General features: G+C 73.5%; 92 protein-coding genes, 4 tRNA genes, 1 pseudogene and 1 riboswitch (1 of these 98 cut by a window edge). Of the genes and pseudogenes, 26 read left to right on the forward strand and 71 right to left on the reverse strand.

Annotated elements, in window-relative coordinates; genetic code table 11:
- Positions 1–243: 243 nt before the first annotated feature.
- From ACZ5WK_RS16210 to ACZ5WK_RS16240, 7 genes are all read right to left on the reverse strand, one after another.
- Positions 244–1,614: an NAD(P)/FAD-dependent oxidoreductase gene (locus ACZ5WK_RS16210; RefSeq protein ID WP_396325324.1), complete on the reverse strand. Its 1,371-nt coding sequence runs from the start codon at positions 1,612–1,614 to the stop codon at positions 244–246.
- A 428-nt stretch (positions 1,615–2,042) separates the two neighbouring features.
- Positions 2,043–2,984 carry a Ppx/GppA phosphatase family protein gene (locus ACZ5WK_RS16215; protein WP_465548070.1) on the reverse strand — a complete coding sequence of 314 codons (942 nt, stop codon included), beginning with the start codon at positions 2,982–2,984 and terminating at the stop codon, positions 2,043–2,045.
- Complete coding sequence (locus ACZ5WK_RS16220) at positions 2,981–3,631, reverse strand: DUF501 domain-containing protein (RefSeq protein WP_396325326.1); 651 nt, start codon at positions 3,629–3,631, stop codon at positions 2,981–2,983. Before ACZ5WK_RS16220 ends, ACZ5WK_RS16215 begins: the two co-directional genes overlap by 4 nt.
- Positions 3,621–4,106: an FtsB family cell division protein gene (locus ACZ5WK_RS16225; protein ID WP_465548072.1), complete on the reverse strand. Its 486-nt coding sequence runs from the start codon at positions 4,104–4,106 to the stop codon at positions 3,621–3,623. The genes ACZ5WK_RS16220 and ACZ5WK_RS16225 overlap by 11 nt, the downstream gene beginning before the upstream one ends.
- A gap of 143 nt (positions 4,107–4,249) precedes the next feature.
- Positions 4,250–5,536 (reverse strand): phosphopyruvate hydratase, encoded by a 1,287-nt coding sequence (gene eno, locus ACZ5WK_RS16230; RefSeq protein WP_465548074.1) that lies wholly within the window; start codon positions 5,534–5,536, stop codon positions 4,250–4,252.
- Positions 5,537–5,783: 247 nt separating this feature from the next.
- Positions 5,784–6,686, reverse strand: coding sequence for a transglycosylase family protein (locus tag ACZ5WK_RS16235; protein ID WP_465548076.1), 903 nt, complete (start codon positions 6,684–6,686; stop codon positions 5,784–5,786).
- A gap of 5 nt (positions 6,687–6,691) precedes the next feature.
- Positions 6,692–6,859, reverse strand: a riboswitch (cyclic di-AMP (ydaO/yuaA leader).
- Positions 6,860–7,133: 274 nt separating this feature from the next.
- Positions 7,134–8,411 (reverse strand): cytochrome P450 family protein, encoded by a 1,278-nt coding sequence (locus tag ACZ5WK_RS16240; protein WP_465548079.1) that lies wholly within the window; start codon positions 8,409–8,411, stop codon positions 7,134–7,136.
- 322 nt (positions 8,412–8,733) lie between these two features.
- Between ACZ5WK_RS16240 and ACZ5WK_RS16245 the strand changes: the two genes are divergently transcribed.
- Entirely contained in the window at positions 8,734–9,159 is a 426-nt protein-coding gene (locus ACZ5WK_RS16245; RefSeq protein ID WP_465548081.1) for an SDR family NAD(P)-dependent oxidoreductase, read from the forward strand.
- Positions 9,160–9,263: 104 nt separating this feature from the next.
- On the opposite strand, the gene ACZ5WK_RS16250 is transcribed toward ACZ5WK_RS16245, so the two are convergent.
- From ACZ5WK_RS16250 to ACZ5WK_RS16260, 3 genes are all read right to left on the reverse strand, one after another.
- Entirely contained in the window at positions 9,264–10,298 is a 1,035-nt protein-coding gene (locus tag ACZ5WK_RS16250; RefSeq protein WP_465548083.1) for a nucleoside triphosphate pyrophosphohydrolase, read from the reverse strand.
- A 173-nt stretch (positions 10,299–10,471) separates the two neighbouring features.
- Positions 10,472–11,068, reverse strand: a complete 597-nt coding sequence (locus tag ACZ5WK_RS16255) for a SurA N-terminal domain-containing protein (protein ID WP_465548085.1) — start codon at positions 11,066–11,068, stop codon at positions 10,472–10,474.
- 383 nt (positions 11,069–11,451) lie between these two features.
- Complete coding sequence (locus ACZ5WK_RS16260) at positions 11,452–11,778, reverse strand: hypothetical protein (RefSeq protein WP_465548213.1); 327 nt, start codon at positions 11,776–11,778, stop codon at positions 11,452–11,454.
- Between ACZ5WK_RS16260 and ACZ5WK_RS16265 the strand changes: the two are divergent.
- Positions 11,669–11,902: pseudogene (locus ACZ5WK_RS16265) on the forward strand (phosphatase PAP2 family protein); the annotation flags it as partial. The gene ACZ5WK_RS16260 and the pseudogene ACZ5WK_RS16265 overlap by 110 nt on opposite strands.
- A gap of 159 nt (positions 11,903–12,061) precedes the next feature.
- Here ACZ5WK_RS16265 and ACZ5WK_RS16270 read toward each other — a convergent pair.
- From ACZ5WK_RS16270 to ACZ5WK_RS16290, 5 genes are all read right to left on the reverse strand, one after another.
- Complete coding sequence (locus ACZ5WK_RS16270; protein WP_465548087.1) at positions 12,062–12,787, reverse strand: response regulator; 726 nt, start codon at positions 12,785–12,787, stop codon at positions 12,062–12,064.
- A 7-nt stretch (positions 12,788–12,794) separates the two neighbouring features.
- A complete protein-coding gene (locus ACZ5WK_RS16275; protein WP_465548089.1) occupies positions 12,795–14,222 on the reverse strand; it encodes a sensor histidine kinase in 1,428 nt (475 codons plus the stop codon).
- Between the two features lie 103 nt (positions 14,223–14,325).
- The gene (locus ACZ5WK_RS16280; protein WP_465548091.1) at positions 14,326–16,011 is read right to left on the reverse strand and encodes a protein kinase domain-containing protein; all 1,686 of its coding nucleotides are present in this window, start codon (positions 16,009–16,011) and stop codon (positions 14,326–14,328) included.
- Positions 16,008–16,814 (reverse strand): hypothetical protein, encoded by an 807-nt coding sequence (locus ACZ5WK_RS16285; RefSeq protein ID WP_465548093.1) that lies wholly within the window; start codon positions 16,812–16,814, stop codon positions 16,008–16,010. The genes ACZ5WK_RS16280 and ACZ5WK_RS16285 overlap by 4 nt, the downstream gene beginning before the upstream one ends.
- A gap of 147 nt (positions 16,815–16,961) precedes the next feature.
- Positions 16,962–19,259, reverse strand: coding sequence for an N-6 DNA methylase (locus ACZ5WK_RS16290; RefSeq protein WP_465548094.1), 2,298 nt, complete (start codon positions 19,257–19,259; stop codon positions 16,962–16,964).
- Between the two features lie 222 nt (positions 19,260–19,481).
- Between ACZ5WK_RS16290 and ACZ5WK_RS16295 the strand changes: the two genes are divergently transcribed.
- The gene (locus ACZ5WK_RS16295) at positions 19,482–20,105 is read left to right on the forward strand and encodes a DUF4352 domain-containing protein (RefSeq protein ID WP_465548095.1); all 624 of its coding nucleotides are present in this window, start codon (positions 19,482–19,484) and stop codon (positions 20,103–20,105) included.
- A gap of 121 nt (positions 20,106–20,226) precedes the next feature.
- Here the strand turns inward: ACZ5WK_RS16295 and mfd are convergent, their stop codons facing one another.
- Positions 20,227–23,859, reverse strand: coding sequence for a transcription-repair coupling factor (gene mfd / locus ACZ5WK_RS16300; RefSeq protein WP_465548096.1), 3,633 nt, complete (start codon positions 23,857–23,859; stop codon positions 20,227–20,229).
- A 708-nt stretch (positions 23,860–24,567) separates the two neighbouring features.
- Here mfd and ACZ5WK_RS16305 point away from each other — a divergent pair.
- The gene (locus tag ACZ5WK_RS16305) at positions 24,568–25,881 is read left to right on the forward strand and encodes a nucleotide sugar dehydrogenase (RefSeq protein ID WP_396325342.1); all 1,314 of its coding nucleotides are present in this window, start codon (positions 24,568–24,570) and stop codon (positions 25,879–25,881) included.
- A gap of 79 nt (positions 25,882–25,960) precedes the next feature.
- Here the strand turns inward: ACZ5WK_RS16305 and ACZ5WK_RS16310 are convergent, their stop codons facing one another.
- Positions 25,961–26,356, reverse strand: a complete 396-nt coding sequence (locus ACZ5WK_RS16310; RefSeq protein WP_465548097.1) for a beta/gamma crystallin domain-containing protein — start codon at positions 26,354–26,356, stop codon at positions 25,961–25,963.
- Positions 26,357–26,743: 387 nt separating this feature from the next.
- On the opposite strand from ACZ5WK_RS16310, the gene ACZ5WK_RS16315 reads away from it, so the two are divergent.
- Positions 26,744–27,412: a hypothetical protein gene (locus ACZ5WK_RS16315; RefSeq protein WP_465548098.1), complete on the forward strand. Its 669-nt coding sequence runs from the start codon at positions 26,744–26,746 to the stop codon at positions 27,410–27,412.
- A 79-nt stretch (positions 27,413–27,491) separates the two neighbouring features.
- Here the strand turns inward: ACZ5WK_RS16315 and ACZ5WK_RS16320 are convergent, their stop codons facing one another.
- The 7 genes from ACZ5WK_RS16320 to ACZ5WK_RS16350 all read right to left on the reverse strand — a co-directional run bounded on the left by ACZ5WK_RS16320 (position 27,492) and on the right by ACZ5WK_RS16350 (position 37,965).
- The gene (locus ACZ5WK_RS16320) at positions 27,492–29,018 is read right to left on the reverse strand and encodes a hypothetical protein (protein ID WP_465548099.1); all 1,527 of its coding nucleotides are present in this window, start codon (positions 29,016–29,018) and stop codon (positions 27,492–27,494) included.
- Between the two features lie 265 nt (positions 29,019–29,283).
- Complete coding sequence (locus ACZ5WK_RS16325) at positions 29,284–32,124, reverse strand: SUKH-4 family immunity protein (protein WP_465548100.1); 2,841 nt, start codon at positions 32,122–32,124, stop codon at positions 29,284–29,286.
- A 105-nt stretch (positions 32,125–32,229) separates the two neighbouring features.
- On the reverse strand, positions 32,230–33,231 hold the full coding sequence (locus ACZ5WK_RS16330) for an HNH endonuclease (RefSeq protein ID WP_465548101.1): 1,002 nt from the start codon (positions 33,229–33,231) through the stop codon (positions 32,230–32,232).
- 185 nt (positions 33,232–33,416) lie between these two features.
- Positions 33,417–34,529 (reverse strand): DegT/DnrJ/EryC1/StrS family aminotransferase, encoded by a 1,113-nt coding sequence (locus ACZ5WK_RS16335; RefSeq protein ID WP_465548102.1) that lies wholly within the window; start codon positions 34,527–34,529, stop codon positions 33,417–33,419.
- A 56-nt stretch (positions 34,530–34,585) separates the two neighbouring features.
- Positions 34,586–35,737 carry a DegT/DnrJ/EryC1/StrS family aminotransferase gene (locus ACZ5WK_RS16340; protein WP_465548103.1) on the reverse strand — a complete coding sequence of 384 codons (1,152 nt, stop codon included), beginning with the start codon at positions 35,735–35,737 and terminating at the stop codon, positions 34,586–34,588.
- A 60-nt stretch (positions 35,738–35,797) separates the two neighbouring features.
- Positions 35,798–36,778, reverse strand: a complete 981-nt coding sequence (locus tag ACZ5WK_RS16345; protein ID WP_465548104.1) for an NAD-dependent epimerase/dehydratase family protein — start codon at positions 36,776–36,778, stop codon at positions 35,798–35,800.
- Positions 36,775–37,965, reverse strand: a complete 1,191-nt coding sequence (locus ACZ5WK_RS16350) for a Gfo/Idh/MocA family protein (protein WP_465548105.1) — start codon at positions 37,963–37,965, stop codon at positions 36,775–36,777. Before ACZ5WK_RS16350 ends, ACZ5WK_RS16345 begins: the two co-directional genes overlap by 4 nt.
- Before the next feature lie 361 nt (positions 37,966–38,326).
- Between ACZ5WK_RS16350 and ACZ5WK_RS16355 the strand changes: the two genes are divergently transcribed.
- Positions 38,327–38,782, forward strand: a complete 456-nt coding sequence (locus ACZ5WK_RS16355; protein WP_465548106.1) for a YwqJ-related putative deaminase — start codon at positions 38,327–38,329, stop codon at positions 38,780–38,782.
- Positions 38,783–38,846: 64 nt separating this feature from the next.
- Complete coding sequence (locus ACZ5WK_RS16360; RefSeq protein ID WP_465548207.1) at positions 38,847–39,392, forward strand: SUKH-3 domain-containing protein; 546 nt, start codon at positions 38,847–38,849, stop codon at positions 39,390–39,392.
- Positions 39,393–39,515: 123 nt separating this feature from the next.
- On the opposite strand, the gene ACZ5WK_RS16365 is transcribed toward ACZ5WK_RS16360, so the two are convergent.
- Positions 39,516–40,784 carry a sensor histidine kinase gene (locus tag ACZ5WK_RS16365; protein ID WP_465548107.1) on the reverse strand — a complete coding sequence of 423 codons (1,269 nt, stop codon included), beginning with the start codon at positions 40,782–40,784 and terminating at the stop codon, positions 39,516–39,518.
- 259 nt (positions 40,785–41,043) lie between these two features.
- Between ACZ5WK_RS16365 and ppc the strand changes: the two genes are divergently transcribed.
- A complete protein-coding gene (gene ppc / locus ACZ5WK_RS16370; RefSeq protein ID WP_465548108.1) occupies positions 41,044–43,908 on the forward strand; it encodes a phosphoenolpyruvate carboxylase in 2,865 nt (954 codons plus the stop codon).
- A gap of 187 nt (positions 43,909–44,095) precedes the next feature.
- Here the strand turns inward: ppc and ACZ5WK_RS16375 are convergent, their stop codons facing one another.
- The 7 genes from ACZ5WK_RS16375 to ACZ5WK_RS16405 form a co-directional block, all read right to left on the reverse strand.
- Positions 44,096–44,422 carry a hypothetical protein gene (locus tag ACZ5WK_RS16375; protein ID WP_465548109.1) on the reverse strand — a complete coding sequence of 109 codons (327 nt, stop codon included), beginning with the start codon at positions 44,420–44,422 and terminating at the stop codon, positions 44,096–44,098.
- 144 nt (positions 44,423–44,566) lie between these two features.
- A complete protein-coding gene (gene pth, locus ACZ5WK_RS16380) occupies positions 44,567–45,148 on the reverse strand; it encodes an aminoacyl-tRNA hydrolase (RefSeq protein ID WP_396325356.1) in 582 nt (193 codons plus the stop codon).
- A gap of 108 nt (positions 45,149–45,256) precedes the next feature.
- The gene (locus ACZ5WK_RS16385; RefSeq protein ID WP_396325357.1) at positions 45,257–45,856 is read right to left on the reverse strand and encodes a 50S ribosomal protein L25/general stress protein Ctc; all 600 of its coding nucleotides are present in this window, start codon (positions 45,854–45,856) and stop codon (positions 45,257–45,259) included.
- A gap of 283 nt (positions 45,857–46,139) precedes the next feature.
- Positions 46,140–47,117, reverse strand: a complete 978-nt coding sequence (locus tag ACZ5WK_RS16390) for a ribose-phosphate diphosphokinase (protein WP_396325358.1) — start codon at positions 47,115–47,117, stop codon at positions 46,140–46,142.
- A 202-nt stretch (positions 47,118–47,319) separates the two neighbouring features.
- Positions 47,320–48,777: a bifunctional UDP-N-acetylglucosamine diphosphorylase/glucosamine-1-phosphate N-acetyltransferase GlmU gene (gene glmU / locus ACZ5WK_RS16395; protein WP_396325360.1), complete on the reverse strand. Its 1,458-nt coding sequence runs from the start codon at positions 48,775–48,777 to the stop codon at positions 47,320–47,322.
- 155 nt (positions 48,778–48,932) lie between these two features.
- Positions 48,933–49,003 (reverse strand) — tRNA-Gln (locus tag ACZ5WK_RS16400).
- A 47-nt stretch (positions 49,004–49,050) separates the two neighbouring features.
- The gene (locus ACZ5WK_RS16405; protein ID WP_465548110.1) at positions 49,051–49,725 is read right to left on the reverse strand and encodes a hypothetical protein; all 675 of its coding nucleotides are present in this window, start codon (positions 49,723–49,725) and stop codon (positions 49,051–49,053) included.
- 174 nt (positions 49,726–49,899) lie between these two features.
- Here ACZ5WK_RS16405 and ACZ5WK_RS16410 point away from each other — a divergent pair, with 174 nt between their 5' ends.
- A complete protein-coding gene (locus ACZ5WK_RS16410) occupies positions 49,900–50,871 on the forward strand; it encodes an acyl-CoA desaturase (RefSeq protein ID WP_396325363.1) in 972 nt (323 codons plus the stop codon).
- A 26-nt stretch (positions 50,872–50,897) separates the two neighbouring features.
- Positions 50,898–51,647 (forward strand): TetR family transcriptional regulator, encoded by a 750-nt coding sequence (locus tag ACZ5WK_RS16415; protein ID WP_396325364.1) that lies wholly within the window; start codon positions 50,898–50,900, stop codon positions 51,645–51,647.
- On the opposite strand, the gene ACZ5WK_RS16420 is transcribed toward ACZ5WK_RS16415, so the two are convergent.
- Positions 51,644–52,435 carry a trans-aconitate 2-methyltransferase gene (locus ACZ5WK_RS16420; protein ID WP_465548111.1) on the reverse strand — a complete coding sequence of 264 codons (792 nt, stop codon included), beginning with the start codon at positions 52,433–52,435 and terminating at the stop codon, positions 51,644–51,646. The two genes, ACZ5WK_RS16415 and ACZ5WK_RS16420, sit on opposite strands and share 4 nt — an antisense overlap.
- 111 nt (positions 52,436–52,546) lie before the next feature.
- Here ACZ5WK_RS16420 and ACZ5WK_RS16425 point away from each other — a divergent pair, with 111 nt between their 5' ends.
- On the forward strand, positions 52,547–53,044 hold the full coding sequence (locus ACZ5WK_RS16425) for a MarR family winged helix-turn-helix transcriptional regulator (protein ID WP_209417545.1): 498 nt from the start codon (positions 52,547–52,549) through the stop codon (positions 53,042–53,044).
- A 22-nt stretch (positions 53,045–53,066) separates the two neighbouring features.
- Here ACZ5WK_RS16425 and ACZ5WK_RS16430 read toward each other — a convergent pair whose 3' ends face one another.
- From ACZ5WK_RS16430 to ACZ5WK_RS16445, 4 genes are all read right to left on the reverse strand, one after another.
- A complete protein-coding gene (locus ACZ5WK_RS16430; RefSeq protein ID WP_465548112.1) occupies positions 53,067–54,620 on the reverse strand; it encodes a polysaccharide biosynthesis protein in 1,554 nt (517 codons plus the stop codon).
- Positions 54,621–54,681: 61 nt separating this feature from the next.
- Complete coding sequence (locus tag ACZ5WK_RS16435; RefSeq protein ID WP_465548113.1) at positions 54,682–55,632, reverse strand: LuxR C-terminal-related transcriptional regulator; 951 nt, start codon at positions 55,630–55,632, stop codon at positions 54,682–54,684.
- Between the two features lie 390 nt (positions 55,633–56,022).
- The gene (locus ACZ5WK_RS16440) at positions 56,023–56,172 is read right to left on the reverse strand and encodes a hypothetical protein (protein WP_465548114.1); all 150 of its coding nucleotides are present in this window, start codon (positions 56,170–56,172) and stop codon (positions 56,023–56,025) included.
- A gap of 74 nt (positions 56,173–56,246) precedes the next feature.
- Complete coding sequence (locus ACZ5WK_RS16445; protein ID WP_465548115.1) at positions 56,247–56,828, reverse strand: NADPH-dependent FMN reductase; 582 nt, start codon at positions 56,826–56,828, stop codon at positions 56,247–56,249.
- Positions 56,829–56,962: 134 nt separating this feature from the next.
- Between ACZ5WK_RS16445 and ACZ5WK_RS16450 the strand changes: the two genes are divergently transcribed.
- A complete protein-coding gene (locus ACZ5WK_RS16450) occupies positions 56,963–57,619 on the forward strand; it encodes a TetR/AcrR family transcriptional regulator (protein WP_465548116.1) in 657 nt (218 codons plus the stop codon).
- 146 nt (positions 57,620–57,765) lie between these two features.
- Here the strand turns inward: ACZ5WK_RS16450 and galE are convergent, their stop codons facing one another.
- The 4 genes from galE to ACZ5WK_RS16470 all read right to left on the reverse strand — a co-directional run bounded on the left by galE (position 57,766) and on the right by ACZ5WK_RS16470 (position 60,475).
- Positions 57,766–58,728: a UDP-glucose 4-epimerase GalE gene (gene galE / locus ACZ5WK_RS16455; RefSeq protein ID WP_465548117.1), complete on the reverse strand. Its 963-nt coding sequence runs from the start codon at positions 58,726–58,728 to the stop codon at positions 57,766–57,768.
- A gap of 297 nt (positions 58,729–59,025) precedes the next feature.
- Positions 59,026–59,694, reverse strand: a complete 669-nt coding sequence (locus tag ACZ5WK_RS16460) for a response regulator transcription factor (protein ID WP_465548118.1) — start codon at positions 59,692–59,694, stop codon at positions 59,026–59,028.
- 179 nt (positions 59,695–59,873) lie between these two features.
- Positions 59,874–59,946, reverse strand: a tRNA-Thr gene (locus tag ACZ5WK_RS16465).
- Positions 59,947–60,064: 118 nt separating this feature from the next.
- Positions 60,065–60,475 carry a winged helix-turn-helix transcriptional regulator gene (locus ACZ5WK_RS16470; protein ID WP_465548119.1) on the reverse strand — a complete coding sequence of 137 codons (411 nt, stop codon included), beginning with the start codon at positions 60,473–60,475 and terminating at the stop codon, positions 60,065–60,067.
- Positions 60,476–60,646: 171 nt separating this feature from the next.
- Here ACZ5WK_RS16470 and ACZ5WK_RS16475 point away from each other — a divergent pair, with 171 nt between their 5' ends.
- The gene (locus tag ACZ5WK_RS16475) at positions 60,647–61,243 is read left to right on the forward strand and encodes a flavodoxin family protein (RefSeq protein ID WP_465548120.1); all 597 of its coding nucleotides are present in this window, start codon (positions 60,647–60,649) and stop codon (positions 61,241–61,243) included.
- A 21-nt stretch (positions 61,244–61,264) separates the two neighbouring features.
- Here the strand turns inward: ACZ5WK_RS16475 and ACZ5WK_RS16480 are convergent, their stop codons facing one another.
- From ACZ5WK_RS16480 to rsmI, 12 genes are all read right to left on the reverse strand, one after another.
- Positions 61,265–62,611, reverse strand: a complete 1,347-nt coding sequence (locus tag ACZ5WK_RS16480; RefSeq protein ID WP_465548121.1) for an MFS transporter — start codon at positions 62,609–62,611, stop codon at positions 61,265–61,267.
- Positions 62,612–62,812: 201 nt separating this feature from the next.
- On the reverse strand, positions 62,813–64,219 hold the full coding sequence (locus ACZ5WK_RS16485) for a S8 family serine peptidase (protein WP_465548122.1): 1,407 nt from the start codon (positions 64,217–64,219) through the stop codon (positions 62,813–62,815).
- A 97-nt stretch (positions 64,220–64,316) separates the two neighbouring features.
- On the reverse strand, positions 64,317–65,906 hold the full coding sequence (locus ACZ5WK_RS16490) for a WXG100 family type VII secretion target (RefSeq protein WP_465548123.1): 1,590 nt from the start codon (positions 65,904–65,906) through the stop codon (positions 64,317–64,319).
- A gap of 73 nt (positions 65,907–65,979) precedes the next feature.
- Entirely contained in the window at positions 65,980–66,546 is a 567-nt protein-coding gene (locus tag ACZ5WK_RS16495; RefSeq protein ID WP_465548124.1) for a hypothetical protein, read from the reverse strand.
- A 331-nt stretch (positions 66,547–66,877) separates the two neighbouring features.
- The gene (locus tag ACZ5WK_RS16500; RefSeq protein WP_465548125.1) at positions 66,878–68,707 is read right to left on the reverse strand and encodes an ABC-F family ATP-binding cassette domain-containing protein; all 1,830 of its coding nucleotides are present in this window, start codon (positions 68,705–68,707) and stop codon (positions 66,878–66,880) included.
- 182 nt (positions 68,708–68,889) lie between these two features.
- Positions 68,890–69,819, reverse strand: coding sequence for a 4-(cytidine 5'-diphospho)-2-C-methyl-D-erythritol kinase (locus tag ACZ5WK_RS16505; protein WP_465548126.1), 930 nt, complete (start codon positions 69,817–69,819; stop codon positions 68,890–68,892).
- Positions 69,816–70,700 carry a 16S rRNA (adenine(1518)-N(6)/adenine(1519)-N(6))-dimethyltransferase RsmA gene (rsmA, locus tag ACZ5WK_RS16510; RefSeq protein WP_465548127.1) on the reverse strand — a complete coding sequence of 295 codons (885 nt, stop codon included), beginning with the start codon at positions 70,698–70,700 and terminating at the stop codon, positions 69,816–69,818. Before rsmA ends, ACZ5WK_RS16505 begins: the two co-directional genes overlap by 4 nt.
- Positions 70,701–70,728: 28 nt before the next feature.
- Positions 70,729–70,929 carry a hypothetical protein gene (locus ACZ5WK_RS16515; protein WP_465548128.1) on the reverse strand — a complete coding sequence of 67 codons (201 nt, stop codon included), beginning with the start codon at positions 70,927–70,929 and terminating at the stop codon, positions 70,729–70,731.
- 89 nt (positions 70,930–71,018) lie between these two features.
- Positions 71,019–71,897 (reverse strand): TatD family hydrolase, encoded by an 879-nt coding sequence (locus tag ACZ5WK_RS16520; protein WP_405361103.1) that lies wholly within the window; start codon positions 71,895–71,897, stop codon positions 71,019–71,021.
- Positions 71,897–73,516: a methionine--tRNA ligase gene (metG, locus tag ACZ5WK_RS16525; protein WP_465548129.1), complete on the reverse strand. Its 1,620-nt coding sequence runs from the start codon at positions 73,514–73,516 to the stop codon at positions 71,897–71,899. Before metG ends, ACZ5WK_RS16520 begins: the two co-directional genes overlap by 1 nt.
- Positions 73,517–73,676: 160 nt before the next feature.
- The gene (locus ACZ5WK_RS16530) at positions 73,677–74,123 is read right to left on the reverse strand and encodes a hypothetical protein (protein ID WP_396324474.1); all 447 of its coding nucleotides are present in this window, start codon (positions 74,121–74,123) and stop codon (positions 73,677–73,679) included.
- Between the two features lie 235 nt (positions 74,124–74,358).
- Positions 74,359–75,216 carry a 16S rRNA (cytidine(1402)-2'-O)-methyltransferase gene (gene rsmI / locus ACZ5WK_RS16535; protein WP_465548130.1) on the reverse strand — a complete coding sequence of 286 codons (858 nt, stop codon included), beginning with the start codon at positions 75,214–75,216 and terminating at the stop codon, positions 74,359–74,361.
- 106 nt (positions 75,217–75,322) lie between these two features.
- Between rsmI and ACZ5WK_RS16540 the strand changes: the two genes are divergently transcribed.
- Together ACZ5WK_RS16540 and ACZ5WK_RS16545 are read left to right on the forward strand one after the other, a co-directional pair.
- Entirely contained in the window at positions 75,323–77,155 is a 1,833-nt protein-coding gene (locus tag ACZ5WK_RS16540; RefSeq protein ID WP_465548131.1) for a dolichyl-phosphate-mannose--protein mannosyltransferase, read from the forward strand.
- 163 nt (positions 77,156–77,318) lie between these two features.
- Complete coding sequence (locus ACZ5WK_RS16545; protein WP_465548132.1) at positions 77,319–79,091, forward strand: penicillin-binding transpeptidase domain-containing protein; 1,773 nt, start codon at positions 77,319–77,321, stop codon at positions 79,089–79,091.
- A 27-nt stretch (positions 79,092–79,118) separates the two neighbouring features.
- On the opposite strand, the gene ACZ5WK_RS16550 is transcribed toward ACZ5WK_RS16545, so the two are convergent.
- The 4 genes from ACZ5WK_RS16550 to ACZ5WK_RS16565 form a co-directional block, all read right to left on the reverse strand.
- On the reverse strand, positions 79,119–80,525 hold the full coding sequence (locus tag ACZ5WK_RS16550; RefSeq protein ID WP_465548133.1) for a glycosyltransferase 87 family protein: 1,407 nt from the start codon (positions 80,523–80,525) through the stop codon (positions 79,119–79,121).
- A gap of 127 nt (positions 80,526–80,652) precedes the next feature.
- Positions 80,653–82,221, reverse strand: a complete 1,569-nt coding sequence (locus tag ACZ5WK_RS16555; protein ID WP_465548208.1) for an amino acid permease — start codon at positions 82,219–82,221, stop codon at positions 80,653–80,655.
- 180 nt (positions 82,222–82,401) lie between these two features.
- Complete coding sequence (locus ACZ5WK_RS16560) at positions 82,402–83,910, reverse strand: penicillin-binding transpeptidase domain-containing protein (RefSeq protein ID WP_465548134.1); 1,509 nt, start codon at positions 83,908–83,910, stop codon at positions 82,402–82,404.
- Complete coding sequence (locus ACZ5WK_RS16565) at positions 83,910–85,241, reverse strand: FtsW/RodA/SpoVE family cell cycle protein (RefSeq protein WP_465548135.1); 1,332 nt, start codon at positions 85,239–85,241, stop codon at positions 83,910–83,912. The genes ACZ5WK_RS16560 and ACZ5WK_RS16565 overlap by 1 nt, the downstream gene beginning before the upstream one ends.
- 718 nt (positions 85,242–85,959) lie before the next feature.
- On the opposite strand from ACZ5WK_RS16565, the gene ACZ5WK_RS16570 reads away from it, so the two are divergent.
- Positions 85,960–87,276, forward strand: coding sequence for a VWA domain-containing protein (locus ACZ5WK_RS16570; RefSeq protein WP_465548136.1), 1,317 nt, complete (start codon positions 85,960–85,962; stop codon positions 87,274–87,276).
- 2 nt (positions 87,277–87,278) lie between these two features.
- Positions 87,279–88,169, forward strand: coding sequence for a peptidase (locus ACZ5WK_RS16575; RefSeq protein ID WP_465548137.1), 891 nt, complete (start codon positions 87,279–87,281; stop codon positions 88,167–88,169).
- Between the two features lie 201 nt (positions 88,170–88,370).
- Here ACZ5WK_RS16575 and ACZ5WK_RS16580 read toward each other — a convergent pair.
- The 8 genes from ACZ5WK_RS16580 to ACZ5WK_RS16615 all read right to left on the reverse strand — a co-directional run bounded on the left by ACZ5WK_RS16580 (position 88,371) and on the right by ACZ5WK_RS16615 (position 94,709).
- Positions 88,371–88,444: transfer RNA gene (locus tag ACZ5WK_RS16580), tRNA-Ala, on the reverse strand.
- Positions 88,445–88,525: 81 nt separating this feature from the next.
- Positions 88,526–89,602: a divisome protein SepX/GlpR gene (gene sepX, locus ACZ5WK_RS16585; protein WP_465548138.1), complete on the reverse strand. Its 1,077-nt coding sequence runs from the start codon at positions 89,600–89,602 to the stop codon at positions 88,526–88,528.
- A gap of 150 nt (positions 89,603–89,752) precedes the next feature.
- Positions 89,753–90,379 carry a GNAT family N-acetyltransferase gene (locus ACZ5WK_RS16590; protein ID WP_465548209.1) on the reverse strand — a complete coding sequence of 209 codons (627 nt, stop codon included), beginning with the start codon at positions 90,377–90,379 and terminating at the stop codon, positions 89,753–89,755.
- Positions 90,376–90,894, reverse strand: coding sequence for a MogA/MoaB family molybdenum cofactor biosynthesis protein (locus ACZ5WK_RS16595; RefSeq protein ID WP_465548139.1), 519 nt, complete (start codon positions 90,892–90,894; stop codon positions 90,376–90,378). Before ACZ5WK_RS16595 ends, ACZ5WK_RS16590 begins: the two co-directional genes overlap by 4 nt.
- Positions 90,891–91,391, reverse strand: a complete 501-nt coding sequence (moaC, locus tag ACZ5WK_RS16600; protein WP_465548140.1) for a cyclic pyranopterin monophosphate synthase MoaC — start codon at positions 91,389–91,391, stop codon at positions 90,891–90,893. Before moaC ends, ACZ5WK_RS16595 begins: the two co-directional genes overlap by 4 nt.
- 107 nt (positions 91,392–91,498) lie before the next feature.
- Complete coding sequence (glp, locus tag ACZ5WK_RS16605) at positions 91,499–92,839, reverse strand: molybdotransferase-like divisome protein Glp (protein WP_465548141.1); 1,341 nt, start codon at positions 92,837–92,839, stop codon at positions 91,499–91,501.
- Positions 92,840–92,866: 27 nt separating this feature from the next.
- The gene (gene galU, locus ACZ5WK_RS16610; protein WP_396324488.1) at positions 92,867–93,787 is read right to left on the reverse strand and encodes a UTP--glucose-1-phosphate uridylyltransferase GalU; all 921 of its coding nucleotides are present in this window, start codon (positions 93,785–93,787) and stop codon (positions 92,867–92,869) included.
- A 13-nt stretch (positions 93,788–93,800) separates the two neighbouring features.
- A complete protein-coding gene (locus tag ACZ5WK_RS16615; protein WP_465548142.1) occupies positions 93,801–94,709 on the reverse strand; it encodes a GGDEF domain-containing protein in 909 nt (302 codons plus the stop codon).
- Between the two features lie 105 nt (positions 94,710–94,814).
- On the opposite strand from ACZ5WK_RS16615, the gene ACZ5WK_RS16620 reads away from it, so the two are divergent.
- A complete protein-coding gene (locus tag ACZ5WK_RS16620) occupies positions 94,815–95,390 on the forward strand; it encodes a 5-formyltetrahydrofolate cyclo-ligase (RefSeq protein WP_465548210.1) in 576 nt (191 codons plus the stop codon).
- A gap of 81 nt (positions 95,391–95,471) precedes the next feature.
- Here ACZ5WK_RS16620 and ACZ5WK_RS16625 read toward each other — a convergent pair whose 3' ends face one another.
- Positions 95,472–98,189 (reverse strand): penicillin acylase family protein, encoded by a 2,718-nt coding sequence (locus ACZ5WK_RS16625; protein ID WP_465548143.1) that lies wholly within the window; start codon positions 98,187–98,189, stop codon positions 95,472–95,474.
- 342 nt (positions 98,190–98,531) lie between these two features.
- Here ACZ5WK_RS16625 and ACZ5WK_RS16630 point away from each other — a divergent pair, with 342 nt between their 5' ends.
- The 4 genes from ACZ5WK_RS16630 to mscL all read left to right on the forward strand — a co-directional run bounded on the left by ACZ5WK_RS16630 (position 98,532) and on the right by mscL (position 103,346).
- On the forward strand, positions 98,532–100,022 hold the full coding sequence (locus tag ACZ5WK_RS16630; RefSeq protein WP_396324491.1) for a potassium/proton antiporter: 1,491 nt from the start codon (positions 98,532–98,534) through the stop codon (positions 100,020–100,022).
- 467 nt (positions 100,023–100,489) lie between these two features.
- A complete protein-coding gene (locus ACZ5WK_RS16635) occupies positions 100,490–101,815 on the forward strand; it encodes an MFS transporter (protein WP_465548211.1) in 1,326 nt (441 codons plus the stop codon).
- 147 nt (positions 101,816–101,962) lie between these two features.
- Positions 101,963–102,274 (forward strand): FmdB family zinc ribbon protein, encoded by a 312-nt coding sequence (locus ACZ5WK_RS16640; RefSeq protein WP_465548144.1) that lies wholly within the window; start codon positions 101,963–101,965, stop codon positions 102,272–102,274.
- Positions 102,275–102,926: 652 nt separating this feature from the next.
- Positions 102,927–103,346 (forward strand): large conductance mechanosensitive channel protein MscL, encoded by a 420-nt coding sequence (mscL, locus tag ACZ5WK_RS16645; protein ID WP_465548145.1) that lies wholly within the window; start codon positions 102,927–102,929, stop codon positions 103,344–103,346.
- Positions 103,347–103,477: 131 nt separating this feature from the next.
- On the opposite strand, the gene ACZ5WK_RS16650 is transcribed toward mscL, so the two are convergent.
- Positions 103,478–103,762, reverse strand: a complete 285-nt coding sequence (locus ACZ5WK_RS16650) for a hypothetical protein (protein WP_465548146.1) — start codon at positions 103,760–103,762, stop codon at positions 103,478–103,480.
- Between the two features lie 174 nt (positions 103,763–103,936).
- Positions 103,937–104,908: a sigma-70 family RNA polymerase sigma factor gene (locus tag ACZ5WK_RS16655; protein ID WP_396324494.1), complete on the reverse strand. Its 972-nt coding sequence runs from the start codon at positions 104,906–104,908 to the stop codon at positions 103,937–103,939.
- Positions 104,909–105,342: 434 nt separating this feature from the next.
- Between ACZ5WK_RS16655 and ACZ5WK_RS16660 the strand changes: the two genes are divergently transcribed.
- Positions 105,343–106,152 carry a phosphatase PAP2 family protein gene (locus ACZ5WK_RS16660; RefSeq protein WP_465548147.1) on the forward strand — a complete coding sequence of 270 codons (810 nt, stop codon included), beginning with the start codon at positions 105,343–105,345 and terminating at the stop codon, positions 106,150–106,152.
- A gap of 95 nt (positions 106,153–106,247) precedes the next feature.
- Here ACZ5WK_RS16660 and ACZ5WK_RS16665 read toward each other — a convergent pair whose 3' ends face one another.
- The gene (locus ACZ5WK_RS16665; RefSeq protein ID WP_465548148.1) at positions 106,248–108,758 is read right to left on the reverse strand and encodes an FtsX-like permease family protein; all 2,511 of its coding nucleotides are present in this window, start codon (positions 108,756–108,758) and stop codon (positions 106,248–106,250) included.
- A gap of 229 nt (positions 108,759–108,987) precedes the next feature.
- A tRNA-Arg gene (locus ACZ5WK_RS16670) sits at positions 108,988–109,060 on the reverse strand.
- Between the two features lie 195 nt (positions 109,061–109,255).
- On the opposite strand from ACZ5WK_RS16670, the gene ACZ5WK_RS16675 reads away from it, so the two are divergent.
- On the forward strand, positions 109,256–110,797 hold the full coding sequence (locus ACZ5WK_RS16675; protein WP_465548149.1) for a glycosyltransferase family 39 protein: 1,542 nt from the start codon (positions 109,256–109,258) through the stop codon (positions 110,795–110,797).
- 128 nt (positions 110,798–110,925) lie between these two features.
- The gene (locus ACZ5WK_RS16680; protein WP_465548150.1) at positions 110,926–111,816 is read left to right on the forward strand and encodes a YhjD/YihY/BrkB family envelope integrity protein; all 891 of its coding nucleotides are present in this window, start codon (positions 110,926–110,928) and stop codon (positions 111,814–111,816) included.
- 92 nt (positions 111,817–111,908) lie between these two features.
- Here ACZ5WK_RS16680 and ACZ5WK_RS16685 read toward each other — a convergent pair whose 3' ends face one another.
- Positions 111,909–114,314 carry a hypothetical protein gene (locus tag ACZ5WK_RS16685; protein ID WP_465548151.1) on the reverse strand — a complete coding sequence of 802 codons (2,406 nt, stop codon included), beginning with the start codon at positions 114,312–114,314 and terminating at the stop codon, positions 111,909–111,911.
- A 298-nt stretch (positions 114,315–114,612) separates the two neighbouring features.
- Between ACZ5WK_RS16685 and ACZ5WK_RS16690 the strand changes: the two genes are divergently transcribed.
- Positions 114,613–114,766, forward strand: the start of a protein-coding gene (locus tag ACZ5WK_RS16690) for a GOLPH3/VPS74 family protein (RefSeq protein ID WP_396324500.1). It continues 596 nt past the right edge of the window; the window shows 154 of its 750 coding nt (coding positions 1–154); its start codon is at positions 114,613–114,615; the stop codon falls past the right edge of the window.

The raw sequence follows: 114,766 nt of genomic DNA on the forward strand, positions 1-114,766 counted from the left end.
AAAACGCTCGGCTGGAGAACTCCAGCCGAGCGCCTGCGTGATCTACTGGCAACCGCATAGGCCATCAGGTGTTGCGAGGACTACTAGAGACCACCAGGGTTCGGCAGGGGCCTTCTCGTACTTCTGTACTCCGCCCGGTCGCACTGGCCGGCTGAGCACCACGGAGGTCGTGGTCCGGCGACGCTGCCGGGCGGAGGGCCTCCGACTCATACCCCGGTGCTCCCACACCGGGGTCGCAGTCGCTTACTTGCTGGCGAGCTCCTTGTCGGCGGCCGGCTTGGCGGCCTCGACGGGCTTGGGCGCGGGCGCCGCAGCCTCCTGGAACGCCTCGAACGGCTTCTCCATCTGGGCCAGACCCACGGTCTCGCGCTTCAGGAACATCGCCAGCGTCCAGTCGGTGAACACGCGGACCTTGCGGTTCACGGTCGGGACCATGGCGCCGTGGTAGGCGCGGTGGAACCACCAGGCCAGGCGGCCCTTCAGCTTGACCTTGCCGAAGAGGATCGCCACACCCTTGTGCAGGCCGAGACCGGCCACCGCACCGAGGTTCTTGTGCTTGTACTCCTTCTGCGGGAAGCCGCGCATACCGGAGATCACGTTGTCGCCGAGGACGACGGCCTGACGGCAGGCGTGCTGCGCGTTCGGCGGGCACCAGGCGCCCTCGCCGGAGGCGAGGTCCGGCACCTGGGCGTTGTCGCCGGCGGACCAGACATAGTCGAAGCCCTGGACCTGGAGGGTCGCGGCGGTGTCGACGTGGCCGCGCGGGCCGAGCGGCAGGCCGAAGTTGGCCAGCACCGGGTTCGGCTTCACGCCGGCCGTCCACACGATGGTGGAGGCGTCGACCTCGACGCCGTTCTTCAGCACGACGTGCTGGTCGACGCAGGAGTCCATCGAGGTCTCGATGAAGACCTCGATGTTGCGCTCTTCGAGCTTCTCCTTGGTCCACAGACCGAGGTCCGGGCCCACCTCGGGGAGGATGCGGTTGGCCGCCTCCACCATGATGAAGCGCATGTCGTCGCGGCTGACGGTCCGGTAGATCTTGGCGGCGTCGCGCGCCATGTCCTCGATCTCGGCGATCGTCTCGACACCGGCGAAGCCACCACCGATGACGACGAAGGTCAGGGCCTTGCGGCGGATCGCCTCGTCCGTGGTGGACTCGGCCTTGTCCAGCTGCGCCATGACGTGGTTGCGGAGGCTGATGGCCTCCTCGACCGTCTTCATGCCGATGCCGTGCTCCGCCAGACCCGGGATCGGGAAGGTGCGGGAGACCGAGCCGGTCGCGACGACCAGGTACTCGAAGGGCAGCTCGTACGAGTCGCCGGCCGCGGGCTGGATGGTCGCGACCTTGCGGGCGTGGTCCACACCGGTGACAGCACCGGTGAGCACCTCCGCCTTCTTCAGGGCGCTGCGCAGCGGCGCGACGAGGTTGCGGGGCGCGACGTTGCCGCCGGCCGCCTCGGGAAGGAAGGGCAGGTACGTCATGTACGACCGCGGGTCGACGACCGTGACGGTCGCTTCGCCGTAGCGCATCTTCTTGAGGATGCGCATCGCGGCATACAGGCCGACGTAACCACCGCCGACAATGAGGATGCGAGGACGCTCCGTGGTGCTCATATCCGAAAGTATCCAGCACCGTCCGGAGCAGCGTTCGTGAGCCCGCTCACAAGCTTCTGGACACCCTGTGCTACACTTCGCGGCCCCTTTCGCCACCCCGGGGCGTCACCTCACGACCCCCAGGACCCCCCGGTGAGCACGGGCGTTCGGACGGCCCGGCTGAGCTGCAACGATCCGTACTACGCCCGGGTTCCCGCGTGTGATTTCGATTTTCAAACCCGCGCGGGCGCCCCGCCTGCGATCCAGCGGGCGCCACGCCGGCCGCGCCTTCAGTCCCACATTTCGGACGTTGCGGGCACGCGGGCACGACGAATGGACGGATCGCCATGTGAAGAAATTCACGAACTTTTCCGCCCAGCCCCGGGCGCGCCCCGGCCCCGGGCCCCGTCAGGGGGCTCCGGGGCCGGTCGGGTAAGGCCTGCAAGGGCTCAGGAGGCCATACTCCAGGCGATGCCGTCCAGGATGTCGTGCTCGCTGACGACCACCTCGGCGGCGCCGGTCCGCGCCATGATCTCCAGCAGCTCCAGCGCACCGGCCGCGATCACGTCCACCCGGCCCGGGTGCATCGACGGGATGGCCGCCCGCTGGTCGTGGGCTGCGGCGAGCAGCTCGTCGGCGATCCGGGCCACCTGCTCGCGGCTGATCCGCGAATGGTGGATCGCCTCGGAGTCGTACGCCGGCAGGTCCTGGGCGATCGCGGAGACGGTGGTGACCGTCCCGGCCAGGCCCACCAGGGTGGCCGCGCCGGTCAGCGGGACGGCCTCCTCGGCCTTGTCCAGCTCGGCCCGGACGTGCGCCCGGGCCTCGGCGATCTGCTCCGCCGAGGGCAGCTCGGCGCCGCCGAAGTGGCGCTCGGTCAGCCGGACGCAGCCGATGTCCACCGAGCGGGCCGCCTGGACGTCCGCCCCGCCCAGCACGAACTCGGTGGAGCCGCCGCCGAGGTCGAAGACGAGGTACGGCGCCGGGAACTGACCGCCGGTGAGCTCCTTGGTGGCGCCGACGAAGGAGAGGTGCGCCTCCTCCTCGCCGCTGACGACCTCGGGCGAGACACCCAGGATGTCGCGCACGCCCTTGGTGTACTCGTCGCTGTTCTCCGCGTCCCGGGAGGCGCTGGTGGCGACGAAGCGGATCCGGTCGGGGCCGACGCCGAAGCCGGAGATGATCTCCGCGTACTCGCGGCAGGCCGCGAAGGTGCGGGCCAGCGCGTCCGGGTGCAGCCGGCCGGTCCGGTCCACGCCCTGGCCCAGCCGGTTGATGACCATCCGGCGGTCGAGGTCGGTGATCACCCCGGTCTGCGGGTCGAGGTCGGCGACCAGCAGGCGGATCGAGTTGGTGCCGCAGTCGATCGCCGCGACCCGGGTGGTGGTCATGCGCCGGCCTCCTCGGTGCCCTCGGCCGCGGCCTGCTTCTTGGCGGCGCGCTCGGCGGCCTTCTGCTGCTTGGCGGCGATCACCGCCGCGTGGTCCTGCTCCTTGGCCCGGTTGCGCGCGACCCGCTCACCCGCGGCCTCGACCTCGGCGGCGGAGACGCACGGGCCCTTGGCCCACCAGTCCTCCAGCATGCCGATAGCCTCGTCGCCGAGCGGGTTGACGCCCTCGCCGGCCGCCAGCGAGTGGCCGACCAGCACGTGCAGGCACTTCACCCGGTCCGGCATCCCGCCGGCGCTCGGGAAGCCCTCCAGCACCTCGATGGCGTCACGGCGGGCGATGTAGTCCTCGTGGGCCTTCTGGTAGGCGGCGGCCAGCTCCGGATCCTCGGCGAGCCGGGCGGTCTGGTCCTTCATCACGCCGTCCGCCTCCAGGGTGCCGATCAGCGAGGCGGCCTTGGGGCAGGTCAGGTAGTAGAGGGTCGGGAACGGCGTGCCGTCCGCGAGCCGGGGGGCCGTCTCCACGACGTCCGGGTTGCCGCAGGGGCAGCGGTGCGCCACGCCGCGCAGACCGCGCGGGACCCGGCCGAGCTGGGCGGCGATGGCCGCGACGTCGGCGTCGGAGACGGAGGGGTGGTTCTCAGTGGTCATGAGGGGAGCTGACTCCAGCGGGGGGCAGGGGTGTCTGCGGAGGGAGGGGAGAGGGCGGGGCGAGGGCGGCGGTGTCGGCGGCGTCCACCGAGTCCCAGACGCTGGCGTACCAGGGCTTGGCGGCCTTCGCGGGAGCGGCGGCCTCACCGTCGGACGGGGCGGGTGAGGACACGGAGGACTTGGCGGCGCCCTGGCCGGCCGGGTCCACCGCGATGTACGGGGTCTCCCCCGGCATCGCGTAGTGCAGCCGCGAACGGGCCTGCGCCTTGACGTACTCCGGGTCCTGCCAGCGGGCCTTCTCCCGGCGCAGCTGCTCGACCTGCTGCCGGGCGTGCTCGGCCTTCGCCCGTTGGGCGGAGATCTCGGAGCGCTGGGAGATGAACTGCCGGGTCGGGTAGGCCAGGATCGCCACCAGCGAGCAGAGCACCAGGACGAGGACGGTCGCCCGGCTCGTGAAGCGAGGCCGGGCCGCCAAGCCCGGGATCCTCCAGCCTGCCATCTCCCGTATCCCCTCCTGGTCGCGCCGGTGCCCCGCCGTCCACCCTACGGGGTGAACGGCGGGGCACCGGTCAGGCTTGCACGGGCGGGCGCGGTCGGCCCTCGTGCCTACCGCGTCGATTACTCCGCGGAGCGGAAGCGCGGGAAGGCGCCGCGGCCGGCGTACTCGGCGGCGTCGTCGAGGATCTCCTCGATGCGCAGCAGCTGGTTGTACTTGGCGACGCGCTCGGAGCGGGCCGGGGCACCGGTCTTGATCTGGCCGCAGTTGGTGGCGACGGCCAGGTCGGCGATGGTGACGTCCTCGGTCTCGCCGGAACGGTGCGACATCATGCAGCGGTAGCCGTTGCGCTGGGCCAGCTCGACGGCGTCCAGGGTCTCGGTCAGCGAACCGATCTGGTTCACCTTGACCAGCAGCGCGTTGGCGGTGCCGGTCTCGATGCCCTTGGCCAGGCGGGCCGGGTTGGTGACGAACAGGTCGTCGCCGACCAGCTGGACCTTGTCGCCCAGCTTGACGGTCATGGCCTTCCAGCCGTCCCAGTCCGACTCGTCCAGCGGATCCTCGATGGAGACCAGCGGGTACGAGGCGACCAGCTCGGCGTAGTACTCGATGAGCTCGGCGGAGGTGAGCGCCTTGCCCTCGAACTGGTAGGCACCGTCCTTGTAGAACTCGGAGGCGGCGACGTCCAGCGCCAGCGCGATGTCGCGGCCGGGCACGTAGCCCGCCTTCTGGATGGCCTCGGTGATGAGGTCCAGGGCCTCGCGGTTGCTGTCCAGGTTCGGCGCGAAGCCGCCCTCGTCGCCGAGGCCGGTGGAGAGGCCGCGCTCCTTCAGGACGCCCTTGAGGGTGTGGTAGACCTCGACGCCCCAGCGGACGGCCTCGGAGAAGGACTCCGCGCCGATCGGGGCGATCATGAACTCCTGGATGTCGACGTTGGAGTCCGCGTGCGAGCCGCCGTTGAGGATGTTCATCATCGGGACGGGCAGCACGTGCGCGTTCGGGCCGCCCAGGTAGCGGAACAGCGGCAGGTCGCTGGCCTCGGAGGCGGCGTGCGCGACGGCCAGCGAGACGCCCAGGATGGCGTTGGCGCCGAGCGAGGACTTGTCCGGGGTGGCGTCCAGGTCGAGCATGGCCTGGTCGATCAGGCGCTGCTCGGTGGCGTCGTAGCCGACCAGCTCCGGGCCGATCTGCTCGATGACGGCCAGGACGGCCTTCTCGACGCCCTTGCCGAAGTAGCGGTTCTTGTCACCGTCGCGCAGCTCCAGGGCCTCGAAGGCACCGGTGGAGGCACCGGACGGGACAGCGGCACGACCGGTGCTGCCGTCGTCGAGGCCGACCTCGACCTCGACCGTGGGGTTGCCACGCGAGTCGAGAATCTCACGGGCTACGACGACATCGATGGACGGCACGAGGCATCTCCTAGCGGAAGCAGGTTCGCCCGACGATGGGCGCTGTCGGGCGAACGATTGCGGAGTCGTTACGACCAGAGCCTAACCGCACGGGCTCTCGGGGCCACGCTGACCTCGGTCCCGTCTCAGCGTGTGGCCCTGCTACCCCCCGGTAGTTCACCTGGTTGCCCCACGGAAGGCAACCAGATGCGGACGAAGGGGGTCGAATCCGGCCCCCTTCGTCGAATCACCGTGAAGACGGGGCCGCTCAGCCGAGGTTGAGCACCTGGCCGGGCAGGATCAGGTTCGGGTCGGAGCCGACGGTGCCGCGGTTGCCGTCGTACAGCGACTCCCAGCCGCCGGAGACGCCCTGGGTGGCGGCGATGCCGGCCAGCGTGTCGCCGGACTGGACGGTGTAGCCGTGGCCGGCGTACTGCTGGGCGGCCGGGGCACTCGGCGCGACCAGGGCGCTCTGGGCGACCGGCGTGCTCTGGGCGGCACGGGTGTCCTGGCTCGCGGCCTGACCGGCGTACTGCTGATAGACGCTCGGGTGGCTGGTCCAGTACCAGGCGCCGTTGTTCTGGTACCAGTACACCTTCGCCTCGGCGTCCCAGCCGGCCTGGCCGGAGAAGCCCGGGGCCTGGGTCTCCTGGTGCGCGTACGGCTGGGTCTGCTGCTGGGCGTGCGACTGGGCGGCGGGCTTCTGGGCCGGCTTCTGGGCGGGCTTCGGCTGGGCCGGCTTCGGCGCGGCGGGCGCGGCATCCGTGGAGGTGTCGACCGAGGCCGGTGCACCGCCCTTGCTCAGGCCGGCCTTCTGCGAGCAGACCGGCCAGGCCCCCGGGCCCTGCGAGGCGAGCACCTTCTCGGCGACCGAGATCTGCTGGGCCTTGCTGGCCTGGTGGGCCTGCGGCGCGTACGAGGTGCCGCCGTACGCCTTCCACGTGCCGGAGGTGAACTGCAGACCGCCGTAGAAGCCGTTGCCCGTGTTGATGCTCCAGTTGCCGCCACTCTCGCACTGGGCCACGGAGTCCCAGGTCGAGGCGGGGGCAGCCGCGGCGCCGGTGGCGGTGAGGATCGGCATCGCGAGTCCGACGCCGGCCACACCTGCGACGGCGATGGCCTTCTCGGCCTGGGTACGACGACGGTGACGGCCAGTTCCAACGAACAGCATGAAGTGGTCCCTCTCCGCACGCCTGCGAGGTGAGCTGTCGGGTTCGGACCGGGAGGTGGCCCGGCCGCGTCGCACGGACTTTCTGCCCGCGCGAGCGGCTTCACCCCAAGCCGTGGAGGACGGCAACAAACCTGGTTCCCCCGCCCCTGCCCAGGGTCTGGTCGGTTTCCCGTGACACGGCGGGCAGGATTCGGCGTCCCGCGCACGAGGTCCGCAGCTGCGAACTCCACGGAGGGTAGACAGATCCTCTTACCAATCACAAGCTCATATCGCCGATATCACACAGAAATTACGGTGCGTGATCGATCGTCCACCAACGGAGGCGATATGTCCGGGTTGATGATGGTTCAACCCCCCTGTCGCGGCGTGTCGGAGACGTCTCGTCAGAGTGTCGGATCCTCAGACCGTGACGCTCACGTACCTGACGGCAGGTCCGCGGAGGGTTTGTCAGCTTGCGACGGACTTCTTCTCCGGACTGAATTCGACCGGAAGCTCACGGAGGCCACGCATGATCAGACCGCCCCGCCAGCGCAGATTCTCCGGGCTTTCGGCCAGACGCAGATCGGGCAACCGGGTGAGCAGGGTGGCCAGCGCCGCCCGGCCCTCCAGCCGGGCCAGCGGGGCCCCGATGCAGTAGTGGATGCCGTGCCCGAAGCCCAGGTGCGGGTTGTCCGTCCGGGCCAGGTCGAGGGTGTTCTCGTCGGCGAACCGCGCCGGGTCCCGGTCCGCCGCCGCGAGCACCACCAGCACCGGGTCGCCGACCGGGATCTCCACCCCGCCGATGGTCAGCGGGCTGGTCGCGAACCGCCAGGTGGCCAGCTCCACCGGCCCGTCGTAGCGCAGGAGTTCCTCGATCCCGGTCTCCAGCAGGGCGCTCTCGCCGCGGGCGACGGAGTCCTGCAACAGCGCCCGCTGCTCCGGGTTGCGCAGCAGCGCGTAGGTGCCGTTGCCGATCAGGTTGACGGTCGTCTCGAAGCCGGCGAAGAGGAGGATGAAGGCCATCGCCGCGGCCTCGTTCTCGGTGAGGTGCTCGCCGTGGTCGCTGGCCCTGATCAGACCGGAGATCAGGTCGTCGCCGAGGTCCGCCCGCTTGCGGTGGATCAGCTCCGCCAGGTACGCGCGAATCCGCTTGACCGCCCGCCCCACACCGCCGCGCTGGCCCCCTCCCTGGCCCGGCCTGGTGTGGCGCACCATCATGCCCGCCCAGTCCCGGAAGTCGTCCTGGTCCTCGGCCGGCACCCCGAGCAGGTCGCAGATCGCGTAGATGGGGAGGGGGAAGGCGAACTCGTGGATCAGGTCGGCGCTGCCGCGCTCCGCGAAACCGTCGATCAGCCGGTCGGTGAGCTGCTGCACCCGGGGCTCGAACTCGGCCACCCGGCGGGGCGTGAAGGCCTTCGACACCAGGCGCCGCAGCCGGGTGTGGTCCGGCGGGTCGATGTTCAGCAGGTGGGTCATCAGGTCGGCCTGACGTTCGCCCGGGATGCCGACCCTGCCGGTGCGGTGGGCCTGCTCGCTGTGGTGGACCGGGTTCTTGGAGAGCCGGCTGTCGGCGAGCGCCTGCCGGGCGTCCGCGTACCTGGTCACCAGCCAGGCCTCCACCCCGCTCGGCAGGGTGGTGCGGTGCACCGGCTCGTGCTCCCGCAGCCACGCGTACGCCGGGTACGGGTCGGCGGCGAAGTCCCAGGTGAAGAGCGGCGGGCGGGCGGAATCGGGCTGAACTGGCATGCCTCGACGGTATCCGGTGGGGATCGGCGCGGTTCCCTGCCGGGCCGGTCGGCCGGCGGGGCCGCCGTTCCCCTGCCGGGCCGTTCGGCCGGCGGGCCCGCAGGGAACGTGTCGGCCGTCGGGCGCGGCGGGGTCGGTTCCCGGCCCGCGCTCGGCGGGTTCGGTTCCCGGCCCGCGCTCGGCGGGTTCTCGGGCGTGGCAGGCGTGAGCCTGGTCACCTGAGGGGTAATCCCTGTTGCGGAGGGTCAGGACAAGCCTACGATCCTCCGCAAAGCAACACGTGGGCGCCGGTGCGGAGCCGCCCACCAGGGAGGAGCGCACCATGCGGGTCACCGGGGCAGTCGTGGTCATCGCCGTACTCGACGGCGGGTCGGGTGCCGACCTCGCACGCCGCTTCACCGCCGCCGGCGCCGTCGGCGTGCTCGTCGCCGACCAGCGGGAGGGCATCGCCGAGGACCTCGCCGCCGAGCTCGACCGGCCGGGCTGCCCGGTCGTCGGCGTCTGCGGCGACATCCGCCGGCCCAGCGACGTCGCCGCCCTGGTCGACACCGCCGAGAAGCACCTCGGACCGATCGACCTGTTCTGCGTCGCCGGGCCGGACGGCGAGCGGATCGTCTCCCTCGACGAGCTGCCCGACCACCTCGACCTGGAGCGGCTCGCCGAGCTGCTCGCACTGGTCGGCGAGGCCATCGGCGAGGTCGTGGTCCCGCAGCAGCGCCGGCCGGTGGAGGACGTCGCGACGGTCTGACCCGGCCGTCCCGGGGGCCGGCCCGTGGTCGGTGCGGGGCGGCCCCGAGCCGGTACGGAGGCGGCCCCGAGCGTGTGCGGGGGCCGCCTCGCCCGGTACGGTCCTCAGTCCTTCGGCTTGAGCCCCTCGGCGGCGCGGACGGCGTCCCGGTACTCGCGCGCGGCCGCCCGCAGCGCGGCGTCCACGTCCACCCCCGCGTCGTGCGCCCGCTGCGCCACGGCGAGCACCAGCCTGCCCGCCGACTCGGCGGTGAGCTCCGCCGGCAGCTCGTACGGCGCGTCCGGCACGCCCGCCACCCCGGACCGGCGCACCCGCGACACCAGCTTCGCCGCGTACGCCAGCGACGGCAGCCCGGCCGGCACACCGTCCAGCACCGACTCGCGATCCGACTTCTCGGCCGCCTTCAGCGTCTCCCAGTTCGCCTCCACCTCGGCGGCGCCCCCGGCCTCGGTGTCCCCGAACACGTGCGGGTGGCGGTACATCAGCTTCTCGACGATGTCCCCCGCCACGTCGTCGATCGAGAACGCGTCGGTGGGGTGCTCCTCGGCGATCCGCGAGTGGAAGAAGACCTGGAGCAGGACGTCGCCCAGCTCCTCGCGGAGCGTCCCGCGGTCCCCCTCCTCGATCGCCTCGACCAGCTCGAAGGCCTCCTCGACCAGGTACTTCACCAGGCTGGCGTGGGTCTGCTCGGCGTCCCAGGGGCAGCCGCCGGGCGAGCGAAGGCGGTCCATCACCGAGACCAGGTCCAGCAGGCGCGCACCCGGCAGGTCGTACGAGCCCGGCAGCACCTCGATCTCGGGCACCTCACCCGCGTGCTCCACCGCGAGGCGCGCCAGCGCGTCGGTCAGCCCGGGGTCGCCGTCCGGGCTGCCCAGCCAGACCGTCGGGCCCGCCCCGGCCGGCTGCTCCGCCGGCAGCCCGGTCAGCAGGCGCGCCAGCGCCGGCGCCGAACCGGGCGGCACGACCTCCACCTCGACCCCGGCCTGCCGCACCGCCGCCAGCTGCGGATTCCCGGCGTCCCCCGCCAGCACCCGCCCCGCCGACCGCAGCGCCTCCCAGGCCGGCCACGCCAGCAGACCGGGGGCCACCCGGTGGGTGGTGGTGAGCAGGATCAGCTTCGCGCCCGGAGAATTCGTCACACCCCGAACCTACCCGCCCCCGACCACGGCCCGCTTCCGCGCTTCCCCGGGGGCGTCCCGGCGGTCAGGCCGGGCACCGCGGCCCACGTTCCCCGGCGCCGGACCCCACCCGCGCACCAAAGGTCGGCCCGGCCGACTTCCTGTGCACAGTGCCCCTCCCCCCGCGGGCCGGCTCAGGGGGCCAGCCAGAGTGGGGTGTCGGGGAGGAGGGCGACCTGGGCCGGGTCCCAGGTGCCGTAGCGGGGGTTGACGTGCAGGTGGAGGGCGTTGGCGGCGGCGGCCAGGGCGCGGCGGACGATGGCGTCGCCCGCCGGGGTGCCGGCGTTCCGTCCGGCTGCGGCGGCGAGGCGGGTGATGCCCAGCCGGCGGCGGTAGTAGTCGTCGATCCCGCTGCCCGGTACGCCCCGGGCGGCCAGGACCCGGGCGAGCGGGCCGGCCCCGCCGTACCTGTCCTCGTCGGCCGCGCGGGCCGCCGCCACCTCGGCGCTGCCCACCCCCGGCCCGCGGTCGGCCACCGCGCGGGCGACCACCACGTCGAGCACCAGGTCGGAGACGGCCCGCCGGGCCGGCCCGTCCGGCTGCTGACGGGCGTCCGCCGAGGCGCCGCCGGCCGCGTGCCGAAGCTCAGCGACCCGGGCCTCGACCGCGCCGACCGGGATCCGCCGGCCGTCCATGAGCGCCGCCGTGCCCGGCGTGAGCCCGTCGCGCCCGCACGCGGCCAGCGCCGAGGCGGCGAGCAGGGCGCCCGCAACGGCGGTCCGACGGTGCATGGCTGGTCTCCGGGGTGACGGCGGCGCGCGGCGGGGTGTTCCGGTCGGAGGCCGGGCGTTGTCCCGAGGGTAGGGCGGGCACGGCCCGGTCGCGCGGACCGTGGCCCGAACGGGTCACCCGCACCCAGCACACCGGCCGTCAACCCTGACGATCGTCCAGGTCGCCCCCTTACTTTCGGGTCGGGCGGCCACCCGCCCGCCGCTCCTACTGTCCTGGCCATGAGGCACATGGTCAGGAGAAATGCGGTCAGAACGACGGGCACCCGGGTGGCCGTCGCCGTGGTGCTGCTGGCGGCGGGCACCGGCGTGGTCGGGTGGCTGGCCCCGGCGCGCGGCAGCGAGGGCGCTCCGGTCCGGGTGGTCGACGGCCCCTCCGCCACCGGCTACCGGCGGGTGGCGGACGCCGTCGCCGACGCCCCGCACTGGCTGGCCTCGCTGCTGGAGCCCGCCACCGAGGCCGGTCTGCTGGTCCTGGGCCTACTGCTGGCGCTCTGCTGGTGGACGGCGCGCGGCCGGCGGGCCACCGACCTGGTCGCGGGGGCTGTGCTCACCGGTCTCGGCACGGTGCTCGCGTACGGGGCGAGTGAGGTGCTGAAGGTGGTGATCGACGAGGAGCGCCCCTGCCGGGCGCTGCTCGGCACAGCAACGGCGTCGGCACGGTCGGCGGTCGCCGAATGCCCGCCGCCGGGCGACTGGTCGTTCCCGAGCAACCACGCGACGCTGGCCGTCGCCCTCGCGACCGGCCTAGTGCTGTTGCGCCCGCGGTGGGGCCTGCTGGTCGTCCCGGTCGGCGGCCTGACGGCCGCGCTGCGGGTGGCCGCGGGCGTGCACTACCCGCACGACGTGGTCGCCGGCGCCGTCCTGGGCGCAGCCGTCACGGGCGCCGTGGTCGTCGCCCTGCTGCCGCTCGCGACGACCGCGGTGGCGGCGCTGGCCGGCGTGCGCGTCCTGGGGCCCCTGCTGGTGGGGCCCCAGCCGCCCGTACCCTCCGCGTCAGGCGCGCGGACCGCCCGCGCACTCCGCGCCGAGGGTCAGGCCGGCCTCGTGCGCGAGGACGGCGGCGGCCGCCCGGTTGGGCACCCCGAGCCGCAACAGGACGGAGCTCACATGGGCTTTCACGGTCCCCTCCACCACCCCGATCCGGCGGGCGATCTGGCCGTTCGAGAGCCCGGCGGCGATCAGCGTCAGCACGTCCCGCTCCCGGCCGGTCAGCGCGGCCACCTGTTCCCGGGCGGAGGCGCGCCGGTCGGCCGGTCCGCCGGTCCCGGCGGAGGCCAGGTGGGCGACCACCCGCGCGGCCACCTTGGGTGAGAGGTAGGCGGCGCCGTCCGCGACCGCCCGGACGCCCGCGATCAGCTCCTCGGGCGCGCCGGACTTGACCAGGAACCCGTTGGCGCCACCACCGAGGGCCCGCAGGATGTAGTCGTCCTCCCCGAAGGTCGTCAGGATGACGATCCCGGTGGCGGCGCCGGTCCGGCGGATCTCGGCGGCGGCGGTGATGCCGTCCGCACCGGGCATCCGGATGTCCAGCACGGCGACGTCCGGCCGGTGCCGCCGGACCAGCTCGACGGCGTCCCGGCCGTCCCCGGTCTCGGCGACGATCTCGATGCCCGGGTCGGTGGCGAGCACCGCTCGGACACCGGCGCGCACCATCGGTTCGTCGTCGGCGATCAGCACGCGGATCGGTGCGGCGGTCGTGCCCCGCTCCCCGCCGCTCATCCGGCGCTCACGAGACCAGGGCGTCCACGGAGATCAACACGTCCCCCTGGAAGCAGAGCCGGTAGGCGTCTCCGGAGCGGTCGTTGTTGAACGGCTGGGCCGTGATGGCGTAGTACTCGCACGTCACACCTTCTCCCCGGGGCGGCGGGTTCCCTGCCGACGGATGGTACGGAAACTGACGGTCCGGCAGAAATCGCTGCACCGTGGCGCGGTCCTGGCCGACCCGGAGCAGCGCGTAGTCCGCCGGGTCCAGCACGGCGCGGCCGGCGGTGTAGATCGTCCATCCTCGCAGGACGGTGGTCAGCACCAGCACGGTGGCCAGCGGCACCAGGACGACCGCCGCCATCATCCGGCCCACCCGGCGGCGGGCGTGCCGCAGCTCGCGGGCCGGTGACACGTGGGCAGGCCCGGTGGCCGCAGCAGCGGGGCCACCGGAGCGCGGGAGGTGGGCGGAGACCTCGAACCCGCCGCCGTCGGCCATGGGCCCGTGAGCGAAGGTGCCGCCCGCCAGTCTGACCCGCTCGGCCAGGCCGATCAGGCCCCGGCCGCCGGGGGTCGGAACGCCCTCCGGGCCCACCGGTGACGGACCGTTCACCACCTGGACGCGGGCGCCGTCCGGCGCGTAGGCCACCCGTACCGTGACCGGCGCCTGCGGGGCATGCTTGGCCGCGTTGGTCAGCGCCTCCTGGACCACCCGGTACGCGGCGTGCTGGGCCGCGCGCGGCAAACCGTCCGCCTCACCGGTGACGGCCAGCCCGACGTCCAGGCCGGCCGCGGCCGCCTCCTCGACCAGCTGGGCGACGCCGGCGTCGGCCGGCCCCCGGGCGGACGCCCCGTCCGCATCGTCCCGCAGGATCCCGATCACCTCGGCCAGGCGTTCCACGGCCGCGCCGGCGCCCGCCCGGATCTCCCGGGCCGCCTCCCGGTGCGGAGGGGCCAGGTCGGGTGCCAGCTTCAGGGCACCGGCCCGCAGGGCGATCAGGCTCAGGTCGTGGCCGAGCGCGTCGTGCATGTCCTGCGCGATCCGGGCCCGCTCACGCAGCCGGGCCTGCTCGGCCACCAGCTGCTGCTCGCGCTCCAGCCGCTCCGCCCGGTCCCAGCCGGCCCGCACCAGCTCCTGCGACTGCCGCCAGAACCGGCCCACCATCCAGGGCCCCATACCGGCGCAGACCACCAGGGACAGGAACGACGTCCCCGGCACCATCCACGCCGGAACCAGCAACGCCACCGGCACCGCGACGGCGACCACGACGGCCAGCACCACCACCGCCGGCCGCACCCGCTCCATCCGCCGCCCGGCCAGGAACGCCGCACCGATCGCCGGCACGGCCCACCAGATGCTCACCGTGCTCAGCCCGATCGCCACCACCGCCCCCACCAGCAGCCCACCGTCGAACCACCCGCACCACCCGCACCACCGCTGTCCACTCCGCACGGGCACGACCCTACGGAGGCCGGGTGCCGCACCGAATCTGCCGAAAGTCATACGGCCGGGGCGAGGACCGGCGGGAGGGGGTGCCCGGGCCGCGAGTGGGGTGTCAGTGCCAGGGGGTGGTGCGGGGGTCGGGGTTGCCGGTGGTGCGGTGGGGCTGCAGGGTGTCGAGGGTCTGGCGGAGGCGGCGGACGGCCGGGTGGTGCGGGCCGTCGCGGCGTTCGCGGTCGAAGAGGAGTCGGAGCAGCCACTGCCAGGCCGCCTCGACGTCGCCGGCCGCCGTGAGCAGGGCGCCGATCCGCTCGCGGATGTCGAAGGCCCGGTCCGGGTCGGGGCCCGGTCCGGTGGTGAGCAGCGCCCGGTACTCGGCCAGCGCCTCCGGGCCCTGGCCGAGCCGGTCCAGGCACTCGGCGGCCCGGAAGCGGTGTTCCAGGGCCTGCGGGCCGTGCGGGCCGCCGTCCGCGGTGGCGGCGAGCACCCGGTACTCGGGGAGCGCCTGCCGGTAACGGTGCTCCTGGTGGAGCGTGCGGGCGTAGATGGTCCGGATGGTGCGGACGAGCGGTGCGCCGTCGCCCAGTTCGGCCTGGGCGCGGGGCAGCAGGGTCGCGGCGAGGTCGAGTACTTCGGCGCGCCGGCCGGCGTCGACCAGGTCGGAGAGGCGGGCGCAGGCGGCGGCCAGGTCCGGTTCGCTCGCTGAGGGGGGAGGAGCTGCCGGTGGTGCGGCGGGCGTGGGCACCGCTGCCATCAGGAACGGGTGCGGCTCCATGCGCGCAGCCGGCGGTGCGGCGGCCGGCGTCGGCGCCACTGCCGTCTCCTCGGTCCGGGGCTGCGGCTGGTGGGGGTGGCGGTACGGGCGGGTGGGGTCGGGCAGCGGCCCGTACCGGGGCTGCGGGGCGGGTACGGCCGCGGGGAGCAGCGGGAGCAGCCGCGCGTAGACCTGCTGGGCGTGGGCGGGACGGTCGGCGGGCTGCTTGGCGAGGAGGTCGAGGACCAGCCGTTCGAGCGGTTCCGGGACGTCGGGCCGGAGGTCCCGCAGCGGTACGGGCGGCTCGTCGACGTGCTGCCGCAGCACGCCGAGCGCGCTGGGTGCGCGGAACGGCTCCTCGCCGGTGAGCATCGCGTGCAGCAGGCAGCCGAGCGCGTACAGGTCGCTGCGCGGGTCGATGGTGGCGGCGAGTGCCTGCTCGGGGGCCATGTAGGAGGGGCTGCCGATCGGGACGCCGGTGAGGGTGAGGCGGGTGGCCTCGGTGTCGAGCGCGGTGGCGATGCCGAGGTCGAGCAGGACGGTCCGGCCGTCGTCCCGGACCATCACGTTGCTGGGCTTGAGGTCGCGATGGACGACCGGCACGGCGTGGACGGCGGCCAGCGCCGCGCAGAGCTGGGCGGCGACGGCGGCGGCGCGCTCGACCGGGAACGGCGAGTCCTCGGCGATCAGGTCGGCCAGGCTGACGCCCGGGACTCGCTGCATCACGAGGTACAGCTCGCCGTCGTCCTCGCCCGCGTCGAAGACGGTGACCAGGCCGGGGTGGTCGAGGGCGGCGGTGATCCGGCATTCGCGCAGGAAGCGGCGTCGGAGTTCGTCGCCGTGGCGGCGGCGTTCGGTGTCACCACGGCCGCCGCCACTGCTGCCGCCGGACGGGTCGGCGGCAAGGAGCTGGTCGGTGCGGAGCAGCTTGACGGCGACCGGGCGGTCCAGCCGCTCGTCGTAACCGCCCCAGACCTGGCCCATCCCGCCGTGGCCGATCTTCTCGGCCAGCCGGTAGCGGCCGCCGATCACCCGGGCGGTGGTCACGGCCGACCGCCCTCACGGGCCTGACGGCGCAGCAGTTCACCCAGCTCGCGCAGCTCGTCGCCGGTCGCGGGGGCGGCTCCGGGAGGGGGCGGCCCGGGAAGGGGCCCGGATCCGGGGGCGGGCGCAGTGGCAGGGGTCGCGTACCCGGGCGCGGGGGCCTGGCCGTACGGCGCGTACGGCGCCGCGGGCATGCCCGACGCGGCGGTCGGCGGCGCGGCCGAGGTGGCGGGCGGCGCGTAGTAGGCCGCCGGGGCTGGCGGCTTGGGGCGGCCGGCGTTCCAGATCACCTGCAGGTCCATCACCAGGAAGTGCAGCGGCGTGCCCAGCCACATCAGCACCATCGCCACCATGCCGATGGTGTCCGCGGTGGGTGCCTTGGTGCCGCCGGCGACGCCCGCGCAGACCAGGTAGGTGAGGAACACCCCGACGAAGGCCACCGCGCCGATGATGTCGTACGCCCGCCGCCGGCGGATCGCCAGCAGCAGTGAGGGGATCACGCCGAGCAGACCGATGGTCACCAGCGGGACGAGGGACCACAGCACGCGACCGAGCACGCCGAACGGACCGGCGGCCATCCCCGGGCGCAGCGCCGGAACGGCCTGGGTCTGCGGGACGGGGTAGGGCTGGGCGGAGTACGGCTGGGTCGGATACTCCTGAGCGGGGTACGGCTGGGCCGGGTACTGCCGGCCGGAGTGGGGCGGGGCGCCGTACGGAGCCCCGCCGGGTATGCCGTTGTGGGGCGCGCCACCGGGGAACGCGCCGCCGGGCGGTGGTCCGTACTGCCCGGGGTACTGCCCTGACATGTGCGCTCCTGAGCGGGTGAGGACGGCGGTCGGCCGCGGTACGGACGAACCCCGCACACCGTACCGCCCGCGGCCTGCGCGCCGGAGGGCTTCCCGACCCTCGGACCGGCGAGGCCGACGGCCGGCCCTGACCGTGCCGACGGGAGGTCAGGGATGCTCCGGTGGCCGGGCGGTGCCGGTCGCGAGGGCGTCGGTGAGGGCCTGGGTGAGGCTGCGGGCGAGGGCGGCGGCCTGCTGGAGGCTGGTGTCGAAGGTGGCGAGGCGGGCGAAGGCCGCCCCGAGCGCGCGCTGTTCGGTGAGCGGGAGGCGGGGGAGCTCGACCCGGCGGATGTCGAGGCGGGCGGTGGTGGAGGCGTGGCTGGCGGCCCGGCGGGTGGATGCCGTGGAGCGCAGCTGGCCGGCCAGGAAGTCGGGGTCGAGCGCGGCCGGGTCGGGGCGCAGCAGGTGGAGTTGGCGGCCGAGCGCGGCGCCCGCGAGCGGGCTGCCGGGCTCCACGGCCCGGGCCACGCCGCCGCCGAGCGCGGGGACGAGGACGTCCCCGGGACGGATCCGGACGTCGCCGGCGGCACCGGCCGACCCGACCGGACCGACCGGGCCCGCCGGATCGAGGACGGCGCTGGGCGGGCTGCCCGCGAGGAGGTCCTGATCCGTCAGCACCGGGGTACCGGATGGGCCGGCGCCCGCCGGGCGGGCCGGCGCGCCGGCCCCGGAGGAGTACACCTCCAGCACCCCACCGCGGACCAGCTCCCCCACCGTCACCACCGCAGAGACCTGGGGCGCCTGGGGCGCCTGGGGCGCCTGGAACACCGCGGAGCCCGCACCGTACGCACCCGCGTCGGACGCGCCCGCCCCGGCTCCGGCCGGCGCCGGCAGCAGCGAGCCCGGGTCCGCGAGACCGCCCAGCAGCTCGCTCAACCGTCCGCTCAGGTGGGAGAGTTCGGCTGCGCCGCCGACCGGTGAGGCGGGCGGGACGTGCCGGGTGGGCGAGAGGTCGGTCTCGTCGTCGAGCAGGTCGATCGCGGCCATCGTCCGGTGGACGCCCGGCCGGTCCTGCGGCAGCGGCAGGCCTTCGCGGGCGGCGAGGTCGAAGGCGCGCCAGGCGTCCACGACCGTCCGGCGCAGCTCGGCCCACCGGACCTTGTCGCGCCCGCCCTCCCCCGGCTCCGCGCCGGACGACGAAAGGGCGGACAACGAAGCGGCGGACAACGAGGCGACCGACGACGAAACGGCGGACGGCGCAGCGGCGGACGGCACCGACGACGCGTCGAGCATCAGCACCTGCCGGAAGTCGTCGCCCGGGCGGGGCGCGCGCAGCACCCACAGGTGGAGCGGCACCCCGTACGGCGGGGCGGCGCCGGCCGGCAGGGCGACCACGGCCCGCAGGGCGCCGGAGCGCAGCAGTTCGGCGCGGACGCGGCGCCCGGCCCGGCGGGTGGCGACGGTCGGCGGCAGCAGCAGCGCGGTGAGGCCGCCGGGACGGGTGTGGGCGAGGCAGTGCAGTACCCAGGCGAGTTCGGACTCGCCGCGCGGTGGGACGAGCCCGCCCGGCCAGCGGGTGTCGAACTGCAACTCGTCGTGGCCCCAGTCCCGTTCGTTGTAGGGCGGCTGGCAGAGCACGGCCTCGAAGGTGTCGCCGGGGTAGCCGTCGGCGCGCAGGGCGTCGCCGGGGCGGACCTCGACCGGGAGCGGACCGGGGTCGGCGGCGGGCGTGTGCAGGGCGAGCCGCAGGCGGGCGAGCGCGGCGGTGACCTCGTCGGCGTCCTGGCCGTAGCGGCCGGTGGTGGGCGGGAGGGCGAGCAGCAGAGCGCCGAGGCCGGCGGCCGGGTCGAGCACGGTGGCGGGGACGCCGGCGACGGCCGCGAGCAGCTCGGCTGCCTCGGGCGGGGTGGGGCTGAGCTGGCGGGTGTTGGCCTCGGCGTACCGGGTGAGCAGTTGCTCGTACGCGCCCGGGGCGCCGGCGGCGGAGGCGAGTTCGCCGAGCAGGCGGGCGAGGTCCAGCTGGGTGGAGCCGAGCAGGCCGGGGAGGCGCAGGCCTGCGGCGCCGTCGCCGAAGGTCCGGACGGCGGCGTCGGCGAGCGCGCGGGGCAGGGCGGTGGCGAGCCGGGTGTCGGACTCGGCGGCGAGGGCGGGCCAGCGGCCGGGCTCGCGGTGCAGCAGCAGGAGGATGCTGCCGGCCTGGAGGAGCGGCGCCGCGGGGTGGCCGGCGGGGTCGCGGAGGGTTTCCAGCAGCCGCCAGACGCGTTCCAGCAGCGGCAGTTCGGCGATCTTGCCCTGGCCTCGGAGCCAGCCGGCCACCTCGTCGAGCGAGAAGGTCGGGCTGCTGTCGGTGCCGCCGACCGGGCGGGGGAAGTCGGCGTGGCGGCGGCGCCAGTTGCTGACGGCGGCTCGTCCGACCCCGGCCAGCCGGGCGATCTCGACGGCGGTCACCTCAGGACGGTCCGGCATGGGGGCTCCTTCGGCGCACGCGGGCTGGGGTGTGGCCACACCCGCACACGAGGCCCGGGTGTGACCACACAGCATAGCCAGCACCCTCCATCTCGGAGTTCACACGTGAACAGAGAGGTTTCACGAATTAGTGTTGACATGGTTCACAGCGAATGGTGTGATCTCTCTGTCGGCACCACAGAGGGCGCCGACACCACACCACCGAGAACCGGGAGACACCCCATGTCGGTCACCACCCGCACCACCCGCCGCAACGCCGCCCTGCTGCTCGGCGCCGCGCTCGTCGCCCTCACCGCGACGGCCTGCAACTCCACCGGCGGGTCCACCGTCTCCACCGAGCCGAAGCAGACCTCCGCCGCGGCCGCCACCACCAGCGCCGGCGACGCCGCCAAGCCCGCCGAGTCCAAGCCGGCCGACGCCCCCAAGGCCGCGGCCAAGCCGGGCGACACCATCGCGCTCAAGGGCAACGACCCGGCCGACACCGCCGACGTCACCCTGGTGAAGGTGGTGGACAACGCCGAGGGCGAGGACGAGTTCACCCACCCGGCCGACGGCAAGCGCTTCGTCTCGGTCCAGTTCCGGATCAAGGCGAGCGGCAAGAAGGCCTACAGCGACGTTCCCGGCAACGGCGCCAAGCTGCTGGACGCCCAGGGCCAGGCCTTCGGCTCGACGGTCGCCGACACCAAGGCGGGCCCGAGCTTCCAGGTCCCCGCCAACATCGCCCCCGGGGAGAGCGCCCTCGGCTTCGTCACCTTCGAGGTGCCGAAGGACGTCAAGCTCGACAAGGCCCAGTTCGGCCTCGACAGCGGCTTCGCCCCGCAGACCGGCCAGTGGAAGCTCGGCTGACCAGGAGCCGCCCTCCGCGAACGCGCGACGGCGGCCTCAGGCACCATGACCCGAGACCGCCGCAAGGCCCGCCGAAGCGGGCGGGCTCACCCGCCGAAGCGGCCGGTGAACCTCCCCACCGCTACTTCTTCGCCCCCGCCAGGTCGTCGAACATCGCCGACAGGAACTCCCGGCACCACCCCAGCAGTTCACGCCCGACCAGCGGCTTGCCGCCGATCCGGCCGGTGGACGGCCGCGGCACCAGCAGCTGCTGGGCGGCCGCCTTCACCTGGCTGCGCGGGTAGAGCCGGTTCAGCCGCAGCTGCTGCGACTCCCGCAACTCGACCGGCCCGAACCGGACGTTGGCGCCCTGCAACGTGATGTCCGCGATCCCGCAGCGCCGCGCGTACAGCCGCAGCGCCGCCACCAGCAGCAGGTTCTCCACCGGCTCGGGCAGCTTGCCGTACCGGTCCACCAGTTCGTCGCGGACCTGCTTGATGTCGTCCTCGGAGTTGACCGCCGCGATCGAGCGGTACGCCTGGAGCCGCAGCCGCTCGCCCGGGGCGTAGTCGTGCGGCACGTGGGCGTCGACCGGCAGCTCGATCTTGACCTCCAGCGGCTCCTCCTCCGGCTCTCCGCCGCCGCCCGCCAGCGACTCCCGGAACTCGGCCACCGCCTCGCCGACCATCCGCATGTAGAGGTCGAAGCCGACGCCCGCGATGTGCCCGGACTGCTCACCGCCGAGCAGGTTGCCGGCGCCGCGGATCTCCAGGTCCTTCATCGCCACGTACATGCCGGCGCCCATCTCGGTGTGCTGGGCGATGGTGGCCAGCCGCTCGTGCGCCGTCTCGGTCAGCGGCTTCTCCGGCGGGTACAGCATGTACGCGTACCCGCGCTCGCGGCCACGGCCGACCCGGCCGCGCAGCTGGTGCAGCTGGGAGAGGCCGAAGGTGTCGCCGCGCTCGACGATCAGGGTGTTGGCGTTGGAGATGTCGATGCCCGACTCCACGATCGTGGTGGAGACCAGGACGTCGAACTCCTTCTCCCAGAAGTCGACGACGACCTTCTCCAGCGCCGTCTCCCCCATCTGCCCGTGGGCGGTGGCGACCCGCGCCTCGGGGACGAGGTCCTTCAGCCGGGCCGCCGCCTTGTCGATCGACTCGACCCGGTTGTGGATGTAGAACACCTGGCCCTCGCGCAGGAGTTCACGCCGGATGGCGGCCGAGATCTGCTTCTCGTCGTACGGGCCGACGAAGGTCAGCACCGGGTGCCGCTCCTCCGGCGGGGTGGTGATGGTGGACATCTCGCGGATGCCGGTGACCGCCATCTCCAGGGTGCGCGGGATCGGGGTGGCGGACATGGTCAGCACGTCCACGTTGGCCCGCAGCTTCTTCAGCTGTTCCTTGTGCTCGACGCCGAACCGCTGCTCCTCGTCCACGATGACCAGCCCGAGGTCCTTGAACCTGGTCTCGGAGGAGAAGAGCCGGTGGGTGCCGATGACGACGTCCACCGAGCCCTCGAACAGCCCCTCCAGGACGGCCTTCGCCTCGCTGTCGGTCTGGAAGCGCGACAGCGCCTTCACCGTCACCGGGAAGTTGGCGTACCGCTCGGCGAACGTCGAGAAGTGCTGCTGCACCAGCAGCGTGGTCGGCACCAGCACCGCCACCTGCTTGCCGTCCTGCACCGCCTTGAAGGCCGCCCGGACGGCGATCTCGGTCTTGCCGTAGCCGACGTCGCCGCAGATCAGCCGGTCCATCGGGACGGACTTCTCCATGTCGGACTTGACCTCGGCGATGGTCGTCAGCTGGTCGGGCGTCTCCGCGTAGGGGAAGGCGTCCTCCAGCTCGCGCTGCCACGGGGTGTCCGGGCCGAAGGTGTGGCCCGGGGCGGCCATCCGGGCGGAGTACAGCTTGATCAGGTCGGCGGCGATCTCCTTGACCGCCTTCTTCGCCCGCTGCTTGGTCTTCGCCCAGTCCGCGCCACCGAGGCGGTGCAGCGTGGGGGCCTCGCCGCCGACGTACTTGGTGACCTGGTCCAGCTGGTCGGTCGGCACGAAGAGCCGGTCGCCGGGGTGGCCCCGCTTGGCCGGCGCGTACTCCAGCACCAGGTACTCGCGGGTGGCGCCCTGGACCGTGCGCTGCACCATCTCGACGTAGCGGCCGACGCCGTGCGCCTCGTGGACGACGTAGTCGCCCGCCGCCAGCGCCAGCGGGTCGATCGCGTTGCGGCGCCGGGACGGCATCCGCCGCATGTCCTTGGTGGAGGACTTCTGGCCGGAGAGGTCGGTCTCGGTGATGACGGTCAGCTTGAGCGCCTCGTCGACGAAGCCGTGCTCGATCGAACCGCAGGAGACGTAGACGACGTCCCGGGTCGGCGCCTCGCCGAGGTCGGCGACCAGCCGGGCCGGGATGCCCTCGTTGCCGAGCACCTCGGCCAGCCGGGAGGCCGGGCCGTGGCCCTCCGTCACCATGACGACCCGCCAGTCGGCGGCCAGCCGCTCCTTGGCGTCGGCGATCGCGCGGGCGGTGTCACCCCGGTACGCCTCGACCGCGTGCATGCCCAGCGTCAGGGTGTTGACGTCGAACTCCAGGGCCGTGCCGACCGAGGCGTCGCTGGTCGCGAACGGGCTGACCGACCACCAGGGCAGGCCGATCTCGGCCGCGTGCTCGCGCACCTCGGCGAGCGATCGCAGCGAGGCGGCGGAGACGTCGATCGCCTCCAGGTCGATCGGCCGGTCGCCGCCGGCCGCGGCCGCCACCCAGGAGGCGTGCAGGAACTCCTGGCTGGTCGCCACCAGGTCGGCGGCCCGGGTGCGGACCCGCTCGGGGTCGCAGACCACGGTGACCGAGCCGAGCGGCAGCACGTCGAGCAGCAGCTCCATGTCGTCCACCAGGACGGGCGCCAGCGACTCCATGCCCTCGACGGCGATGCCCTCGGCGATCTTGTCGAGGATCTCCGCCAGCCCCGGGTGCTCGACGGCGAGTTCGGCGGCTCGCGCCCGCACCTCGTCGGTCAGCAGCAGCTCACGACAGGGCGGCGCCCAGAGGCCGTGCTCGGCGATCTCCAGCGAGCGCTGGTCGGCGACCTTGAAGTACCGGATCTCCTCGACGTCGTCGCCCCAGAACTCCACCCGGAGCGGGTGCTCCTCGGTCGGCGGGAAGACGTCCAGGATGCCGCCGCGAACAGCGAACTCGCCCCGCTTCTCCACCAGTTCGACCCGGGCGTAGGCGGCCGCGGAGAGCCGCCGGGCGATCTCCTGCAGATCGTGCGACTCGCCCCGCTGGACGGCCACCGGCTCCAGCTCGGCCAGCCCCTTCACCTGCGGCTGCAGCACCGAGCGGACGGGGGCCACGATCACCTGCACCGGGCCGGCCGCCGGGTCGTCCGCCCGCGGGTGCACGATCCGGCGCAGCACGGCCAGCCGGCGGCCGACCGTGTCCGAGCGCGGCGAGAGCCGCTCGTGCGGCAGCGTCTCCCAGGCCGGATACTCGGCGACCGCGTCCGGCGGAAGCAGCGAACGGAGCGAGGCGGCGAGGTCCTCGGCCTCCCGGCCGGTCGCCGTGACGGCCAGCACCGGGCGGCCGCGCTCCCCCGCCGCCTGCCCGGCCATCGCGCGGGCCAGCGCGGCGATGGCGAACGGCCTGGCGGCGGGCGGACCGACCAGGTCCAGGTGGTGGCGGCCGCCCGCCGCGGCACCGGTGGCGGTCGCGGCCTCGATCGCCTCGGCGAGCGCCGCGTCCCGCGCGACGACATCGAGCAGTCCGGTCAGGCTCATCTGGAGTCTCTTCTTCGTCCCGTGGCTGGTGCTGCCCGGGGCGGCAGAGGCCCGCCGGGGCAACGCGAACGGCCCGGCACGCCGAGCGGCCGGGGGTCTCCAGACTACGCCGCAGCACCGACACGCACGTGGCGCACGGCCGGGGCACGCCCGCGCGGACGGCCACACCCGCACCCGGACCAGGACGAAGCACCGGGCGCGGGCTGCGACTGCGCCTCCGCGATCTGCCACGAACTGGACATACTCCTGTCACTGCCCGTCCATGGAGATCGCGCACCATGGTGACTGTGCCCGCCGCACCCAACCGTGGGGGATGGCTGCGGAGGGGCACAGTCGCACACCCGATGGGGGTCGGGGGTGCGAGGCCGGGCGACCCTGGGTGGGGGCGCCCGCCCAAGCGCCGGGAACCGTGGCGCCCTTTCCTGGAGGGCGCCACGGGTCTCGGCCCCTTTTCGTCAGCGACGCCCGTTCAGCGGCTTCCCCACCCGCCCCCGTTCGCGGCCTCCCCTCACGGCCTCCCCTCACAGCTTCCCCTCACGGCCCCGTTCGCAGCCTCCTTCGCGCCCGTTCACGGCGCCGCGCACATCTGCGCCCCGCATTTGCGCGAACGCTCACCCGGGCCGGTCTGCCCTCCCTACCCTGTGGTGAAGACCGTGTGGAGACGCCCGGAGGGGCCAGGGGGCGTCGCGATGGAGGGGGTTCTTCGTCATGCGCGTTGTCATCGCAGGCCAGGGGTACGTGGGGCTGCCGCTGGCGGTCCGGGCGGCCGAGGTGGGGCACCAGGTGGTCGGCTACGACGTGGACGAGCGCCGGATCAAACGGCTGGCGGTCGGCGAGTCCTACGTCGAGGACATCCCGGCCGAGCGGCTGCGGCCGCTGCTGGAGAACGGAACGTACCTGCCGTCGGCCGAGCCGGCCGACGTGGCGGGCTTCGACATCGCGGTGATCACCGTGCCGACCCCGCTGCGCGACGGCGTGCCCGACCTGTCGTACATCGAGGCCTCGGCCGCGCTGCTCTCCCAGCACCTGCGGCCGGGGGCGACCGTCGTCCTGGAGTCCACGACCTACCCGGGCACCACCGAGGAGCTGCTCGCGCCGCTGCTGGAGGAGGGGTCCGGGCTGACCGCGGGCCGGGACTTCCACCTCGGCTACAGCCCCGAGCGGATCGACCCGGGCAACCCGACCTGGCGGCTGGAGAACACCCCGAAAGTGGTCTCCGGCATCGACCCGGCGGCGCTGGCGGCGGTCGACGGCTTCTACGGACAGCTGGTGGAGCGGACGGTGCCGGTCTCCTCCTGCAAGGAGGCCGAGCTGACCAAGCTGCTGGAGAACACCTTCCGGCACGTGAACATCGCGCTGGTCAACGAGCTGGCGATGTTCGCCCACGACCTCGGCATCGACGTCTGGGAGGCGATCGACGCCGCCTCCACCAAGCCGTTCGGCTACCTCCGCTTCACCCCGGGGCCCGGTGTCGGCGGGCACTGCCTGCCGATCGACCCGTCCTACCTGTCCTGGCGGGTGGAGCGGGCGCTCGGCCAGTCGTTCCGCTTCGTCGAACTGGCCAACGACGTCAACAGCCACATGCCCGACTACGTGGTGCGCCGGCTCGGCGAGGCGCTGAACGAGCGGCAGCGCTCGGTGAAGGGCTCCCGGGTGCTGCTGCTCGGGCTGGCGTACAAGAAGAACACCGGCGACGCCCGGGAGACCCCGGCGGCCCGGATCGCCGAGCTGCTGGGCCGGATGGGCGCCGAGGTCCGCGCGGCCGACCCGCACGTGGTCGTCGGGGTGCACGTCCCGGAGCCGGTCATCCCGGGGCAGCGGGCGGCCGAGCAGGACCGCCACGGCGACCCGTTCGCCGCCGTCCGCCGGGTCGAGGCGACCCCGGAGGAGCTGGCGGCGGCGGACGCGGTGGTGCTGCTCGCCGACCACGACGAGTTCGACTACGACGCGGTGACCGCGCACGCCCGGTACGTGCTGGACTGCCGCCGCCGGCTCTCCGGCGCGTCGGTCGAGGTGCTCTGACCGCGCTCCCGCCCCGGACGGCAGAACGCGGTGCCGGGCGTCCGCACCCGCCCGGCACCGCACAAGGGACGTGATCCGGCTACCAGCGGGACAGGTTGATGTCGTACATCATCACCTGGTGGCCCTGGTGGCCGTTGAAGTCGTACTGCTCCCAGTTGAAGACGGTCCAGGAGCCCATGCCGCCCCCGAGATAGGTGACGACCCGGTTGTTGCCCGCGTCGATCCGGTCGACGTTGTAGATGCGGACCGCCATCCAGCCGTCGTTCGCAAAGCAGAGCTGCCCGCTGTAGCCGTAGTTGTAGACCTTCGCGTAATCGTTGCGGTCACCGCAATCGACCCGGTTCACCGCGTGCGCACCGGCGACCGGCAGCAGTGCGGCGGCGGTGAGGACGGCGAGCGCGCCGGCCCGGCGGGCCCGGCCATTTCCGGCGCGACGTTCCTTGCGAGGATTTGCGGGATTTGTGCGGTGAATCATGAAACCCCTCCATCGACGGCGGTTGCGACTCCAGAGATTTACATGGGACCCCGCCGCCGAACAGTTGATTTCCGGCCAAGCCGAGCCCCGCGAGCAGTCCCCGGAACGGGCCGAAAGGGAATGCGCTAGGGTCCGAACAGGCTTGCAGCGCTTGAGGATCGGAGCAGAAGGTTGGCACGTCCACCACATTTCGGACGATTCGCCGCCATCACCCTGGCGGCCGCTTTATCGGCCTTTTCCGCGGGCTGTACCAGTTCATCCGGCAGCGGTCCGGCGGAATCCCCGCCGACCCCGCCGGAGATCAGCGCACCGAAACCTCCGGAATCCGGGCGCGCCGGAATGACCGGACTTCCGCTCTCCGCTTATCAGGCCAATGACCAGGTGGCCGTGAAAGAGATCCAGGCGAGGAATGCGCTGGTCGTCTCCTGTATGCGCAAGGCCGGGTACACGGCGTTCGACGGCGACGGGCTCCAGGCCGCGCAGGCCCCCGACAACGCGACCGCCCTGCCGGCCGGTGCCTGGGGGTACCTCGGGACGGCGGTCGCGGGCGTCCAGGGCTTCCACCCGCCGAAGCGGTCCCTCCCCCGGCCGGCCGGACCGGCGGCCGGCTCCGGCGAGGCGTACGACAGCGCCCGGGTGGACTGCGACCGGCAGGCGGCGGAGCGGATCGGCTCGCCGTCCGGGCCGGGGACGGAGCTGGTCGGCCGTCTCTTCGACGAGTCGATCGCGGCGACCGGCCGCGACACCCGGGTGGTCGCGGCGGCCAAGGAGTGGTCCGCCTGCATGGCCACCGCCGGCTTCCGGACCGACGATCCGGCGGTGCTGCCGGCCCGCTTCCGGGCCACCCCGGAGGCCACCCCCACCGAACTCGCGACGGCCCGCGCCGACGCGGACTGCACGGGCCGGACCAACCTGGCCGGGATCTGGTTCGCCGTCCTGGCCGGCTACCAGCAGCAGCAGATCGACCGCAACGCAGAGGCCCTGACCGCCCAGAAGGATGCGGTCAGGGCCCAGGACGCGAAACTCGCGCGGCTGCTGGCAGGCGACGGCTCGTGACCGCCGCCCGGCCGCCGGTCGGGCGTCAGGCCTCAGGCCTCAGCCTCAGGCCTCAGCCGCCAGGCCGCGGACGCCGCCGTCAGCGCCGGTTGTAGCCGACCGTGTTCGGCGTGGCGTACTCGCCGCCGTCGTCGACGATCACGATCTTCGGGATGATCCGGGTCTCCTCCTCCGGCCTCCCCGGCACCTCCGGGGCACCGGAGCGGGCACTGCCGGAGGCGGACGCCCCGTTCGGCAGCGAGGACGGCCGCGGCGGCGCCCCGGCCGGAGCGACGGCCGGAGAGGCGGCCGGAGAGGCGGCCGGAGAAGCGGCGGGAGAGGCGGCGGGAGAGGCGGCCGGAGAAGCGGCCGGAGAAGCGGGCTGGGACGCCTCCAGGGGCGCGGGCGCCACCGGCCCCGGCGTGACCCGGCCCGGGGTGACCGACAGCACCGTGGTGGCCGCCTCTGCCGGCCGGCCGGCGCCCACGGCGACGTCCTTGCGCAGGTCGGCCACCGCGATCTCCCCGGTGTCCGCCTCCGAGTCCACCGCCGGCGCGTCCGCCTCGGACACCCCGGGAACCCCGGGAACCCCGGGAACCCCGGACACCTCGAACGCCCCGGACACCTCGAACGCCTCGGACGAATCCGCAGCGTCCGTCACGGCCGCGCCCTGAACGGCCGCGCCCTGTACTGCCGGGGCCTGTACTGCCGGGGCCTGCGCTGCCGCAGCCTCCTCGGCGGGCTCGATCGCGCCCACCGCCGCGCCGGTGAGCGAGGCGAGGGTGGCCTTGATGTGGTCCAGGTGCTGCTGCACCGTCTCGTGCCGGACCGCGAACTCGCGCTGCTCGCGCTCGCTCGCCGCGTTGATCTGCTCGGCCTCGCGGCGGGCCTGCTCGACCAGCTGGTCCGCCCGGGCCTGCGCCTCGGCGTCCGACTGCTTGATCTGCCCGAGCACGGTCTCCCGGTGCTGCTCGGCCTCCTTGAGCCGGCGCTCGGCGGTCGCCGAGACCTCCGCGTCCTCGGCGTCGGCCCTGGCCTCGGCCGCGGCGAAGGTCTCGTCGGCCTTGCGGCGCAGCTCGGCCAGCTTGGCCTCGGCCTGCTCGGAGGCCTCGGCGGCCGCGACCCGCACCTTGGCGGCGTGGGCGGTGGCGGAGTCCCGCAGCGTCCGGATCTCGCGGTCGGTCTCGGCCCGGATCGTCTCGGCCTCGGCCCTGGTCCGCTCGTCGGTGCGGCGGGCGGCCTGGTCGGACTCGGAGCGGGTGGTGGCGGCGTACTCCTTGGCGGCCTGGCCGAGGGCCTGGCCGGCCTCGTACACCTCGTCGCGCAGGTCCTCGGCGAACCGCTCGGCGGCCTCCCGGACGGCGCGGGACTCGTTCTCGGCCATCCGGGCCAGGCCGGCGGCCTGCTCGCTGAGGACCTGGTAGTCGGGTTCCGGGGCGTCGGCGGCGGCCTGTTGGATGTCGGCCAGGCGGCGCTCCATCTCCCGGATTCCGGCGCCGAGCACACTCAGCCGTTCCCACGCCTCGTCGCGCTGGACGGTGAGAGCGGCCAGCGCTCGGTCGACCTGCTCGGGCGCGTAACCGCGCCGGGCAGCGGTGAAGCCGTACTGGGGGACGGCGTCGCTCATGGGCTCTTCCCCTCGGGTCGCGGGCTGCGGAGCCCATGATCGGACGGATCGGACGGATCGGGAACCCGATCGAGGACCGGGTCTCACTATCGACGCGGTACTGATCGGAACGTGTTGAGGACTGGACGAGTAGATCCATCCTCTTGACCTATTTTGCGCAGATCAGGGCGAAACCCCAACGAGGCAGAGCCGCAGCGGCATGCCGAAGGGGTCGTTCCGGACACCGGAACGACCCCCTCCACCTGCGCGGATCCGGAGCGACCTGCTACAACAGGCCGTCCCAGAACTGCTCCAGCAGGACGGCCCACCAGGTGTCCGCCGACTGCAGGGCCGCCGGGTCGATCGCGGCGAGCTGAGCCTGGAAGTCGGTCGTCCAGCGACCGGCCTGGTCCGGCGTCAGCCCGTACCGCAGTCGCCACATCCGGCCCAGCAGGGCCAGGGCGCGGACGAACTCCGGTACACCGCTGTTGACGAACCGAGGCGGCTCTCCGGTTCCGTCGATGTCCACCGCAACCACGTGCGCTGTGCCGTACTGCACACAGAGCTGACGGCCGTAGTCGTTGCCGAGCACCAGGTAGCCGCCGAAGTCCGGGCCGCCGGCCAGGCCGCGCTCGGCGGCCAGCTCGGCGAGCGTCGGGATGGGGCGGCCCTCCTGGGCCTGGGCCCAGAAGAACGGGCCGAACTCGCGCGGCAGGCCCGCCCACATCAGGGTCTGCGCCACCGGCTCGGGGACGCCCTGGCGGGAGACGGCGCGCTGCTCGAAGCGGAACACGTTCGGGCCGAAGGCCTGGCCGAGCTCCTGGGCGAGCTCCTGCGGCGCGATCGGCGGCAGCGGCGGCACCGTCCCCGGAGCGGGCAGCGGCACCCGGAACGGGCGGACCCGCTGGGCGCCGGAGGCCAGCTGGTGCAGCTCGTCCAGGTGGTCGAGCAGCTGGGCCATGCCGGCCTGCCGGGAGTGGTGGTCGCGGCCGTAGTCCGCGGTGTGGGTGAGCCGGACGTTCGGCCAGGAGGCGGCGATCATGCGGTTGCAGTAGCCGCCCGGGAGGTCGCAGGACTCCAGCTCGGTGTAGAGCTCCAGCACCTGCTCCGGCGGGACGTTCAGCCGCCGCAGGTCCTGAAGGATCTTCCACTCCGGGTGGGGGGTGCCGGGCTCGCTGCGGTGCAGCAGCTTCTGCTCGGAGCCGTCCGGGCCCCGGTAGCTGAGCGCGGCGAAGTAGCCCGGGCCGACGGCGGGCACGCCGGGCGGCACCGGGGAGCCCTGCGGCGGGCCGGGGACGGGCGCCGGCGGGACGGCCGCCGGGGCGGGCGCCGGTGCCGGGGCGGCGGGCGAGGCCGCGCCGGGGTAGCCGTAGCCGGCCGCAGGCGCGCCGGGGCCGGGGCCACCGGGCGGCGGCGGGACGGCCGGGCCGCCGGACGGCGGGGTCCCCGGGTCGACGGGCGCTGCCGGGCCGGCACCGAGCAGCGCCGGGTCGATCGCGCCGGCCAGCTGGGTGCGCTCGTACGCCACCCCGGCGCCGGGCGTGGCGCCGACGGGCGGGGCCGGCGCCGCGGGCGGCCCGGCCGGGGCGTCCGCTCCACGCAGGCCCCCCGGGGGCGGGGGCGGCGGGGCGCCGGCCGCGTTGCGGCCTCCCGGGCTCGCCACGGGGGTGCCGGAGCCGGGCGTCTGGCGCAGCTCACCCGGCGGGGGCGGCGGCGGGGCCGAGCCGGAGTTGCGGCCGAGCGAGACGGGGGCACCGGGCTGGCCGGACGTGCCGCCGCGCAGCGCTGCCGGCGGGGGCGGCGGCGGGGCGCCGCCCGGGTTCCGGCCGAGCCCGCCCTGCGACGCGTCGGCGGCGGGCGGGGCGGCGGGGGCACCGGGGCCGGGGGCACCCGGCAGGCCGGCCAGCCCGGGCAGACCGTCCGGCGAGGCCAGCATGGTCGCCGCGTACTCGACGGGGGCACCGGGGCCGGGCGTCGGCGCACCGGGGCCGGGCGTGCCCGGGCCGGGCGCACCCGGCAGACCGGCCAGCCCGGGCAGACCGTCCGGCGAGGCCAGCATGGTCGCCGCGTACTCGACGGGGGCACCGGGGCCGGGCGTCGGCGCACCGGGGCCGGGCGTGCCCGGGCCGGGCGCACCCGGCAGACCGGCCAGCCCCGGCAGACCGTCCGGCGGCGCCAGCAGGGTGGGCGCGGGCGCGGCGGACGGTCCCGCGGGCGGGGCCGGGGGCATGCCGTAGTCGCTCACGGGCAGCAGTTCGGTGGCCGCCTCGGCGCCGGGCCGGGGCTCGCCGGGCAGGCCGGCGCCATTGGTCTGCAGCCCGTCGGGCAGCAGCACGGTCGCCGCCTCGACACCCGCGGAGCCGGCCGACGGCGCGGGCACGGCCGGCGCGACGGGTTCGACGGGCGCGGGCTGCGGGGCGGGGAACGCCGGCTCGTCGTGGCCGGGCGGCGGCGCGAGCATGGTCGGCGCGTCCCCGGCGGGCCGCTCGGAGATCGGCGGCGTGGTCAGCACGGCGGGCGCCGGAGCCGGCACCTGAACGGGCGCGGGCGCGGGCTCCGGCGCTGCCGCCGGCACCGGAGCAGCGGCAGCCACGGGAGCAGGGGCGGGAGCGGGAGCAGCCGGAGCGGGAGCCGCAGCAGCCTGAGCAGGCGCCGGCGCCCCCAGCCGCTCGGCCTCGGCCGCGATCGCCGCGGCGCCCGCCTCCTGGAGCCACTGCGGCGGGCTGAGCAGGAAGGACGTCGCCTCGACCGGGCCGGGCGCGGGCCGCGCCGCCCCGGCCGGGTTGGCCGCCACCGGCCGTCCGTAGACCTCCTCGTACTGCCGGACCACCTCGTTGACGGGCAGCGCGGGCCAGAGCGTGCTGGCGCCGGAGTCCCGGGCGATCACCAGCCGCGCCTCGCCTGCCGAGCCGCCCGAACCTGCCGGGCCGCCCGCGCCACCGGCCGCGTCCGGCCCGGACCCCTCGCCGGCACCGCCCGTCTCACCCGGGCCGTCGGCGGGCTGGACCGCCCAGCAGACGAAGCCCAGGTCGAACTCCCGGACCCGTACCTCGCGCTGCTGCGAACGCGGCACCCCGCCGTTGATCCACTCGTCGGCGAGCTCCTGCGCCTGCGCGTACGTCACCACGCCCGGTTCACCCCTGTCCCCTTCGTCCCCGCTTGCTGCTTCGCCCCGGCCTGCCGCTTCGTCCCAGCAGGCCGGACACCCTTGACCACCGCCACCGGGGCCACGTCAGCCCACCGGCACGGCGCGGGCGAACCCGCCGTCCACCATCAGTTCCGCCACCGTCTCCAGCTCCGGCGGGCTGCCGGCCAGCCGGAGCAGGAACGCGTCGAAGTCCTCGCCGCAGTGCAGCAGCAGCCGGGCGACGCGGTCCTCGGGCGCCTCGGGCGCACCGGTGTCGCGGGCGTCGTCGTAGAGGCAGAACCAGACCGAGCCGATCCGGTCACCGCGCACCTTGAGCGCCACGATGCCGCCCTGGGCGTAGGCGATGCCCAGGTAGTCCTTGGTGAGGTGGTCGCGCAGGCACTTGTTGGCGTAGACGACGTCCTCGGTGCCGTACTCCTCACTCAGGGTCAGGAACGGCTGGTCGAGCAGCAGCCCGAGCTCGGGGTCGAGCGCCACGCCGACGGGGGCGCGGCCGCCGCCGAGCTTGAGGAAGGTCCGGTAGGCGCCGGGCAGCCGGTAGCCGAGGCGCTCCTCGGCGCGCTGCACGAGGTCCTCGGGGACGCCGATCGGGTCGGTGCCGTCCTTGGCGAGCGAGAAGTGCACCGGCCGGCGCTCCTGCAGCGGGCGGGTGCCGCGGCGGCCGTGGTCGGCGCTGGAGGTGGCCAGGCCGCCGTGGTGCCGCAGCAGCGCCTTGACCTCGACCGGGACCAGCTCCATCCGGCGCCAGCCGGGCGCGGCCCGGCCGACCGCGTGGTGCCAGGTCCAGCCGGGCGGGGTGGCGACGGCGGTCTCCAGGTCGGCCCAGAGCGGGTGGCCCTGGGTGAACTGCGCGGCGTTGGCCGAGACGTAGTCGGTCAGGCGCAGCTCGTCGACGCCGAAGCCCTCCGGCGGGTCGGCGACCTCGGCCGCGGCAGCGGCGTAGGGGCCGAAGTCCGGGAAGCCGTACTCGTCCACCCGGATCCCGGCCGGGTGCCGCTCCGCACGGACCGGGTCCGGGAACTGCACCACCTGACCTGCGTACGCCGCGTTCGGTGCGGCGGTGACGCCGGGCCGACCTGTCGTCATCTGGGAGCCCCCACTGGCTGCTGCAAATACTTCGGTGCGCTTGCTGGCTACCAGCGTAGGGGGTCGGCCCTGGCCCCGGACCCCCGCCCGGGGGACGGAGCGGGATCGGCCCTCGGGGCGTGTCCGGCAACTCCCGCCGGGCGCGAATCGCCGGCGCGTCCCCGGACGGGACCAGCCGGACAGGACTAGTCCGAGAGTGCCTTCGCCAGCGCCTCGGCCACGCGCTCCTGCTGGCCCTCGGTGATCTGGGGGTAGAGCGGCAGCGTGAGCAGCTCCCGGGCGGCCCGCTCGGCGACCGGGAACGCGCCCTCCCCGTGGCCGAGGTGACGGAACGCGGGCTGGAGGTGGACCGGCACGGGGTAGTGGATGCCCGCGCCGATACCGGCCGCCTGCAGGGCGTTCAGCACGGCGTCCCGGTCCCGGCCGGGGCCGATCCGTACCGCGTACAGGTGCCAGACGTGCTCGTTGCCGGGAGCCGTCCGCGGCAGGGTGACGCCGTCGAGCCCGGCCAGCAGCCGGTGGTAGCGGGCGGCGGCGGCCCGGCGGGCCTCGTTCCAGGCGGGCAGCCGGCGCAGCTTGGCCCGCAGGACGACGGCCTGGAGGGCGTCCAGCCGGGAGTTGAAGCCGAACCGCTCGTGCTCGTACTTGCGGCCGGAGCCGTGGTCGCCGATCAGCCGGACGGCGGCGGCCAGGCCGTCGTCGTCGGTGACGACGGCGCCCGCGTCGCCGTACGCGCCGAGGTTCTTGCCGGGGTAGAAGCTGGTGGCCGAGATCCGGCCGTGGAGGGCGCGGCCGTCCTGCCGGGCGCCCTGGGACTGTGCGGCGTCCTCCACCACGGGCCGGTCGCCGGCCAGCTCCAGCAGCGGCGCCATCGGGGCGAGCTGCCCGTTGAGGTGGACGGGCAGCAGCGCCACCGCGCCCGGCAGGGCGTCGGCGACCCGCACCGGGTCGATCAGCAGGTGCTCGGGGTCGGCGTCGACCAGGACCGGGCGCAGTCCGGCCCGGACCACGGCCTCGGCGGTGGCGACGAAGGTGTTGGCGGGCAGCACCACACCGCCGGGGGGCAGGTCGAGGGCGCGCAGGGCCAGTTCGAGGGCGTCGGTGCCGTTGGCGGCGCCGACGCAGTGCCGGGTGCCGGAGAAGGCGGCGTACTCCGCCTCGAAGCCGTCCGCCTCGGGGCCCCTGATGTAGCCGCCGGTGGCGAGCACCCGGTCGAACCCGGCCCGGACCTCGGCCTCGACCTCGGCGTGCGCGGCCTTCAGGTCGACGAGCGGGACGGGCGGCTGGTCGGTGGTCATCCTGGTCTCCCCTGGGGCGTCTCGGCGGGTCTGGGCGGGACGGGCACGCGGGCAGGTCAGCCGAGCGCGGCGCGCAGCGCGGCGGCCACCCGGTCCTGCTGCTCCTCGGTGAGCGCGTGGTGGAGCGGCAGGATCAGCGAGCGGCGGGTGAGCAGTTCGGTGGCGGGCAGCGGCACCCGGGCGGTCCCCTTGTACGGGGCCTCCAGGTGGGCGGCCATGATGCCGCGCCGGGCGGAGACGCCGGCTCCGGCGAGCCGGGCAAGCAGCTCGGCCCGGTCGGGGGCGCCGTCGGGCGGCAGCACCCAGCAGGACTGGTAGTTGGTGGTGCCGTGCGCCGGGTCGGCGACCAGCCGGGCGCCGGTGCCGGCGAGCAGCTCCCGGTACCGCGCGGCGAGTTCGCGCCGCCGGGCGACCATGGCCGGCAGCTTGCGCAGCTGCACCAGGCCGATGGCGGCCTGGATGTCGGTCATCCGGTAGTTGAAGCCGATCTCGTCGTAGGTCTCCAGCAGGCTCGCGCCGCCGGCCGCGGCGTGCCGGTCGGCGGCCGAGACGCTCATCCCGTGCTCGCGCAGCCGCCGCAGCCGGGCGGCGAGTTCGCCGTCCTGGCAGGTCACCATGCCGCCCTCGCCCGTGGTGAGGAGCTTGCGCGGGTGGAAGGAGTAGGCGGCGATCGTGGCGGTGCTGCCGGCCGGGCGGCCGCGGAGGACCGAGCCGGCCCCGCAGGCGGCGTCCTCGACCACGGTGACCCCGCGGGGCTCGACGGCGGCCCGGATCGCGTCCAGGTCGACCGGGACACCGCCCTGGTCGACGGCGATGACGGCCCTGGTCCGGTCGGTGAGCAGCGGTTCGACGGTGGCCGCGGTGAGGTTGCCGGTGACCGGGTCGACGTCGGCGAAGACCGGAACGGCTCCGACGTAGGTGACGGCGTTGGCGGTGGCCACGAACGAGAGCGAGGGGACGACGACCTCGTCCCCGGGCCCGATGCCGGCGCCGATCAGCGCCAGGTGCAGGGCGGTGGTGCAGGAGGAGACGGCGACGGCGTGCGGGGCGCCGAGGTGCTCGGCGAAGGCGCGCTCGAACGCGGCGACCCGGGGACCCTGGGCCACCCAGCCGGAGCGGACGGCCTCGGCGGCGGCCTCGGCCTCCTCCTCGCCGAGCCACGGCACCATCACCGGGATGTCGGGCATGACGGGGTTGTTCTCGGACACAGCTGCACTCCGAACTGCCATGACTGCCGTGACTGCCGTATGTCGTACGGACGAGGGGGACTACTGCTCGCGCCACCAGGCGACCAGCCTGCGCAGGCCGTCGTCGAGGCCCAGGCCGGGCTTCCAGCCGAGGTCGCGCTCGGCGGCGGTGATGTCCGCGAGCCGCCGGACCACGCCCCCGGCGGTGCCCCGGGCGGGCCCGTGCTCGACGTCCAGGTCGGGGCGGTCCATCGCGCAGAGCAGTGCGTCGGCCAGCCCGCGCAGCGAGACCTCGGTGGAGCTGGCGATGTTGTAGACCCGGTCGGTGACGGGCGCGGCGGCGGCCAGCAGGTTGGCCCGGGCGATGTCCTCGGTGTAGACGAAGTCCATGGTCTGCGCGCCGTCGCCGAAGATCAGCGGCGGCTGCCCGGCGGCGATCCGCTCCATCCAGCGGATGAACACCTCCGTGTACTTGCCGTGCACGTCCATCCGGGGCCCGTACACGTTGAAGTAGCGCAGGGCGACGTAGTCCAGCCCGGACATGGCGTGGAAGGAGCGCAGCAGGCCCTCGTTGAAGACCTTGGCGGCCCCGTACAGGGTGTCGTTGTTGTAGGGGTGCTGGGTCTCGGGCGTGGGGAAGGTGTCGGCGAGGCCGTAGACGGAGGCGGTGGAGGAGGCGACCACCTTGCCGACGCCCACCTCGGCGGCGGCCTCGACCACGTCGAAGGTGCCGTCCACCATGATCTCCAGGGCCAGCCGGGGCTCGGTGGCGCACTGGGTGATCCGGATCGCGGCCAGGTGGAAGAGCAGGTCGGTGCCCGGGTCCAGCAGTTCGCGCAGCAGCGCACGGTCGCGGATGTCACCGTCCACCACCCGCAGCTGCCCGGGGGCGGCGATCTCCCGGGCGTACGCCAGGTTGGCCGTCCGGCCGCGGACGAAGTTGTCGAGCACGACCACCTCGCGGGCGCCCGCCTCGATCAGCTGGTCGACCACGGTGGAGCCGATGGTGCCGGCCCCGCCCGTGACCAGGCAGCGGGAGCCCTCGATCTGTACAGCGTTCACCGCGCGGCGGACCTTTCCTGAGCGTCTTCCCGGGCATCGGACAGTCGGTCGATCGTCACTGCGTCATCCAGTCCGGCGCCCACCGGGACGGTGGCGCCGCCGAGTTCGAGGCTGAGCGAGGCCGCCTCCAGCAGCTGCAGCACGCGCAGACCGGCCCGTCCGTCGGTGAGCGGCGCCCGGCCCTCGGTGATGGCGGCGGCGAACTCGGCCATCACGTTGCGCAGCGCCTCCTGCTCGACCAGGGCGGGCGCGACCATCTCGCCGACCCGGTAGGAGATCAGCGCCTGGTGGCGGATCGCGTCGGTCAGTTCGTCGGGCGGGGTGAGGTCCACGCCCCGGTCGTGCACCGCGAGCCGGGCCTGCGGGTTGAGGTCGTCCCAGACCAGGGTGCGCCGCGAGCCGCCGATCAGCGTGGTGCGGACCTTGGTCGGGGAGAGCCAGTTGACGTGGCAGTGCGCCAGCGCGCCGTTGCTCAGCCGGACGGTCAGGTAGGCGACGCAGGCCCGGCCGGCGCCGAGCGGGTCGGCGCCCTGGGCGGAGACCCCGACCGGCTCGACGCCCGGCGGCAGCACGAAGTCGAGGATGGACAGGTCGTGCGGGGCGAGGTCCCAGAGCACGTCGACGTCCGGCTGGACCAGCCCGAGGTTGATCCGCACCGAGTCGAAGAACTGGACGTCGCCGATCTCCCCGCCGTGCACCAGCTCGCGGATCCGGCGCACCACCGGGGTGTAGCAGAAGGTGTGGTCGCACATCAGCACCAGCCCGCGCTCCTCGGCGAGCGCCACCAGGTCGGCGGCCTCCGCGGCGGAGGTGGTGATCGGCTTCTCCACCAGGACGTGCTTGCCCGCCTCCAGCGCGGCCCGCACCAGCCGGTAGTGCGCTGCGGCGGGCGTGGCCACGGCGACCGCGCCGACCCGCTCGTCGGCGAGCACCTGCTCGAAGGAGGTGGTGGACCGGACGGTGCTGTACTCCCCCAGCACCCGGCGGGACCGGCTCTCGTCCAGGTCGCAGAGCCAGTGCAGGCGCAGCGCCGGCGTCTGCTGCGCGTTGCGGACCAGGTTCGGGCCCCAGTAGCCGGCCCCGACCACGGCGATCCCGACCGGGTGCGCGGGCGTGGGCTGCGGCGGCGCACCCGGCGTGGGCACGTGCTCGCCGGGTGCCTCGTTGGCGGTTTCCGTCTCCGTCATCGCAAGACCCCCCTTGCTGGGCCCCGGAGCACCCTTGCCCCGGGGGCCTCAACGGCCAGTGCGGGCAAAGGAGTTGTCATGCCCTGCCGGAAACCCCCCTCCGGCCGGCCGTCCCCTTGGCCCCCTGCTGGAACGCTACCGGCCACCACCACCGGCCGGGGGCGGATTCGGGAAACCCGGGGACGAGTCGTGACGACGGCGTGCGGATCCGGCCAGGACCACGTGCCCGCCCGGCCCGCCGCCGGGACCGGCCGTCCGCCCCCGCACCCCGGTTGTACGAATGTCGGTGACATTTGACAGGCTTGCCCCGGACCGGCCCCTGCCGGCCGTGCCGTCAGCGGGAAGAGGAGGAGGACGACGCATGACCACCGGGGAACCGGCCGGACCGCCCCTGCTGCGCCACCACCGCGACAGCCTGCTGCCCGCCGTCGCCGCCGCCCTGTCGCTGAAGGGCGGCGAGGTGCACACGCTGGCCGGCGACAAGCCCGCCCGGCGTCCGGTGCTGCACCCGCTGGTCGGGGACTTCCTGGACGCGCTGCCGCTGGAGCACCGCGAGCGGTTCACCGGCCGCTGCCCGGAGGCCGTCCTGCTCTCCCAGTACCTGACCACGGTGGACGCCAGACGCTCCAAGCGCGCCTCCCGCAAGCCGATGAGCGTGCAGGACGCCCGCAAGGCGCTCAAGGGCTCCCGTCTGGCCACCGTCCGGATCCGCGAGGAGCACGACCCGGCGCACGGCACCCACGCCCCGCCCTGCCGTTCCTGCGTCCCGCTGCTGGAGCACTTCACCGTGCAGAGCGTCGCCGTCGGACCGCGCTGACCACACCGGCCGGCCGGCCCCGCACCCCCGTACGTCCCCCGTCCCCGAGCCACCGGAGCCCGTCCTGAACCCGACCAGCCCGCCCCCGCCCCCGCCGAGCACGCTCGGCGGGCCCGCCCTCCGGACCCGCCCGCGCTTCCCGGCCGACGTCGCCGCCGAGCTGAAGGCGGCCGGCTGGCACCCCGGCCGCTGGGAGATCCGGCAGGCCGAGGAGTGGGCCGACACCCTGATGGGGTACGGCACCCCGGCCGGCGTCCCGCACACGGTGTTCCCGGCGGCGGTGGAGGCCTGGGCCGAGTTCGGCGGCCTCGCCTTCGACCTGGCCGGCCCCGGGCGGCAGCTGGCCCGCACGCCGTTCCTGGTGGACCCGCTCCGCGGGCTGCACCAGCCGCGCACCCTGGCCGACCTCGGCCGCGCGCTGGACACCCGGCTCGCCCCGCTCGGCGAGGAGGCGTACGGGCAGGCGCTGCTCGCAATCGACGAGGAGGGCCGGGTCTACAGCCTCGACCACACCGGCGAGTGGTTCCTCGGCCACGGCATCGACCAGGCGATCACCGCACTGGTCCTCGGCACCGCACCCGAGCGGCTGCGCACCGCCGACGAGGCCTAGGGACCGGACGGGTGCGCACCACCGACGAGGCCCGGGGACCGGACGGGTGCGCACCGCCGACGAGGCCCGGGGGCCTGGCGGCTGCGCACCGCCGACGATCTCCAGGGGCCGGGCGGCCGCGCCTCAGGCCAGCCGGTCGACGCGGACCGCCAGCCGGGACGGCAGCACCGCCTCCACCCGGAACCCGCCGTCCCGCTCGGGACCGGCCGAGAAGGTGCCGCCCAGCGCGACCACCCGCTCGCGCATCCCGAGCAGCCCGTTGCCCCCGCTGGGCAGCGCCGCCGCGCCGCGCTCGCCGTCCGGGCAGGCGTTCACCACGCTCACCCGCACGCCGTTGGGCGCGTACGCGAGCAGGACGGAGACCTCCGCGCCGCCGGCGTGCTTGTGCGCATTGGTCAGACCCTCCTGCACCACCCGGTACGCGGTCTGCTCGGCCTCGGTGGTGAACTCCTGGCGGCTGCCGCTGACGGTCAGGGTGACGGCCATCCCGGCCGCCCGGGACTGGTCGACCAGCCGGGGCAGCCCGGTCAGCGAGTCCGGCTCCGGCGCGGTCTCGTCCGACATCCGCAGCACCCCGAGGATCTCGCGCAGCTCGTTCAGCGCCTGCCGGCCGACCTCGCCCATCAGCTTGGCGCTCTGCGCCGCCCTCTGCGGATCCTTCGCCACGATCCGCTCCAGCGCCCCGGCGTGCACCACCATCAGCGACACCCGGTGCGCCACCACGTCGTGCATCTCCCGGGCGATCCTGGTCCGCTCCTCCAGCCGGGCCCGGCGGGCGCGCTCGCGGGCCTGCTCGGCCAGCAGGTCCAGCTCGGTCTCCAGGCCGTGCGCGCGGTCCTTGAGCGACTCGATCAGCCTCCGCCGCGCACCCATGTAGAGGCCGGTCACCACCGGCGGCACGGTGAGGCCGACGGCCACCAGCACCGACAGCAGCACCTGGCCCCAGAGCGGCGGCTGTTCCACCGTCGTGTCGGAGGGCGTCAGCATCTGCACCAGCATCACGCCGACCGCCTCGGCGAAGGCCAGCGCCGACAGCGCCACCACCCTCCGGCGCCGGGTGGGCCACTCCCAGGTCTCCGCCAGCGTGTACAGCGACACCACCAGCAGCAGCACGCCGAGCATCCCGGGCATCGCGAGCAGCGCCACCAGCAGCGGCACCGCCGGCCAGCGCCGCCGCAGCACCAGGCTGGCCCCGGCCAGCGCGCCGAACAGCGCGACCCCGACGATCGCGAGCGCCCCCATGTGGACCCGGGGCGCGAGGAAGGCGACCCCGCTGGCCGCGCACTCCAGGGCCGCCAGCGCGGCCAGCCCGATGTCCAGGAGAGCGCTGCGACGCCGCTCCCACCACCAGAACGACCGGTCCTGCGCGCGCTCCCCAGGCGACTTGCTCATAGCCCCACAGCCTAAGCGTGAACCCCGTCCCCTCCCCACCCGGTTCCGTTCCGACGCCCTTTCGAGTGCCCAAGTGGTCCAGACCACATGACGGGACCGTGATCTTGTCCGCCATCCGGCCACCTCGCGGACACCACCCCTCCCGACACCTATGCTGGTCGCGTCGGACAGCGCGGTCCGCACGCGTCACACGCGCCACACGCGCGCGGAACTGTGGCGATGAGCCGTTGCCGAACCCCACCACCACAGGGAGCCAGCCGTGACCGCTCCGGTCCCCACCCCGGCGGACAGCCCAAGCCGAGTCGGCGCAGCCGGCGCCGACGCCGACAACACCGCCCTGCGCGCGGACATCCGCCGCCTCGGCGACCTGCTCGGCGAGACGCTGGTCCGCCAGGAGGGCCCCCAGCTGCTGGGCCTGGTCGAACAGGTCCGGCTGCTCAGCCGCACCGACGGCGAGGCCACCGCCGAGCTGCTCTCCGACATCGACCTGGAGACCGCCGCCAAGCTGGTCCGCGCCTTCTCCACCTACTTCCACCTCGCCAACGTCACCGAACAGGTGCACCGCGGCCGCGAGTTCGCCACCCGGCGGGCCCGCGAGGGCTCGCTGCTCGCCCAGACCGCCGACCAGCTCGCCGAGGCCGACCCCAAGCACCTCGCGGACACCCTGGCCCACCTGGCCGTCCGCCCGGTCTTCACGGCCCACCCCACCGAGGCCGCCCGGCGCAGCGTCCTCAACAAGCTCCGCCGGATCGGTGAACTCCTCGACCGGATCCACCGCGAGCAGCTCGCCTCCGGCCTCGCCGAGGCGAGCCCGGCCCACACCTCGACCGCCCGTCACCCGGCCACCAGCCCCGACCGGGCCGCTGCGCGGCGCACCTCCCTCCAGCGCCAGGCCGACCGCCGGCTCGCCGAGGTCATCGACCTGCTCTGGCAGACCGACGAGCTGCGGATCGCCCGCCCGGAGCCCACTGACGAGGCCCGCAACGCCGTCTACTACCTGGACGAGCTCTACCGCGAGGCCGTCCCGGAGGTCCTGGAGGAGCTGCACGAGGAGCTCGCCCGGGTCGGCCTCACCCTGCCCGACGGCGTCCGCCCGCTCACCTTCGGCACCTGGATCGGCGGCGACCGCGACGGCAACCCCAACGTGACCCCGCAGGTCACCTGGGACGTCCTCAACCTCCAGCACGAGTACGGCATCAAGGACGCCCTCGCCGCCGTCGACGACCTGCGCGGCTCCCTCTCCACCTCCGAGCGCCTGGCCGGAGCCTCGGTCGAGCTGCTCGCCTCGCTCAACACCGACCTGCACGTGCTCCCCGAGCTCAGCCCGCGCTACAAGCGGATGAACGCCGAGGAGCCCTACCGCCTCAAGGCCACCTGCGTCCGGCTCAAGCTGGAGAACACCCGCGAGCGGCTCGCCCACGGCACCCCGCACGTCGCGGGCCGCGACTACCTGGGCACCCGCGAGCTCATCACCGACCTCCGGCTCATCCAGGACTCCCTGCGCGCCCACCGCGGCGAGCTGATCGCCGACGGCCGCCTCGCCCGCGCCATCCGCACCATCGAGGCGTTCGGCCTGCAGCTCGCCACCATGGACGTCCGCGAGCACGCCGAGGCCCACCACCACGCGCTCGGCCAGCTCTTCGACCGCCTCGGCGAGGAGGCCTGGCGCTACGCCGACATGCCCCGCGAGTACCGGCAGAAGCTGCTCGCCAAGGAGCTCCGCTCGCGCCGGCCCCTCGCCCCCACCCCGGCCCCGCTGGACGCCGCCGGCACCAAGACCCTCGGCGTCTTCAACACCATCCGCGAGGGCTTCGAGCGGTTCGGCGACGAGATCGTCGAGAGCTACATCATCTCGATGTGCCAGGGCGCCGACGACGTCTTCGCCGCCACCGTCCTCGCCCGCGAGGCCGGCCTGATCGACCTGCACTCCGGCATCGCCAAGATCGGCATCGTGCCGCTGCTGGAGACCACCGACGAACTCCAGGAGGCCGACCGCATCCTGGACGAGATGCTCTCCGACCCCTCCTACCGGCTGCTCGTCTCGCTCCGCGGCGACGTCCAGGAGGTCATGCTCGGCTACTCCGACTCCTCCAAGTTCGGCGGCATCACCACCTCCCAGTGGGAGATCCACCGCGCCCAGCGCCGGCTGCGCGACGTCGCCCACCGCTACGGCATCCGGCTGCGTCTCTTCCACGGCCGCGGCGGCACCGTCGGCCGCGGCGGCGGCCCCTCGCACGAGGCCATCCTGGCCCAGCCCTGGGGCACCCTTGAGGGCGAGATCAAGGTCACCGAGCAGGGCGAGGTCATCTCCGACAAGTACCTGCTGCCCTCGCTGGCCCGGGAGAACCTCGAACTGACCATCTCGGCCACCCTCTCCGCCTCCGCGCTGCACACCGCCCCGCGCCAGGCCCCCGAGGAGCTGGCCCGCTGGGACGCCGCGATGGACCAGGTCTCCGCGGCCGCCCACACCGCGTACCGGGCCCTGGTCGAGCAGGAGGACCTGCCGAAGTACTTCTTCGCCGCCACCCCGGTTGACCAGCTCGCCTCGCTGCACCTGGGCTCCCGCCCGTCCCGCCGCCCCGACTCCGGCGCCGGCCTGGACGGCCTGCGGGCCATCCCGTGGGTGTTCGGCTGGACCCAGTCCCGCCAGATCGTCCCCGGCTGGTTCGGCGTCGGCTCCGGCCTGGCCGCCGCCCGCGACGCCGGCCTCGGCGACGTGCTGGACGAGATGTACGGCCAGTGGCACTTCTTCCAGAACTTCCTGTCCAACGTCGCCATGACGCTGGCCAAGACCGACCTGCGGATCGCCCGCCACTACGTCGAGCAGCTGGTGCCGGCCGAGCTGCACCACATCTTCGACCAGATCACCGCCGAGCACGACCGCACCCTGCGCGAGGTGCTCCGGCTCACCGGCGAGAGCGAGCTGCTGGAGCACAACCCGGTGCTCAAGCAGACCTTCACCGTCCGCGACGCCTACCTCGACCCGATCTCCTACCTCCAGGTGGCGCTGCTGCGCCGCCAGCGCGAGGAGGCCGCCACCGGCCGGCACGAGGACCCGCTGCGCGCCCGCGCGCTGCTGCTGACCGTCAACGGCATCGCCGCCGGCCTGCGCAACACCGGCTGACCCCGGCCGCCCCACGGAGAAGGGGCCGGCGGGCGGGCACCTCGCCCGCCGCCGGCCCCTTCGGCATCTCCCGGGAACGGACCCCGGCCACCACCGGCCGACGGCAACGGATGACGACCCTTCGGAGAGAAAGGGCGGGGCCGGTGCCAGGACCTCCGGACACCGGCCCCGCCGGGCACCTCTCGCGTCACTCCCCCGGATCGCCCGCGCGCCGGCGCTTCACCCACAGGGCCGCACCGCCCGCCGCCACGACCAGGCCGCCGCCGACGGCCAGCAGGCCCGCGTCACCGCCGACCGAGCCACCCAGCACCGGGCCGAACTGCGCCGCCGCGGGATCCGAGGACACCACACCCGGATCGGGATCCGCCACCGTCTCCGCGTGCGCCACGCCGCCGCCCGAGAGCAGCACCCCGGCCGCTCCCAGCGCACCGGCCGTACCCACTCGCCGTCCGAGCTGCTTCAGCCGCACCACCCGGACCCGACGAAGGCGCCGGACCGGCCGAAAACTCCGCATCGAGAACTCCCCAGGACCCGTTCGCGTACGGGCCCGACGCTATCGGATCTCGCACGTGATTCTCACGCCCGTTCAGGTTTGGAGGGCCAAGCGTTGTACGACTGTTGCGTACCGCCACCGGACTTCTGACGACTGGTCACCGGTTCAGGAGTTGTACGTCCCCTGGGCCCGCTCCAGCCCCTCCGTCAGCAGCGCCTCCACCGCGTCCGCCGACCGGTCCACGAACCAGTCCAGCTCCTTGCGCTCGGCACCGGAGAAGTCCTTCAGGACGAAGTCCGCGACCTCCATCCGGCCCGGCGGGCGGCCGATCCCGCAGCGCACCCGGTGGTAGTCCGGGCCCAGCGACTTGGTGATCGACTTCAGCCCGTTGTGGCCGTTGTCCCCGCCGCCCAGCTTCAGCCGCAGCGTCGCGTAGTCGATGTCCAGCTCGTCGTGGACCGCCACCACGGCCGAAGCCGGCGCCTTGTAGAAGTCCCGCAGCGCCGTCACCGGGCCGCCGGAGAGGTTCATGAACGACATCGGCTTGGCCAGCACCACCCGCCGGCCCGCCAGCCTGCCCTCGGCGACCTGGGCCCGGCTCTTGTGCGCCTTGAACTTCGTGCCCATCCGCTGCGCCAGCAGGTCCACCACCATGAACCCGATGTTGTGCCGGTTGCGGGCGTACTGCTCACCCGGGTTGCCCAGCCCCACCACCAGCCAGGGCCCCTCGTACACGTCGTCGTTCATCCCACCGCTCCTCGTGGTCATGTTCACCGTCATCATCCCGGACATGCCGCTGCCCCGGCCGCTCCAGCACGGGAGCGACCGGGGCAGCGGTCAGGCTGTGCGAGAGGCTCAGGCCTCGGCGCCGGCCTCGGCGGCCTCGGCAGCCTCGGCGTCCGCGTCGGCCTGCGAGGCCTGGGCGCCGATGACCTGCAGCACGACGGTGTCGGCCTCGACGGCCAGCGTGGTGCCCTTGGGGAGCTCGATGTCACCGGCGGTGATCGAGGCACCGGCCTCCAGGCCCTCGACCGAGACGGTCACGGACTCGGGCAGGTGGGTGGCCTCGGCCTCGATCGGCAGGGCGTTGAGCACGTGCTCCAGCAGGTTGCCGCCGGGGGCCAGCTCGCCCTCGGTGTGCACCGGGATCTCGACGGTGACCTTCTCGCCGCGCTTCACGAGCAGCAGGTCGACGTGCTCGATGGTGCGCTTGATGGCCTCACGCTGGACGGCCTTCGGCAGGACGTACTCGTCCTTGCCCTCGATCGGGACGACCAGGAGGGCGTTCGGGGTCTTGAGGGCCATCATCAGGTCGTGGCTCGGCAGGTTCAGGTGAACCGGGGCGTGGCCGTGGCCGTAGACGACACCGGGGACGAAGCCGGCACGGCGGGCGCGACGGGCGGCACCCTTGCCGAACTCGGTACGGGTCTCAGCGGCAAGGCGGATCTCGGACACGACTGCACTCCTCGTGAAAAATGGCGCGGGGGTGCAGGCAACGCGAAAAACCGCCGGGACCACACCCTCAGTACGTTCGGGGGTCACTCGGCGGCCTACGACCTCTGCCGACAGCCGAAAATCCGGCACCGGCAGCGCGTCGATCACGGAGCGGGCACCCGGCAAGCAGGCACACGGCATCCCTCGCCGAGCAGTTTCACGAGTCTAACCGCACCGGTGGCCTCTCGCGAAATCGGCGGCGGCCCCGGCCCTTTCGGGACCGGGGCCGCCTGCGCGGGCTTCGTCAGTGCACGCCCTCGAACAGGCTGGTGACCGAACCGTCCTCGAACACCTCGCGGATCGCGGCCGCGATCGACGGGGCGATCGACAGCGTGGTGATCTTGTCGAGCTGGAGCTCGGCCGGGGTCGGCAGCGTGTTGGTGAACACGAACTCGCTGACCCGGGAGTTCTTCAGGCGGTCCGCCGCCGGACCGGAGAGCACGCCGTGGGTGGCGGCCACGATGACGTCCGCCGCGCCGTTCTCGAACAGCGCGTCGGCCGCGGCGCAGATGGTGCCCGCGGTGTCGATCATGTCGTCGACCAGGACGCAGACCCGGTCCTTGACGTCACCGACCACCTCGGCGGAGAGGATGGTGTTGGCCTGCGTCATGTCGCGGCGCTTGTGGATGATCGCCAGCGGCGCACCCAGGCGGTCCGACCACTGGTCCGCGACCTTCACCCGGCCGGCGTCCGGCGAGACGATGGTCAGCCGGTCGCGGTCGACCTTCTCGCCCAGGTAGTCCGCCAGCAGCGGCAGCGCGAACAGGTGGTCGACCGGGCCGTCGAAGAAGCCCTGGATCTGCGCGGTGTGCAGGTCCACCGCCATCAGGCGGTCGGCGCCCGCCTGCCGCAGCAGGTCCGCGATCAGGCGGGCCGAGATCGGCTCCCGGCCCAGGTGCTTCTTGTCCTGGCGGGCGTAGCCGTAGAACGGCAGGATCGCCGTGATGCTCCGGGCGGAGGCCCGCTTCAGAGCATCGATCATGATCAGCTGCTCCATGATCCACTGATTGATGGGAGCCGTGTGGCTCTGCATCACGAAGCAGTCCGCACCGCGCGCCGAATCCAGGAAGCGGACGTAGATCTCGCCGTTGGCGAAGTCCAGGGCCTTGGTCGGGACCAGCTCGGTCCCCAGCGACGCGGCCACCTCCCTCGCCAGCTCCGGGTGGGCACGGCCGGAGAAGAGCTTGAGTTTCTTCTCACCCGACGTCGTGATCCCGCTCACTGCACCGTCTCCTCGCGTTGCTGACGCTGAACCCGTCCGCACCGCAGGCAGGCGCGAGCCCGCTGGCGATAGGGGTCGGGGGAATGTCGGTACGCCTGGACACGGGCGGTAAGCCCAATGGCGCACGTATGTCCCCAAGGTTACGCGCCCGCGCAGAAACCGTCCGCCCCGGGATCGCCCCTCGGACTCCCGCCCCGCCCCGTCAGGCCTCCGCAGCCTCTTCCGACGCGGCGGCCGCAGCCTGGGCCGACGTGGTCCCGGGGCGCTTGCGCTCCACCCAGCCCGCGATGTTGCGCTGCTGCGCCCGGGCAACGCCCAGTGCGCCGGGCGGCACGTCCGAGGAGATCACCGAGCCGGCCGCGGTGTAGGCGCCGTCGCCGACGGTGACCGGAGCGATGAACATGTTGTCGGATCCGGTACGGCAGTGCGCCCCGATCACCGTGCGGTGCTTGTTCACCCCGTCGTAGTTCACCGTGACGGAGGCCGCACCGACGTTGGTGCCCTCACCGATGGTGGCGTCCCCGATGTAGGAGAGGTGCGGCACCTTGGCGCCCTCGCCCAGCTCCGAGTTCTTCACCTCGACGTAGGTGCCGACCTTCGCCTTGCGGGCCAGCTTCGCCCCCGGCCGCAGGTAGGCGTACGGGCCGGCGGTAGCGAGGTCGCCCACCTCGGCGCCGTCCGCCGTGGTGTTGCTCACACGGGCGCCGGCGCCGATCCGGGTGTCCTTCAGCGTCGAGTTCGGGCCCACCTCGCAGCCCTCGCCCAGGTGGGTGAGGCCCTGCAGCTGGGTGCCCGGCAGCACCACCGCGTCCGGCTCGTACGACACCTGCACGTCGATCCAGGTGGTCGCCGGGTCCACCACGGTGACGCCCGCGCGCATCGCCCGCTCCAGCAGGCGGTCGTTCAGCAGCCGCCGGGCCTGCGCCAGCTGCACCCGGTCGTTGATGCCCAGGATGTCCCGGTAGTCCGCGGCCACCACGGCGCCGACCCGGTGGCCGGCGGTCCGCAGGATCTCCAGGGTGTCGGTGAGGTACTCCTCGCCCTGCACGTTGTCGGTGGTCACCCGGGAGAGCGCCTCGGCCAGCAGCTTGGCGTCGAAGGCGAAGACCCCGGAGTTGATCTCGGCGATCGCCCGCTGGGCGTCCGAGGCGTCCTTCTCCTCGACGATCGCCGCGACCGCGCCGTCCGCCCCGTCCCGCAGGATCCGGCCGTAGCCGAACGGGTCCGGCACCACGGCGGTCAGCACGGTGACGCCGTTGCCCTGCTCGGTGTGGGCACCGGCGAGCGCGGCCAGCGTCGCCCCGGTCAGCAGCGGCGCGTCCCCGGTGGTGACGATCACCGTGCCGTCCAGCTCCACCCCGTCCGCGGCCAGCGCCTCCAGCGCCGTCCGCACGGCGTGCCCGGTGCCCTTCTGCTCCTCCTGCACCACGGCGCGCGCCGCCGGGTGGTGCGCCGCCAGGTGCTCCTGCACCTTCTCGCGCATGTGCCCGACCACCACGACCAACTGCTGCGGAGTCAGCTCCTCTGCCGCCGCCACCGCATGACCCACCAGTGACCGCCCGCACACCTCGTGCAGCACCTTGGGCAGGCTGTTCGACTTCATCCGGGTCCCGCCACCGGCGGCAAGTACGACAACGGCGGCAGGCGAATTGGCACTCACGGGTGGAGGCTCCTCAGTCGGTTCACAGAGAGGGCAGTGCAGCCAGAGAGAGGATCCGCACGTCTACGCCCTGGCGCCTAGAGGATAGTGCGGGCCGCCCGGGCGAAAAGCCGACCCCCGGCCCGTCGCATGCCGGGCCGGGGCCGGTCACAGTGCTCCCGGAGGAGGATTCGAACCCCCATAAGCTGGACCAAAACCAGCTGTCCTGCCCTTAGACGATCCGGGACGGTACTGCTGCGGCCTCGATCGCTGCCAGGGCACGCTCGCCCAAGACTACGGGGTGAAGGGCGCCACATCTACCTCCATTCCCGACCACCATCCTTCGATCCGCCGGTAGAGGTCGGCACTGTCGAGAACGTTGACGGACAAGCACCCGTGGTAGCCGCCTTCCCGGTTCATGCGGGTCGTCTTCGGATTGTGGCGCTTGAGCGTGACCCGCTGGAAGAGGTCCACCGGCACACCCGAAATCTCCGCCCAGTAACGCTCCGCCTCGACCACGTCCGCTGTCTCGTGGATCGCCACCCGAAGCCGCCACCGGTCGGGCAGGACACCGAGAAGCCGCAGCCAGGACAGATACAGCCGGATCACCTGTGGGTCGCTGTTGATGAAACGGACACGCTCGCGACGGGCATACGGCTTGTCCTTCCCGCCTTCGGCCCAGTACAGCGCGATCCCGGCGACGAAGAGGTCCCGCTTGCTCATGGGCCCGATCTCAGCCCTTGCCGCCGCCTTCGTCCGCGCTCGCTCCTCGTCCCGTCTCGCCATGGCCACCGCAAGCCGCTCTTTGCCCCGGTATGCCCTGGTCTGACGTGGAGGCTTGGGCAGGTCCCGCACCCACAGGGATATCGAGCTCTTCGACACCCCCAGCTCGGCCCGGATCTCGTCGTACGTCCGGCCCTCCCGGCGGAGGCGGCGGGCGGCTTCCCGCAGCTCGGTCTTGGGTCGCATGCGGCGATTCTGTGTGCGATACGTCCCATGTGGGGCGAATCAGAGCTTCATCCATCCAGTCGGGTGAATTCACTCAAGTGACCCCAGCGGCGTATTCCCCGGACAACCGGGCACAACCTACGATGCCGTAGGTTACGCCAACGTAGCCTCCGCCCCCTCCCCCAAGGGACGCCCATGACCATCCAGGCCGGCGAGGCGCGCGCCGATACCGCGCACTCCATCGATCCCGCCCCGACGCAGTTGTCCGCCACCCGTGGCGGGGAGAAGCAGGGGCTCGCCGAGCGGGTCGCGCTCGGGCTCTTCATCGCCGTACCCTTCGCCGCCCTGCTGGCCGCCGTGCCGGTGGCCTGGGGGTGGGGGCTGGGGTGGACGGACCTCGCGATCGCCACCGCCATGTACTTCCTCACCTGCCACGGCATCACGGTCGGCTACCACCGCTACTTCACCCACGGCGCCTTCAAGGCCAACCGGGCCCTGCGGGTCGCCCTCGCCATCGCCGGGTCGCTGGCGATCGAGGGGCCGCTGGTGCGCTGGGTGGCCGACCACCGCAAGCACCACCGGTACAGCGACAAGGACGGCGACCCGCACTCGCCCTGGCGCTACGGCGAGACCGTCCCGGCCCTGCTCAAGGGCCTCTGGTGGGCGCACATGGGCTGGCTCTTCGACGAGGAGCAGACCCCGCAGCTGAAGTACGCGCCCGACCTGGTGCGCGACCCGGCCATAAGAGTGGTCTCCCGGCTGTTCTGGCTCTGGACGACGCTCTCGATGCTGCTTCCGCCGCTGGTCGGCGGGCTGGTCACGCTCTCCTGGCAGGGCGCGCTCTCCGCGTTCTTCTGGGGCTCGCTGGTCCGGGTTGCACTGCTGCACCACGTCACCTGGTCGATCAACTCGATCTGCCACGCGGTGGGCGCACACCCGTTCCGCTCCCGCGACCGCTCCGGCAACGTCTGGTGGCTGGCCGTGCTCTCCTGCGGCGAGTCCTGGCACAACCTGCACCACGCGGACCCGACCTCGGCCCGCCACGGTGTGCTGCGGGGGCAGGTCGACTCCTCGGCCCGGCTGATCCGCTGGTTCGAGCTGGCCGGCTGGGCCCGGGACGTCCGTTGGCCGGACGCACAGCGGATCGCCGCCCGCCGCGCCGCATGAGGGCGCGCCTGCAGCATGATGTAGGGGTGAACGGGAGCAGCGCAGACAGCACAGGCGGCCACGAGAGCACGCGGACGGAGGCCGCGCCCGATGCGGCGCAGGCCCGTCCGCGTGCGGCCGCCCCGGCGGGTGCGGCTGCGCCGGCGGGCCGCCGCCGGGCCGGCCGGGTGCGGATGACCGGGAAGCAACGGCGGGAGCAGCTGCTGGAGATCGGCCGGTCGGTGTTCGCCGAGCGCGGCTACGACGGCACGTCGGTGGAGGAGATCGCCGAACGGGCCGGGGTCTCCAAGCCGGTGGTGTACGAGCACTTCGGGGGCAAGGAGGGGCTGTACGCGGTGGTGGTGGACCGCGAGATGCAGCTGCTGCTGGACATGGTGACGGGGGCGCTGACCGGCGGGCACTCGCGGGAGCTGCTGGAGCAGGCGGCGTTCGCGCTGATGGACTACATCGACACGTCGACGGACGGTTTCAAGATCCTCGTCCGGGACTCCCCGGTGGCCCAGTCGACCGGCACCTTCGCCTCGCTGATCAGCGACATCGCGACGCAGGTGGAGGACATCCTGGGCCTGGAGTTCAAGGCGCGGGGCTTCGACGCGCGCCTCGCCCCGATGTACTCGCAGATGCTGGTGGGGATGGTCGCGCTGACGGGCCAGTGGTGGCTGGAGGTACGCAAGCCGCAGAAGGCCGAGGTGGCCGCCCACCTGGTCAACCTGGCCTGGCACGGCCTGGAGGGGATGGAGCGGCACCCGAAGCTGGTCGGCGAGCGGAAGGCCTAACGCCTGGTCCCGACGGCGAAGATCCGCCGGAACGGGAAGACGGTGCCCTGCAGTCCGGCCGGGTAGGCCTCTCGGAGCAGGGCGCCGTACTCGGCGAGGAAGGCCTCGCGGGCGGCGGGGTCGGTGAGCCGGCTGAGGACGGGCCGCAGCGCGGTGCCCTTGACCCACTCCAGTACCGGGTCGGGGCCGGTGAGCAGGGTGCTGTAGGTGGTCTCCCACACGTCGGGGGTGCAGCCGGCGTCGGCGAGGGCCCGGAGGTAGTCGCCCGGCCGGTGGACGCCGGCCCGGGTGGCGTCCTCGCCCAGGGCCTCGCGCCAGCGGGGGCTGCGGCGCAGCTCGGCGAGCACGGTGTGGCTGGGCGAGTCGAAGTTGCCGGGCACCTGGAAGGCGATCACCCCGCCCGGCGCGAGCGCCGCGGCCCAGCGCGGCAGCAGTCCGAGGTGACCCGGGAGCCACTGCAGGGTCGCGTTCGAGACGATCAGGTCCGGCGCCGCCCCCGTCGGGTCGTAGGTGGCCGCGTCGGCGAGCAGGTAGTCGGCAGTGGGCTCGCCGGTGGTGCGGGCGGTGGCGAGCATCTCGGCGGAGTTGTCGATGCCGGTGATCCGGGCCTCGGGCCAGCGCTCGCGCAGGACGGCGGTGGAGTTGCCGGGGCCGCAGCCGATGTCGAGGACGGTGGCGGCGGGCTGGTGCGGGACTTCGGGCACGCGGGCGAGCAGGTCGCGCAGCGGGCGGGTCCGTTCGTCGGCGAAACGCAGGTACTGCTCAGGGTCCCAGACGGGGGTGGTCATGACGGGCCTCACAAGTATCTCGACGTCAAGATATCCAGTGGCAGCTTCCACATTACATTTCTCGACGTCAAGAGACTTCACATCGACACATCCCCCGATACACTGATCGTCATGGAGGACGAGGTCGACCGCCTGGTCGCAGCATGGCGCCGAGAGCGCCCCGACCTCGACGTGGAACCACTTGAGGTGCTCAGCCGGGTCAGCCGTCTCGCCCGGCACCTCGACCGCGCCCGCCGGACGGCCTTCGCCGAGCACGGCCTGGAGCCCTGGGAGTTCGACGTCCTGACCGCGCTTCGGCGGGCGGGCTCCCCGTACCAGCTCTCCCCCGGGCAGTTGCTCACCCAGACCCTCGTCACCTCCGGCACGATGACCAACCGGATCGACCGGCTCACCGGCAAGGGCCTGGTCAAGCGCCTGCCCGACCCGGACGACCGGCGCGGCGTACTGGTCCGGCTCACCGAGGACGGCCGCGACCGCGCCGACCAGGCGCTCGCCGGGCTGCTCGCGCACGAGCGCGAGCTGCTCGCCCAGCTCACCGGCGCCCAGCAGGGCGAGCTCGCCGGGCTGCTGCGGCAGCTCGTCGCCCCGTTCGACAACATCCCGGGCTGAGCCGCAGCGCCCCACGGCACCGCTAGAAGCCGTCCGGGTAGGGGGCGCTGAGCGCGGGCACCGGCGCCGGCTCCGCCTCCGCCGTCCGGTAGCCCGGCAGCAGCTCCGCCAGGCGGCGCCGCACCTCCTCGTCGCTGTTGCCCACCGCGGCCTCGTACAGGCCGGTCAGCCCGCCCGCGAGGTCCTCCGGGCCCGCGGCGGACTCGGCCACCGTGGCGTAGATCCGGGAGTGCGCGGTGGGCAGCCGTTCCTCGCCCTCCGAGAAGAGCGCCTCGTTCAGCTTCTCCCCGGCCCGCAGGCCGGTGTAGCGGATCTCCACCTCGTCCCGGCCGAGCTGCACCTGCTCGGCGAAGTTGTGCACCAGGTCGACGATCCGCACCGGCTCGCCCATGTCCAGCACGAACACCTCGCCGCCGTGGGCCATCCGGCCGGCTTCCAGCACCAGGCCGACGGCCTCCTCGATGGTCATGAAGAACCGCGTCACGTCCGGGTGGGTGATGGTCACCGGGCCGCCGCTGCGCAGCTGCTCGGCCAGCACCGAGAGCAGCGAGCCGCGCGAGCCCAGCACGTTGCCGAAGCGGACCGCCGAGAACACCCCGGTGCCGAGGTTGCGCGCGTCCCGGGCGTTGGCCTGCACGATCAGCTCGGCCAGCCGCTTGCTGGCGCCGAGCACGGACGTCGGGTCGGCCGCCTTGTCGGTGGAGATCAGGACGAACCGCTCGACACCGGTGGCCAGCGCGGCCTCCACCAGGTGGTCGGTGCCCAGCACGTTGGACTTGACCGCCTCGCTGGGGTGACGCTCCAGCAGCGGCAGGTGCTTGTGGGCGGCGGCGTGGAAGACCACCTCGGGCTCGAGGTCGCGGAAGATCTGCTGGATCCGCGGGCGGTCCCGGATGTCGGCGATCACCAGCGAGTCGTCGGTGAGCAGCGCCTCGCCCCAGATCTCCAGCTGGAGCCGGTGCAGGTTGGACTCGTCGTGGTCCAGCATGTAGAGCGCGCTCGGTTTGAACGCGTTGACCTGGCGGCAGAGTTCACTGCCGATCGAGCCGCCGGCGCCGGTCACCAGCACCCGCCGGCCCTCGATCACGTCCCGGACGTCGGCGGAGACCACGTGCACCTCGTGCCGGCCGATCAGCCGGTTGACGTCGAGGCTGCGCATGTCCGAGCCGACCACCTCGCGGCGCAGTGCGGCCAGGAAGGACGGCAGGTAGCGGACGGCTGCACCGGCCGCGGCGGCGGCGGTGGCCAGGGCGCGGACGCGCTGCGGGGCGAGGCCGGGGATGGCCAGCGCGACCACCTGGGCGTGGTGCCGGACGGCGAGTCCGGTGAGCTCCGCGAGGGTGCCGAGGACGGGGACGCCGTCGACGGCCCGGCCGGCCTTGGCCGGGTCGTCGTCGAGCAGGCCGATCGGGGCGAGGCCGAAGTCGGGTGTCCGGCCGAGGTCGCGGACGAGGGCGGTGCCGGCCGCACCGGCGCCGACCACCAGGGTGCGCAGGCCCGTCGGCGGTGCGCTCCGACCCGCTCCCGGGCCGTCCTGGGCTGTGTGCGGGCGTGCGGAAGTGCTGTGCGACGACATCTGTCCTCCGGATTTCCCTGACCTGACGGAACTGAGCCGGTACCTGGGTGTTACGGGCGGATCAGCCGGCGCCGGGAGCTGTGGTCGTGGCGACGGACGGCGTGGCTGCGGGCGCGGCCGGTTCGGACGGGCTGATGCCCGCCCGGCGCGCGACCGCGACGGCGGCCAGGGTGGAGTGCACCCCGAGCTTGCCGAGGACGTTCTGCATGTGGGTCCGCACGGTGTGCGGGGAGAGGTAGAGGCGCTCGGCGACGGCCTGCCGGCCGAGCCCGGCGACCATGCAGCGCAGGATCTGCTTCTCGCGCGGGGTGAGCGTCTCGACCAGGCGTTCGCTCTCGGTGCGGTCCCGCCGGGCGGTGGTGAGCTCCCGGATCACGCCGGTGAGCAGCGCGGGCGGCAGGTGTGTCTCGTCGCGCAGGACGCCGCGGACCACGGCCAGCAGGCGGGCCAGTGAACTCTCCTTGGCCACCCAGCCGGTGGCGCCGGCGTGCAGCGCGCGGGCGGCGCGGTGGGCGTCGTCGGCGGTGGCCAGGACGACGGCCCGCAGCGTGGGGTGATTGCGGCGGACCCGGGCGAGCAGGGTGATGCCGTCCGGCGCCGGCGCGGCGCCGTACTGCGGCCCGGCCGGGTGCACGGACGCCGCGGCCGCCGGGTACGAAGGCGCTGCGGGCGGGGCCTGCTGAGGGACGGCGCCCTGGCCGGGAGCCGCGGCCGGGCGTCGGGGTGCGGGCACGACGGCCGACGGGCGGCGGCGGGCGGCGTCCAGCGGGTCGGCGGACGGCCGGACAGGCCTGCGGGCCCCCGCGGCAACGGAGTCGGCGCCGAGGTCGGCGTCGATCAGGATCACGTCGAAGGCGCGGCCCTCGACGCCGGCGCGTTCCAGCGCTCGCTCGGCGGCGGCCGCGCTGCCGGCCGCGCCGACCTCCACATCGGGCTCGGCGGCGAGCGCCGCGGCCAGGGCCTCGGCGAAGATCCGGTGGTCGTCGACCACCAGGACGCGGATCCGCCCCATCGTCACTCCCCCCTGCTCAGGCCGGGCCGGGCCCGGGGCGACAGCCCGGTTCCACCGCCTTGACCTGGGCACTCGTCCGCCGCCCACCCCCCGGTTGCCGGGAGGGCCTGAGGCGCCGACCCCCACCGGTACCGAAATCAGCGTACGGGGTGGGGGACGGCTCGGTGGGGGTTTGGTGAAGTTTCGTCAGGAGGTGCGCACTTGGCGCGACTTGGCGCTCCGGGCGCCGCCGCCCGGGGCCCGGCGGGAGAGCAGCAGCGCGGGCAGCAGGCGAGTGCGAGCAGGGCGACGGCCCAGCCGCAAGTGTCCCGGAAGGCGTCCGCGAGGCCGGGGGCGGGCGCGCCGATCGGCAGGTCGACCAGGCGGTGACCGGTGCGGCGGTGGCGAGCGTCAGGAGCCGGTGGCGACCCACTGGGTGGTGGCCGGCGGGGCGTGGAAGTCCACCGAGAGGCGGTTGAGGGCGACGTTGACGATCGTGGTGTCGAGGGCGGTCATCAGCGAGTCGAGGGCCACCACGGCGGCGACGGCCGCGGTGCGCACGCCGGGTACGGCGGCTGCCGGCGCGGCGGCCGCCGCGGTGGTGGTGCTCGCCGTCGTTCCCCCCGGGTGGCGGTTCAGGCGCCGTAGGGGCGGGCGGTGCGGGCGTCCCGGAGCGCGTGCGCCCACCAGGTGAGCTGGTCGAGCATGCCCTTGGTGGCACCGTTCGGGATGGTCGGGTCGACCGGGTCGCCGTCCTCGCCGAAGAGGCCCCAGACGTTGTGGAAGCTGACGCTGTCCCGGACGCTCACGGCGTGCAGTTCGGCGAAGACCAGCCGGAGCTGCTCGACCGCGCGCAGCCCGCCGCCCAGGCCGCCGTAGGAGACGAAGCCGACCGGCTTGGCCCGCCATTCGGCGCCGTGCAGGTCGATCGCGTTCTTGAGGGCGGCCGGGAAGCTGTGGTTGTACTCCGGGGTGATCACCACGAAGGCGTCGGCGGCGGCCAGCCGGGGCGAGAGCGCGGCGTGCCGCTCGGCCTGCTCGGCGGTCGGCTCCTCACCCACGTGGGCCAGCGGGTGCTCGGCCAGGTCTATGACGTCGAGCTCGAGGTCGGCGCGCTGCCCGGCGGTGCGGACGAACCAGTCGGCGACGGTGGGCGCGAAGCGCCCCTGGCGGGTGCTGGCGATGATGACGGCGAGGCGGAACGAGGTCTCGGACATGGCTGTCTCCAGGGATGCGTGCTGTGTCGGCCACCGCCCGTTCGGACGGCCCGTCAGGTAAAGTACAACGTGTATGGCAACGAGTACAATGGTCATTGCACTGTCCCGAAGGACCCTCCATGAAGGAGCCCCCAGTGACCAGCCGGCAGGAAACGCCGGACCGGCCCCGCCGGGGGCTGGCCGAGAAGCGCCAGGCCATCACCCGGGCCGCCCGCACGGTCTTCGGCCGGGACGGCTACACCCGCGCCAGCATCGACGCCATCGCGACGGAGGCCGGGGTGTCCACCCGCACCATCTACAACCACTTCGCCGGCAAGGAAGTGCTCTTCCAGACCGTCGTCCAGGAGAGCTCGGCACAGGTCGGCGACGTCCAGCTGGACATCATCGAGCGCCGGCTCGGAAAGGTCACCGACCTGGAGGCGGACCTGGTCGCGTTCGCGCTGGCCTGGATGACCCCGCTGACCGAGTTCGCGGACCACTTCGGACTGGTCCGCCAGATCAACGCCGAGGCCCGGCACCTGCCGAAGGCCTCCCTCGACGCCTGGCAGGAGACCGGACCGCGCCGGGTGCTCGCCGCGCTCGGGCGCCGGTTCGCCGAGCTGGCCGAGGAAGGATGGCTGGAGGCGCCCGACCCGGGGCGGGCCGCCTCGCACTTCGTGCTGCTGACCGCGACGGAGGTCACCCAGCGTTCGTACTGGGGCGCGTACCCGCTCGCCCGGCCGGAGACCGAGGAGATCGTCGTCGCCGGCGTCCGGGCCTTTCTGCGCGCCTACGCGGCGCCCCGCCGATGAGGTCGCGCCACTGAGCGCGTCGGGGCGCTGCGGGACCGGGCACTGCGGGACCGGCCCCCTGGCCGGGCACCCCAGGACCGGGCGCCGCACAGCTGAGGCGCCGGCCCCGGACCGGCCGGGGGCGGCGCCTCACGAGGTCGTCCGGCCTACAGGCCGTTCTTCTCCAGGGTGAACTTCCAGGCGTCGGCCACGATGTCGTCCAGCTTCGGACGGCGCGGCGTCCAGCCGAGCGTCCGGTGGGCGCGCTCGGCGGAGGCCACCAGCACGGCCGGGTCGCCCGCACGGCGCCCGACGGTCCGCACCGGGATCTCCCGGCCGGTGACCCGCTTGACCGACTCGATCACCTCGCGCACCGAGAAGCCGCTGCCGTTGCCCAGGTTGCAGATCAGGTGCTCGCCCGGCTTGGCCGCGTCCAGCGCCAGCAGGTGCGCGTCGGCCAGGTCCGCCACGTGGATGTAGTCACGGATGCAGGTGCCGTCCGGGGTCGGGTAGTCGTCGCCGTACACCGCGATGTGCTCGCGCTGCCCCAGAGCGGCCTGGAAGACCAGCGGGATCAGGTGCGACTCGGGGTCGTGCCGCTCGCCGTAGACACCGTACGCACCCGCCACGTTGAAGTAGCGCAGCGAGACGGCGGCCAGCCCGTGGGCGACGGCCTCGCTGGTGATCAGGTGGTCGACGGCGAGCTTGGTGGCGCCGTACGTGTTGGTCGGCGCGGTACGGGCGGTCTCGGCGATCGGCACGACCTCCGGCTCGCCGTAGGTGGCGGCGGTGGAGGAGAAGACCAGCTTGCGCACGCCCGCCGCGCGCATCGCGCTCACCAGCTCCAGCGAGCCGGCCACGTTGTTGCGCCAGTACTTCTCCGGGTCCACCACGGACTCGCCGACCTGCGAGGACGCGGCGAAGTGCAGGACCCCGTCGAAGGAGCCGTCCAGCACCGTGCCCGCGTCCTGGATCCGGCCCTGCACGAACTCCGCACCCGCCGGCACACCCTCGCGGAAGCCCGTCGACAGGTCGTCCAGGACGGTCACCCGGTGCCCCGCCTCCAGCAGGTGGGCGGCAACCACGCTGCCGACATATCCGGCACCACCCGTGACCAGGTACTTACTCATGATGCGACCTCCAGCGGGCGATGGTCCGCGGCCTCGGCGGGCCATCGGTGACGTACGTACGACTGGGGCCATTCTCCCTGGCCACCGGGAGTGCTCCGGACCGCGTCCGTCCGGCCCGGACCACCGTTCACCGGCTGTTCCCGTCGTCGCCGCCCCGCCCCGGGGCGCCGTTCCCTCGTCCCGGGCGCCGTTCCCTCGTCCCGGCGAGCAGGCCCTCGCTCCGGAGGCCGTTCCCCGGCCCAGAGAGCAAGCCCTCGCCCCGGAGGCCGTTCCCCCATTCCGGGGGGGCGAGCCCGCTCAGTCGCGCGCCACCCGTTCGAGCAACCCGGTCCGGGCCGCGACCGCCGCCGCCTCCAGCCGGGTCCGCGCGCCGAGCTTCATCAGCACCCGCTGGACGTGCGTCCGGGCCGTGCTGGAGGCGATCCGCATCCCGGCCGCGATCGCCGCGGTGTCCTCGCCGTCCGCGATCCGGGTCAGCACCTGGACCTCACGGCGGGTCAGCAACCGCAGCAGCCGGACCGCCTCGTCGTCCGACTCGGCCGCCGGGCACAGCAGTTGGTCGAAGGCGCCGCGCAGGACGTCCACCGCGACCGCCGCCTCCCCCGCCCGGGCGCGCGCGATGGCCCGCTCGACCACCTCGATCCGCTCGTCGCTGGGCACATACCCGGCCGCGCCCGCAGCGAACGCGGCTGCCACGCCCCGCAGTTCACCGACCGGTCCGAGCACGATGACGGCCACCTCGGGCCGCTCGCGGCGGATCCGGCGCAGCCCGTCGAAGGCCCCCGGCTCGCCCGGCCCGGCCACCCCCAGCAGGCAGATCTCCGGCCGGCGGCCGGCCACCAGGCCGGCGGCGGAGCCGGCCGGCGAGCCGACGGCGAGCACCCGGTGGCCGCGCAGCTGGAGCGCGGTGGCCAGCGCCTCGGCCAGCAGCCGGTGGTCGTCGACCACCACGAGTCGAACGCCCATGACGCCCTCCCGGTCGGGGTCCGGCCCGCGCCCGCACCCGGTGGGGCGGGCGGCCGATGACGCACCATCACAGCGCATTCGGGCCCGGGCCGCCAGGCCGCCTCGGCGCCGGGGCCGGCCGGGCGCACGAACCCGGACACGAAAAAGACCCTCGCCGTTGGGCGAGGGTCTTTCACTTGAGCCCCCATGCGGAATCGAACCGCAGACCTTCTCCTTACCATGGAGACGCTCTACCGACTGAGCTATAGGGGCCTGAACCTTGTGTTCTCGCTTGCTCGCTTGCTCGCTCGAACAAGGAAGAGATTACACGGCCGACGGCCCGGAAGGGAAATCGGCCCCGGCCCCGGAACCCGGAGCCGGCCTCCGCCCCTCAACCCTCGGTGTGCGCCCGGTCGAACCCCTCCCGCGCGGCCATCATCAGGGGGGTGCGCGCCTCCGTCCAGCGACCGACGGGCGCCACCAGTTCGGCGAGCTCCCGGCCGAGCGGCAGCAGGTCGTAGACCACCCGCGGCGGCGTCTCCGGGTGAACGGTGCGCCGCACCAGCCCGTTCCGCTCCAGCGAGCGCAACGACTGGGTGAGCATCTTCCGGCTGACCCCGCCCACCGCGCGCTGCAGCTCGGAGAACCGCTGCGGACCGCACTGGTCGAGGCCCATGAGGATCAGCAGCGACCACTTGTCCGCCAGCTCGGCGAACACGTCCCTGCTCGGACAGAGCCGGGCGAAGACATCCCGGCTCTGGGCCTGGTCGGGCCCGGCCGGGGCCTCTTCCTTCGTCGTCATACCTCCAGGGTAGCGGTCGGTCTCCAATCCGCCCTTGGTAACCAATGGAGACCTGGTCTATATTGGAGACCAGGGCGGCCGCAAGGCCTCCCGGTTCTGTCTGCCCCTTGGTCCCGCCGTTCACCCCGCCCCCTGGGCCCTTCCTTCCACCTTCCGCGAGGAGCACCCGCCATGACCGCAATCCGCCCGACCGTCGCCATCGCCTACCACTCCGGCTACGGCCACACCGCCGTGATAGCCGAGGCCGTCGCCCGCGGAGCCGCCGCCACCGGAGCCGAGGTCGTCTCCGTCGCCGTCGACACCATCACCGACGAGCAGTGGGCCCGGCTCGACGCCGCGGACGCGATCATCTTCGGCTCGCCCACCTACATGGGCACCGCCTCCGGCGCCTTCCACACCTTCGCCGAGGCCAGCAGCAAGCGCTGGTTCGGCGACGCCTGGCTGGACAAGGTCGCCGCCGGCTTCACCAACTCCGCCTCCAAGAGCGGCGACAAGGCCGGCACCCTCGGCTTCTTCCAGACCCTGGCCGCCCAGCACGGCATGAACTGGGTCAACCTGGGTCTCAAGCCCGGCTGGAACTCCACCACCGCCACCGAGAACGACCTCAACCGCCTCGGCTTCTTCTCCGGCGCCGCCGCCTCCACCCCCTCCGACGGCGGCCCCGACACCGTGCACAAGGCCGACATCGCCACCGCCGAGCACCTCGGCGGGCGGGTCGCCAAGCACACCGCGACCCTGCTGGCCGGCCGCGCCGCCGAGGCCGTCTGACCCGGACCCGCTCCCCGCGGGCTACGCCGCCGGATCCGCCCCCAACACGGGCGCCCGGCGGCGTCCGCCGTCCGCCCCGGCCACCGCCAGATCCGTACCGCTGGTCTCCGGCAGCAACCGCAGGCAACCCAGCGCCACCAGCCCCAGCACCGCCAGGTACCAGCCGACCGGCTCCGCCGTGCCGTACACGTCGGTCAGCCTGGTCGCGATCAGCGGCGTGGTCGCCCCGCCCACCACCCCACCCAGGTTGTACGTCAGCGCGGCCCCCGTGTACCGCACCCGGGTCGGGAAGAGCTCCGGCAGATACGCCGCCACCGGCCCGAGCAGACACCCCAGCACCACCATCGCCCCCGCCAGGACCAGGAACATCAGCGGCCGGCGCACCGTCTCCAACAGCGGGAACAACAACGGCGACCAGAGCAACGCCAGCACCGTCGCCCCCTGCAACGTCCGCCGCCGCCCCCACCCGTCACTGCGCCGGGCACTCACCCAGACCGTTCCGCCCATCGCCACCCCGCCCGCCAGCAGCATCGACAGCACCAGCGTGCTCGACACCCCCAGCCCGGTCGTCGCGTACGCCAGCGCGTACGTGGTGGTCAGGTAGAACATCGCGTACCCCACGGTGATCACGCCACAGCCGACCAGCACCGTCCGCCAATGCCCGCGCAGTACCTCCACGACCGGCGGCCGCTCCCGCACCCGCCCGGCCTCCGCCGCGAACAGCGGCGTCTCCTCGATCCGCAGCCGCACGAACAGCCCCACCGCCACCATCGCCAGCGACGCCAGGAACGGCACCCGCCAGCCCCACCCGTGGAACGCCCGCTCGTCCAGGGCCAGTTGCAGCACCAGGAACACCCCGTTCGCCAGCACGAACCCGATCGTCGGGCCGAGCTGCAGAAACGCCCCGTACCGACCGCGCCGCCCGGCCGGCGCGTTCTCCGCGATCAGCAGCGCCGCCCCGCCCCACTCCCCGCCCAGCCCGAGCCCCTGGCACACCCGCAGCACCACCAGCGCCACCGGCGACCACCACCCCCACACCCCGTACCCCGGCAGCGCCCCCACCGCCGCCGTCGACAACCCCATCAGCAGCAGCGACACCACCAGCGTCGCCTTCCGGCCCAACCGGTCCCCGAAGTGACCGAACACCACCGCCCCCAGCGGCCGCGCCAGAAACGCCACCGCGTACACCGAGAACGACGCCAACAGCGCCCCCACGGTGCCCAGTCCGGGAAAGAACACCGGCCCGAAGACCAGCGCGGCCGCCGTCCCGTAGATGAAGAAGTCGTAGAACTCGATCGCCGTGCCGATCAGCGCCGCCGCTGCGGCCCTCCGCAACTGCGCCGCCCGCCGGGCGTCCTGCGTATCCATACCGCCACCCTGGCGACCCGCTCACCCCCGCGACAGCACCCACCCGGGTGACACCCGCGCACACCCCGCCCCCGCGCCACCCCCCTCCACGCCCCCGTTCCACGCCCCACCCCGCGGCGCTCCCCACGGCACTCCCCCGAAACGGCAACCGCCCGGCCACCGGGGTGAACCCGGCGACCGGGCGGTTGCCCGGGTCCTCGACTACCGCGCGTACGGGTTGTCCCCCGACGGAGCCGGCGGCTCGTACGACGGCGGCGCGGGCGGCACCCCGGGCCCGCTCTGCAGCGGCATCTGCGGCACGACCGCACCCTCCCGGGAGGCCGCCGACCGCCTCCGCAGCACGAAGAACACCACACCCGCCACCAGCACCAACCCACCGACCACCGCCGCCACGACAGGCAGGGAACTGCCGGAATCCTTCGCAGCCACAGGCTGCGCGACCGGCGACGCCGCCGGCGTCGTGCCCCCACCCGAGGACGGACTCGCCACGGCCGACGCCGACGAGGACGCCGGGGAGGACGGCGACGTGGAAGGCGTTGCGGAAGACGACGCGGCAGGGGCCTCGGCCGGCTTTTCCGGGATCGGGTTCACATTCGCCGGGCCGGGGTCGCCGGGAGCGGTCAGCGCGATCCGCGGCCGAACAGCCCCGAAACCGACATTGTCGGCTCGGACTGACCCATCGCTCGGCTTTCCGGCCGAGCTGATAAGCACACGCAGAACCTGATTGGCGGTCCAGTCCGGGTGGACGGACCACACCAACGCCGCCGAGGCGGAGACCAGCGCGGTCGCGTCCGACGTGCCATGACTGTCGCAGTAGCCGGTCTGCCCCGTGCAGGCCTCGACCATCTCCGCACCGGGCGCAACAAGATCAACCTGCGGCCCCCGCTCGGACTCCGAGGTCACTTCCCCGTTGCGGTCGACCGCCCCGACCCCGACGACATTGGGCAGGCCGCCGGGGTACTCGACCGGATTGCCCTGTTGGGCCGAGTTTCCGACGCTGGAGACCACCAACGAACCCTTTGCGGTTGCGCTCGCGATGACGCGGTTCAGTTTGGCCACATCGTCAGGAGAGGTTTTGATGGCCTCAATGCCCTGCGAGATGTTGATGACCTTCGCCCCCTGGTCCGCCGCGTAGCTGACGGCCTGGCCGATTTGGTCGAGGAAGTCGGCCGAGGACAAACCGCTGCCATCGGACCCGTTCTGAATCTTCAGCGGCAGAATCTTGGCGCCGGGGGCCAGGCCATAGGCACCGTTGCCCCCCATTCCCTTGCCGGACCCCGCGATGAGGCTGGCCATCTGCGTTCCGTGGCCGTTGCTGTAGGACCCCACTCCACCGGGAAGCCCGCTGAAGTCCTTGCCCGGCAGCAACTGTCCCACGAGATCCGGGTGATCCAGCTTGAACCCGCCCTCAATCACCGCGACCGTGATCCCCTGGCCCTTCGAGATCTGCCACATCTCCGGGGCATGCATGGCATCCAGGTGCCACTGGTCCTTACGGATGGAGCCGTCCGCAGCCGCCGGAACCGCTGCGGGGCCCACAGCCACACCTGCCGCCAGGAGCGCCGCAGCGAACATCCGCCCACGCACTCGCACGTTCGTCCGCGCCATCACAACTCCTTGTTGTCTCCCGTCGGCCGAGGACTGCGCCCCGGACAGGTCTGCCCGGCCACTGGTTGGGCCCAGTGGCCGGGCAGCTACTGCAGTCCTACTCAATCACGCCCGGATTGCTCTGCGGCGTACCGCTGGTCCAGGTCTCCTCGTCCTCGTGCAGGTAGTCGGCCCGCTGACGACGCTCGCGCTCGCTCTTGCCCGCGCCGCCGCCCGTCATGCCGGGACCGCCCGCCATGCCGTTCTGGCCCGAACGCGACCCGCCCTCGGGCCCGACCGCGCCGGCCCGGTTGCGCAGACCCGTGCCGCCCGGGGTGAACTCGCCACCCGCGGTCGGCCCCTTGCGGCCGCCGACCGTACCGCCGCCGGTCGAGGTCAGCCCGCGGCCGCGCACGCTGCCGCCCGAGGCGCCGCCACCGTGGCCGCCGCCAGCCCCGGGGTGCATGCCGCCACCACCAGGGCCGCCCGGGCCGCCACCGGACCGGCCCGCCTGGCCGTCGCGGCCGAAGACCGTTCCACCGCCCGGGGCACCCGGGTTGCCGTTCTTCGCCGGCAGGTTGCCACCGCCGAAGGTGCTCGTCCGGCTCGGGCTCGGGCCGGTGACCTTGGGCGGGATGGTGCCGCCACCGCCGAACGGGACGGGACCGGGGCCCGGGAAGTTGTTGTTGCCTCCGGGACCGTTGGGGTAAGCCGGTCCGCCGCCCGGACCGTTCGGGGGCAGCTGGCCGGGGCCGCCCGGTGTGAACGGACCGGTCTGGTCGGGCCGGGTCGGAGCGGGCGGCAGGCTGTTGAGGTCGGTCCCGGGACGGTCCGGCGGGTACGACGGTGCCGGGGTGGGAACGGGCACGCCCGGGTCCGGCGGCAACGGCACCGGACCGTTGCGCGGAGGAATCGGGTCGACGTGTCCCGGTCCGCTCGGCCCCTGTGGGCCCGGCACGGGCGGACGCGGCGTCACCGAACCGCCGCCACCACCGCCACCGGGCGGGCTGTAGCTGCCGCCACCACCGCCACCGACTCCGCTGTGCGGGTTTCGGCCGGTGCCACCGGAGCCGGTGCCGCCGCCACCACCAATCGAGTGGTCCGACGAGGAGTCTCGATCGCCACCCTCACCCGGCGGCTTCAGCTCCTCCGGGGTCTCGAGCGAGTTCAGCTTGGTGGTCACGGCCTCGTAGGCCTGCGCCAGCTTCACCATCTGGTTGACGGCTTCCTGGTGCTCCTGCTTGACCTTCTTCTCCGCCTCGGCCGCCTCGGCCCCGGTCACCCAGTTCGGGTTGGCCTGCTTCATGACGGAGTCCACGGTGGAGCCGACGCCGTACCGGGCCTCGAAGTCGGAGGGGAGGTACGGGATGTTCTGGTTCTTGTGCTTGGCGACCTTGTCGATCTCGGCCTGCGGCAGCTTCGGCATCGCGACCTTGGCCGTGCTGAGCGCCTCGCCCGCCTGGTGCATGGCATCGCCGACGCCCGTGGAGTAGTCGGCGAGCTTCGCCGCCGACTTGTGGAAGTTGCTGGCCCACGCCTTGAAGCCCTCGCCGGCCGGGCCCTCCCAGGCGATCTGGTCGATGTGCGACTTGAGCGCCCCGCTGAGGTCCTTGAGAACACGGCCGGCAGCCTGCAGCTGACTTCCCCGGCCCAGGACCTTCGACGGGTCGCTGCTGTCGACCATGACCTTGAGCTCTTCGTGCTTCATGGGCTCGAAGTTCGTTCCGCCTGCCATCACTCACTCCCCGTCATACCGAGCGTCCTGCCCCCTGGACCAAACATCAGAAGCCCACCTTCGGGCCGGGCCCGTTCGGCCCGGCTGCCGGCGTCGCGACGCCCGCGTTCTTCGCCACGGCCTGCTGGGCGGCGGCCGTGTTCTCCTCGTTGCCCGCGTAGTTGGCCGCCGCCTTCGTGACGGACTTCTGCATTTCCTCGATCTGCTTCACGAAGACCTTGTGCATGTTCACGAGCTCGTTGTGAGCCCGCTGGTAGGCCGACGTCAGATCGGTGGACTGCGAGAAGTTCTTGCCGAAGTTGTCCGCCTGGAGCCGCTGCTCCTGGAGGTTGTACGGCGCTGCCGCCGAACCCTCCATCGCCTGGAGCAGTGCCTCGATCTTCTTCGTGAACGCCGTCAGGGTGTCCAACTCGACCTGGACGTTCTTGCTGCCGAACGCGGAGACCAGCTCCGAGGCGCTGGCGTTCGTCTGGACGGCGCGCACAACGGTGTCGGCGGCGCCGAACACGGCGCCGAAGCCGAACAAGCTGTTGCTGTGGCCCGTACCGAGCGAGAACGGCGTCTCGTCGGGCTTGGCCGTCCCCGTACCGTCGCCTGCAGGCGCGTCTGCCACCGTAATCCACCTCTCCCCCGTGTGCGGGGCGGCCCCGAGGCCGCCGCACCGCAACACACCGTCAACTTCTCGGTCATACAGTCTTACTCATGCACCCGTCGGTCCGCACGGAGGGACAGCGGTTGCCTCGGCCATCGTAGCCACCACCGCCGTCGCCCCGGCAGGGCCCATGGCACGACTGAGCGCGATCGGTACGAACTTGACACGCACAGGGCCCTGCCGTGCCATCCCCACCCCACCGCCCCGGGCCCGCTCCGGGCCCGCTCCGGGCCCGCTCCGGGCCCGCCGCCGAACCGGCGGGCCCGGGTGGCCCGGCCACCGAAGGCCGGGCTCAGACCTGCTCGGCCAGCTCCAGCCAGCTCATCTCCAGCTCCTCCTTCTCCTCCCGGACGGCGCGCAGCTGCGTGTCCAGCTCCGCGACCTTGGAGAAGTCGGCGGCGTGCTCGGCGAGTTGGGTGTGCAGCTTGGACTCCTTCTGGTCCAGCTTGGCGATCTGCCGCTCCAGCTTCTGCATCTCCTTCTTCGCCGCCCGCGCGTCCCCGGCCGACAGCCCGGGGGCCGCGGACTCGGCCGCCGAGGCGCCCGCGGCGGCGGTGGCGGCAGCGGCGGCAGCGGCAGCCGCTGCCGCCATGCGGGCACGCCGCTCCAGGTACTCGTCGACGCCGTTGGGCAGCATCCGCAGCTTCTTGTCGCCGAGCAGCGCGTGCACCACGTCGGTGGTCCGCTCGATGAAGAAGCGGTCGTGGCTGATGACGACCATCGAGCCGGGCCAGCCGTCGAGGAGGTCCTCCAGCTGGTTGAGCGTCTCGATGTCGAGGTCGTTGGTCGGCTCGTCGAGGAAGAGGACGTTCGGCTCGTCCATCAGCAGCCGGAGCAGCTGGAGCCGGCGCCGCTCACCGCCGGAGAGGTCGCCGACCGGGGTCCACTGCTTGTCCTTGCCGAAGCCGAACTGCTCGCAGAGCTGACCGGCGCTCATCTCCCGGCCCTTGCCGAGGTCGACCCGGGAGCGCACCTGCTCGACGGCCTGGAGCACCCGGGTCTCCGGCTCCAGTTCGGCGACCTCCTGGGAGAGGTAGGCGAGGCGGACGGTCTTGCCGACCTTGATCACGCCGGACGCGGGCTGCACGTCGCCCTCCGAGGCGTACGCGTCGCGCATGGCGCGCAGCAGCGAGGTCTTGCCGGCGCCGTTGACGCCGAGCAGGCCGATCCGGTCACCGGGGCCGAGCTGCCAGGTGAGGTTCTCCAGCAGCAGCTTGGGGCCGGCGGTGACGGTGACGTTCTCCAGCTCGAAGACCGTCCGGCCGAGCCGGGCGTTGGCGAACTTCATCAGCTCGCTCTTGTCCCGCACCTCCGGCACGTCGGCGATCAGGGCGTTGGCGGCCTCGATGCGGTAGCGCGGCTTCGAGGTACGGGCCGGGGCGCCGCGGCGCAGCCAGGCGAGCTCCTTGCGGGCCAGGTTCTGGCGCTTCTGCTCCTCGGTGGCCTCGATCCGGGTGCGCTCGGCGCGGGCGAAGACGTAGTCGGAGTAGCCGCCCTCGTACTCGTGCACGGCGCCGTGCTGGACGTCCCACATCCGGGTGCAGACCTGGTCGAGGAACCAGCGGTCGTGGGTGACGCAGACGAGGGCGGAGCGGCGGTTCTGGAGGTGCTTGGCGAGCCAGGCGATGCCCTCGACGTCGAGGTGGTTGGTGGGCTCGTCCAGGACGATCAGGTCGGGCGAGCCGAGCAGCAGCTTGGCGAGGGCGATCCGGCGGCGCTCGCCGCCGGAGAGCGGGCCGATGACGGTGTCCAGGCCGTCGGCGAAGCCGGGCAGGTCGAGGCCGCCGAAGAGGCCTTCGATGATGTCGCGGATGCGCGCGTCGCCGAGCCACTCGTGGTCGGCGCGGTCGGCGATCACCTCGTGCCGGATGGTGGCTTCGGGGTCGAGCGAGTCGTGCTGGGTGAGCACGGCCAGCTGCAGTCCGCCGGAGTGGGTGATCCGGCCGCCGTCCGGCTCCTCCAGCTTGGCGAGCATCCGGATCAGGGTGGTCTTGCCGTCGCCGTTGCGTCCGACGACGCCGATCCGGTCCCCCTCACTGACGCCGAGGCTGACCCCGTCCAGAAGGGCCCGGGTGCCGTAGACCTTCGTGACGGACTCGATGGTGGCGAGGTTGACGGCCACGTGTGCTGCGCTCCTGGGTTCGGCGGTCTCGGGGGCCGCCCCGGTCTCGCGGCGCACACCCCTTCGGGGAAGGCCCCGATCTCCCCAGCCTAGTCGGCCGTTCCCGGGCGCCTCACCCGCGAGCACCACCGCCCCGGGGCACCTCCACCCCAGGCACTCCCCGGTGCCTCACCCGCGGCGCCTCAGCCGCCGAGCACCGCCGCCCCGGGCACCGGCCCGTACGTCGCGTGCGCGGTGCGGCAGGTGCCGGACGCCCGCAGCGCCTCGGCGACGGCGGCCGCCGCGTCGGCGTCCTTGGCGAGGAAGGCGCAGGTCGGGCCGGAGCCGGAGACCAGGGCGCCGATCGCGCCGGCCTCGGTGCCCGCGCGCAGGGTGGCGGCGAGCGCGGGGCGCAGCGAGAGGGCGGCCGGCTGGAGGTCGTTGGCGAGCGCGCCGGCCAGGGCGACGGCGTCGCCGTCGGCGAGGGCGGCGAGCAGGGCCGGGTCGGCGTCGGGGGTGGGCACGTCGGTGTCGCTGGAGCCGGTGCCGGCCTCCTCGCGGAGGCGGTCGCACTCGTGGAAGACGGCCGGGGTGGAGAGGCCGCCGTCGGCGACGGCGAACACCCAGTGGAAGATCCCGGCGACGGACAGCGGGTCGAGGATCTCGCCGCGGCCGCGGCCCAGGGCGACGCCGCCGACCAGGGCGAACGGGACGTCGGAGCCGAGCTCGGCGGCCAGTTCCAGCAGGGTGTCGGCCGGCGTGTCGAGGCCCCAGAGCGCGTCGCAGGCGACCAGCGCCGCCGCACCGTCCGCGCTGCCTCCGGCCATGCCGCCGGCCACCGGAATGGCCTTGGCGATGTGCAGGTGGACGGCGGGGTCGGCGAGGCCGTGGTGGGCGGCGAGCAGCCGGGCGGCGCGGGCGGCCAGGTTGCTGTCGTCGAGCGGGACGACGGCGGCGTCCGGCCCGGAGCAGCTGAGGGTGACGCCCTCGCCGGGTGAGCCGGCCGTTGCCGTCACCTCGTCGCCGAGGGCGACGGCGAAGAACACGTTGGCCAGGTCGTGGAAGCCGTCGGCGCGCAGGCCGCCGACCCCCAGCTGGACGTTGACCTTGGCGGGGACCCGTACCGTGATCACTCGGACTCCGACTTCGCGGGCTTGTGCTCGGCGATCGCGGCGAACTGCTCGACCGTCAGCATCTCGCCGCGCAGCTTGTGGTCGATCCCGGCGGCGGCGAGCGCCTGCTCGGCCCCGGCCGGTGAGCCGGCCCAGCCGGCCAGAGCTGCGCGCAGGGTCTTGCGGCGCTGGGCGAACGCGGCGTCGACGACCGCGAACACCTCCCCGCGGGTGGCGGTGGTCTGCGGCGGCTCGCGGCGGATCAGCGAGACCAGGCCGGAGTCGACGTTCGGCGCGGGCCAGAACACGTTGCGCCCGATGGCGCCGGCCCGCTTGACGTCCGCGTACCAGTTGGCCTTGACCGACGGGACGCCGTACACCTTGTTGCCGGGCTTGGCGGCGAGCCGGTCGGCGACCTCGCTCTGGACCATCACCAGGGTGCGCTCGATGCTGGGGAACGTCGCCAGCATGTGCAGCAGCACGGGCACGGCCACGTTGTAGGGGAGGTTGGCGACCAGCGCGGTGGGCGGCGGGCCGGGGAGCTCGGTGACCTCCATGGCGTCGCTGAGCACCAGGTCGAAGTCCTCGGCGCGGGCGGGCAGCCGGGAGGCGACGGTGGTGGGCAGGTGCTGGGCGAGCAGCGGGTCGATCTCGACGGCGGTGACGTGCGCGGCGACGTCGAGCAGCGCCAGGGTGAGCGAGCCGAGCCCGGGGCCGACCTCGACCACCGCATCCTCGCTCGTCACCTCGGCGGCCCGGACGATGCGGCGCACGGTGTTGCCGTCGATGACGAAGTTCTGCCCGCGCTGCTTGGTCGGCTTCACCCCGAGGGTGGCCGCCAGCTCCCTGATGTCGGAGGCGCCGAGCAGGTGCGTGTCGGAGGTGGGGTCGGTGGTGCTCACCCCGCAAGGATACGGGCGGGGCGGGTGCTCACCGTTCGACGACCTGCTGGGGGTCGATCTCGACGGCGTACGGCAGCTCGGCGCGCAGGACGCACTCGTGCTGGGCGCCGGGCTGGTAGACGCCCTTCTCCTCGTCCCGGTGGAACTCGTGGACGACGGGGAGGTTGTCGATCCCGCGCTCGACCCGCCGGTGGTACGGGATCCCGGCCTCGGCGTACTGCCCGGGCACTCAGGCCAGGCAGCATCGCAGTCCGACGAGAGTGCCGAATCGTTTCGGCGTGACCCGATATGCGTTCGACCGATGTCCGTTCGGCCGGCTCAGTACCCGAACGCCCGCGCCGTGTTCGCCGCGATGGCCGTGGCGAGCTCGTCCTCGTGCAGCCCCAGGGTGCCGGCCATCGAGCGGACGGTGACCGGGATCAGGTACGGGGCGTTGGGGCGGCCCCGGTAGGGGTGCGGGGTGAGGAAGGGGGCGTCGGTCTCGACCAGGACGCGGTCGAGCGGGGTGGCCGCGAGGGCGTCGCGCAGGGGCTGGTTGGCCTTGAAGGTGACCGGGCCGGCGAACGAGAGGTACCAGCCGTGCTCGGCGCAGGTCTTGGCCATCGCGGCGTCGCCGGAGTAGCAGTGGAAGACGGTCCGCTCGGGGGCGCCCTCCTCCAGCAGGACGGCGATGACGTCCTCGTGGGCGTCCCGGTCGTGGATGACCAGGGCCTTGTCGTGCCGCTTGGCCATCTCGATGTGGCGGCGGAACGACTCCTTCTGGATCTCGACGCCCTCGGGGCCGGTACGGAAGTAGTCGAGGCCGGTCTCGCCGACGGCGCGGACGTGCGGCAGCGCGGCGAGCGCGTCGATCTCGGCGAGGGCGGCGTCGAGCGCCGCCTGCCCGCCGGCCGGGCGCTGCTGCCCGGACCAGCCGTCCGGGTCTCCCAGGTAGATCCGCGGGGCCTCGTTGGGGTGCAGGGCGACGGCCGCGTGCACCTGCTCGAACTGGGCCGCCAGGTCGGCGGCCCAGCGTGAGCCGGGCACGTCGCAGCCCACCTGGACGACGGTGGTCACGCCGACCGAGGCGGCGCGTGCCAGGCCCTCGGCGGGGGTGCCGGACTGCATGTCCAGGTGGGTGTGCGAGTCGGCGACCGCCACCGCCAGCGGGGCGGGCAGTGGCGGCGGCGTCGACCGGTCGTCGTCCTTCTTGGCCATCAGGCGGAGGGCTTCTCTTCGAGACGCGGGAACAGGATCTCGCCCTTGGTGACGGTGGCACCGGCGGGCAGCCGGCCCCAGTCCGCCGCGGTGGCGATGGTCTGTGCGGGCAGCTCGCCGAGGCCCTCGGCGGCGCCGAGCGAGACCCAGAGCTTCTCGGCGGTGGCCGGCATGACCGGGTTGAGCAGGACGGCGGTGGCCCGCAGCGCCTCGGCGGCGGTGTAGAGGATGGTCGCGAGGCGGGCGCGGCCCTCCTCGGAGTCGTCCTTGGCGACCTTCCAGGGCTCCTGCTCGGTGAGGTAGCCGTTGACCTGCTTGACGAACTCGAAGACCGCCGCGAGGCCGCCGGCGAAGTCCAGCTCCTCGCCGATCTTCCGGTCGGCGGTCGCGACCGCCGCCGTCAGCCCGTCCGCGACGGCCTGCTCGGCCGGGCCGGCGGCGACGGCGGCCGGCAGCACCCCGTCGAAGTACTTGCCGACCATGGCCGCCACCCGGGAGGCGAGGTTGCCGAAGTCGTTGGCCAGCTCGGAGGTGTACCGGGCGGTGAAGTCCTCCCAGGAGAACGAGCCGTCGGTGCCGAACGGGATCGCCCGCAGGAAGTAGTAGCGGTAGGCGTCCACGCCGAAGTGCGAGGTGAGGTCCTGCGGGGCGATGCCGGTCAGGTTGGACTTGGACATCTTCTCGCCGCCGACCATCAGCCAGCCGTTGGCGACGACCCGCTTGGGCAGCGGCAGTCCGGCGGCCATCAGCATGGCCGGCCAGATCACCGCGTGGAACCGCAGGATGTCCTTGCCGACGAGGTGCACCGAGGCCGGCCACAGCTCGGCGAAGCGCTCCGGGTCGCTGCCGTAGCCGGCGGCGGTGATGTAGTTCTGCAGCGCGTCCACCCACACGTAGAGCACGTGCTTCTCGTCCCAGGGCAGCGGCACGCCCCAGTTGAAGGTGGAGCGGGAGATGGAGAGGTCCTGCAGGCCCTGCTCGACGAAGCGGAGCACCTCGTTGCGGGCGGACTCGGGAGCGATGAAGCCGGGGTTCTCGGCGTAGAACTCCAGCAGCTTCGGGCCGTAGGCGGAGAGGCGGAAGAAGTAGTTCTCCTCCTCCAGCCACTCGACCGGCTTCTTGTGGATCGGGCAGAGCTTCTCGCCCTCGGTGGCGCCGTCGAGCAGCTCGGCCGGGAGCTTGTACTCCTCGCAGCCGACGCAGTACGGGCCGGAGTAGCCGCCCTTGTAGATCTCGCCCTTGTCGTACAGGTCCTGGACGAACTCCTGCACCCGGTCGGTGTGCCGCTGCTGGGTGGTGCGGATGAAGTCGTCGTTGGCGATGTCGAGGTGCTGCCAGAGCGGCTTCCACGCCTCTTCGACCAGCTTGTCGCACCACTCCTGCGGGCTGACCCCGTTGGCCTCGGCGGTCCGCAGGATCTTCTGGCCGTGCTCGTCGGTGCCGGTCAGGTACCAGACCTTCTCGCCGCGCTGGCGGTGCCAGCGGGTCAGCACGTCACCCGCCACGGTGGTGTAGGCGTGGCCCAGGTGCGGGCGATCGTTGACGTAGTAGATCGGGGTGGAAACGTAGTACGCCGGGGTCGTGCTCCCGGTGGTGCTGTGCTCTGCAGTGGCCGCCATGGTCGGAAAGCTTAATCGGGTGCGGGGGCCGCCCTCGACCGAGTTACCCCGGCGGGCGGCACCGCCACCCGCCGGCCCCGTCGACTCCCGGGCGGCACCGCCACCCGCCGGCCCCGTCACCTCCCCGGCGGGCCGCGCTGCCCGCCGGGCGGTCAGCCCGTCAGCCCGTCAGCCGCGACCAGAGCCGGCCCAGGAACCCGCGCTGCCGGGCGGGACCGGCCTCCGGTGCGGCCACCGGGGCGGCCACCGGCACCCCGGCCGGCTCGGCGTGCGCCGAGTAGCCGGGGGCGTGCTGCCAGAGCTGGTCCGCGACGGCCACCCGGCCCTCGCGCATGATCCGGACGGTGTGGCCGCCACACCCCGGGCAGGTCGGCTTGAGCAGCGGGGACGGCACCCTGACACCGTTGGCGTGGTACTCGAACACGACCCGCCCGTCGCGGGCCACGTGGTGCTCGATGTCGTACGCCTGCTCCCAGCCGTACCCGCAGCTCAGGCACGCGAAGGAGTAGGCCTCCCGGACGGTCTCCACGGGAGAGTGCGGCCGGCCGGTCAGGCCGGGGTCGCTCAGCGCGTTACCACCACGAGGGCTACCGATCGTCTCGCTCATAGCCGTCTCCCAGCGCCCGCCGGACGCTCGCCCGGCTGGGTCTTTCCAATCCAGGAAATGCCCGGAACGCCCCGGTCGATGCCCGTCTTGTGAAGTCTTGGACGCGGATTGGGAATCCCTATACGAAAGGGTGGGTCGTCTCCGGAAACCACGGCCAAAGCTTCAGCTCAACGGGTGTTTACCCGGGGCCTTCTCTCCAAGGTACGCGCCCCCGCCGACCGCGGCACCCCCGGTCTCAGGGCTTCACCACCGCCGCGTTCTTGGCCGCGACCACCGCGTCGAACACGTCCCGCTTGGGCAGCGCGAGCTCCGCCGCGACGGCCGCGATGGCCTCCTTGCGCCGCTCGCCGGCCTCCTCCCGCACGGCCACCAGGCGGGCCAGCTCGGCCGGGGTCAGCTCCTGCGGGGCGGCCGGCGGGGCGCCCGCGACCACCACGGTGATCTCGCCCTTGACGCCCTCGGCCGCCCAGGCCGCCAGCTCGCCGATCGGGCCTCGCTTGACCTCCTCGTACGTCTTGGTCAGCTCGCGGCAGACGGCGGCGGGCCGGTCGGCGCCGAACGCCTCGGCCATCGCGGCCAGCGCCTCGGCGATCCGGTGCGGGGCCTCGAAGAAGACCATGGTGCGCGGCTCGGCGGTGACCGTGGCGAGCTGGCGGGCCCGGTCTCCGGTCTTGCGCGGGAGGAATCCCTCGAAGGTGAAGCGGTCCACCGGCAGGCCCGAGAGCGCCAGCGCGGTGAGCACGGCGGACGGCCCGGGCACCGCGGTCACCTTGACGTCGGCGGCGACGGCGGCGGCCACCAGCCGGTAGCCGGGGTCGGAGACCGAGGGCATCCCGGCGTCGGTGACCAGCAGCACCCGGGCGCCGCCGACCAGCGCCTCGACGAGTTCGGGGGTGCGGCCGACCTCGTTGCCCTCGAAGTAGGAGACGACCCGCCCGGCCGGGGTCACCCCGAGCGCCTGGGTGAGCCGGCGCAGCCGCCGGGTGTCCTCCGCCGCGATCACGTCCGCGGTGGCCAGCTCGGTGAGCAGTCGGGGCGGGGCGTCCGAGACGTCGCCGATGGGTGTGCCTGCGAGAACGAGTACTCCTGTCACGCGCCCCATCCTTCCAGCATCGAGGCCCCAGGTGCTTTTGGTGACGATTCGGGCAGCTTCGGAGGGAGCCGTTCTCCGTGTGGGAAGCGCCCCTACGATGTGGCGGATGAACGGCGACACGGCGGCAGAGACGCCCACTGGTACAGACCCCACCGCGCAGGGTGGCGTCGGCGTGCCGGTCCTGACGGACCAGGCGTCCCCCGCCGTCCCGGCCCCGCGCGCGCCCGAGCCGGAGCCCGAGCGGCCGCGGTCCGCGGGTGCGGCCTGGCTGCGCGGCCTGTCCCGGTACGGCTACACGCCGGCGCCGCGGGCCACGCTCGCCGAGCTTCTGGTGCCGCCGATGCCGGACGGCCCGGGGGTGACGCCGGACCGCGTCGCGCCGTGGCCGCTGCTGCTGCGGCTCGGCATAGCCCTGCCGGAGGCCCTGTGGTCCTGGCTCCTCCGCTGGGCGGGGTGGCTCGGCCCGCTCGCGGTGGCGCTGTTCGCCGGGATCCTGCGGTTCACCGACCTCGGGCAGCCGCACGCGATCATCTTCGACGAGACGTACTACGCCAAGGACGCCTACGCGCTCTGGCACGGCGGCTACGAGATCAACTGGCCGGACGGCGCCAACGAGCAGATCATCGCGGGCGGGCCGGTGCCCTACCGGGCGGACCCGAGCTACGTGGTCCATCCGCCGGTCGGCAAGTGGATCATCGGCGCCGGCGAGCAGCTGTTCGGGATGAACCCGTTCGGCTGGCGGTTCGCGGTGGCGCTGCTCGGCACGCTCTCCGTCCTGATGGTGGCCCGGATCGCCCGCCGGCTGTTCCGCTCGACGCTGCTGGGCTGCGTGGCCGGGCTGCTGCTCGCCGTGGACGGCCTGCACTTCGTGCTCAGCCGCTCGGCGCTGCTGGACCTGGTGGTGATGTTCTGGATCCTCGCCGCCTTCGGCTTCCTGCTGCTGGACCGTGACCACACCCGGGCCCGGATCGCCAGGCGGCTCGGCGGCGTCGCCGACGCGGCGGCCGCCCAGCGGCTGAACCTGGGCTGGCGCCCGTACCGGATCGCGGCCGGTGTCTGCGTCGGCCTGACCTGCGCGACCAAGTGGAGCGGCCTGTACGTGGCGGCCGCCTTCGGCGTGCTGACGGTGCTCTGGGACGCCGGCGCCCGCCGCCTGGCCGGGGCGGGCCGCCCGTACCTGTGGACGCTGGTGCGGGACGTCGTGCCCGCCTTCGTGTCGGTCGTCGTGGTCTCCGCGGTGGTCTACGTGACCTCCTGGTGGGGCTGGTTCGCCAGCAGCACCGTGCCCGGCAGGGGCGGCTACGGCCGCGACTGGGCGGTCGGCCGGTCCACCGACTACCCGTGGATCCCGGAGGGCCTGCGGGCGCTCTGGCACTACCACTCGACGGTGTACGACTTCCACACCCACCTGAGCGACCCGCACACCTACCAGTCGAACCCGTGGAGCTGGCTGGTCCTGGGCCGCCCTGTCTCCTTCTTCTACGAGTCCCCCAAGCAGGGCCAGGCCGGCTGCACGGCGAGCGAGTGCGCCCGCGAGGTGCTGGGCATCGGCACCCCGCTGCTCTGGTGGACCGGCGTGGTGGCGCTGGTGTACTGCCTCTGGCGCTGGGCCGCCCGGCGCGACTGGCGGGCCGGCGCGGTGCTCTGCGGCCTGGCCGCGGGCTACCTGCCCTGGTTCGCCTACCAGCAGCGGACGATCTTCCTCTTCTACGCGGTGGCCTTCGTGCCGTTCCTGGTGCTCGCGGTCACCATGATGGTCGGCGCCCTGATCGGCCCGCCCGGGGCGTCCCGGGACCGCCGGATCATCGGTTCGGCGGCGGCCGGGCTGCTGGTGCTGCTGATCGTGTGGAACTTTCTCTTCTTCTACCCCCTGTTCACGGGGGAGACGATTCCGATGGACGACTGGCGCAGGCGGATGTGGTTCAACAGCTGGATCTGAGCGGGGGAACGGTGCCGACGTGGTGCGCGACACGTACCAGATCCGTCACAAGACCCCGGCATTTCGTCAGTGCGCGGAGCCGGTCTGCCTAGGCTGAGCACCGAACGCGTATCCGGCCACCTCCGAAAGCGGCCAGTCGCCAGACCCTTGGGGGAGCAGCACCATGCGCAGAGGCGCGAAGATCGGCATCATCACCGGCGTGTCCCTGGCCGTGCTCGCGGGCGGCGGGTACGGGGCGTACAGCCTCGTCGGCGGCTCCGGCGGCACGGACGGAGCCCAGGGCAAGAAGGCCCGCACGGTGGTGGCCGAACCTCCCAGCGCGGACCAGGCGACGGCCGGCGCCAAGGACTTCCTGGAGGCCTGGGCCGCCGGTGACCTCGCCAAGGCCGCCGGACTGACCGACGACCCGGCGGCCGCGACCACCGCGCTGACGGCCTTCAAGGACCAGGTGAAGCCCAGCGGGCTGACCCTCGCGCCGTCCGGCCCGGCGACCCCCGCCGCCTTCGCCTCGGCGACCGGCACCCCCTCCCCCGCCGCCAAGGCCACCGGCGCGGCCTCCGCCTCGGCGACGCCGTCCGCGGCGGGCACCGATGCGCCGTCGGCCTCCGCCTCGGCGGCCCCGACCGGTGTGCTGATGGGCTTCAAGGCCCGCGCCGAGTTCGAGGGCACCAACCGGGTCTGGGACTACAACGGCTTCCTGAGCGTCGTGAAGATGAGCGACAACACCCCGGCCGTGCACTGGGCGCCCTCGGTGCTCCACCCTCACCTGGGCCCGGGCGAGGTCATCTCCACCCAGCCGGTCTTCGCCCCGCCGGGCAACGTGGTCGACCGCAACGGCAAGCCGCTGCAGGGCAGCTCGATCACGCCGGCGCTGCTCTCCACCCTGCAGACGAACTACCGCAAGATCCTCCAGTCGGACCCGACCAAGGACCAGAGCGACGCGGGCAGCGGCGTGGTGATCACCGACGCGGCCGGCAAGGGCGCCCAGGACAAGCTGTTCACCATCGTCGAGCCCAAGCCCGCCAAGCCGTTCAAGCTGACCATCGACAACGCGATCCAGGCCGCCGCCGAGAAGGCGATGACCGACCTCGGCGGCAAGTCGGGCTCGATCGTGGCCATCGAGCCGAGCACCGGCCAGGTCCTGGCCTTCGCCAACGCGCCCGCCAACGGCCAGAACCGCGCCTTCGAGGGCCAGCTCGCCCCCGGCTCGACGATGAAGATCGTCACCTCGACGGCCCTGCTGGAGGCCGGCGTCAACCCGGACACCGTGGTGCCCTGCCCGCTGAAGAGCAGCAACGCGCAGGCGATCCCGAACTCCTTCCCGGACGCCTACCCGAACAACACGCTCCAGCAGGACTTCATGATCTCCTGCAACACCGCCTTCATCAACCAGGGCCTGGCCAGCCTCAAGCCGAACACCCTGGGCAGCACCGCCAAGGACGTCTTCGGCATCGGGATGGACTGGAAGACCGGCCTGACCAACTCCGACGGCAAGGTGCCGGACCCGGGGACCAACAAGGATGAGCAGGCCATGCAGTCCATCGGCCAGGGCAAGGTCCAGATGAACCCGCTGGCCATCGCCTCGATCACCGCCACCGTGCAGAGCGGCGAGTTCAAGCAGCCGATCCTGGTCGCCGACCTGCCGCAGCAGAAGGCCGCCCGGTCGCTCTCCCCCGACGTCGCCGGCAAGCTGCGCGCGATGATGGCGGCCACGGCCAAGGACGGCACCGCCAAGGCCGTCATGAATGGAATCTCGGACAACGCGGGCGCCAAGACCGGCTCGGCGGAGGCCACCGGCGTCGAGACCACCAACAGCTGGTTCACCGCCTACCGCGGCAACATCGCCATCGCCGCCGAGGTCCAGGGCGGCGGCCACGGCGCCGACGCGGCCGGCCCCGCCGTCGCCTCCGTCATCAAGGCGGCCGGCACCCGCTGAGCCCTGCCGAGGAACGCCCTGCCCCGGTCAGCTCCGGGGCAGGGCCGGCTCCGGCCGAGCCAGCAGGCAGGTGGACGGGACGGGCCGCCGCCCGCTCCAGCGCCGGGCCGCCAGCCGGGGCCAGATCACCAGCACCACCGGCAGCGCCAGGTATCCGAACCGCCCGGCCGGCGCCAGCATGAACGCGATCGCCAGCCCCGCCGCGAGCAGGTCGGCGGCGGCGATCGCGGAGACCGGCGGCCGGGCCAGCAGCCAGATCGCCACCCCCAGCCCGCCGACCGTCATCAGCGCCAGCGACACGGTGTGCCCGGTCGGCCCGAACCCGGCCAGCACCTTGCCGGGCAGCGGGCTGCCCGCGGGCGTCTGGATCGCGGTCAGCCCCAGCGGGAACCGCACCACCTGCTCGCGCAGCGCGTCCGCCCGGGCCAGCGCGGAGGGCCCGATCACCGCCAGGCCCGCGCCGAGCGCGGTCAGCCCGGCCCGGGCGGCAGGGCGCCGCCCGTACAGCCGCCAGAGCAGCAGCACGGCCACCGGCAGCGCCGGCCAGGCCGTCCACTTCAGCGTGCAGGCCAGCGCCAGGACCAGCCCGGCACCGATGGTGCGGTCCCGTTCGGCCAGCGCCATGGCCAGACAGCAGACCCCGATCAGCGGCAGGTCCACCCCGCCGACCACCAGCGCCAGCGCGATCAGCGGCGAGGCGGTGAGCACGCCCAGCGGCAGCAGCGGGGCGCGGTCCCGGGACGGCCGCAGCAGCCGCCAGCTGGCCAGCAGGCACGCCAGGAAGGTCAGCGCGAACCAGATCCGGGCGTCCCCGGCCACCTGCGCCACCGGGTTGCCGCTGCCCACCAGGGCGCGCGGCATCCCGAACAGGGTCATGGCCGGCAGGTACGGGTTGTAGTCGGTGACGACCACCGGGTGGGGCAGGTACGGGCTGCCGGTGCTGAGCAGCAGGTGCGCCGAGCGTTCGACCACCATCACCTCGGACTGGTGGCGGCCCTCCAGCGCCAGCAGCGCCAGCGGCACCAGGACGGCGCCCAGGAGGGCGACCCCGGCCGCCGCACGGGCGGCGAACCGCCGGGGCAGGGTCAGGCAGAGCAGCCCGGCGAGGGCGTACGCGGGGGCCGCGATGGTGCCCCAGAGCCGTTGGTTGGGCAGGTCGGAGACGAGCGGGAAGGCCGCCGCCCAGCCGGCGGCGATCAGGCAGCCGAGCAGTTGGACGCGGCGCATCGAGGCGAGCCGGGCAGGATTCAGCCGATCGGGGGGTGGCGAGAGCGTGCCGTCACCACGCTGACGGGGGAACGGCCTGGCGGTCAGGCTGCGGCGCAGCCGTTCGCGCCCGGTCGGTGGTCCGGCCGCCGCGGGCGGGACGGCCGCGCCACGGCCGGTGAAGCGGCCGCGCGAGCGGGAGTGGCCGGGCGTGCGGGTGCTCACCATGGTGGAAGGTTATTGGCGGGGACCGCGCCCTGTCGCCGTGTCCGGGATGTGAGTGTCCACGGGGACGAAAGGGGCCGCCGGGGTGTCGTCACCGTCCGGCGGCCCCGTCCGCGGGTGGCCGTGATGGTCAGCCGGCCTTGCTGTCGGCGGGCACGTCGGCCGCGTCGGGCTGCTCCGCGCGCTCCAGCTTGGAGTGCTTGATGCTGTAGCCGAAGTAGACGGCCAGGGCGATCACGAGGGCGACCCCGCCGGCCTCGAAGGTGTCGGCGTGCAGGCCGGTGATCAGGTAGATGCAGAAGCCGACGCTGACCAGCGGGACGACCGGGTAGCCGGGCACCTTGAAGCCGCGCGGCAGGTCGGGCTGGGTGCGGCGCAGGATGATCACGCCGATGGAGACCACCGAGAAGGCGATCAGGGTGCCGAGGCTGGTGATGTCGGCCAGCTTCTCCAGCGGGATGAAGGCGGCCAGCGCGCCGACGCCGAGGCCCACCACGATGGTGTTCCAGACCGGGGTGCCGGTGCGCGGCGAGAGCTGGGCGAAGCGCTTGGGCAGCATGCCGTCGCGGCCCATCGAGTACAGGATGCGGGTCTGGCCGTAGATCACCACGAGGGTGATGGAGAAGATCGAGAGGATCGCGCCGATCGCGAAGACCATCGCGGGCCAGCTCTGGCCGGTGATGTCCTGCAGGATCTGGGCGAGGCCGGCCTCCTGGCCGTCGAACTTCTCCCAGGGCTGGGCGCCGATGCCCGCCAGGGCGACCAGGATGTAGAGCAGGGTGACCACGACCAGCGAGATGATGATCGCCATCGGCAGGGTGCGGCGCGGGTTCTTGACCTCCTCGCCGGCGGTGGAGACGGCGTCCAGGCCGATGAACGAGAAGAAGATGCTGGAGGCCGCGACCTGCACGCCGCCGATGCCGAGCGGCATGAACGGGGTCAGGTTGCCGGAGTGGAAGCCGGTCAGCGCGACGCCGACGAAGAGCACCAGGATGAGGATCTTGATGGCCACCATGGCCGCGTTGACCTTGACCGACTCGCTGACGCCGCGGATCAGCAGGAAGCAGACCATCGCGACCAGCAGCAGCGCAGGCAGGTTGAACCAGTGGGTGCTGTCGGGCGCGCCGGAGAGCGTCTCGGGGATCTTCGTCCCGAAGGCCAGGTCGAGGAACTTGTTCAGGTACTCGGCCCAGCTGACCGCGATCGCGGAGGCCGAGACGCCGTACTCCATCAGCAGGCAGATGCCGACGGCGAACGCGACGCCCTCACCGAGGGTGGCGTAGGCGTACGAGTACGAGGAGCCGGAGACCGGGATCGCGGACGCCATCTCGGCGTAGCAGAGCGCGGTGAGGCCGGCGGTGACCGCGGCGATCACGAAGGACAGGATCACGGCCGGGCCCGCCGAGGGGACCGCGGTGCTGAGCACGAAGAAGATGCCGGTGCCGATGGTGGCGCCGATGCCGATCGAGGACAGCTGCCAGAGTCCGATCGAACGCCGCAGGTGGATGCCGGAGCGTCCGCCCTCTTCGGGCGCACCGGCGGGGAGGGCGTCGTGGCCCTCACTCTCGGCGATCAGGGTGGAGACGGGCTTGCGCCGCAGCAGGCGCGCGCCGAGGGTGTTGCTGGCCAAAACGACGATCCTTCTAGGCGGGGGAGGGTGTCCTAGCGGCCGGTCACTCGATACGCCATGGGGTGACATCAAGGACCAACCGAACAAACATGGGACAGTACCCCGCGAAAGCACCAGTGTCGCAAACGAACAGTCGCGCCGCGCGCATTGTACGAATCGTCGCATCAGACTGTACAAACCGGACACTTCGCAAACGGCGGATCTCTCATCGAGCAGCTAAGCCGCAGGTCAGCACCGCCTTGGGCACCGTCAGCTGCCCAAGACGGCCTGCATCACCGAGCGCGCGATCGGCGCCGCGAGACCGCCACCGGTGACGTCCGTGGCGTCACTGTCCGCGATCACCACGGCGACGGCCACCGGCGGCACGTCGTTCGAGCCGGCCGGCGCGGCCCAGGAGATGAACCAGGCGTACGGCGTCCCGGTGTTGTCCACCCCGTGCTGGGCGGTGCCGGTCTTGCCGCCGACGACCGCGCCGGCGATCCGGGCGTTGCGCCCGGTGCCGTTCTCCACCACGTCGGTCATCAGCTTCTGCACCTGCCCGGCCACCGCCGGGCTCATCGCCCGCCGGTACACCTCCGGACGCATCACCTGCACGGTGGTGCCGTCGCTCCTGGTCAGCTTGTCCACAAGCTGTGGATGCATCACCGTCCCGTTGTTGGCGACCCCGGCCGCGACCATCGCCATCACCAGCGGGGTGGCCGCGGTGTCGAACTGGCCGATCGAGGAGAGCGCCACCTGGGACTGGTTCATCGCGGTGTCGAAGTTGGAGCGCGCCGCCCGGACGGGGACGTCCAGCCTGGCGTCGTTGAAGCCGAAGTCCTCGGCCGTCGCCACCATCCTGTCCAGCCCCACCTGCACTCCGAGGTAGCCCATGACGCTGTTGCAGCTGAGGACCATCGCGGTGTCCAGCGACTGCCCCGGCTCGTCGCAGGCCGAGGTGTCGTTGACCAGCGGCGTCGTGGTGCCCGGCAGCACGTACGGGTACGGCGCGGTGGTCGGCGCGTCGATGTCGGAGACCACGCCGTTCTGCAGCGCGGCCGCCGCGGTGACCACCTTGAAGGTCGAGCCCGGCGGGTAGGTCTGGCGCAGCGCCCGGTTGAGCATCGGCTGGTCCGGGTCGGCCTGCAGCCCGTTCCAGGCCGCCTGGTCCGCGGCGGAGGAGCCGGCGAAGCTCCCCGGGTCGTACGAGGGCGTGCTGGCCAGCGCCAGGATCCGGCCGGTGGCGGGCTCGATCGCGGCGACCGCGCCCTTCTGGCCGCCCAGCCCGCGCATCGCGGCCTGCTGGGCGGCCCGGTCGATCGTCGTGTGGACGTCACCGCCCGGGTTCTGCTTCCGCGCGATGGCGTCCCAGACGGCCCAGCTCGCCAGCCGGCTGTCGGTGCCGGAGAGCAGGTCGTCCTCCGTCCCCTCCAGCTGGGTGTTGCCGTACGCCTGCGAGGAGTACCCGGTGACGGCCGCGTACAGCGGCCCGTCGGTGTAGGTGCGCTTGTAGTCGTACCGGCCGCCGGTCGGCTTCGAGCCGGTGACGCTGTCGGCGCCCACCCGGATGTTGCCGCGCGGCTGGGAGTACCGCTCGATGGTGAGCCGCTGGTTGGCCGGGTTGTGGTCCAGCTCCTTGGCCTGGAACACCTGCACCCGGGTGGCCTGGACGCAGAGCGCCCCGATCAGCAGCAGGCAGAAGGTGCCCGCCCGGCGTCCGGTGACGGAGATCCCGGGCCGGCCCTGCGGCCCGTTGCCCCTGCCGCGGCCCAGCGCCATCAGGCCTCCCCGGGGGCCGGCCGGCGGGCGAGGTCGCTCATCCGCACCAGCAGCGCGACGATGATCCAGTTGGTCACCACCGAGGAGCCGCCCTGGGCGACGAACGGCAGCGTCATCCCGGTCAGCGGGATGAGGTCCAGCACCCCGCCGGCGACCACGAACACCTGGAGGCCGACGATCGCGGCCAGCCCGATCGCCAGCAGCCGCCCGAACGGGTCGCGCAGCGCGATGCCGGTCCGGAACCCGCGGGAGACCAGCAGCGCGTACAGCAGGAAGAGCGCGATCAGCCCGGTCAGGCCCAGCTCCTCGCCGATGGTGGCGAGGATGAAGTCGGACTTGGCGGCGAAGCCGATCAGCACGGAGTGCCCGTTGCCGAGCCCGGCGCCCAGCTCTCCTCCCCAGGCGAAGGCGAACAGCGACTGGGCGATCTGGTTGGCGCCCCGGCCGGCCGCGATCGAGCCGAGCGGGTCCAGCCAGTCGTTGACCCGGCTGTGCACGTGCGGCGAGAGCCAGCCGACCCCGACCGCCGCCACCGCGGCCAGGAACAGCCCGATCGCGATCCAGCCGCTGCGCGCGGTGGCCACGTAGAGCATCACCACGAAGAGGCCGAAGAAGAGCAGCGAGGTGCCGAGGTCGGTCTCCAGGACGAGGACGCCGACGAACGCCGCCCAGATCAGCAGCACCGGCCCGAGCACCCGCCCGCGCGGCAGCTGGAACCAGAGCACCCGGCGGCCGGTCAGCGCCAGCGCGTCCCGGTGCACCGCCAGGTAGGCGGCGAAGAAGACCGCCAGCAGGATCTTGGCGAACTCCCCCGGCTGGAAGGAGAGCGGCCCGATCGTGATCCAGATGCGCGAGCCGTACACCGGCGGGAAGAAGATCGGCAGCACCAGCAGGACCAGCGCCACCAGCGCGCCGATGTACGCGTAGCGCTGCAGCCGCTTGTGGTCGCGCAGCAGCAGGACGACGGCGATGAACAGGCCCACCCCGAGGGTGGACCAGAGCAGTTGGGTGGGCGCCGCGCCGCTGCCCGCCGTGGCGCGGTCCAGACGGTAGATGACGACCAGGCCGGTCCCGTTGAGCAGCACGCCGATCGGCAGCAGCAGCGGGTCCGCGTACGGCGCCTTCCAGCGGACCACGGCGTGCGCCAGCAGTGCGAGCACGCCGAGCGCGGCGCCGTACTCGGCCGCGTCGGCGGGCACCGTGCCGTCGACGTTGACGCCGACCTCGGCGTAGCCGAAGACGGCGATCAGCACGGCGGCCAGGACCAGCGCGAGTTCGGTGTTGCGCCGGGTGGGCACCGTCCGGCGAGGCCGGCCGGCGCTTCTCGTCACGGCGGAGGGTGTCGCCACGGACCGTCCTGTGTGTCCCTGCTGCGCTGGTGGTGGGTGGGCCGTCGTACGACGGCGATCGGGGCGGACGGGCGGCCGGGCCCGTCCGCCCCGACGTGAGCGGCTGGTCAGGTGGGCCGGTGGCTCAGACGGAGGCCTGGGCGCTCTGCGGCCGGGACGCCTCGACGGTCGCCCTCAGCTCGGCCTCGGCCTCGGCCTCGGCGGAGAGCGAGGTCTGGATGATCCGGCCCCCGTAGCGGGCCGTCCTCGCGGCGCTCCACGACGACCGCGTCCTCCAGGTCGATCAGCTTCCGCGTCTGCAGGCCGACCGCCTCGTTGCGCACCGCCTGGGCGGTGGCCGGATCCGGGTAGGCGATCGCGAAGAGGTTGCTCACGTGCGGGTCCTTCCACTCCGTCGGACATACCGGCCGGGGCAGCGTGCCGGTACGGCGACGCCGGAGCCCTTTTCGTCACCCTAACGAGCACTATCCATATTTATCGGCTCTTCTCACCGGTGTGTCCCGTATTGCCCGGACCCCCTCCGGCCCCCTCCGCACTGCCTCCGCACCCCCTCCACATTCCTCTCCACACCCTTCGGCCCATCCTTCGGCACCCGGCGCCCGATCGCCCACCGGCGCCCGGGAGTTCACGCCGGATCCCGGCCGCCCGCACACCGGACCGCGTTGGCCACGGCGAACTGATGATCCCTAGGATCTGGCGGGTGACTACCGGACGACGACCCAAGGCCAGGCTCGGCAGCCTGCTGGCCGCCCTGGCGATAACAGGCGGTGCGCTGCTCAGCGGCCTGCCCGCCCATGCCGACGAACCATCAGCCGGCTCCGCCGGCAAGGAAGCCCCCCGGGTCGACCTCGTCCTGGACGTCAGCGGCTCCATGCGCGCCGCCGACATCCAGGGCAAGAGCCGCATCGCGGTGGCCCAGCAGTCCCTCAACGAGGTGATCGACGCCCTGCCCGCGGAGACCGAGTTCGGCATCCGCACCCTCGGCGCCAACTACCCCGGCGACGACAAGGCCCAGGGCTGCCAGGACACCAAGCAGCTCTTCCCGGTCGGCAAGACCAACAAGGTCGAGGCCAAGACGGCCGTCGCCACGCTGCGCCCGACCGGCTGGACCCCGATCGGCCTGGCCCTGCGCGGCGCCGCCCAGGACCTCGGCAAGGGCGAGACCACCCGCCGGGTGGTGCTGATCACCGACGGCGAGGACTCCTGCGCCCCGCCGGACCCGTGCGACGTGGCCCGCGAGCTGGCCGCCCAGGGCATCCACCTGGTGGTCGACACCCTGGGCCTGGCGCACGACGACAAGACCCGTCAGCAGCTGCTCTGCATCGCCAACGCCACCGGCGGCACCTACACCGATGTCCGCACCCAGGAGCAGCTCACCGACAAGGTGAAGCAGCTGGTCGACCGCTCCAACGACACCTACACCGTGACGCCGGTCAAGACCGCGGGCACCGACAAGTGCGAGAGCGCGCCCGTGCTGACCCCCGGCGTCTACAGCGACCGGGAGAAGTTCTCCGAGCACCGCGTCTACCGCGTCCCGGTCAAGGCCGGACAGGAGCTGCGCGCCTCGGTCAGCGTCTCCGTGGACCGGGCCGTGGCCCGCGACTACGGGGTCCTGCTCCAGGCCACCAGCACCGCCGGCCAGGAACTGGTCCGCGGCACCGACGCCGGCAGCGGCCGGACCGACGTGGTCTCCACCGGCCTGCGCTGGTCCACCGACGACTCCAAGGGCTACGCCTCCGCGACGCCCTCCGCCTCCCCGAGCGGCAAGCCGGAGACCACCGTCTGCCTGGTCGTCAGCAACTCGCTGGCCGGCCAGCCCGGCGTCCAGGCCGAGCCCGGCCTGCCGCTGGAACTGACGGTCGACCTGACCGCCGCCTCGCCCGCCCCGGACGGCCCGGCGATGGGTCTCGGCCGCGGCTGGATCCTGCTGCTGGTGCTCACCCTGGCCGGCCTGCTGACCGGCCTGCTCTTCGGCTGGATCGCACGCTGGCGGATCGCTGTCTGGCGGGAGAACTGATCATGCCCAACTCGACGACCCGCGGCTCCTTCCGCAAGGCCCTGGCCGGGCTCGCCCTGCTCCCGGCCCTCGTGGTCGCGGCCCCGGCCGCCTCCGCCGCCTCCCCGTCCGCCTCGCCCAGTGCGAGCGGCACCCCCGCCCCCGTCACCAAGGCCGGGACGTCCTTCCTGACCGCGATCAACCTCGCCGCCCGCCAGGACGCCAACGTCGCCGCCTCCACCGGCGACTACCTGTACTGGGCGTTCGGCGCCTCCGAGGGCCAGACCCCGACGGTCGGCCTGACCGTCAACCTGGCCCCCTCCACCGACCGGCACGGCCCGCAGACCTGGAGCGTCGAGGTCTTCGACGGGCTGCGCCGCCGCCAGTCCTGCACCGCCGGCACCCAGAACGCGACCGCCGAGCCCACCGCGGCGTCGCTCACCCTGAACTGCACCCTGCGCGAGGTTCGCTCCTGGGCCGAGCCGTGGTCCGGCGACCCGCTGCCCGGCACCTACTACGTCCGTCTCTCGGTCTCCGACGTCCCGCAGCCCGACCTCGGCCTCGCCGCCTCCGTCCAGCTGCACGTCGCCGCCAAGGGCGACGCGGACAACGCCCAGCCGGAGGGCGGCGAGCTCAAGGCCCCGCTCGTCCCGCCGGCCGGTGGCGGCGCCGCGACCGCCAAGGCGGCCGCGCCGGCGGAGCCCGAGGACCACTGGTACACCGGCTGGTTCTCCGGCTGGAACAGCCGCTGGTTCTGGACCCTCGCCGGCGGCGCCCTGGCCGCCCTGGCCGGCGTCGCGGGCTACACCCTGACCCGCCACCCGCGCGGCCACCGTCCGGCCCGCTACGGCACCGTCCCGCCGCAGGCCGGCGCCCCGCAGCCGGGCCCCTACGCGGGCTCGGGGCAGCCCTGACGGACCCCGCCCACCCCCCGAGGGCCGGCCGGAGCACCCGCTCCGCCCGGCCCTCGGCCGTTTCCGCCCCACAGGAGTGATCATCGTCACGCCGCCGAACCGGCGCCCCGCCCCGAGCGCCTGACCCGCCGTCCGGCGCCTACGCCCCCACAACGCAGAAGTCCCGCCCGATCTGATGATCGGGCGGGACTTCCTGTTGGGTGGAGCTGAGGGGATTCGAACCCCTGACCCCCTCGATGCGAACGAGGTGCGCTACCGGACTGCGCCACAGCCCCAACGAGAAGAAACTTTAGCACCTTTCGGAGGGGGCTTGTGACCACCCCCCGGGACGCCGTCCTGGTCGGCGCCCGGCGCGGTCATTCGTTGGCGGCGCGGGGGCGGGTCTCGGGGGCCGGGGCTTCGGCGTACTGGTCGAAGAGCGGAGTGGTGCGGGCCTCGGTGGGGCGGCCGGCGGTCCAGGTACCGGGGGCCGACAGGTCGAGGCCTCGGGTGACCCGGGGGGCCACCGGAGCGGTGACGTAGGTCGGCAGCGGGACGGGCACGGGCTCCCAGGAGTCCGGGCCGGCCGCGCCGCGCTCGCGCATGCCGTCGACCCACTCCTCGTGCTCGGTCGCCTCCGCCACGGCGGACGCCGAGGCGGAGCCGGTGGCCGGGGCGGGATCGGCCGGGGCCGGCCCGGTGGCGAGCCGCAGGTGCGGGCGGCCGCGGACGGGCTCCGCGGGGGCGTCCGGCACCGGCTCCTCGGCCGGGCGGGCCTCGGCGCGCTGCTGCTCGCGCTTGCGCAGCCGCTCGGCGGCCTGGGCGGCCCGGGCGCGGTCGAGCTTCACCTCGTACCGCTGGCGCTCCAGCTTGCGCAGGTGGCCGATGTAGAGGGTGAGGAGGACGGCCGGCACGGCGGGGACCCAGAGGAAGGCCAGACCGGCCACCGCCGCGACGACCGCGCCGAGCGCGAACGCCAGGAAGAGGACGCTGACCATCCGGCGACGCCGGGCGAGCAGCCGTGCCCGGCGCTCGACCCCGGCCCGACGCTCGGCGGTCTCCTCGGCCGCGCGTTCGGCGGCGCGCTCCGCGGCGCGTTCGCCCGTCCGGTCGGCCGGGTGCCCGGCGGGGTGCTCCACGGGCCGCTCGGCCGGATCGTCCGCCGGGCCCTCCGCCCGATCCTCCGCGGGGCCGTTCCCGGGGTCGCCGGAGTCGGCCTCGTCCCGTCCGGGAGGGCCGTCCTTGCTCTGCTCGTCGTCACGCGGTTCGTCGCCCAGGGCCCGGGATGCCCGCCGCTCCAGCGCCGAACGCCCGGCCAGCAGGCGGATGGCGGTGCTGAAGCGTTCCGTCGGGCGCGCCTCGTTGAGCTCGTCCTGCCTGCGGAGCCACATCGGCACGAGATAGGCGGCCCAGGCCCCTACGATGACGGCGTAGATAAGGCCGCTACTGCTCACGTTTCACACCGTACGGGCGCCGGGGAAGGCCTGGCAGCAATTTGGCACGGCGTGTCGTGTGATCAAGCTGATTCTCCGACTATTTTGCCGGTATTTGTGCCCGTCCGTCGCCACGCCGATGCCATATCGATATTTCTTTCGAACATGTATTCAATTCCTGCGGCCGCGCCCGGAACTGAGCGCCCGCCAGCGCTCCAGCATCCCCTCGGGGACCTCGTCCGCGGTGAGCGCGTACACCAGGTGGTCCCGCCAGTCGCCGTCGATGTGCAGATAGCGCGGCCGCATTCCCTCCGAGCGGAAGCCGAGCTTTTCCACCACCCGCCGGCTCGGCCCGTTCTCCGGGCGGATGCAGACCTCGATCCGGTGCAGTCCGAGCGTGCGGAAACAGTGGTCCACCGAAAGCGCCACCGCGGTCGGCATGATGCCCCGGCCGGCCACCGCCTCGTCGACCCAGTAGCCGACATTGGCCGAGCACATCGAACCCCAGGTGATCCCGCCCACGGTCAGCTGGCCGACCAGCCGGCCCTTGTGGAGCACCACGAAGGGCAGCATCCGCCCGGCCGAGGCCTCGCCGCGCAGGAAGCGGACCATCTGCCGGTAGGTGGGCCGCGGGCCGGCGCCCTGGCCGGCCGGACCGGGCGGCACGGTGGCCTCCCAGCGGCGCAGCCAGTCCCGGTTGCGCCGGCTGACCTCCTGCCACTCACGCTGGTCGCGCACCCTGATCGGGCGCAGCGCGACGTCCCCCTCGTGGAGCTCGACCGGCCAGCCGGCGTTCAGTGCGCTCTCCCGGAAGCAGGTGCGTCGGGCCGGGGGTGGTCCCCGCCGCCGAGCTGGTCGACGGCGTGGGCGAGCAGCGGCTCCAGGACGGCCAGGCCGTCCTTGACGCCGCCGGTCGAGCCCGGCAGGTTGACGATCAGGGTACGTCCGGCGAGGCCGGCCAGCCCGCGGGAGAGCGCGGAGGTCGGGACCTTCGCGCGGCCGTGGGCCCGGATGGCCTCGGCGATGCCGGGGACCTGCCGGTCGATGACCCTGGCGGTCATCTCGGGGGTCAGGTCCATCGGGGAGATGCCGGTGCCGCCGGTGGTCAGCACCACGTCGTAGCCGGCCGCGACGGCCGCCCGCAGGGCCGCCTCGACCGGTTCGCCGTCGGGGACCACCTCGGGGCCGTCGGCGGTGAAGCCCATCGCGCGCAGGCCTGCCACCAGCAGCGGGCCGCCCTTGTCCTGGTAGACGCCGGCCGAGGCCCGGTTGGAGACGGTGACGGCCAGCGCGCGCATGCCCGGCTCGCTCATGCGCCCGCCTCCGGGGTGAACCAGTCACCGCTCTTGCCACCGGTCTTGCTGAGCACCCGGACGGACTCGATGGTGGCGCTCTTGTCGACGGCCTTGACCATGTCGATCACGGTGAGGCCGGCCACCGCGACGGCGGTGAGCGCCTCCATCTCGACGCCGGTGCGGTCGGCGGTCTTCACGGTGGCGGTGATCTCGACCGCGTCGTCGGCGACGGAGAGGTCGACCTTGACGCCGGAGACCGCGATCGGGTGGCAGAGCGGGATCAGGTCCGGAGTCCTCTTGGCGCCCATGATCCCGGCGATCCGGGCGACGGCGAGGGCGTCACCCTTGGGCACGCCCTCGCCGCGCAGCAGCTCGACCACGCGCGGGGAGACCCGGACCCGGCCGGCCGCGACGGCGGTGCGCGCGGTGGTCGCCTTCTCGGAGACGTCGACCATCCGGGCCGCGCCCTGGTCGTCGACATGGGTGAGGCGGTCGCCGGGGGGTGAGGTGCTCACGGGTGCTCCAGGGGGCGCGCAGGTCGAATACCGCGCTACCGTACCCCCCGTCCCGGCCGGGGCGTGGGACGGGCCGCGTCCGCGAGACGGCCCGCCGCGCCGGCTGGTCAGCCGCCGAGCAAGACGACGTCCACCTCGCTGCCTGCGGGCAGCTCGGTGACGTCCTCGGGGACGGTGATCAGGCAGTCCGCCCGGGCCAGCGCGCCGACCAGGTGGGAGTCGGCCCCGCCGACCGGCTCGACCACGCCGGCCGCCGCGTCGTACCGGCCGCGCAGGAACTGCCGCCGGCCGGCCGGAGAGCGCAGCGTCGCGGGGCAGAGCGCGCGGACCACCGGGCGGTGGACGTCGGCGGCGCCGAGCATGGTGCGGATCACCGGGCGGACGAAGAGCTCGAAGGAGATGTAGGCGCTGACCGGGTTGCCGGGCAGGGCCATCAGGGGAACCCCGGCGCCGATCCGGCCGAAGCCCTGCGGCTTGCCGGGCTGCATCCGCAGCCGCCGGAAGTCGACTCCGCCGTAGGACTCGAAGACCTCCTTGACCACGTCGTGCGCGCCGACGCTGACGCCGCCGCTGGTGACGATCAGGTCGGCCCGGCCGACCTGGTCCTCCAGGACGGCGCGCAGCCGCGCCGCGTCGTCCGGGACGCCGCCGACGCGGTAGGCGATGGCGCCGGCGTCGCGGGCCGCGGCGGTGAGGGTGAAGCTGTTGGAGTCGGAGATCCGGCCCGGGCCGACCGGCTCGCCGGGCTGGACCAGCTCGCTGCCGGTGGAGAGGACGACCACGCGCGGGCGCGGGCGGACCTTGACGGTGGCCCGGCCGATCGCGGCGAGCAGGCCGAGCTGGGCGGGGCCGAGCCAGGTGCCGGCCTCCAGCACCCGCGAGCCGGCCGCGACGTCGCTGCCGCGGCGGCGGATGTGGGCACCGTCGGAGACCGGGCGCAGCACCCGGACCTCCTCGTCCTCGACGGCGGCGGTCATCGCGTCGGCGGCCTGCCCGCTGCCGGTGGAGCCGTCGGTCCACTCGACCGGGGCGACGGCCTGGGCGCCGGGCGGGACGGGGGCGCCGGTCATGATCCGGGCGGCCTGGCCGGGGCCGACCTTCGGCAGTTCGCCGGCGCCGGCGGCGATGTCGCCGACCACCGCGAGCACCGAGGGGTACGCGGCGGTGGCGCCGGTGGTGTCGGCGGTGCGGAGCGCGTAGCCGTCCATCGAGCTGTTGTCGAAGGGCGGCAGGTCGCCGTCGGCGAGCACGTCCTCGTCGAGCCGGCAGCCCTGGGCGTCGAGCAGCTGGAGCTCGATCGCGGGCAGCGGGCCGACGGTGGCCAGGACGTCGGCGAGGTGTTCGTCGACCGTCCAGAGCCTGGCCGGGCGAGCGGCCGGTGCCGGGTCCGCGGTCCCCTCGCAGCAGGCTGCGGCAGGGGTGGTGCTGCTTTCCGTGGACCCGGTCATCGGCTCACTCGCTCTCTGTTCGGTAGGTCAGTCCTGCAGCTCGGAGGCGACGAACTCGCGGAGCCAGGAGCGGAACTCCGGGCCGAGGTCCTCGCGCTCGGAGGCCAGTCGGACGATGGCGCGCAGGTAGTCCGCGCGGTCGCCGGTGTCGTAGCGGCGGCCCTTGAAGAGGACGCCGTGCACCTGGCCGCCGACCTCCGGCTCGCGGGTGGCCAGCTCGCGCAGGGCGTCGGTGAGCTGGATCTCGCCGCCGCGGCCGGGCGGGGTCTCGCGCAGCACGTCGAAGACCGAGGGGTCGAGGACGTAACGGCCGATGACGGCGTAGTTCGACGGGGCGTCGGCGGTCTCGGGCTTCTCGACCAGGTCGGTCACCTGGAAGACGTCCTCGCCGAAGCCGTTGGCCTTGACGGCCGCGCAGCCGTACAGGTGGATCTGGGAGGGGTCGACCTCCATCAGCGCGACGACCGAGCCGCCGAGCTCCTGCTGGACCTCGATCATGCGGGCGAGCAGCGGGTCGCGCGGGTCGATCAGGTCGTCGCCCAGCAGGACGGCGAAGGGCTGGCCGGCGACGTGCTGCTCGGCGACCGAGACGGCGTGGCCGAGGCCCTTGGGGTCGCCCTGGCGGACGTAGTGCATGTTGGCCAGGTCGACGGACTCGCGGACCCGGCGCAGGCGGTCCTGGTCACCCTTGCGGGCGAGCAGCTCCTCCAGCTCGTAGGCACGGTCGAAGTGGTCCTCGAGGGCGCGCTTGTTACGGCCGGTAACCATCAGTATGTCGGACAGCCCGGCGGCGGCCGCCTCCTCGACGACGTACTGGATCGCAGGCTTGTCGACGACCGGCAGCATCTCCTTCGGAGTCGCCTTGGTCGCCGGGAGGAAGCGGGTACCCAGTCCGGCCGCGGGGACCACGGCCTTGGTTACCGGCACTCGAGAGCTGGTCGTCGTCATGCGTTTTACCTTACTAAGGCATGTTTACGCCTGGCCGAGCGCGGTTGACCGGTGATGACAGCGCGTCGCTGGGCCCGGCCACGATGGCAGGCAGGGGGGAAGTGACGGGAGAGGCGAGGGTGTCCCCTCCGGCACAGGCCGACAGACTACCCGCCTTTCCCGAACGGTCACGCTCGGCATCGGAGCTGCCCTCCGACCGCGGAGGGACCCTTCCGCGCCAGCAGTCCCCGCCTGCCGCCCGGGCCTCGGCGAGGGCGCGGTCGGCGACCCGGAGCAGGACGGCGGCGTGGGTACCGTCCTCCGGCAGCACCGCGAGGCCGACGGCGGCGGTCAGCCCGTTGCCGTGCGGGCGGCGGTCCTCGCGCGGGCCGGAGGACCAGTCCAGCAGCAGGTGGCGCCGGACCGACCAGACCAGCCGCTCGGCGACCTGCGCGGCGCCCCCGGCACCGGTGTCCGGGAGCACGGCCAGGAACTCCTCGCCGCTGTACCGGCCGAAGGTGTCCGAGCGGCGGATCTCCATGCCGAGCCGCTGGGCGAGGTCGCGCAGCACCGCGTTGGCCCGAGCCCGGCCGTGCTCGGCGATGACCGCCTCGAAGCCCGCGATCTCCAGCAGCAGCACGGCCAGCGGGCGCGGGCCCTCCTGCTGCTCGGTCTGCTCGGCGCGGCGGGCGCGCTCGATCTCCCGGTCCAGGGTGAGCTGCAGGTGCCGGTAGTTCCAGACGCCGGTGAGCGGGTCGCAGGAGGCGGTGCGCTCCAGCTCGGCGCAGCGGGCCTCCAGCGCGGCGGCCCGCTCGCGCAGCGCGGCCTCGCGGGCGGCCCCGCCCCGCTCACCGCGGCGCAGTCGCAGGCCGAGCACGGTGGCGCCGGCCAGCGCGGGGACGCTCAGCGCGGCCAGGGCCTGGACCAGCAGCGGGGTGGACATCGGGGCGCCTTCCGCGTGTCAGGCTCTGGGCGTCGCCCGCACAGAGCCGGGGAGTACCGAACCGGGGAGGATCGGGCCGTGAAGGATCGAGCCGTGGAGCATCCCATGCACAACGAGAAGAACGCGCTGAGGACACGGCTGCTGTCGCAGCGGCGTGCGCTGTCGCCGGAGGCCCGGGAGGCGGCCGCGCAGGCGCTGGCCGGGCACGCCGGGGAGCTGGCCGCGCCGGGTGCCACGGTGGCCGCGTACGTGTCGGTCGGCGCCGAGCCGGGCACCCGGCCGCTGCTGGACGCGCTGCTGGCACGCGGGGTGCGGGTGCTGCTGCCGGTGCTGCTGGCCGACAACGACCTGGACTGGGCCGCCTACGAGGGCCCGGGGGCGCTGGCCCCGGCCGGGCGCGGGCTCTGGGAGCCGGTCGGCGGCCGGCTCGGACCGGAGGCGGTGACGGGGGCGGAGCTGGTGCTGCTGCCGGGCCTGGCGGCGGACCGGCAGGGGCTGCGGCTGGGCCGGGGCGGCGGCTCGTACGACCGGGTGCTGGCCCGGCTGGGGCGGGCCGGGGTGCGCCCCCTGCTGGCCGTGCTGCTGTACGAGCACGAGCTGCTGGCGAGCGTGCCGGCCGAGCCGCACGACCTGCCGGTGGACGCCGCGCTCACGCCGTCGGGGCTGCACCGGCTGGGCTAGGTCCTGGCCGTCGGGCCCGAACACGACCGTGGCCCTGCCCTCCCCGGAGCGGGGAGGGCGGGGCCACGGTCGTGCGGTGGGTCAGCCGGTGGTCAGCACCAGCTTGTGCTTGGCCGCCTTCTCGACCGCGTCCGGCGAGTAGGCCCAGGTCAGCAGCTTGCCGCCGAGCCAGAGGTCGGTCTGGTCGTTGTAGTTGGGGTGGAAGGCGTGCCCGGAGGCGCCGCCGACGTTGATCCAGCGCGAGGCGTCGAGGTCACTCAGGTCGACCACCATCCGCATCGACGGGATCCAGTCCACCTGGTAGCCGGCCGCCGCGTTCCAGCCCGCCGCGTCGACCGCCGCCGAGCCGCCGGAGAGGCGGTACGGGCCGCGGTTGAGCAGCTTGTGGACGACGCCGGAGGCGATCGAGGAGTCGTCGGTGCCCATGGTCTGCTCGCGCAGGGTCAGCTTGTGCAGTCGGCCCCAGCTCCAGGTCGAGATGTCCTTGCTCAGCAGCGAGGTGAGGTCCTGGCGGGCGTTCTTCATGGCCTCGGCGAGCAGGTTGTCGAGGCCCTTCTGCTCCTTGTGCTGCGAGTCGATGTACGTCCACCAGCTGCTGTCGGGCCTGTCGAGCTGCTGGCGCACCACCTCGGTCCAGCGGTCGCCGCCGTCCGGCTGGGCCTTGCCCGGGTCGCGGGTGCCGCACTCGGTGACGATCTGGGAGCTGCTGTCCGGCTTGGTCGGGTCGGTCTGCCGGCGGACCAGCAGGCAGTTGTCCTCGGCCCGCAGGTCGGCCGGGAACTTCTGGCCGAAGGAGAGGCTGAGCAGCTGGCGCCAGACGCCGTTGTAGTAGGCGGCGGCGGCCGAGTCGGCGTCCTGGTGGTAGTTCCAGTCCTTCAGCAGGTCCTGCGCCTCACGCACGTACGGGTCGTCGATCGGCACCTTGAGCAGCAGCGGGACCAGCTTCTTCGCGAGGATGCTGGTGTTGTCGAGCTGCATCTCCTGCATGTCGTCGGGCGAGATCCGGCCGTTGTTCCTGAGCTTGAGCTCGATCTGGTCGGTGATCTCCTTGGCCCGGGTGCCGTACTCCCAGTCCTTGGTCAGCAGGTACTTGTACGACGGGTCGACCACGGCCTGGTTGGCGGTGACGATGTAGCCGACGGAGGGGTTGTAGCTGTAGGGCAGGGCGGTGAAGGGGATGGAGCCCTTCCACTGGTAGGCGGAGTCCCAGCCGGGGGCGGGGTAGCTGCCGTCGCCCTTGCCGCGCACGGGGATGTCGCCGGGGGCCTGGTAGCCGATGTTCGAGGCGTCGGCGTAGATCAGGTTCTGCGCGGGGACGGCGAAGTCCCTTGCGGCGCCCCGGAACTCCTCCCAGTTCTTGGCGCGGTCCAGCGCGAAGACGGCGTCCATGGTCTTGCCGGGGTTGAGCGCCGACCACTGCAGGGCGACGCCGTAGCCGCCGGTGCCGCGGTCGGGGGCGGCGGTGCCGTTCGGGGCGTACTTGCCGACGTTCTGCTGCTCGGTGCTCTGGTCCGAGATCAGCGGGGCGCCGGTCTGGGTGGTGCGGACGGTGATGGTGCGGTCCTCGCCGCCGGCGACCTTGATGGTCTCCTTGCGCAGCGCGAACTTCACCTCCTTGTTGTCCACGAGGTACGTCTCCGGGCCGGTGACCTTCTCCAGGTAGAGGTCGGTGACGTCGGCGCCCAGGTTGGTGAAGCCCCAGGCGATGTCCTTGTTGTGGCCGATCACCACGCCCGGCATGCCGGCGAAGGTGAAGCCCGAGACGTCGTACTGGCAGGCGGCCGAGGTGGTGCGGCAGTGCAGGCCCATCTGGTACCAGACCGAGGGCAGGCCGGGGCCCAGGTGCGGGTCGTTGGCCAGCAGCGGCTTGCCGGTGGTGGTGTGCGAGCCGGCGACCACCCAGGAGTTGGAGCCGATGCCCTGGCCCTGGCGGCCGAGCAACTGCGGCATCGCGTCGATCCGGTCGGTGATGTCCTTGAGCGTCGCCTTGGTGGCGGCCGCGCCCTGGGCGGCGGTACCGGCGGCGCCGGCGTTGGCCTGGCCGGAGCTGTCGGCGGGGCGGTAGGTGTCGCCGCTGACGGTGCCGGTCTTCACGATCGTGCCGTTGCTCGCGTACGGGTACTCCGGGTAGAGCTCGGCGATCTTCTCCGGGCTGAAGTCCTGGGCGAGCAGCGAGCGGTCGATCTCCTCCTGGAGGTTGCCGGAGAGGTTCCAGGCCATCGCCTTCAGCCAGGACACCGAGTCGACGGGCGCCCACTGCTCGGGCTTGTAGCCGCCGTTGACGACGCCGAGCAGCGTGTACTCCAGCGAGGCGCTCTGGCCGCCCGGGTGTTCGCCGAGCCAGGCGTTGACGCCGTCCGCGTAGGCCTGGAGGTACTTCTTGGTCTCGGGCGTGAGCTTCTCGTCGAACTCCTTCTGCGCCACCTGGCGCCAGCCCATGGTGCGGATGAAGGAGTCGGTCTCGACCTGGCTGTCACCGAACATCTCGGAGAGGCGGCCCGCGGTGATGTGCCGTCGGACGTCCATCTCCCAGAAGCGGTCCTGGGCCTGGACGTAGCCCTGGGCGCGGAAGAGGTCCTCGCTGGTGTCGGCGTAGAGCTGGGGGATGCCGTTGGCGTCCCGCTTGACGTCGACCGGCGCGCTCAGGCCCGCCACCTTGACGCTGCCGTCGACCTCCGGGAATGACGCGCGGACCGCGGCCACCCCCTGGTAGCCGCCGTAGCCGGTGCCGGCCACCAGCAGCACGACCAGCACGATCACGATCAGACGGGCGCGCCGGAACTTCTTCGAGCGGGGCATCTGGGTCCTTGCGGTCCTCGACTGGGGAGCAGGTGGGCGTGTCCAGGGCACTCGGCCATGACAGGGCACCACATTAGGCCGACTCGGCTGGCGGGCGTGCACGGGGGACGCTCACGGTGGGATCTGCGGAGGTCAGAGAAGCGCCGGAGAAGCTTCCGGGGAGCGGAGGCGGAGGCCGATGTCACGGGCGAAGCTAAAGATATGGCAAAATGTTAGACTGAGTAACGATCCGCAAGGGGAGCAATCGGCCTTCCCGGCCCCGCCTCACCTTCCGGTCGACTCCTTCGGCCTCACCGCCGTCAGACACCCCGCCCGCCCCCAGCCTGCCCGAGGTGCCCCTGCGTGAATGTCGACCACCTGAACCAGCTGCTCCTCGAGTTCTCCGTGATCCTGCTGGTCGCGGTGGTCGCCGTGCGCATCTCGACCCGGTCGGGACTGCCCAGCCTGCTGATCTATCTCGGCATCGGCGTCGCGCTCGGCCAGAACGGCCTCGGCGTCTCCTTCAACAACGCCGCGCTGACCCAGGTGCTCGGCTACGCCGCCCTGGTGGTGATCCTCGCCGAGGGCGGTCTCAAGACCAGCTGGCGTGAGGTCAGACCGGTGATGCCGGCCGCCACGGTGCTCGCCACCGTCGGCGTCGGGGTCAGCGTCTTCGTCACCGCCGCCGGCGCGCACTGGCTGGTCGGCCTCGACTGGCGCACCTCCATGCTGCTCGGCGCGATCGTCTCCTCGACCGACGCCGCGGCCGTCTTCTCCGTCCTGCGGATGGTGCCGCTGCCGCACCGGCTGACCGGCCTGCTGGAGGCCGAGTCCGGCTTCAACGACGCGCCCGTGGTCATCCTGGTCGTGGCCTTCGCCACCACCGGCGAACTGGACTCCTGGTACGTGCTGGCCGGCACGATCGTCGCCGAGCTGGCCATCGGCGCGGCCGTCGGCTTCGCGGTCGGCAAGATCGGCGCGTTCGGGATCAAGCACGTCGCGCTGCCGTCCTCCGGCCTCTACCCGATCGCCGTCATGGCGCTCACCGTGCTCGCCTACGCGGGCGGCGCGCTGCTGCACGGCTCCGGCTTCCTCGCCGTCTACATCAGCGCCGTCATCCTCGGCAACGCCAAGCTTCCGCACGGCCCGGCCGTCCGCGGCTTCGCCGACGGCCTGGCCTGGATCGGGCAGATCGGCATGTTCGTGCTGCTCGGCCTGCTCTGCACCCCCGAGACGATGGGCTCGGCCGTGGTGCCCGCGCTGGTGATCGGTGCCGTCCTGGTCTTCGTGGCGCGGCCGCTCTCGGTCGTGCTGACCCTGACGCCGTTCAAGCTGCCCGCGCGCGAACAGGCACTGCTGAGCTGGGCCGGGCTGCGCGGGGCGGTGCCCATCGTGCTGGCCACCATCCCGATGGTGGCGGACGCGCCGATGGCCCAGGACGTCTTCAACATCGTCTTCATCCTGGTCGTGGTCTTCACCCTGCTCCAGGGGCCGACCCTGCCCCTGGTCGCCAGGTGGCTGCGGATCGGCGAGGGCTCGATGGGCCAGGACCTCGGCATCGAGTCCGCCCCGCTGGAGAAGCTGCACGGGCACCTGCTGTCGGTGGCACTGTCCCCGAACTCGAAGATGTCGGGCGTGGAGATCGGCGAGCTGCGGCTGCCGGCCGGCGCGGCGGTCACCCTGGTCGTCCGCGAGGGGAGCAGCTTCGTGCCGGACAAGGCCACCGTGCTGCGCGGCGGTGACGAACTGCTGGTGGTCACCACGGACGACGTGAGCGAGGCGGCGGAGCGGCGGCTGCGGGCCGTGGACAAGGGCGGCAAGCTCGCCGGGTGGCTGTACGGGCGGGGGGCCTGAGCGTCGCGTGCGGGGCCGGGAGCGCCACGGGGCGAGGCCCCGGGGTGCCGCGGGCAGGGGCCCCGGGTCCTCGCCCCGTGGCGCGGGCCTTGGGGCGCCGCGGGCGAGGGCCCTGGGGCGCCGCGGGCAGGGGTCCTGAAGGGTTCGTCCAGCGTTCACCTTCAATTGGCAGGACAATTTTGGACATGCCCTGTACTGTGGAGGCAAGCGCGACATCTACGCGCGTATATGTATGATGGTTGATACACACCCAGCATCTGCCTGACGCAGAGTTGGCGCGACCGCTCGGCGGCCGCGGCCAGACCCCCGGAAACCACGCCGGGCCGGCCCGGTAACTACCCCGGTCGACGCGCGAGAGGACGACTCTCGGCGCCGTCGGGGCCACCCCATGCCCCTTCCGCGCTACCAGGCAGCAGGAAGGACCGACCGTGACGGCCCGCCGAACGGTCGACAACAGCGGCGTCCCGATGGACGCCCCCTCGGGCACCTCGCCGGACACCGCGTCCGCCACCGAGGCCCCCGCCCGCGTCGGGTACGGCGCACTGCTGCGCACCCCGGGCGCCTGGACGTTCCTGGCGCCCGCCTTCGCCGCGCGGCTCCCGTACGCCATGCTCAGCCTGGGCATCCTGCTGCTCGTCTTCGACACCCACGGCTCGTACGGCACGGCCGGCACCGTCGCGGCCGTCTCGGCCGTCGCCCAGGCGCTCGTCGGCCCGCAGACCGGCCGACTGGCCGACCGGTACGGCCAGGCCGCCGTCCTGGTGCCGAGCGTGATCGTGCACGCCGTCTCGGTGGGCGCGCTGATCGCACTGGCGCTCGGCCACGCCCCCGTCTGGGCCCTGCTGCTGGCCGCCGCGCCGGCCGGCGCCAGCGTGCCGCAGATCGGCGCGATGGTGCGCTCCCGCTGGGTCGCCAAGCTCTCCGCCGACGGTGCGCCCGCGGCCAAGCTGAACACCGCGTTCGCCTTCGAGTCGGTGACGGACGAGTTCACCTTCGTGATCGGCCCCGTGCTGGCCAGCGCCATCGCCACCTCGGTCAACCCCTCGGCCGGGCTGATCGCCGAGGCCGCGCTGACCGTCGCCGGCGGGCTCGCCTTCGCCGCGCAGCGCCGCACCGCCCCCGCCCGGCACCCGCACCAGCCAGGGGCCCGCCGCGTCTCGGCGCTCTCCTCGCCCGGTGTCCGGCTGCTGGCCGGCGCGTTCCTGGGCGTCGGCACCGTCTTCGGCGGGATGCAGGTCTCGGTGACCGCCTTCACCGAGTCCGTCGGCCAGCCCGGTGCCAACGGCACGGTGTACGGGATCTTCGCCGGCGGCTCGATGCTGGCCGGTGTGCTCTACGGCATGATCGCCTGGCGCCGGGCCGCCCAGCAGCGGCTGCTGGCCAGCTACGCGCTGCTGGTGCTGGGGTGCTCGACGCTCTGGGCGATGCCCAACCTGGTCGCGCTGTCCGTCGCCGGCCTCGTCTGCGGCCTGGCCATCGCACCCACGCTGATCACCGGGTACACCCTGGTCGAGACGCTGGTCGCGGACGGCGCCAAGACGGAGGCCTTCACCTGGCTGACCGGCGCCATCGGCCTCGGCCTGGCGACCGGCTCCACGGTGGCCGGGCGGCTGATCGACAGCCACGGGCCGTCGGCCGGGTTCCTGGTGCCGGTGGCCGGCGCCGGGCTGGGCCTGGTCGCTCTGGTCGTGCTGCGGCACCTGCTGGTCGCGCCGAGCGCCACGAGCACGGTGGTCGCGGGCGGCGGCGAGCGGCCCGTGACGCGGCAGCTGGTGGGTGCGGCCAAGGGCTGAGCCGAGCGCTTACAGCACTCACGCGGGGGTCGCCACACGGCGACCCCCGGCTCATCTCACATTCGAGTCGCTGGACTGATGCAGCGGAATGCCGCATCATTGACCATCGTTAGCACTCATCAGGCGAGAGTGCCAGGAGGAAGACAAGTGCCCACGTACCAGTACCAGTGCACCGAGTGCGGCAACGGCCTGGAGGCGGTGCAGAAGTTCACCGACGAGGCGCTGACCACGTGCCCCGACTGCCAGGGACGGCTCCGCAAGGTCTTCTCGGCCGTGGGTGTGGTCTTCAAGGGTTCCGGCTTCTACCGGACCGACAGCCGCTCGTCCTCCACCAGCTCGGTGGGCGCGGGTTCGTCCTCGTCGACCTCGTCCTCGTCGACCGCCCCGGCCTCGTCCTCGGGCGGCTCCGCCCCCGCGGCGAGCCCCGCTCCGGCGGCCGCGGCGAAGTCGGCCGGCTGATCCCAGGCTTTCGAAAGGCCCGTTGACCCCGCTCCGGCGGGGCCGGCGGGCCTTTTGCGTTCCCGGCCTTCCCCTTTTGTATTCCCGGGCCCTATCGCGCTCCCCGATCCCTCTTGCGCCCCCGCGGTCATGGGGCATTCCTGCGGCCATGGGGCCTCCTGCGGTCATATGGAATTCACGCGGCCATTGAATTAGCCCGCGCGGGTGGCGGAGTTCATCCACAGCCCCGGGTTGTCCACAGGTTCCGGGAAAGGCCTTCCGTCGGACCTGCGAGCTGCCCAGAGTGTGCGTCATCAGAAGCCGGCCCACCCCGGGCCGGCGCCCTGCGACCACCGGCGGTACCCATGACGACCACGAGCCTCCCCCTTCCGTTCCCGCTCCCCGCGCCCGCCGTCCCGCCACGGCGGGAGGTGCCGTCGTTCCCGCCGATCCGGCGCGGGTCCGGCCGGCTCCACCGGCTCCGGCAGGCCCTGTGGCACCGGCCGGGGCTGCCCGCGCTGCTCCTGCTCGCCGCGGCCGCGGCACTGGCGTCCGGGCCCGCATGGGCGGGCCTGTCGCCGCCCGGAGCCGCGCCCGTCCACCAATCGGGTTGTCAATCGGAGGGCGGCGAAGATCACCCGTAACCGGACAACGACTTCGCCGTTCACGCGACATGAAAGGCTTCAAAGAATTCCTGCTGCGTGGAAATGTCGTCGATCTCGCCGTCGCCGTGGTCATCGGCGCGGCATTCACCAACATTGTCAACGCCTTCGTCAAGGGCGTGATCAATCCGATTGTCGGCGCATTCGGCCCCAAGGACCTGAACGCCTACACGTCCTGCATCAAGGGCCCCTGTGAGCTGAGCGCGACCGGCGAGGCCACGTCCGGGATCCTGATCCTCTGGGGCTCCGTACTGAGCGCGGCCCTGCAGTTCCTGATCACCGCGGCCGTCGTCTACTTCTGCCTGATCCTGCCCATGAGCAGGTACACCGCCAAGCGCAAGACCCTTGCCGAGATCCAGGCGGAGGCGGAGGCCAAGGAGGTCGTCCTGCTCACCCAGATCCGCGATGCGCTGGTCACGCAGCAGCGCTGAGCCGCTTTGCGCCGCGCTGAGCTGTGCCGAAAATCGAGTTGAGCTGTGCCGCGCTGCCGGGCCGCTCGGTCCGGTTCAGGGCGGTTCGGTTCAGGGCGGTCCGGCGCGGCTCGGCGCGCCCCGGGCCCCGGTCAGTCGCCGTGGTGCGGCGGGCGCTGGCTCAGGTACCAGTCCAGCCCCCGCCCACTGCTCTCCCCCGCGGCCGGGCGGTCGCCCCAGCCGGTATCGCTGTCGTCCCGGGACTGCTGGTCCAACGGGTCGCGGAAGACCAGCCGGGCCTTGGGCGCCGCCTCGGCGGCGGGGGTGGCAGGGGCCTCGGTCGGCGCGGGGTCCGTGGTCGGCGCGGGGTCCGTGGTCGCTGTCCGGTCCTGGTCCTCGGTCGGCGCGCCGTTCTGCACGGGCTTCTGCTCGGTCACCGGTCGGCCTCCGTCTTGCACGTTGTCCACTCCTCCAGCCTAGAAGCTCCCGGCGCCGGGACCGGCCCGGCGCCGGCCCACCGTCCGGACACGCAGGCGGGCCCTGGTGCGGGGCGCGTTCCGCACCAGGGCCCGGGCACAGCAGTCGGGGCGGCCGAGGAGGCCCGCAGGCCTTCAGGCGGCCTCGAAGCCCGCATGGTCGGCGATCTTCTTCAGCTCGGCGAGCGCGTGCTTCTCGATCTGGCGGATCCGCTCGCGGGTCAGCCCGTGCTGCTTGCCGACCTCGGTCAGAGTCCGCTCGCGACCGTCCTCCATCCCGTACCGGGACCTGATGATCGACGCCGTACGGTCGTCCAGCCGCCCGATCAGGTCGTCCAGCTCCTCGCGGCGGAGCATGACCATCACGGCGTCCTCCGGGGACGTCGCCCCGGTGTCCTCGACGAGGTCACCGAACTGGGTCTCGCCCTCGTCGTCGACGGACATGTTGAGGCTCACCGGGTCGCGCGCCCAGTCCAGCACGTCCTTGATCCGCGCCTCGGTCGTGTCCAGCTCGGCCGCGATCTCGGCCGGCTCGGCCTCGCGGCCCAGCTCCTTGGACTTCTCGCGCTGCACCCTCCGGATCCGGCCCAGCTCCTCGACCAGGTGGACGGGCAGGCGGATCGTCCGCGACTGGTCGGCGATCGACCGGGTGATCGCCTGCCGGATCCACCAGGTCGCGTAGGTGGAGAACTTGAAGCCCTTCGCGTAGTCGAACTTCTCGACCGCCCTCACCAGGCCGGCGTTGCCCTCCTGGATGAGGTCCAGGAGCGGCAGTCCGCTGCGCGGGTAGCGACGGGCGACGGCGACCACGAGACGGAGGTTGGAGCGGATGAAGACGTCCTTGGCGCGTTCGGCATCCTCGGCTATCGCTTCGAGCTCCTCGCGCTCGACGCCCTTGGGCAGCTCTCCTCCGTCCAGCAGGTGCTGGGCGTACACGCCGGCCTCGATCCGCAGCGAGAGCTCGACCTCCTCGGCGGCATCGAGCAGGGGCGTCCTGGCGATCTCGTCGAGGTACATACCGACCAGGTCACGGTCGGCCTCAAGGTTGGTCGGGCGGGCCGCGCGAGTCCGGTCGGCCCTGTCGCGAACGACGGCACGGGTGGCCATGCTTGCTCCCTTTGCTGGTGTTGCCGAGGTCTGCCTGCCTGCCCTGAGAGGGCAAGAAGTGCGGGCCCCACGGGGCTCACACGTAACGATCCAACGAACAGATTCCGGACAACATTCCCAAGTCGCTCAGATTCTTCCAGCGATGCAGTATCCTGCCGGTTTTCACCCCGGTCATGGACGGAGGGTGACCACTCGGGTGCATCGGGTGTCTATCGGGTGACCGGTTCGGAGCGGCGCGGCGCCCAGCCCTTCGCAGCCCCTTCACCGCTCCACCCCTTTCCTTCGTGAACCCCCGGGCCGCCGCCCGCGTTCCCACGCCACCGGGATTCCGCCCGCACCCACGCCCCGGCGCACGCAGGTCCTCCGCACAAAAGATGCCAAATCGCTATCGGTCGAGCGCCCGCTGGGCACACCGCACTGGGAAGGTGTCAGCCATGCACCTGACCAACAGCTCGTCGCCCATCACCCCGCGTAGCCGGCACCTTCGCCGGCACGTGGCGCTCGCGACCGGTTGTGCCGTGCTGTTCGGCATCCTGGCGGCGCTCGTGCAGACCGGGTGGCACCCGCTCGCCCGGTTCGACCATGCGTGGATCGACAGCACGCACCGCTACGCCCGGGAGCACACGGCCTGGACCGCCTCGGTACAGACGCTCTCCGACATCGGCGGCACGATCACCATGCGAACGCTGCTCGGCCTCGCCGCGCTCTGGCTCTGGCTGATCGGCGCACGGGTGCTGGCCGGCTGGGTGGTGGCACAGACCCTGGTCGGCTGGGGCGCGCAGTGGGCGCTGAAGCTCGCCTTCGACCGCCAGCGGCCGTCCTTCACCGACCCGGTCTCACACGCCGGCGGCCCGGCTCTCCCCTCCGGGCACGCGATGGCCTCCACCATCGCCTGCGCCGTGCTGGCCGGGCTGCTCTGGTCGCAGACCCGGCGCGGCGGGCGGATCGCCGCCTGCGCCGTCGCCGCGGTGACGGTACTGGCGATCGGCTGGACCAGGATCGCCCTCGGGGTGCACTGGCCGAGCGACGTCCTGGGCGGGTGGCTGGCCGCCGGGTTCGTGCTGGGGGCGGTCACCGTCGCCGTCGAGCTCTGGCGGCCCGGCGCCCTGGCCCGGGACGTCCGGCGGGTCAACTGGCGGACCAGGCCGAGGGTCCAGCGCGTCCTGGTCTCCCCGGCCAGGCCCGCCCCCTACGACCCGGCCTTCGATGACGCCACCGACCACCCGGACGGCGCGGCGGGCTAGGGAGGCTGGGGCGCCCGGCCGCGGCGGTTCGCCGCCGCTGTGCGCCACCGCCACCGCCGGGGCCCGTGGAACCCCGGGCCCCGGGCCCGGCGAAGTCACGCCGTGTGCAACGCGTCCACCACCGTCATCCGCCCCACCCGGCGGGCCGGGAGGACGGCCGCGGCGAGGCCGGTCAGCACGGTGAGCACCAGGGCCGCGAGCACCAGGAGGACGGGCGGCCCGCCGACCGTGCCCAGGGTCGAGGTGACGGACCGGGCTGCCGCCCAGCCGTAGGCCAGGCCCAGGCCGGTGCCGACCAGGGCGCCGGCCAGCGCCAGCAGGACCGCCTCCAGGGTGAGCATCCGGCGCAGCTGCTGCCGGGACATCCCGATCGCGCGCAGCATTCCGATCTCCCGGGAGCGTTCGCTGACGCTGAGCATCAGGGTGGCGGCGACGCCGAGGCCGGCGATCACCACGGAGAAGCCGAGCAGGGCCATGCTGATCAGCATCATCCGGTCCAGCAGCGACCGCAGGCCCTCGGCCTGCGCGGCCGTGTCGGTGACGGTGAGCTGCGGCTGCCCGTCCAGGGCCCGGTCCATCGCCTGGCGGGCGGCGAGCCGGTCGGCCCCGGCGGCGGGGCTGATCCAGGCCGTGGTGACGGCCGCCCCCGGGGCGAGCCGCTCCAGGGTGGCCGGGGTGACGTAGAGGACGGCCCCGCTCTGGAGCACGAACGGCAGCGCGCTGCGGCCGGGCTCGATCCGCAGGGTGACGGCGGGCGCTCCCGCCCGGCCGGCGACCACGTGCTCACCGTTCCCGCCGGGGCCGGCCGGTCCGTCGTCGCCGAAGCCGCTGAGTGCGGTGCCGCCGGCCAGCGCCCGGGCCCGGTCGGCCCCGTCGGTGGCCGGGCCGAGCAGCGCCGGGTCGGCCGCCGCCACCAGCGTGCTGCGGCCGTCGATCTCCAGCGTGGCCGAGCGGACGGGCGTGACGCCGAGCGTCCGCTCCCGTCCGAGCGCGGTCAGCGTCCCGGCCGGCAGCGGGGCGCCACCGGGGGCGGTCACCGAGAAGACGCCGGGCTGGCGGGCGGAGACGGCCGGGATGAGGGAGTTGGAGGTGATCTCCAGCGCGGTGACGGCGCTCACCATCACCGTCACGCCGAGCAGCAGGGCCGATCCGGTGGCGCCGGTGCGGGCCGGGTTCAGCCGCAGTTGCTGGGTGGCGAGCCTGCCCGCCGTCCCGCAGAGCCGCCGCACCGGTACGCCCAGCCCCGCGACGACCGCCGGCAGCAGGCGGTGGCAGAGCCGCAGGACCCCGAAGAAGCTGCTGATCGCGCCCAGCGTGACGGCCAGCAGCGACAGCGGCGGCCCTGCCACCACCCCGGCCACCAGCAGCGCGGCGCCCGCCGCCAGGAGCAGCACGGACAGCGCCGCCGCGCGCAGCCCGGCGCCGCCGGTGGTGCCGCCGGCGGCGCCCCCGAGCGCTGCGACGGGCGGCACCGCCGAGGCGGCCTTCGCCGGTCCGCGCACGGCGAGCACCGTGAGCAGGACGCCGAACATCCCGGCCGCCACGCAGGTGAGCGGGGACGGCGTGAGGGAGAGGCGGACCGGCCCGAGGTCGGCGGTGCCGGCCAGCACGGTGCCCGCGGCGCAGAGCCCCGTCCCGAGCAGCACCCCGGCGGCCGACGCGCCCGCGCCGAGCAGCAGCCCCTGGCGGCGGATCAGCCGCCGGACCTGGGCCCGGTCGGCGCCCACACACCGCAGCAGGGCGAGCTGGCGGGTCCGCTGGGCGAGGACGACGGAGAAGGTGTTGCCGACGACCATGCGCGCCACGGCGAGGGCGATCAGCACGAACGACAGCGCGGCGATCAGCACCACCCCGTAGAGCGTCCTGCTCTGCCGGGTCGCCTCGGCGACGGAGGCGTCGTGGGTGCGGACCTCGGCCCCGCCGCCGAGGGCCTGCCGCAGTGCCTCGGCGGTCTGCGAGCGCGAGGCGTCGGGGGCGAGGCGCAGGTCGAGCCGGGCGGTGCCGACGCCGGTCGCGTAGTGCGCCACGGCGTCGTCCGGCACCGCGACGACCGGGCTCCCAGCGAGGCTGGGCGCGCCGCGGCCGTCCAGGGTGCCGGCCAGGCGGACGGTGCCGGTGGTGCCGTCGGCACGGGTCAGCCGGACCTCCGAGCCGGGCCGGGCGTCGACCCGCCGGGCGGTGTCGGCGTCGAGCAGGACCTCGCCGGGGCCGGCCGGCCACCGGCCGTCCTTGAGCAGCTGCCAGCGCAGTGCCGGGTCGGCCGCGATCGAGCTGACCACGGCCGGCTCGTCCAGCGGCCGCCCGGCGGAGGTCAGCACCCCACCCCGGCCGACCAGCCGCGCCGACACCGCGGCCACCCCGGGCACCTGTCGCGCCCGGTCGGCCGTCCCGGGCTCCAGCGGGCCCTGTGCCTGCGCCCCGGTCACCTGGACGTCGGCCGGCCCGACCTCGGCGGCGGCGGTCTGGCTGAACGAGTCGACCAGGGCTCCGCTGCCGCTGACCGAGGTGATCAGGAAGGCCACCCCCAGTGCGATCGCCGCCCCGGTGAGGACCAACTGCCGGAGCTGCCCGCGCAGCTCGGCCAGGGTGTATCGGTACGTCGTCATCGTCCCTCGGCTCAACCGCCTGACCAGCCGTGATGCGCCGTCAGGATCATGATCGAGCCTAGGTCGGCCGTCCCCCGCCCCCGTCAGCACGACGTCGCATCCTTGATCACTCCGAGGTCTGAGCTCCTCCGCCCGCCCGTCCTCCTCGGGATGTACGCCGCCCCTGACGGAAAAAGCGGGGAGCCCCGGACCATGGCGGTCCGGGGCTCCCCTCGGGTCGTTCCCACTGTGCCCCAGGCAGGATTCGAACCTGCGACACCGGCTTTAGGAGAGCCGTGCTCTATCCCCTGAGCTACTGAGGCGCGCTCGGTGGACAGCGTACCGGATCGGGGATGGGGCGGGCGTTGAGGTTTCCGCGATGCGCGGGTGACCGGGGAGGCGCGTGCGGCGGGGGGCGGGGCCGGTACCCAGAGGGGCGACTGCCGACTGGGCGTCAGGGGACGTCCAGTAGCCTGCGAGGGACTGCCCAGCACCCGTACGACCACGAAGGCCGCCCGATGAGACCAGCTGCCGCCCCGCACCCGGCTCTCCGCCTGCTCGGGCAGGTCTGGCTGTGGCCCGCGCTGGCCATGCTCTGCGTCGGCGGGTACCGGCTCGGGACGCCCGAGCTGTGGCGGGACGAGGTGTCGACCTGGACCGCGGCGACCCGGCCGCTCGGCGACCTGCTCAGGCTGCTCCAGCACATCGACGCCAGCAACGGTGCCTACTACCTGCTGATGCACGGCTGGACCACGGCGGCCGGCGACTCCGTGATCGCGCTGCGGCTGCCCTCGGTGCTGGCGATGGCCGGCGCGGCGGCGTTCGTGGCGCTCACCGCGCAGCGGCTGTTCGGGGGCCGGGTGGCGGCGGTCGGTGGCGGGCTGCTGTTCGCCGTGGTGCCGCTGATCTCCCGGTACGCCCAGGAGGCCCGCTCGTACGCGCTGGTGACCTGTGCGGTCGCCGCGGCGACCTGGTTCCTGCTGCGCGCGCTGGAGCGGCCGGGGCTGCGGCGCTGGGCGCCGTACTGCGTGGCGATGGCGATGGCCGGGGCGGGCCACCTGATCTCGTTCAGCACCGTCGCCGGGCAGGTGGCGGTGGTGCTGCTGCACCTCTGGCAGACCCGCGGCGCGGTGCAGCGGCGGCTGCTCTGGCAGTTCCCGGCGGCGGTGGCCGTGGCGGCGCTGCCGGCGGTGCCGGTGCTGCTGCTGGGCAGCCGGCAGTCCGGGCGGCAGCTGGGCTGGATCGGCACGCCGTCCCTCTACCAGCTGCGCCACTTCGGCGAGCCGCTGTTCGGCTCGGCCGGGGTGTTCCACACCTTCCTCCTGCTCGCCCTGCTGGCGCTGGCGCTGCCCGGGCGGCGGCTGCCCGCACTGCAGCTGCTGCTGCTGGCCGTCCTGCCGGTGGTGTCCGTCTGGCTGGTTTCGCGGGGCAGCACCTCGTACTTCGTCGACCGGTATCTGCTGTTCACCGTCCCGGCCTGGGCGGCGCTGGCCGGCGGCGGGGTCCGGGCGGTGTACACGACGCTGGCGGCGGCGGCCCGGCGCAGCCGGACCCCGGGGCAGGTCCGGGCCGCCGGGGTGCTGGTGGCGGTCGGGCTGCTGGCGGTGCCCGCGCTGGTGGCGCTGCCGAAGCAGTCCTCGGTGCGGGACGCCGGCTCGCACTCCTTCTCCCGCGAGCCGTACCGGGCGGCCGCCGAGCTGATCGCGGCCGGCTACCGGCCCGGGGACGGCCTGGCGGCCCCGCTGGGCAACCAGAGCTGGTCGATGGTCGGGCCGGGCGTCTCCTACTACCTGCCGGCGGACGTCCGCCCGTACCCGGTCTTCGTCGAGCAGAGTGCGGAGCAGGCGGAGGACCTCTTCCCCTCCGTCTGTCCGCGGCCGGACGAGTGCGTCGGGCAGGGGCAGCGGATATGGCTGCTGGTGCTCGGGGACACCACCGAGCCGCTGGCCGCCATGCCCGACGACCAGGCGCAGGCGCTCCGGGCGCGGTACGGCGCACCGGGCCGGGTGACCCCGCTCGGCGGCGTGACGCTCGCCGTGCTGGAGCGCACCGCCGGCTGACGGGCCGGCCGCGACGCTCGCCGCCTCCCGGATGCGGGTGCGCGGGGGCCGGGCGACCATGGAGCACGGCGATCAGGGCGCCTCCGCCCTGCGGCCCACGGCCGCGACAGCCCCAGGAGGACGAGCCCGTGAGCGAGCAGCCGGCCGGGCGGATGGCCCGGCTGAGGAAGCGGTCGGCGGAGCTGGCCCGCTACGGCCGCGGGCTGCCCGAGCACGTGCCGCTGGTCGGCCGGGCCCTCGGCCAGCTGCTCCGGGTGAACCTGCTGGACAGCGCGACCCGGCTGGCCGCGCAGGCCTTCCTGAGCGCGCTGCCCGCGCTGTTCGTGGTCTCGGTGTTCGCCCCGGCCGCGCTCCGCAACGGCATGGCGACCTCGCTCCGCAAGGAGCTGGGCCTGCAGGGCGCGGCCCAGCAGTCGGTCCAGCAGTTGCTGCAGACCAGTCACGAACAGGAGACCGGCGTCGGGGTGCTCGGCGCGCTGGTGACACTGCTGTCGGCGACGGCGCTGAGCCGGGCGATGCAGCGGGTCTGCGAGCGCTGTTGGGAGCTGCCCAAGTCGGGGACCCGGCTGGCGGCCTGGCGCTGGCTGGTCTGGCTGGTGGTCTGGCTGGCCTACCTGGTGTGCCAGACCCCCGTGCGGGAGGGCTTCGGGCTGGGTGCCTGGCTGGGGATCCCGCTGGCCTATCTCCTCACGACGGCCATCTGGTGGTGGACGCAGCACCTGCTGCTGGTCGGCCGGGTGCGCTGGCTGCCGTTGCTGCCGGGTGCGCTGCTCTGCGGGGTCGTGGTGGGCGGCCTGGGGATCGCTGCCCGGGTCTACCTGCCCCGGGCGATGTCGCGCAGCGTGGCCCAGTTCGGACCGTACGGGGTGGTCTTCACCAGCCTCTCGTGGCTGATCGTGGCCTTCACCGGGCTGACGCTGGCGATCGCGCTGGGCCGGGTGGTGTCCGAGGAGGAGATGGTGGCCCGCCGGCTGGGCACCCGCACCGAGCCGGGCCGTTGGGGCGGCGCCCGGCTCTGACACCGCGAGGCCGCCGCCACCGGAAGCACCGGAAACGCCGACGGGGTGGGAGGCCGGCCGGCCTCCCACCCCGTCGTCCCGAGGCGGGTCGCTCAGAGCAGGCGGGTGATGCGGGAGAGGATGGACGGCGGCGCCAGGTCGGACTTGAGGAGCACCGGGACCTCCGTCCGGTTGTCGCCCGCGCCCACGCTCAGCGTGCCGACCTGGGTACCGGCCTTGGCCTGGTGGCCGAGCTTCGCCGGGTCCAGGGTGAGGGTGCCGGTGATGCCGGGGAAGCCGGCCGCGGTGAGGTCCTTGCCCGCGACGACCGGGACGGTACCGCCGAGGCCGTTGTCGACCCGGCCGACCACGTCGCCCTGCTTGGCCAGGGTCTGCCCGGTCACCCCGTTCTGGGCCGCCTGGACCTGCTTGCCGCTGACCTTCAGCACCGTCGGGAGGATCCCGTCGGTGACCGCGGGGGAGGTGGCCGGCTGGCCCAGGGTGACGCCGAGGATCAGCCGCTTCACGCCGCCGATCTCCTTGTACGCGGCCCACATCAGGCAACCGCCGGCCGGGGTGCTGGACCCCGTCTTGACGCCGATGACCCCGGTCTTCGCGTTGATCAGGGTGTTGGTGTTGTAGATCTTCTGCCCGTTGAAGGTGGTGTCCGGGGTCGAGACGATCTGCCGGAAGATCTCGTCCTGCATCGCCTGCTCGGCCAGCTTCAGCTGGTCCTTGGCGGTGCTCTTGGTGTCCGGGCTGAAGCCGGCCGGGTCGGTGTAGACGGTGTTGGCCATGCCGAACTTGGCGGCGGCGTCGTTCATCTTCTTGACGAACGCGTCCTCCGAGCCGACGTCCCACCGCGCCAGCAGCCGGGCCACGTTGTTGGCCGACGGCAGCATCAGCAGCTCCAGTGCCTGGTACTGGGTGAGCTGCTGGCCCTCGGTCAGGGTGACCCTGGACTCGTCGGTGTTGCCGGACTCCTGGGCGGCCTGCTTGTCGATGGTGATCTTCGGGCCGCTCTCCCCCTTCTTCAGCGGGTGCGACTGCAGGATCAGGTAGGCGTTCATCACCTTGGTGACGCTGGCGATCGAGGCCGGCGTCTCCGGGCCGGAGCTGCCGAGGCTGCCGACGCCGACCACCTCGGCCGCCGACTGCCCCTTGGCCGGCCAGGCCAGGTCCAGCGGGTCGCCGCCGAAGCTGAAGCTGCCCGAGGCGGTCATCTTCACCTTGGTGTCCGGCAGCGGGCGGAGCAGCTGGGCGACCACGACCGCGCCGAGCACGACGGTGAAGAAGACGGTCCAGATGGTGATCCGCTTGAGCGCGCGGCGCAGCGGCGAGACCGGGCGGGCGTTGAGCGCCGCCAGCACGTCCATCGCCTCGGCGGTCGTCGCCGGCCCGAGCATCGGCTGGGTGAGGCTCAGCAGGTCGGGGCCCGCCAGGGGTTCGGTGGTGGCCGCCTCCGGGTTTCGCGACGCATCCGGGCGCGACGTGTCCACCCGCGACGCCTCCGGGCGCGGCGCGTCCGGAGCGGGCAGCGGCTCCGGCTTCGGCAGCGGCGGGGCCGGCGGCAGCGGCTTCGGGTCGGGGGTGGGGAGCGGCTCGGGCGCGGGGGCCGGGCCGGGCTTCGGGGCCGGAGCGGGCTTCGGCAGCGGCTCGGGCGTCGGCTCCGGCTCGGGGAGGGGCGCCGGCTCCGGGTGCGGCTCGGGCACCGGCTTGGGCACGGTGCCGGCGCCGGATCCGGGGGCGGCGGGGAGCGCGGCGGCGGCCTTCGCGGAGAGGGGCTTCTCCAGCTTCTCCGCCTTCGCCTGCTCCGGCTGCTGCTTCCCCGACTGCCTCTCGACGGGCTTCCCCGGCTGCGGCTCGGCCGGCTTCTCGACGGGCTTCTCGACGGGCTTCTCGACGGGCTTCTCGATGGGGTTCTCGGCCTTCGCCGGCTCTTCGTCGTCCACGGGCTGCTCGGCCGGCGCGGCAGTCCGAAGGGCGAGACGCGGGTCGGGACGGGACGAACGGCCGGCGGCTCCGACGGGCTCCTCCCCCTTCACCGGCGAACGGTCGGCGGCATCGCCGGACCCTCCGTCAGCTGCGGCTTCGTCACGCTTCGGGGCGGGCGTGGTGAGCTCCGGCGGCAGCCTCAGGGCCGTGGTCGCATTGTCGACGGGCAGCCGGATCATCGTGGTCTTCGTGTCCACATCCCGGACCCGGAGCTGCACGGTCGAGCCGGCAGCGGTCGTTCCGGACGGCACCTCGACCGGCGCGCCGTCGGCAGCGTCCGCGGCGGCGTCGGCACGGTCGGCGGCATCCGAGACATCGGCGGCGTCGGCGACGTCCGTAGCGGCGTCCGTAGCGGCCGCATCGCCGGCCGCATCGGCAGCGGCGCCGTCGGCCGGGCCGGCCGAAGCAGCCGTCTCCTGCACACCGTCACCCCCGGCCGGGCGTTCCCGCTCCCCGCCCCGTTCCCCGTCCTGCTCGCGCGCCCGATCGCCGTCCCGCAGCACCCTGTCGGGGGACTCGCCCACGTAACCCAGCCTCCTCAACGACCGGCGGGGCACCGGCAGACCCGATTTCGGGAAGCCGACGCCCCGCCCCGTGTACCTGTACAGTCTCCGCCACCGACGGAGGTTCCGGCCGCCCACACCCCGCCCGACCGGCGGTTATTGCCGCCGCACGGCCGCACTGCGGCCCGTTCACCGCTCAGACGCCGGGCCTGGCGCCGCCGGTTCCCCGCTTCGTACGCAAGGTCACGATTCGGAGGCGTACTCGACAAGCCCGTGTGAGAGGCGTCACGCTGTTTCCCATCCACGCGGGGAGGCTTGGATGGGCAAGAGCCGCAGAACTGTTCCCGAGGAACTCTTGCTGCTCGCATTGGACCCGACCACGGGTACCACGGCGCAGCCGCAGACCCTCGACCTCGGACTCGCCGGGGCACAGCTCGTCGAGCTGTCCCTGGCCGGACGGATCGTCCCGGAGG

The sequence above is a fragment of the Kitasatospora sp. NPDC032757 genome (assembly GCF_055579305.1).

Bases quoted from the DNA above. Each gene is read 5' to 3' on its own strand.
- ACZ5WK_RS16210 (WP_396325324.1), bottom strand. From the start codon at position 1,614: ATGAGCACCACGGAGCGTCCTCGCATCCTCATTGTCGGCGGTGGTTAC.
- ACZ5WK_RS16215 (WP_465548070.1), bottom strand. From the start codon at position 2,984: ATGACCACCACCCGGGTCGCGGCGATCGACTGCGGCACCAACTCGATC.
- ACZ5WK_RS16220 (WP_396325326.1), bottom strand. From the start codon at position 3,631: ATGACCACTGAGAACCACCCCTCCGTCTCCGACGCCGACGTCGCGGCC.
- ACZ5WK_RS16235 (WP_465548076.1), bottom strand. From the start codon at position 6,686: ATGCTGTTCGTTGGAACTGGCCGTCACCGTCGTCGTACCCAGGCCGAG.
- ACZ5WK_RS16240 (WP_465548079.1), bottom strand. From the start codon at position 8,411: ATGCCAGTTCAGCCCGATTCCGCCCGCCCGCCGCTCTTCACCTGGGAC.
- ACZ5WK_RS16245 (WP_465548081.1), top strand. From the start codon at position 8,734: ATGCGGGTCACCGGGGCAGTCGTGGTCATCGCCGTACTCGACGGCGGG.
- ACZ5WK_RS16255 (WP_465548085.1), bottom strand. From the start codon at position 11,068: ATGCACCGTCGGACCGCCGTTGCGGGCGCCCTGCTCGCCGCCTCGGCG.
- ACZ5WK_RS16270 (WP_465548087.1), bottom strand. From the start codon at position 12,787: ATGAGCGGCGGGGAGCGGGGCACGACCGCCGCACCGATCCGCGTGCTG.
- ACZ5WK_RS16285 (WP_465548093.1), bottom strand. From the start codon at position 16,814: ATGTCAGGGCAGTACCCCGGGCAGTACGGACCACCGCCCGGCGGCGCG.
- ACZ5WK_RS16290 (WP_465548094.1), bottom strand. From the start codon at position 19,259: ATGCCGGACCGTCCTGAGGTGACCGCCGTCGAGATCGCCCGGCTGGCC.
- ACZ5WK_RS16295 (WP_465548095.1), top strand. From the start codon at position 19,482: ATGTCGGTCACCACCCGCACCACCCGCCGCAACGCCGCCCTGCTGCTC.
- mfd (WP_465548096.1), bottom strand. From the start codon at position 23,859: ATGAGCCTGACCGGACTGCTCGATGTCGTCGCGCGGGACGCGGCGCTC.
- ACZ5WK_RS16305 (WP_396325342.1), top strand. From the start codon at position 24,568: ATGCGCGTTGTCATCGCAGGCCAGGGGTACGTGGGGCTGCCGCTGGCG.
- ACZ5WK_RS16310 (WP_465548097.1), bottom strand. From the start codon at position 26,356: ATGATTCACCGCACAAATCCCGCAAATCCTCGCAAGGAACGTCGCGCC.
- ACZ5WK_RS16320 (WP_465548099.1), bottom strand. From the start codon at position 29,018: ATGAGCGACGCCGTCCCCCAGTACGGCTTCACCGCTGCCCGGCGCGGT.
- ACZ5WK_RS16330 (WP_465548101.1), bottom strand. From the start codon at position 33,231: ATGACGACAGGTCGGCCCGGCGTCACCGCCGCACCGAACGCGGCGTAC.
- ACZ5WK_RS16335 (WP_465548102.1), bottom strand. From the start codon at position 34,529: ATGACCACCGACCAGCCGCCCGTCCCGCTCGTCGACCTGAAGGCCGCG.
- ACZ5WK_RS16350 (WP_465548105.1), bottom strand. From the start codon at position 37,965: ATGACGGAGACGGAAACCGCCAACGAGGCACCCGGCGAGCACGTGCCC.
- ACZ5WK_RS16355 (WP_465548106.1), top strand. From the start codon at position 38,327: ATGACCACCGGGGAACCGGCCGGACCGCCCCTGCTGCGCCACCACCGC.
- ACZ5WK_RS16365 (WP_465548107.1), bottom strand. From the start codon at position 40,784: ATGAGCAAGTCGCCTGGGGAGCGCGCGCAGGACCGGTCGTTCTGGTGG.
- ACZ5WK_RS16375 (WP_465548109.1), bottom strand. From the start codon at position 44,422: ATGCGGAGTTTTCGGCCGGTCCGGCGCCTTCGTCGGGTCCGGGTGGTG.
- pth (WP_396325356.1), bottom strand. From the start codon at position 45,148: ATGAACGACGACGTGTACGAGGGGCCCTGGCTGGTGGTGGGGCTGGGC.
- ACZ5WK_RS16405 (WP_465548110.1), bottom strand. From the start codon at position 49,725: ATGCGACCCAAGACCGAGCTGCGGGAAGCCGCCCGCCGCCTCCGCCGG.
- ACZ5WK_RS16410 (WP_396325363.1), top strand. From the start codon at position 49,900: ATGACCATCCAGGCCGGCGAGGCGCGCGCCGATACCGCGCACTCCATC.
- ACZ5WK_RS16420 (WP_465548111.1), bottom strand. From the start codon at position 52,435: ATGACCACCCCCGTCTGGGACCCTGAGCAGTACCTGCGTTTCGCCGAC.
- ACZ5WK_RS16425 (WP_209417545.1), top strand. From the start codon at position 52,547: ATGGAGGACGAGGTCGACCGCCTGGTCGCAGCATGGCGCCGAGAGCGC.
- ACZ5WK_RS16430 (WP_465548112.1), bottom strand. From the start codon at position 54,620: ATGTCGTCGCACAGCACTTCCGCACGCCCGCACACAGCCCAGGACGGC.
- ACZ5WK_RS16435 (WP_465548113.1), bottom strand. From the start codon at position 55,632: ATGGGGCGGATCCGCGTCCTGGTGGTCGACGACCACCGGATCTTCGCC.
- ACZ5WK_RS16445 (WP_465548115.1), bottom strand. From the start codon at position 56,828: ATGTCCGAGACCTCGTTCCGCCTCGCCGTCATCATCGCCAGCACCCGC.
- galE (WP_465548117.1), bottom strand. From the start codon at position 58,728: ATGAGTAAGTACCTGGTCACGGGTGGTGCCGGATATGTCGGCAGCGTG.
- ACZ5WK_RS16460 (WP_465548118.1), bottom strand. From the start codon at position 59,694: ATGGGCGTTCGACTCGTGGTGGTCGACGACCACCGGCTGCTGGCCGAG.
- ACZ5WK_RS16470 (WP_465548119.1), bottom strand. From the start codon at position 60,475: ATGACGACGAAGGAAGAGGCCCCGGCCGGGCCCGACCAGGCCCAGAGC.
- ACZ5WK_RS16475 (WP_465548120.1), top strand. From the start codon at position 60,647: ATGACCGCAATCCGCCCGACCGTCGCCATCGCCTACCACTCCGGCTAC.
- ACZ5WK_RS16480 (WP_465548121.1), bottom strand. From the start codon at position 62,611: ATGGATACGCAGGACGCCCGGCGGGCGGCGCAGTTGCGGAGGGCCGCA.
- ACZ5WK_RS16485 (WP_465548122.1), bottom strand. From the start codon at position 64,219: ATGGCGCGGACGAACGTGCGAGTGCGTGGGCGGATGTTCGCTGCGGCG.
- ACZ5WK_RS16490 (WP_465548123.1), bottom strand. From the start codon at position 65,906: ATGAAGCACGAAGAGCTCAAGGTCATGGTCGACAGCAGCGACCCGTCG.
- ACZ5WK_RS16520 (WP_405361103.1), bottom strand. From the start codon at position 71,897: ATGGCCAAGAAGGACGACGACCGGTCGACGCCGCCGCCACTGCCCGCC.
- metG (WP_465548129.1), bottom strand. From the start codon at position 73,516: ATGGCGGCCACTGCAGAGCACAGCACCACCGGGAGCACGACCCCGGCG.
- ACZ5WK_RS16530 (WP_396324474.1), bottom strand. From the start codon at position 74,123: ATGAGCGAGACGATCGGTAGCCCTCGTGGTGGTAACGCGCTGAGCGAC.
- ACZ5WK_RS16540 (WP_465548131.1), top strand. From the start codon at position 75,323: ATGAACGGCGACACGGCGGCAGAGACGCCCACTGGTACAGACCCCACC.
- ACZ5WK_RS16545 (WP_465548132.1), top strand. From the start codon at position 77,319: ATGCGCAGAGGCGCGAAGATCGGCATCATCACCGGCGTGTCCCTGGCC.
- ACZ5WK_RS16550 (WP_465548133.1), bottom strand. From the start codon at position 80,525: ATGGTGAGCACCCGCACGCCCGGCCACTCCCGCTCGCGCGGCCGCTTC.
- ACZ5WK_RS16555 (WP_465548208.1), bottom strand. From the start codon at position 82,221: ATGTCACCCCATGGCGTATCGAGTGACCGGCCGCTAGGACACCCTCCC.
- ACZ5WK_RS16560 (WP_465548134.1), bottom strand. From the start codon at position 83,910: ATGGCGCTGGGCCGCGGCAGGGGCAACGGGCCGCAGGGCCGGCCCGGG.
- ACZ5WK_RS16575 (WP_465548137.1), top strand. From the start codon at position 87,279: ATGCCCAACTCGACGACCCGCGGCTCCTTCCGCAAGGCCCTGGCCGGG.
- ACZ5WK_RS16595 (WP_465548139.1), bottom strand. From the start codon at position 90,894: ATGAGCGAGCCGGGCATGCGCGCGCTGGCCGTCACCGTCTCCAACCGG.
- glp (WP_465548141.1), bottom strand. From the start codon at position 92,839: ATGACCGGGTCCACGGAAAGCAGCACCACCCCTGCCGCAGCCTGCTGC.
- galU (WP_396324488.1), bottom strand. From the start codon at position 93,787: ATGACGACGACCAGCTCTCGAGTGCCGGTAACCAAGGCCGTGGTCCCC.
- ACZ5WK_RS16615 (WP_465548142.1), bottom strand. From the start codon at position 94,709: ATGTCCACCCCGCTGCTGGTCCAGGCCCTGGCCGCGCTGAGCGTCCCC.
- ACZ5WK_RS16620 (WP_465548210.1), top strand. From the start codon at position 94,815: ATGCACAACGAGAAGAACGCGCTGAGGACACGGCTGCTGTCGCAGCGG.
- ACZ5WK_RS16625 (WP_465548143.1), bottom strand. From the start codon at position 98,189: ATGCCCCGCTCGAAGAAGTTCCGGCGCGCCCGTCTGATCGTGATCGTG.
- ACZ5WK_RS16635 (WP_465548211.1), top strand. From the start codon at position 100,490: ATGGACGCCCCCTCGGGCACCTCGCCGGACACCGCGTCCGCCACCGAG.
- mscL (WP_465548145.1), top strand. From the start codon at position 102,927: ATGAAAGGCTTCAAAGAATTCCTGCTGCGTGGAAATGTCGTCGATCTC.
- ACZ5WK_RS16655 (WP_396324494.1), bottom strand. From the start codon at position 104,908: ATGGCCACCCGTGCCGTCGTTCGCGACAGGGCCGACCGGACTCGCGCG.
- ACZ5WK_RS16660 (WP_465548147.1), top strand. From the start codon at position 105,343: ATGCACCTGACCAACAGCTCGTCGCCCATCACCCCGCGTAGCCGGCAC.
- ACZ5WK_RS16665 (WP_465548148.1), bottom strand. From the start codon at position 108,758: ATGACGACGTACCGATACACCCTGGCCGAGCTGCGCGGGCAGCTCCGG.
- ACZ5WK_RS16675 (WP_465548149.1), top strand. From the start codon at position 109,256: ATGAGACCAGCTGCCGCCCCGCACCCGGCTCTCCGCCTGCTCGGGCAG.